The sequence below is a fragment of the Mesorhizobium sp. B2-5-11 genome, from assembly GCF_006440835.1.
In the GTDB taxonomy this organism is placed as follows: Bacteria; Pseudomonadota; Alphaproteobacteria; order Rhizobiales; family Rhizobiaceae; genus Mesorhizobium.
This window is the reverse complement of the sequence record NZ_VFUK01000002.1, coordinates 109,933-223,504: the sequence shown is the minus strand read 5'-3', so window position 1 is coordinate 223,504 and position 113,572 is coordinate 109,933. Positions and strand designations below refer to the sequence as shown.

Here is a 113,572-nt window from a genome sequence, read left to right as displayed (position 1 = left end):
GTCGGCGCCAAGGGCGGGTTCTATCCGAAGAAGCTGCCGATGAGCGCCGGCCGCGACGCCATCTTCGAAGCCGGCACATCGGCCTACAAGAACTTCGTTTCCAGCCTTTTGTCGATCACCGACAATATCGGCCTCGACGGCGTCATCCCGCCGGCCGGCGTTGTCAGGCGCGACCAGGACGATCCCTATTTCGTCGTTGCCGCCGACAAGGGCACGGCAACTTTCTCGGACACCGCCAACGCCATCAGTGAAAGCCATGGCTTCTGGCTTGACGATGCCTTCGCCAGCGGCGGTTCGGCCGGGTACGACCATAAGAAGATGGGCATCACCGCCAAGGGCGCGTGGGAGGCGGTCAAGCGGCATTTCCGCGAGATGAACCGCGACATCCAGACCACGCCCTTCTCCGTCGTCGGGGTGGGCGACATGTCGGGCGACGTGTTCGGCAACGGCATGCTGTTGTCACCGAAGACAAGGCTGATCGCAGCCTTCGACCACCGCGACATCTTCATCGATCCCGATCCCGACATGGCGGCATCGATGGCCGAGCGCCAGCGCATGTTCGCTCTTCCCCGTTCGAGCTGGCAGGACTACGACAAGAGCAAGCTCTCCGAGGGCGGCGTCATCGTCTCGCGCGGCCAGAAATCGATCACCTTGCCGGCCGCTGCTGCTGCTGCGATCGGCCTCAACAAGACGACCGCCACGCCGGTCGAGATCATGAGCGCCATCCTCAAGGCGCCCGTCGACCTCTTGTGGTTCGGCGGCATCGGCACGTATTTGCGGGCCTCGACCGAGACCAACGCCGAGGTCGGTGATCGCGCCAACGACGCCGTCCGCATCACCGCGCTCGACGTGCGCGCCAAGGTGATCGGCGAGGGGGCCAATCTCGGGGTGACGCAGCGCGCGCGCATCGAATTCGGCATGAATGGCGGGCGTTGCAATTCCGACGCCATCGACAATTCGGGCGGGGTCAACTGTTCCGACGTCGAGGTCAATATCAAGATCGCGCTGGCGTCCGCCATGCGCAAAGGGTCGTTGACCCGGCCTGCGCGCGACAAGCTTCTCGCCGAGATGACCGGCGAGGTCGGCGAGCTGGTCCTGTCCAACAACTACCAGCAGACGCTGGCGCTCTCCATCGCCCGCAAGCGCGGCCTCGCCGACATCGCCCACCAGGCCCGCTTCATGTCGGCGCTGGAAGCACGCGGCCTGCTCGACCGCACGGTCGAGACGCTGCCCTCGCCGGCGGCCCTTGCCGAGCGCGAGACGCGCGGCGAGCCGCTGACCAGGGCCGAGCTCGGCGTGCTGCTCGCCTATGCCAAGATCGTGCTGTTTTCCGACATCGTCGCAAGCGACGTGCCTGACGAGCCGCATTTCGACCGCGACCTGATGGGCTATTTCCCCGACCGGATGGCGAAGAAATATGCCGCCGAGATACACGGCCATCGCCTGCGCCGCGAGATCATCGCCCGCGTCGTCGCCAATGAGCTGGTCAACCGCGGCGGTCCCTCCTTCGTCAACCGGTTGCGGGAAGCGACGGGGCGCACCGCCGCCGACGTGGTGCGCACCTTCGCCGTGGTGCGCGACGGCTTTGCCTTGCCGGCGCTTTACCGCGAGATCGACGCGCTCGACAATCAGATCGACGGCCAGATGCAGCTCGATCTCTACCAGGCGGTCAGCCGGCTGATCTACGTGACCAGCGGCTGGTACTTGAAGAACGACGCCGGCACGGCGCCGCTTGCCCAGCGCATCGCCGAATTGCAGGAGGCCCGCAAGGCGCTGGAGCCGAAACTCGTTTCGCTGCTCCCCGATTATTCGCGCGAACGGATCGACGAGAAGCGGCATGGACTGTTCAAGGCCGGGGCGCCGGACAGGCTGGCAGCGCAACTGGCGCTGGCCGATGTGGCGGAGCTGATCCCCGACATCGCGCTGACGGCGCGAACGGCAGGCGCCGACATCGTCGCCGCGGCGAAGGCCTTCTTCGCGGTCAGCGACGCCTTCCGTATTCCGCGCGTCGAGGAGGCGGCCCGCTCCATCACACCGGCGGACTATTACGACCAGCTCGCCCTGTCGCGCGCCACCGACACGATCGGGACCGCGCGGCGCGGCATCGCGGTGGCGGCACTCGTGAACCACGCCGGGGCAGCCGACCCGGTGGCGGCGTGGCTGGAGGCCGGCGGGGAGAGGATCGGCCGCACCCGCGAACGGCTGCAGGCGCTGACCGAGGGCGGCGACATCACCGTGTCGCGGCTGTCGGTGGCATCGGGCCTGATGAGCGATCTGACGGGGATGTGAGCCATCGCCTGACTTACCCTCGCCTAGGCGGGGAGGCGGCGCCGGCCCTCACCCGGACCTTCGGTCCGACCGTCGCACAAGGGGCATAGGGGTGGCGCCCTTGCTCCGTTGATCTGAATGAAGGCGGGTAGGCCAAAGAACGGCGGCGCGGCGCGTGTTCGTTTGCATGACCCGCGGAAAACATGCAGACATGGGTGAACCGCCAACGAAACGAAGGCGACCGGAGGGGACATGGCCGAAGTAGCAGTGCAGCGGGCGTCCGGGCGCGGCATCTGGGGGTGGATGTTGTTCGACTGGGCGGCGCAGCCCTTCTTCACGGTCGTCACCACCTTCATCTTCGGCCCCTATTTCGTTTCGCGCATGGCCAGCGATCCGACCACCGGCCAGGCCGTCTGGGGCTACGGCATCGCCGCGGCCGGACTGGTCATCGCCGTGCTATCGCCGATCCTCGGTTCGATCGCCGACCAGACCGGGCCGCGCAAGCCGTGGATCGCCTTCTTCGCGGCGATCAAGATCGCCAGCCTGGCGCTGCTGTGGCTCGCCGCGCCCGGCTCGAACCTGTTCCTGATCGTGGCATTGTTCTCGCTGGCCTCGGTGGCGGCTGAATTCTCCACCGTCTTCAACGATTCCATGATGCCGCGCCTGGTGCCGAAGAGCGAGATCGGCCGCATCTCCAACATGGCCTGGGGGCTTGGCTATCTCGGCGGTATGATCGCGCTGATCTTCGTCGTGCTGTTCCTGGCCGGATCGCAGGAGACCGGCAAGACCATCATCGGCCTCGACCCGCTGTTCGGGCTGGACCCGAAGCTCGGCGAGGATGCCCGCGCCACCGGGCCGCTGTCGGCCGGCTGGTATTTCCTGTTCATCCTGCCGATGTTCCTCTTCACTCCCGATGCCATCAAAGGCATCCCGATCAAGCCTGCGGTGCGCGAAGGCCTGTCGGAGCTGAAGTCGACCTTGGTCGAGGTGCGCAGGCGCGGCGGCATCTTCCGCTTCCTCGTCGCCCGCATGATCTATCAGGACGGCGTCAATGCGCTGCTGGCGCTCGGCGGCACCTTCGCGGCCGGCATGTTCCAGTGGTCGATCACCGAGATCGGCATGTTCGGCATCATCCTCAACGTCGTCGCCATCTTCGGCTGCTGGATCGCTGCGCGGCTCGACACCGCGCTCGGCTCCAAGGCGGTGGTGATGATCGCGCTGGTCATGCTTTCGGTCGCCACCATCGGCGTCGTCTCGACCGGCCCCGGCTTCACGCTGCTCGGGCTTATCCAGCTCTCGACCACCGATTCCGGGGGCCTGTTCGGCACCGCCGCGGAAAAGGCCTACATCCTCTATGGATTGCTGATCGGGCTCGCCTTCGGGCCGGTGCAGGCGTCATCGCGGTCCTATATGGCGCGCAGCGTTACGGCGTCGGAATCCGGCCGCTATTTCGGCATCTATGCGCTGGCCGGGCGCGCGACCAGTTTCCTGGCGCCGTTCCTGGTGGCGACCATCACGGCGGTGAGCGATTCGGCGCGGCTCGGCATGGCGGTTATCATCCTGTTCCTGGCCATAGGCATGGCGATCCTGATCAGGACGCCGTATCCGGCGGACCGGGCGGCGGAGTGATTTACCCTCCCCCTTGTGGGGAGGGTCGATCCGCGAAGCGGAGCGGGGTGGGGGACGGCGCTGGCCCCACCCCGTCTCACGAGCTTTGCTTCGCAAACATCGCTCGCCGACCCTCCCCACAAGGGGGAGGGTGAGGCGCTCAATGTCTGAAGTGTCTCACGCCCGTGAACACCATGGCGATGCCATGCTCGTCGGCGGCGGCAACCACATCGTCGTCGCGCATCGAGCCGCCGGGCTGGATCACCGCCGTGGCGCCGGCCTCGATGGCCGACAGCAGGCCGTCGGCGAAGGGGAAGAAGGCGTCGGAGGCGACGACAGAGCCTTTGGTCAGCGGCTCGGCCCAGCCCGCCGCTTCCGCAGCGTCGAGTGCCTTGCGGGCAGCGATGCGCGAGGAATCGACGCGGCTCATCTGCCCGGCGCCGATGCCTACCGTGGCGCTGTCCCTTGCGTAGACGATGGCGTTCGACTTGACGTGCTTGGCGACGCGGAAGGCGAATTTCAGGTCGGCCAGTTCGGCCGGCGTCGGCGCCCGTTTCGTCACCACCTTCAGCTCGAGGTCGTCGACGACGGCGTTGTCCCTGCCCTGCACCAGCAGGCCGCCGGCGACGGATTTGACGGTTGTGCCGATCGCGCGCGGATCCGGCAGGCCGCCCGCGGCCAGCAGGCGCAGGTTCTTCTTCGCGGCCACGATCGCTGCCGCCTCGTCGGTGGCGCCGGGCGCGATAATGACCTCGGTGAAGGTCTTCACGATCTCTTCGGCCGCCTCGGCGTCAAGGATGCGATTGACAGCGACAATGCCGCCATAGGCCGAGACCGGGTCGCAGGCCAGCGCCCTGGCGTAGGCCGCCTTCAGCGTCGAACCCTCGGCGACGCCGCACGGGTTGGCATGCTTGATGATGGCGACGGCGGCCGAGCGCGCCGGGTCGAACTCGCCGGCCAGCTCGAAGGCGGCGTCAGTATCGTTGATGTTGTTGTAGGAAAGCTGCTTGCCCTGGAGCTGGCGCGCGGTGGCCACGCCCGGCCGCTTGTCGCCATTGACATAGAAGCCGGCGCCCTGGTGCGGGTTCTCGCCATAGCGCATCACGGTCTCCAGCCTGCCGCCGAAGGCGCGCCAGGTCGGGTGCTCGATCTCCAGCGCCTCGGCGAACCAGCCCGAGATTGCCGCGTCGTAGCTGGCGGTGCGGGCAAAAGCCTTGGCCGCGAGCTTCTTGCGGAAATCCAGCGAAAGCGAGCCGATATTCATCTCCAGCGCATTGAGCACGGAGGCATAGTCGCCGGGATCGGTGACGATGGCGACATAGGCGTGGTTCTTGGCCGAGGCGCGGATCATCGCCGGGCCGCCAATGTCGATGTTCTCGACGATCGCAGCGTAGTCGGCGCCGGAGCGGCGGACTTCCTCGAACGGATAGAGATTGCAGACGACCAGGTCGATCGGCTCGATGCCATATTTGTGCATCGCCGCGGCGTGATCGGGATCATCGCGAACGCCGAGCAGGGCGCCATGCACCGACGGGTGCAGGGTCTTGACGCGGCCATCCATGATCTCGGGAAAGCCGGTGAGCTCGGAGACGTCGCGGACCGCCAGGCCCGCATCGGCGATCGCTTTTGCCGTGCCGCCGGTCGACACCAGCTCGACGCCGGAAGCGGCGAGCGCCCTGGCGAGATCGATGAGGCCGGTCTTGTCGAAGACGGAGAGCAGCGCTCGACGCACGGGAACGAGGTCGGGAGCGGGAATGTTCTTGGCGGCGACGGCCATGGGCGTGCTTTCACGGCTGGAGGGGCAGGCCCGCGCCGTATCATATGAGATCAGGAAATCAAGGCGCAAGCTCGGTCAGCGCAGGCGCGGTCAGTTGTTTTCGGGATAGCCGGCGATAGAGGTGCGGGTGAGCTGCCAGTGGACTTCGGCGATGTCGGACGGCTTGAAGGCAAGCACGATCTGCCGGCTGCGGCGCGGGCCGCCGAGACCGGCGAAGTAGATCGATTCCTCGACCTCCGGCACCATCTCGGTGCAGGTGAACACCCAGCTATCGGCCTGCTCGGCGGTCAGTACCAGGCGGTCATGCTCGTCCTGCAAAAGGTTGATGTCGGGATGGACGTGGAAGCGCACGGTGACGAAATCGCGGGCATTGTTGCGGATCGCCGCACCTCCAGGACGCTGGAAGCGGTCCCTGCCGGTCAGCACATTGCCGTTCGAGGACAGTTTCAGCTCGCGCTCGTGCAGGAAACCGAAGCGCTGGATATAGCCGTCATGGCGGGCGATGAAGCCTTGAACGCCCTTCTGGTCGATACGCTTGCACTGTACATGCTGCGGGCCGCCGATCAAAGGCGAACCCAGAAGATCGTTGATGCGCAGCGAATGGCTGAACCGCGCCGACGAGGTGTCGTTGATGGTGGCGGTCGAGTGCGCGGCGGTGGCACGGGCCAGGGGCCGGAATTCGGCGGCGCCATAGGTGTCGATGCCGGCATTGACGATGTAATGCTGGCGGCCCGACGACAGCTCGAACGCAAGGCAGCTGGCATGGGCGGCATTGGAGACGTGGACGGGCGGCGGCAGGCCGGTGTCGGCGATGACGGTGACGCCACCCATGGACAGCCGCTCATAACCCGAATGCGGTGCATGCAGCAGCGGCGAGCCGGCGGTGTCGTCGTGGCGCAGGATGCTGGCAATGCGGTCATGGATGGTGGCGCCCATGCCGTTGAAGCGGGCGAGGCTGCCGTCCTGGTGGCGAAAGAAGCGCAGCGCCGGCAGCATCCTGTCGATGGCGCCGATCAGGGCCTGTGGCGGCGCTTCCGCCTGGTTGGCGTAGGTCTGCCGCAGCGGCAAAAGGTCGGCGAGGATTTCCAGCACCGCCATTGGGTTGCGCGAGATGTGGCCGCCATCAGGAAGGATCTGGCGGTCCAATTCCTCGGCGAGGTTGCGGGTGGCGCCGCGCAGCGCCGATGCGGGCGCCGGCAGCGACAGGGCGGCGAAGGCGAGGGCGATGCGGGCGCGCAGCCTGTCCTTGCCGTCAGGCATTTCGCGCGCCATCGACCTGAGGTAGCGGATCTGGACGGCCAGCGATTTCAGGAAGGCGCGGTAGAACGGGAATTCAGCGCCTTGCAGCACGATCGAGGAATGCTGCAGCCAGGCGATAATGCGCTTGGCGGCCGTGCCGGGCTCCCAGGCAATGCCGGAAATGTTGTTTCCATGCGTGGCGATCCAGTCGGACACCAGCGCACGCGCATTGGCGGCGGCAAGCTCGGTGCCGGCGGCGCGCATGTGACGCAGCCAGCGAAAGCCATGCAGCGTCTTCTGCCAGCCGTAATTGGGAACGCTGATCTGGAAGGGCGACTTGCCGCCGGTCTCGACCATATGTCCCGACAAGGGATAGCGGCCATAGTAGATCTCAAGCGCGATCTGCGGGTCGGCCAGCCGCAGGTCCGGCGGCGCGATCAGCACCCGTTCGGGCGTGCGGCCGGAATAGCGCCAGCGATAAACCGGTCCGGCACGCAGGCGCCGGCGCGTTTTGCGCCAAAACTCCTTCGCGACAAGCGCCCACAGACGCGTCGTGTTGCCGGCAGCAAGTGCCAAAACCCCTCCTGATCGTCCTCTATCCCAAGGGCAAGCTTATCTGATTCAACGATTCATGCGAAGGCGAATTCCCGCGAGCGGTGACGCTGCGCCTGGCTTGGCCGCGGATGCTCCCCAAAAAAGTCAGCAACTTCCTATGCTTAAACCCCTGAGCGGTTCAGCGCCCGATGGGCATCCATACTCCGCTCCAGATCCTTGTTCCACGCAATTCCGGACGGAGAATCGTCACGCAGCTTTCGTGGACTTGCCTTAGCCGGCGCGACGCATGCGCGCGGCGAAAAAGCCGTCGAGACCGGAACGTTGCGGCGAGCCGAGATCGAGGTCGGCAGGTGTGGTGCGCAGCGTGCCTTCCTGCGTCAGGAAGGGATCGATGCCGATGATCTCGCCGGCGCGAAGCGGGTCGGCAACGACGCCAGGCGTCGCGGCGAGGAAGCCACGATAAAGCTCCTCGCCTTCGAGTGGGTCGAGCGAACAGTTCGAAAAGACGATCCTTCCGCCCGGCTTAACCAGGGTGACGGCGCGCGCGAGCAGCCGGCGCTGGAGATCGGCGAGCTTCTCGACATCAGCCACAGTCTTGGTCCATGGCACGTCGGGATGCCGCCGCACCGTGCCGGTCGAGGAGCAGGGCGCGTCGAGGAGGACGGCGTCGAACAGCTCGTCCGGCTCGTACTGGAGGAGGTCGGCCTGCACGATATCCGCCGACAGGCGGAGGCGTTCGAGATTCTGCGCCAGCCGCGCCAGCCGGTTCTTCGAGGTGTCGATCGCGGTGACGCGTGCGCCGGCCACGATCAATTGGGCGGTCTTGCCGCCGGGCGCGGCGCAGAGATCGGCGACGCGAAGCCCGCCGACATCACCGAGCAACCGGGCAGGCAGGCCGGCTGCGGCATCCTGGACCCACCAGGCGCCTTCGGCGAAGCCAGGCAGTTCGGTGACCGGGCCGGCAAGCTTCTCCACCCGAATCGTGCCGGTCGGCAGGGCAATGCCGCCGAGCCTTTCGGCCCAGTGCTCCGGATCGGCCTTGACCGAGAAATCGACCGGGGCCTCCTGGCGGTGGGCGGCGAGTATCCGTCCGGCCTCGTCCACGCCATAGGCGGCCTTCAAACGGTCGGAAAACCATTTCGGCGCTTCGTCGGTGGTAGCAAGGGCCTCTGGAAGTTCAGCCTCCTTGATCCGCGCGAGCGTGCGCAGCACACCGTTGACCAGGCCGGCAAAGCGCAATGTGCGGGGATCGGACTTGGCATGGGTGACGGCGAGGTCGACCGCGGCGCTGTCGGGAATGTCGAGGAACAGGATCTGCGCGGCCGCCACATGCAAAATATGCGACAGCGCGGTGGCATTGGCCGGCAGCGGTTTTTCCAAACGCCGCGCCAGCAGCCCGGCAATGGTCATGCGATAGCGCAGCGCGGTGACCAGAATGGCGCGCACGAGACCGCGATCGCGCAGGTCCAGCGCCTTGTACTGCGGATGGCCGTTTTCATGGTCGGTCAGGCCGTCGAGCGGCGTCCTGGCATCGATGACGGCGGCCAGCAGCCGCGCAGCCGCCTTGCGGGCGGCAAGGCCGGCAACGAACTCGCCGTCCTTTTTGTCTTCCTGACCACCTGTGCGTCGAGGTGCTCTGCCCGCCACGCTCACGACCACGGGCCCTTGGGCCCGGTCGGATTGCGACCCCATGGATTGGATTTGGGCTCTGCCGGCGGTTCCGGCGCGGCCGGCTTGCCCCACGGTCCTGCCGATTGCGGCTCGTCGGCCTGCGGCGGCACTGGCGCCTGGCGCTGCGGGGACCGCGATACACCACCGTCCATGCGCTGCGCCATCGCTTGCAGCGCGGCGATGCGGTTCTCGGTGCTCGGGTGGGTGGAGAACAGACTGTCCATGCGCTCGCCGTGCAGCGGGTTGATGATGAAGAGATGAGCCATCGCCGGGTTACGCTCGGCATCCGGATTGGGTATGCGTTCGGCGCCCCGGGCGATCTTGTCAAGCGCCGAGGCCAGCCACAGCGGGTGTCCACAGATTTCAGCGCCACGCCGGTCGGCCTCGTATTCGCGGGTGCGGCTGACCGCCATCTGCACGATCATCGCCGCAAAGGGCGCCACGATCATCGCCGCCAGCACGCCGACAAAACCGAACGGGCTGTTGTTGTCGCGGTTGCCGCCGAGGAAGAAGGCGAAATTGCCAAGCATCGAGATGGCGCCGGCGAAGGTGGCGACGATCGTCATGGTCAAGGTGTCGCGGTGCTGGACGTGGGCGAGCTCGTGCGCCATCACCGCGGCCACTTCCTCATGCGTCAGCCGTTGCAAAAGGCCGGTGGAAGCGGCGACCGCCGCGTTCTGCGGGTTGCGGCCGGTGGCGAAGGCGTTGGGCTGCGGATTGTCGATCAGGTAGGTCCTGGGCATCGGCAGGCCTGCCTGCTTGGCCAGTGCCTGCACGATGGCGTAATATTCGGGCGCGTTCTTCTCGTCGACCTCGACGGCGCGGTTCATCGACAGCACCATCTTGTCGGCGTTCCAGTAGCTGAACAGATTGGTGGCGGCGGCGATCAGGAAGGCGATCATCATGCCGCCCGTGCCGCCGATCAGGAAGCCGACGCCCATGAACAGCGCGGTCATCGCGGCAAGAAGCATGGCGGTGCGAAGTGTGTTCATCGTCTGCTCCCGTCCTGGTCGTGATGTAAGGGGGTCGATCCTCGTGGGCTCATCGCTATATGATGGGAAACGCCGGTACCCGTTTCAATCGGCCTGTTTCAATCCGCCGGAATATCGCATGAACGACGAGACCAGTAAAACACCTGCCACTGATGACGAAGCGCGGCTGAAGACGCTGACGCCCGCCGCCCGCCGCGCGCTTGAAGAGGCCGCGGCGCGGCGCGAGGACTACCGCCGCAAGGAAGCCGCGGTGCCGAAGGAAGTCGGCGGCCGCGGCGGCAAGGAGCCCGGCCGCTACGGCGACTGGGAGATCAAGGGCCTGACCAGCGATTTCTAATATGCCGGCCCAGCAAACAGCTCATTTGCCGGCAATCGGGTGTTTGAGTGTCGCCACAGCCTAGAAGGCCGCCGCCGCCGCCCGCTGCGGCTCGAGCGCGATCCAGCCCCGCTCGTCGACGGTGACGCCGATGGCGTCGTAGCCAGCGATCGCGGCATGCCGCGTCGCCAGGGGATGTCGGTGCGTGGCGTTTATGACCATGACCGCTGCGCCCGCCGCCTCGGCCGCCGTGATGCCCGCCGGGGCATCCTCGAACACGAGGCAATCGCGCGCATCGACGCCGAGCCGCGTCGCGCCGAGCTGAAAGCAGTCGGGCGCCGGCTTGCCGCGTGAAACATCTTCCGCCGCGATCAGCACGGCCGGGACGGGGATGCCGGCAGCCTTCATGCGCAAGAGCGCCAGTTCCCGCGGCGCCGAGGTTACGATCGCCCAGCGCTCCGGCGGGAGCGCGTTGAGAAACGCGGCGGCGCTGGCGATCTGAACAATGCCCTCCAGATCGGCGGCTTCGGCCTTGAGCAAGAGGTCGGCCTCATGCGCCGGATCGACGCCGGGGAGCGCCAGACCGGCGATCGTCTCGATCGCCCGCACGCCATGGATCGTCGGCAGGAAGGCGGCGACGTCGAGCCCTTGCCGCCGCGCCCAGTCGCTCCACACCCGTTCGGCCGAGGCAATGGAATTGATGAGCGTGCCGTCCATATCGAAGAGGAAGGCGGCGAATTTTCTGCCTGCGTACATGATTTTCCTTGATTTCGGGGAGGTCTTTCGAGGGAGCGCCGATGGTAACGTCCCTGCGCCGGCATTGGAAGCCGCGCGGCCTCCTTTTCGGCCAGTCCCCCTTTCCGCAAGTCAGGGAACCGTGATCCGCCTCCGGCGTTTCAACTTCGCTGCTTTTCCACGACCATCGAAGGGGGACGCGATGCTGATTCGGCTCGGCTACGAAATGGCCATTGAATGCGCTGGAGCCAGGCCGGTGATTTCAATGCTCGAGATCCACAGGGACAGGCAGGCCGACATCAAGCGGCAGACGCGCATGCTGACGTCGCCCGCGGTTCCGACCAGGCTCTACAGCGATTTGCATGGCAATTCGTGCCGCCGCTTTACCGCACCCGCCGGCACTTTTCGCATCCTCTACGATGCCGTGGTCGAGGACAGCGGCGAGACGGACGAGGTCAACACGCTGGCACGCGAGGTGCCGGTGGCCGAGCTGCCCGACGAGGTGCTGTTTTATCTGCTGGGCAGCCGCTATTGCGAGACCGATCACCTGAGCCAGCTCGCCTGGGAGCTTTTCGGCCGTTTGCCGTCCGGCTGGGCGAGGGTGCAGGCGATCGTCGATTACGTCCACAACCGGCTGTCCTTCGGCTATGGCTATGCCCGCTCGACCCGCACCGCGGCGCAGGCGCATGAGGAGCAGGTCGGCGTCTGCCGAGACTTCGCCCATCTGGCGATCACGCTCTGCCGCTGCATGAACATTCCGGCACGCTATGTGAATGGCTATCTCGGCGACATCGGCGTGCCGGCCGATCCGGCGCCGATGGATTTCTCGGCCTGGATGGAAGTGTTTCTCGACGGCAAGTGGCACACGTTCGACCCCCGCCACAATGTTCCGAGGATCGGCCGCATCGTCATCGCGCGCGGACGCGATGCCACCGACGTGCCGTTGCTGCACAGTTTCGGCCCGCACCGGCTCAGCCTGTTCAAGGTATGGACCTACGAACAGGAGAACAATCTGTTCAACCCGCCCTACCACGCCATCGACAGGACGGTCACCGCGCAGATGCTGGCCTGAGCCGGGTTTCCATGCATCCCCATACTGCCTCGCTCTGGCACAGGTGCCGCTGTGCCGCGGCGGGACACGGCCGCGCGCCCTGTGCCGCGACATGCAGGATCTTGGTAAGCGCTTCGTAAATGCCGCGCGAACGCAGCATTGGCGTTTACCGGCCATTCACCTTTCCATCCTTGAAAGCGAAGTAAAAACAAGAGTCTAGTCCCTGGTGCGCGGCCGCTGGCCGCGCCCGGCCGGAATCCTGCATCGATCCGCCCGGCGACGAGGCCGGGGCGAGCGGAGAGAGAACGATGCGGATTTTCGGGGGTCTTGTGGACGCGGCCGGCGACTTTGCCAGGCATCGCGGCGGGAATTTCGCCATCCTGTTCGGATTCGCCGCCTCGGTCTTGGTGCTGGGCGTCGGCTTCGCCGTCAACATCACCCAGCTCTACAACGCCAAATCGAGCCTGCAGAGCGTGGTCGACGCCGCGGTGACGTCGACGGCGCGGGACCTGACGACCGGCGTCATCAAGGAGGCCGATGCCAACAAATCGGTGCAGGCCTTCCTCAACGCCAACAGCACGGCCGGCATCCTGCAGGCCAACCAGATCGTGCTCGACAGGCTGACGGTCGACAGGACCGCCAGGACGGTGCAGGCGGAGGCCCATGCCGACGTCGCCTTCTATTTCCCGCTGTTCGGCACGCGCGACATGCAGCGCGTTCCCGCCTCGACGACAGCGCTCTATTCGGACAAGCAGATCGAGGTGGCCATGATGCTCGACATAACAGGCTCGATGGCGAAGCGGGGCAAGGTCGACAAGATCGGCGATCTGAAAGCAGCAGCGAAAAACGCCGTTCGGACGATGCTCCGGAACCAGGATCCGAAGAACCCCCGCATCCGCGTCGCGATTGTGCCTTACGCATCCGGCGTGAACGCCGGCAAGCTGGCCGAAAACGTCTATGCCGAGAAGCCAGGGAGCTCTGAGCTGCCACCCGTCGCCGGCAGTTCGCTTCTCGTCGCCAAGACGGGCAAAAATTTGCTGCCGTCCTTCAGCGACTACATCTCCATTGTCGGCGCGGCGATGCCACGCCCCGATAATTGCGCCACGGAGCGCAAGGACAAAAATGGCGACGCGGATTTAAGCGCCGACGGCCCAGATGCTGTTCGCATGGATAAGAACGGCAAGAAGTACTATGCCCTGGTCAACCGGGATGATCATCTCAATGGCGGCGGAATGAACAAGTGTCCCGATGCGGAAGTGATCCCGCTGACCGCCGATTCCGGCGCATTGCTTGGTTCGATCGACGACTTCCAGGCTGACGGTTATACCGCCGGCGCGATCGCCATTCAGTGGACCTACTATATGCTGTCGCCGCAATGGCGCGCAGCGATCAAGAATGCCGGCCTCGGCAACGGCGCCTCGGACGTCAACGCGAAGAAGATCGCCAAGGTCGCGATCCTGATGACCGATGGCCAGTTCAATACCGCCTTCGCCGGTGCCGGGGGCCGCTACAACAGCCAGGGCAATCTTGCGCGCGGCAACGCCGAAACGCTGTGCGGCAACATGAAAAATGACGGCATCGAAATTTTCACCATCGGCTTCGACCTGAACAACAAGGACATGTCGGCAACCGAGCGGGATCAGGCAAAGGCGGTGCTGAAGGACTGTTCGTCGAAAGATGCCTCCACCGCTCAAAAACACTATTTCGAGGTGTCGACCGGGGTGGAATTGGACGCCGCCTTTCAGGAAATCATCCGCAACACCGAAAAGGTCGCGCTGACGCAGTAGGCCGCACAAGGAAAAGGCCGCCGCTTCTTTCGAAGCCGGCGGCCTTCCGTGTTTCCGTCCATGGCGCGGCTCCTGGCGGCAACCCGATGGGTCGCCCGCCGCGCATCTCGCGCCTTAACGGGAAGACTGCTTCCCGAAAGTGCAATCCGCTGAGGCCACGTTCTGGAAAACGAAATCACTCGACATCGGATCACCTCCTTTCAGTTTGTTGAACACGCACTGATGATGGGGTGCGTTGCAGCAAAAGACAAGACGCCAGATGGAAAAAGACGTTTTTCCGGCTTGGCCGCGTCCTTTCGTGCAATCGGGTTGCGGCCAGGGGTTCAAGCGGACAAGATCGGCCTACCGAATGTAGTGGGGGACGGCATGGACGCTACCGAAAGAGCAGCACGCATCGTTCGCACGGTCGTCCAGGCGCTGAAGCCGGGCTTTGCCGTCAGGCTTTGGACCGGCGAGCGCATCGGTCCGGCCGGCGGCCCGGTGCTTGCCATCAACGACCAGGACATCGTCTGGCAACTGGCCCGCCGGCCAAATTTCTCGACGCTGGTCGAGATGTGGATTTCCAAGGCGGTCGATGTGGAGGAGGGGTCGCTGTTTGACCTCTACGCGCTGCCTTCACGAGGCAAGCTGCGGTTCAAGGCGCTGCCGAAGCTCGCGATCATGCGCGACCTGCCGGCCGTGCTGTTCTCGCGAAGGCAGATGACGCAACGCGCCGACCTCGCCGGGCAAAATCCCTTTGTCAGCGGCTCCAACAAGCAGGCGATCCAGCATCATTACGACATATCGAACGCCTTCTACCGGCTCTTCCTCGACGAGCGCATGGTCTACAGCTGCGGGTATTTCAAGGATTTCGCCAATGACATCGACCAGGCCCAGGCCGACAAGCTCGAGCATATCTGCCGCAAGCTCCGGCTGAAGCCTGGCGACCGCCTGCTCGATATCGGCTGCGGCTGGGGCGCGATGCTGATCCATGCGGTGAAGCATCATGGCGTCGTCGGCCATGGCGTCTCGTTGTCGGAGGCCCAGACCGGACTCGCCCGCGAACGCATTCGGGCCGAGGGGCTGGAGGACCGGATCACCATCGAGATAAAATCCTATGCCGAGCTCACCGGAAGCTTCGACAAGATATCCTCGATAGGCATGTTCGAGCATCTGGGGCTGGCCAACCACGCCGCCTACTTCTCGACCGTCCATCGCCTGCTCAAGCCGGGCGGCATCTATCTGCATCATGCCATCACCAGGCGCAGCAAGGGCAGCATGAAGAAGACCTTGCGCAAGGGCTCGGAATACAAGGCGCTGATCAAATACATCTTCCCGGGTGGCGAGATCGACACGATCGGCATGACGTGCGGCAATCTGGAAGCACATGGCTTCCTCGTCCACGACGTCGAGAATCTGCGCGAGCACTACGCCCGCACCTGCCGGCTGTGGGCAGAGCGCCTGCATGCGCGCTTCGACGAGGCCATCGCCGAAGTGGGAGAAGCCAAGGCGCGGCTGTGGCTGCTTTACCTGACCGGCTGTTCGATCGCTTTCGATCGCGCCTCGGCGCAGATTTTCCAGACGGTCGCCACCAAGCGGACGCGGGGCCCGAGCGGCCTGCCGCCGACGCGGGCGGACCTTTACCGGTAATTCAGGCGAATCGCATCCCGTCGCCGACCTTGACGCTGGCCGCGCGGTCGACGGTGCAGTAGACGCCGAGATTGTGCGCGTTATGACGCACCAGATTGCGCAGGATCGCCGGGTCGTCGTCGAAACCGTCCTGGGCGATGATGGTGAAGCCGCAGCGGCGGCACGGCTCGGAGATGGTCAACAGCAGGTCGCCGACGGCGAGCTTCCTGCCGATCCATTCGGTTTCGGGGAAAGTGCCTTCGACCGCCGCCATGTCGATGACGATGTTGGGACGGAAGCGGCGTGGATCAGGAGTGCCTTGCGGATGCAGCGCCTTCAGGCGCGCCAGGGAGGCGGTGGTCAACAGATGGATCGGCGCCTTGCGGTAGCGCGCCTCGGTCAACGGGCCGGCATAGGCCGGCGGGGCGTTCTCCAGGCCGAACGGACGGATCGAGGCCGGAAAGCCTAGATAGTCGGAAACGGCACGGTCGCTTTCGACGCCGGGCGCTGCCAGCCAATCCGCGCCGGGAATCGCGATCTCGAGCCTGCGGTCGCCCGTCAGCCGGGTGCGGATGCGCGGCACCTTGTGCCACTTCGGCTCGCGATCGGGCCGGGCGATCTCATTGTCGGAGGCATCGACCAGGCCGAACATGCGGTCGCCCTCGATGCTCTCGGTGCCGACCGCGATCGTCTCCAGGCGTTCGCCGGCGAGCGAACTCGCCGGATAGCGCCAGAGTTCGGCAACGCTGCCTATCGCGGCCATGGCCGGTGTCAGCCTTTCTTGTTCTGGCGGTTGGCGACGAGGTCGTCGACGACGGCCGGATCGGCGAGCGTCGAGGTATCGCCAAGGGCGCCGAAATCGTCCTCGGCAATCTTGCGCAGGATGCGCCGCATGATCTTGCCCGAGCGGGTCTTGGGCAGGCCGGGTGCGAACTGGATCTTGTCGGGCGTGGCAATGGCGCCGATCTCCTTGCGGACATGGGCGAGGAGTTCCTTGCGCAAGTCCTCGCTCGGCGTCTCGCCGGCCATCAGCGTGACGTAGCAGTAGATGCCCTGGCCTTTGATGTCGTGGGGATAACCGACGACGGCGGCTTCCGAAACCTTGTCGTGGCTGACCAATGCGGATTCGACCTCGGCCGTGCCCATGCGGTGGCCGGAGACGTTGATGACGTCGTCGACGCGGCCGGTGATCCAGTAATAGCCGTCGGCATCGCGGCGGCAGCCGTCGCCGGTGAAGTACTTGCCCTTGTAAGTCGAAAAATAGGTCTGCACGAAGCGGTCGTGATCGCCATAGACGGTGCGCATCTGGCCGGGCCATGACTCGGTGATGCACAGATTGCCGTCGGCGGCTCCTTCAAGCACCTTGCCCTCGCCGTCGACCAGTTGCGGCTTGACACCGAAGAAGGGCCGCGTGGCCGAGCCGGCCTTGAGGTCGGTGGCGCCCGGCAACGGCGTGATCATGATGCCGCCGGTCTCGGTCTGCCACCAGGTGTCGACGATCGGCACCTTGGCGTTGCCGACGACGTTGAAATACCACTCCCAGGCCTCCGGATTGATCGGTTCGCCGACCGAGCCCAGCACGCGCAGCGATTTGCGCGACGCCTTTTTCACATGATTGTCGCCGGCGCCCATCAGGGCGCGCAGCGCCGTCGGCGCGGTGTAGAAGATGTTGACCTGATGCTTGTCGATGACTTCCCAGAAGCGCGACTGCGAGGGGTAGTTGGGCACGCCCTCGAACATCAGCGTGGTGGCGCCGTTGGCGAGCGGCCCGTAGACGATGTAGCTGTGGCCGGTGACCCAGCCGACATCGGCGGTGCACCAGTAGATGTCGCCATCATGATAGTCGAAGACATATTGGTGCGTCATCGAGACGTAGACGAGATAACCCGCCGTGGTGTGCAGCACGCCTTTCGGCTTGCCGGTCGAACCCGACGTATAGAGGATGAACAGCGGATCCTCAGCCTTCATCTTCTCCGGCTTGCACTCAGCCTTAACGGTCGCGGCCTCTTCGTGGTACCAGACGTCGCGGCCCGGCGCCCAGCCGATCTTGCCGCCGGTGCGGCGGACCACCACCACCTTTTCGACCCTGGTACCGGCTTTTGCCGCGATCTCGATCGCCTTGTCGGTGTTCTCCTTCAATGGGATCGGCTTGCCGCCGCGCAGGCCCTCGTCAGCGGTGATGACGATGGTTGACTTGCAATCGTCGATGCGGCCGGCGAGCGCGTCGGGCGAAAAGCCGCCGAAGACGACCGAGTGGATGGCGCCGATACGCGTGCAGGCGAGCATCGCATAGGCCGCTTCCGGGATCATGGGCATATAGAGGGTGACGCGGTCGCCCTTCTTGACGCCGTGCTTCTTCAGCACGTTGGCGAAGCGGCAGACATGCGCATAGAGCTCATTGTAGGTGATCTTGCGGTCGTCGTAGGGGTTGTCGCCTTCCCAGATGATGGCGGTCTGGTTGCCGCGCTTCTTCAGGTGGCGGTCGATGCAGTTGTAGGAAACATTGGTCTGGCCGTCCTCGAACCATTTGATGGAGACCTTGCCGTCGAAGGAGGCGTTGCTGACCTTAGAGAAGGGTTTGAACCAGTCGATGCGCTTGCCGTGCTTGCCCCAGAACCTGTCCGGATTCTTCACGCTGTCGGCGTACCATTTGAGATAGGTGTCGTTGTCGATCAGCGCATTCTTCTTCCAGGCCGGCTGAACGCGGTGGACATGAACCTCGGACATTTCCTGCTTTTCCTCCCGAAACTAACGCCGGCTTGAACCGCCAGCGGGATCGCGGCGACGCGGCCGCGAATTCGCGCGCATTATTAACAGTTCCGCGATGACGGCAACATTAGACGTTGGGTTTGCGCGGCGGGATGCCGCACATGGGTCCGCGGCTGCTGTCAGCACTTGCACCGGACCGCTGCTAACTTCATGTTTTCGCGTGCTAAAGCCGGTTTCGATCAAGAAAAAATCAATAGACGGTTAAGCAACCGCGCGCACAATCCATTGTTGGGAGGAAGGAGAATCAACCCGGGGAGCAAAAATGCGCGACCAGCTTGAAATGGACCTGATGCTGCGGGGCTATGGCCTGACTACGGCCAATATCCTTTATCATTTCCCAGACCATCCGCATCTGTTGCAGAGCTTCATATGGCAGGACTACGACATCGCGCCGAAGTTTCCGGTGCTGATCCGCTTCATCGAGTTCTGGAAGACCAAGCTCGAGGGGCCGCTGCATTCGGTCAGCTACACGCACCAGAAGCTCATCGCGCCCAACGAGTGGCGCAAGGTCGACGGCGAATTCGTGCTGCATTAGGGGCCGCTGCTTCGAGGTCGTAAGGTCGGCACTCTACGGCGCCCCCCTCTGTCCTGCCGGACATCTCCCCCACGTGGGGGGAGATCGGCAGCTTTGCTAACAGCGCCATCCCTTCACGTTGGAAATTGGCGAAAGCCGAGGTGACATCCAATCTCCCCCGTGGGGGAGATGTCCGGCAGGACAGAGGGGGGCGCTGCCCCGCTAACCTTCGGCTCTAGCGGTCGGACACGCTCAAACCGCCGGCGGGCTCAGCCGGGCAAAGCCCTCCTGGCGGCGGTAGGGAAAATAAGGGTAGGGCGCGGTGACCTCGCTTGCCGCATCGAGCTTCCCGATCTGCTCCGGCGTCAACGTCCAGCCGACGGCGCCGAGGTTCTGGCGCAACTGCTCCTCGTTGCGGGCGCCGATGATGACGGACGACACGGTCGGGCGCTGCAACAGCCAGTTGATGGCGATCTGCGGCACGGTCCTGCCGGTCTCCTGCGCCACCGCATCGAGGGCCTCCATGACCCGGTAGAGATGCTCGTCCTCGACCGGCGGTCCGAAGCTCGCGGTGTCGTGCAGCCGGCTCTTTTCCGGCACGGGCTGGCCGCGACGGATCTTGCCGGTCAGGCGGCCCCAGCCGAGCGGACTCCAGACCAGCGCGCCGACGCCCTGGTCGAGGCCGAGCGGCATCAACTCCCATTCATAGTCGCGGCCGACCAGCGAATAGTAGACCTGATGCGCGACATAGCGCGGATAGCCGTGCCTGTCGGCCAGCCCGAGCGACTTCATCACCTGCCAGCCGGAGAAATTGGAGACGCCGACATAGCGCAATTTGCCGGCGCGCACGAGGCCGTCCAGCGTCGACAGCACCTCCTCGATCGGCGTGCCGGCATCGAAGGCATGCAACTGCAACAGGTCGATGTAATCGGTGCCGAGCCGCTTCAGCGCGGCGTCGACGGCCTTGATCAGCCGCGAACGCGAGGAACCATAGTCGGCCGGCCCGTCGCCCATCGGCAGCGAGGTCTTGGTCGAGATCAGCACGGCATCGCGCCGGCCCTTGATCGCCTCGCCGAGCACCTCTTCCGAGGCGCCGTTCGAATAGACATCGGCGGTGTCGAACAGATTGACGCCGGCCTCGAGGCAGATGTCGATCAGGCTCCGCGCTTCCCTGGCGTCGCTGTTGCCCCATGCGCCGAACAGCGGGCCGGAACCGCCGAAGGTTCCCGCTCCGAACGAGAGCACCGGCACCTTCAGGCCCGATGCGCCAAGATTTCGATAGTCCATTTTCTTGCTCCTTGTGATTTTGAAAGAAGTCGAATCGATCCGGCTTTGCCGGCGAGCTTCACGACCGCACGCAGACGGGCGCGCCGAGCGCGGTGCCGCGGTCGAGACGCAGGGCCAGTCCCGCCACGGCGAGTGCCGCGACCGGCAGCAGCGCGGCGATCCAGGTGAGCGAACCCAAGCCAAGACCTTGGGCAATGACCGCGCCGCCGAGCCAGGCGCCGGCGGCGTTGCCGAGGTTGAAGGCGGCGATGTTGAAGGACGAGGCGAGGCTCTGGCCAGCACCTTGGGCCTTTTCCAGCACCCACATCTGCAAAGGCGCCACGGTGGCGAAGGCGGCGGCGCCCAGCAGGCCGACATAGATCACGGCCAACACCTGGCTGTGGATAGCAAAGCTCATGGTCGCCAGAACCAGGGCGAGCACCACGAGGCTGCCGAGCACCGCCGGCACCAGCCAGCGGTCGGCGATCTTGCCGCCGGCGATATTGCCGGCGATGAGGCCGCCGCCGAAGACGAGCAGGATCGGCGAAACGGCCGCTTCCTTGAAGCCGCTGATCTCGGTCAGCAACGGGGCGATATAGGTGAAGACGGCGAAGACGCCGGCATAGCCGAGAACGGTGGTGGCGAAGCCGAGCAGGACGGGCGTACGGCGCAGCACGGCGAGATCGGCGCGCAGGTCGCTCTTCTCGGGAGCTGTCCGATTGCGCGGCACCAGTGCCAGGATGACGGCAAAGGCCGCGAGACCGACCGCGGTCACCGCCCAGAAGGTGGCGCGCCAGCCAAAAGCCTGGCCCAGCCAGGTGCCGAAGGGAACGCCGAGAATGTTGGCGATGGTCAGGCCGGTGAACATGAGCGCGATCGCCGACGCCTTCTTGTTGGGCGCGACCAATCCGGTGGCGACCACCGAGCCGACGCCGAAGAAGGTGCCATGGGCAAAGGCGGTGATGACGCGCGCGCCCATCAACGTCCAATAATCAGGCGCCAGCGCACAGGCCAGATTGCCAATGGTGAAGATCGCCATCAGCGCCAGAAGCACCGTCTTGCGCGGCCAGTTGCCGGTGGCGACCGTCAGCAGAGGTGCTCCGATGACGACGCCCAGCGCATAGCCGGAAATCAGTTGGCCGGCGGCCGAGATCGAGACGCCGAGATCTTTGCTGACGTCGATGAGCAGGCCCATGATGACGAATTCGGTGACGCCGATGCCGAAGGCGCCGGCGGCGAGAGCATAGAGAGCGAGAGGCATGATGTTTCCACTTCGGCGGTGACGGGCGCCCTGTCCAGGCCGCGCCCCGAACGGGAAGATCGTGTGGCCATGCGATGTGAACCAGACTTGCTTCAGGCATACTTTCTGTGAAATAGATTCACAGATGGCGAGATCCGACATCAACCGTTCCGGCGAGATCGAAGTGTTTGTACGCGTCGTCGAGGCGGGCAGCTTTTCGGCGGCGGCACGTGCCTTGCGCATGACCCCGTCCGCGGTGAGCAAATTGATCGCGCGGCTGGAGGCCAGGCTCGGCGCGCGGCTGCTCACCCGCTCGACGCGCAAGCTGCAACTGACGCCGGAAGGCACTGCTTTCTACGACAGCGGCATGCGCATCCTCGCCGACATGGACGCGGCCGAGCGCGAGGCGGCCGCCGGGGCGGCGCCGCGCGGCCGGTTGAGGGTCAACAGCTACGTGCCGTTCGGCCACCACCGGCTGATGTCGCTGCTGCCTCGGTTTCTGGAGCGTTATCCCGAGATTTCCGTCGACGCCGTGCTGACAGACAGCGTGATCGACCTTCTGGAGGAGCGCGCCGATGTGGCGATACGCGCCGGGCCCTTGCGCGAGTCACGGCTGGTAGCGCGCAAACTGGGGCAGAGCCGGATGGTGCTGGTCGCGGCACCCTCCTATGTCGAAGCGCGTGGGACGCCGCGCACGCTGGCCGATCTCGGGCGTCACAATATGCTGGCCTTCGGCTTTGCGCGGCATATAGACGGCTGGCCTTTTGTCGATGCGGCAGGTGCGCCGGTCATCGTCCCGGTTGTCGGAAACGCAACGCTGACCGACGGCGAGGCGATGCGGCGGATCGCGCTGGCGGGAGGCGGAATCGCTAGGCTGGCGCGCTGGCATGTCCAGCCGGACATCGACGCCGGGGCATTCGTCCCGTTGCTGGAGGAATTCAACCCAGGCGACGAGGAGGCCACCCATGCCGTCTATGTCGGCCAGGGCAAGCATCTGCCTGCGCGGGTGCGGGCTTTTCTCGATTTTCTCTCGGAGGCCGTTCGCCTCTAGAGCAGTTCACCGTTTCGTGGAAACGGCGAACCGCTCTAACTCTTTGTTTTGACGCAATTCTGGACAGAAAACCGCACACACTTTTCTTGGAATTGCTCTAACTGAGAAGCCGCGTACCTAAGGCACGCGGCTTCGAAGCAAGCTCGAAAAGCGATCAGGCCTTCGGCACGAACGGCGCCGGCCGCCGGCCGGCCGCCTGCCGCTCCAGCATCCAGCCGGGATATTCGGCCGGCAGCGCGCTCACCTCGTCCAGTCTGGCGAGATCATCGGTATCAAGTTTGAGGTTCGTGGCGGCAAGGTTCTGTTCGAGCTGATCCATGCGGCTGGCGCCGATGATCACGCTCATCACGAAGGGCTTGGCCAGGACATAGCCTAGTGCCACGGTAGCGACGCTGACGTCATGCTTTTTGGCGATCTCGCGCATGACCGCGACCGCCGCCCAGGCGCGGTCCTCGTTGACCGGTGGGAAGTTGAAGGAGGCGCGGCGGCCCTCGCCATTGCCGGGCGCACCAGGGCCGTATTTGCCGGACAGCAGTCCGCCGGCCATCGGCGACCAGACCATAAGACCGAGCTTCTCCTCGTTGATCAGCGGCACGATCTCGCGCTCGAGATCACGACCGGCGATCGAGTAATAGGACTGGATGGTCTCGAAGCGGGCAAAGCCCTTGCGGTCGGCTATGCCAAGCGCCTTGGCGATGCGCCAGGCCTGCCAGTTGGATACGCCGACATAGCGGACCTTGCCGCTGGCGACGAGATCGTCCAGTGCCCTGAGCGTCTCATCGATCGGCGTCACCGCGTCGGTTCCGTGCAACTGATAGAGATCGATATGATCGAGCTGCAGCCGTTCCAGGCTGGCATCGACCGAGTCCATGATGTGGCCGCGCGAGGAGCCGCGCTGGTTCGGGCCTTCGCCCATGGCGCCGTGAACCTTGGTGGCGACGACCACGCTCGACCTGTCAACGCCGAGATCCCTGAGCGACTGGCCGAGCAGGCGCTCGGATTCGCCGAAGGAATAGACATCGGCCGTGTCGAAGAAATTGACCCCGGCGGCGAGCGAGCGGCCGACGATCTCGTTGACGCCTTTCTGGTCGAGACTGGCGATCAGGCCCCATTGGGCATTCTGGCCGGCTGCACCGAAGGTCATGGTGCCGAGGCAGAGTTCGGAGACGAACATCCCCGTATTTCCAAGCTGGTTGTAATGCATGGCGAAAGCTCCAGAGATTTGTGATGACACAGATCAAATAGGAACGGTACGTTTCGTTTCCAGCGCTGGCGTAATCAGCCGGTAGAACTGGACCATCTTGCCGGTGACAGAAACTTGTCAGAGATGGACCGCTCGGATCATTGTGTTCGGGCGGCGATTGACCTCCTCGACAAATTCGTCATCCCAGACGAGGACGGAGAGAAGATATTGCGCAAGGGAGGGCTTTGCGCCAACCCACCGTTCGTAGTCCTCAACCGCTAGCACCACGGCAGATGGCTGCCCTCGCACCGTAATGGTTTGCGGCCCTTTTTCGCGCGACTGTCTTACCAGCTTCGAGAGGTTGTTTCTTGCGTCCCGCAGCTGCCAGCTCAAGAAGACTACTCCTCGCTTGACTCGCAAGATGTGTTCAGTCCGTCTGTGTATCACAGGCTTAGAACTCACAGACGACAGGGCCAACCCAGGGCGGACGGTTTTATCGACTGCCGAAGATCGCCGAACCGACCCTGACACTGGTGGCGCCGAAGGCGATGGCCGTCTCGTAATCGCCGGACATGCCCATCGACAGTTTGGCGACGCCTGCCTCCCGCGCCAATTTTTCCAGCAGGGCGAAATGCGGGCCGGGGTTCTCGTCCGCCGGCGGAATGCACATCAGGCCTTCGATGGCGAGGCCGTGGACATCGCGGCAGCGGGCGACGAAGGTCACGGCCTCGCGCGGCTCGATGCCGGCCTTCTGCGGCTCGGAGCCGGTGTTGACCTGGACGTAGAGTTTCGGTGCCCGGCCTTGCCGGGCGATCTCCCTGGCGAGTTCGGCGGAAATCTTCTCACGATCGACCGTCTCGATGACGTCGAACAGCGCCACGGCTTCCCTGGCCTTGTTCGATTGCAGCGGGCCGATCAGATGCAGTTCGACATCGGGGAAAGCCTCTTTCAGCGCTGGCCACTTGCCCTGCGCTTCCTGCACCCGGTTCTCGCCGAAGACGCGCTGGCCTGCCTCGATGACGGGCCTGATGTCGGCGGCGTCAAAGGTCTTGGAAACCGCGACCAGCGTCACCGCGCCAGCGTCGCGCCGGGCTTCGCGCTCGGCGGCGGCGATCTTCGCCTTGACCGCTAAAAACTGCTGAACGGCGTCGCCCATGTCCAAATCCCGCTGTTTTGACCGCGTTTTTTCCAGACGCGATACCCATATGGTTGACGGGTTTGCCAAACCATGGTGAACACCCGGACCACATCCAATGGACTGCCGAGCTGTCGCCCGCAGTCCGCATGCTTTTAAGTGAAAAACGTCCCATGGCAACCGAACGATACAATCCGCGCGCGTCAGAGCCCAAATGGCAGAAGGCCTGGGCCGACAGGAAGCTGTTCGAGGCGCACAACGATGATCCGCGCCCGAAATACTACGTGCTGGAGATGTTCCCCTATCCATCGGGACGCATCCATATCGGGCATACGCGCAACTACACGATGGGCGATGTGGTGGCGCGCTACAAGCGGGCCAAGGGTTTCAACGTGCTGCATCCGATGGGCTGGGACGCCTTCGGCATGCCGGCCGAGAACGCGGCGATGCAGAACAAGGTCCATCCCAAGGAATGGACCTACCAGAACATCGCCACCATGCGCGAGCAGCTCAAGGTCATGGGCCTGTCGCTGGACTGGGCGCGCGAATTCGCGACCTGCGATGTCGACTACTACCACCGCCAGCAGATGCTGTTCCTCGACTTTGTCGAGAAAGGCCTGGTGACGCGCAAATCCTCGAAGGTCAATTGGGATCCGGAGGACATGACGGTGCTCGCCAACGAGCAGGTCATCGACGGGCGCGGCTGGCGCTCGGGCGCGCTGGTCGAACAACGCGAGCTGACGCAATGGTTCTTCAGGATAACCGATTTTGCGCAGGATCTCCTGGATTCGCTCGATCGCCTCGACGAATGGCCCGAGAAGGTCAAGCTGATGCAGCACAATTGGATCGGCCGTTCGGAAGGTCTGCTGATCCGCTGGCCGCTGGCGGCTCCCGTCGCCGGCGAGCAGGAGCTGGAAGTCTATACGACCAGGCCCGACACCATCTTCGGCGCCTCCTTCATGGCGGTCGCCGCCGACCATCCGCTGGCCAGGAAGGCCGCCGAGACCAATCCGGCGCTGGCGAGCTTCATCGACGAAGTCCGCCATATGGGCACTTCGGTGGCGGCGCTGGAGACGGCCGAGAAGAAGGGCTTCGACACCGGCATCCGTGTCGTGCATCCGTTCGACGAGAACTGGACGCTGCCGGTCTACGTCGCCAATTTCGTGCTGATGGACTACGGCACCGGCGCCATCTTCGGCTGCCCGTCCGGCGACCAGCGCGACCTCGACTTCGCCAACAAATACGGCCTGCCGGTGATCCCGGTGGTGATGCCGGAAGGTGCTGATCCCAAGACCTTCCAGGTCATCGACGAAGCCTATGTCGACGACGGCGTGATGATCAATTCGCGCTTCCTCGATGGCATGAAGCCAGAGCGGGCGTTCGACGAGGTGGCGAAGCTGCTGGAGCAGAAGACGATCGGCAACCGGCCGATGGCCGAGCGCAAGGTCAACTTCCGCCTGCGCGACTGGGGCATTTCGCGCCAGCGCTACTGGGGCTGCCCGATCCCGATGATCCATTGCGAGGATTGCGGCGTGGTGCCGGTGCCGAAGGCAGACCTGCCGGTGAAGCTGCCCGACGATGTCGAGTTCGACCGCCCAGGCAACCCGCTGGACCGCCACCCGACCTGGCGGCATGTCAAATGCCCGCAATGCGGCAAGGATGCGCGGCGCGAAACCGACACGATGGACACGTTCGTCGATTCGTCCTGGTATTTCGCCCGCTTCACCGCGCCCTGGGCGAACGAGCCGACCGACCCGAAGGCGGCGAACGAGTGGCTGGCCGTCGACCAGTATATCGGCGGCATCGAGCACGCGATCCTGCATCTGCTCTATTCGCGCTTCTTCACCCGGGCCATGCGCGAGACCGGCCATCTCGACCTAGCCGAGCCGTTCAAGGGCCTGTTCACGCAAGGCATGGTGGTGCACGAGACCTATCGCGTGGGATCGGCATCGAACGGGCGCTGGCTGGCGCCGACCGAGGTGCGGCTGGAGGACGTCGACGGCAAGCGCCGCGCCGTCGAAATCGCCACGGGCGAGACGGCGGAGATCGGCTCCCTGGAAAAGATGTCGAAGTCGAAGAAGAACACGGTCAGCCCGGAAGACATCACCGACGGCTACGGCGCCGACACCGCGCGCTGGTTCATGCTGTCGGATTCGCCGCCCGAACGCGACGTCGAATGGACCGACGATGGCGCCGCCGGCGCGCATCGCTTCATGCAGCGCATCTGGCGCCTGGTCTCGACCGCGGCCGAATCGCTGGCCGGCATCGCACCCATAGCGGGCGGTGGCGGTGAAGCCGGGGCGGTTTCCAAGGCCACGCACAAGATCCTGAAAGCGGTCGGCGAGGACATCGAGAAACTCGCATTCAACCGCGCCATCGCCCGCATCTACGAACTCGCCAACGCGCTGACCACGCCGCTCAATGAGGTGGCCGAAGGCAAGGCCGATGCCGCGCTCAAAGGCGCCTGCCGGGAGGCCGTGGAGGTGCTCGTGCACCTGATCGCGCCGATCATGCCGCATCTGGCCGAGGAATGCTGGGAGGCGCTCGGCGGTGCCGATCTGGTCGCCGAACGGCCGTGGCCGATCTTCGACCCGGCGCTGGTCGTCGACAATGAGGTCACCTACCCGGTCCAGGTCAACGGCAAGAAGCGCGGGGATTTGACAATTGCCCGCGACGCGGACCAAGGTGCGGTCGAAAAAGCCGTGCTCGCTCTCGACTTCGTGCAGAAGGCGCTCGAAGGCAAGGCTCCGCGCAAGGTGATCATCGTGCCGCAGAGGATCGTCAATGTCGTTGCCTGATCGGGAGAAGACAGAGCTGAGCCGTTTGCTGCGCCGTGTCGCGCTTGCCGGCCTTGTCGGCTCGCTTGCGCTCGTTTCGGCCTGCCAGGTGCGGCCGCTCTACTCGAGCGCGCCGCTGTCGACCGGCTCGAGCGCCAATGCCGAACTGGCGTCGATCGCCATCAAACCGGTCAGGACGCGTTACGGCCAGCAGGTGCGCAACAATTTGATCTTCGGATTTGGGCGCGGCGCCGGCGAACCGGCATCGCCGGCCTACTCGCTCGACCTCGGCGTGACCGAAGCCGTTGAATCCTCGGCGCTCGTGCAGGTCGGAACCGACCAGGACGAGCCGACCGCCGGTTCGGTGACGCTGACCGCCGGCTACAGGCTGACCGATGCCAAAACCGGGGCGGTGATCGCGACCGGCAAGCGGGCGATCACTTCGTCCTTCGACAGGCCGCGCCAGGAATTCGCCGCGTACCGGGCACAGATCGATGCCGAGAACCGCGCCGCGCGCGAGCTTGCCAACGCGCTGCAACTGTCCATCGCCCAGGATCTCGCACGGCACGGCAAGACGGCCGGTTAGCGCCGCTCTCCGTTTCATGGTGGCATAACAATCTGGTGCCTGAAGGCCGCCTTTGCCACGGCTCCGGAGCCGGTTCTCCGTTCGCCTTTAGCCGAAGCACGCGGGTGTGTTGACGATCGTGGGATGACGATCGGCCGCACGGGTCCGATCGTCCGACACCGCTGTGAAAGTCACGCTTCGCCGCTCTTGGGGGGCCGACGGGAAGCAACTGTTAACCACTCGCTCTCTATTGCTCAGCAGACATTTCAGCGTGAGTCTTGAGCATGGAATCCAAGCGTTTTCCTCGGGTCAGTTCATTGAAGGCAGCGTCGCCCGATGACCCTGGGGTGAAGCGTTTCACGGGTGTGGACAACAAGGCGGACAGCCAGCGGGCGAGAGCAGCAGGAGCCGGCCCTTCCCCATCCCCTGTCGATCTCGGCGGCAACGAAAGCCCTGCCTGGCAAGACTATTTCTTCCTGGCGCCCAATGTGCGGTTTACGCGCACGCCGGACTATGAAGCCAGCACGCGCCGTCCGCGGGACGAGGCGATTGCCGTCGAGCAAAGCGAATCACCAGTACCGCAGGCACCTGGCCAATCCACCGCGGCTGGGACGTCTTCATCGGTGCCAATACCAAGCCGAAACCTTTCTTCGGGCGCCGCCAGGCCGCCCGTCGGCAACAGAGCCGTGGTGCAACCGGCCCCGGCGCCGGTTCCGTCAGGGCATGCCGGCGAAAAGGCGCGGGCCGCCGCTACGCCTGCGGGCCACAGGATGACTGCGGCGGCGCGGGCATCCGCACCGGCAGCGTCCGCCCAAGCAGCGACAGCCCCGGTCAAGACGACGGGGCGCGAAAATGTGCGCTGGCCCTATCTGTCGGATCACGTCTTTTTCGAGATCATGGCGCCCTATTTGGTCGAAGGCCCGTCACCCGCGCCTCGGGCCGTTTCGGTTGCACGCACGACCGCGCCTGTGGTCACCGAGCGGATCGACAACCGCCCCGCGCCAACGGCCGATCCGACCGCGTTGTTCCGTGTCATCGAATGCCTTCCCGGGTCGCCAGCTCCGTCCGCCGTGCCGGATGTCCGTCCGGCCAACTCCAACCAGGCCGCGGTTCAGCCGGCGGCGAACCGCGTGCCGCAGCAAGCCCGGGCTCCGGCCGCAATTCCCGCCGTCGCAAGCAATGCCGTTCCGGCACTGGTCACGCAAAGTTTGGAGCAAGCCGTACCGGCTCCGGCTGCGCGCGCATCGTCGCGAGCGCCACTGGTCGGCAGGATCGTGCCGACCGCGACGGGCGAGACGTACGAACTCCCCTCAGAAGAATTGTTGCAGCAGCCGCCGGAGGGACAAGGCTTCTACATGTCGCAGGAGCGGCTCGAGCAGAATGCCGATCTTCTGGAAAGCGTGCTCGAGGATTTCGGCGTGCGCGGCGAGATCATCCATGTTCGCCCCGGTCCGGTCGTCACTCTCTATGAATTCGAGCCGGCGCCGGGCGTCAAATCCTCCCGCGTTATCGGTCTCGCCGACGACATCGCCCGCTCCATGTCGGCGATCTCGGCGCGCGTCGCCGTCGTGCCGGGCCGCAACGTCATCGGCATCGAGCTTCCGAACGAGGCGCGCGAAACCGTCTATTTCCGCGAGCTGATCGAATCGGAGGGCTTCCGCAAGACCGGCTGCAAGCTGGCGCTCTGCCTCGGCAAGACGATCGGCGGTGAGCCTGTCATCGCCGAACTGGCAAAGATGCCCCACTTGCTCGTTGCCGGCACCACCGGTTCCGGCAAGTCGGTTGCCATCAACACGATGATCCTGTCGCTGCTCTACCGGCTGAAGCCGGAGGAATGCCGGCTGATCATGGTCGATCCCAAGATGCTCGAACTCTCCGTCTATGACGGCATCCCGCATCTTCTGACCCCGGTCGTCACCGATCCAAAAAAGGCCGTTACCGCGCTCAAATGGGCGGTGCGCGAGATGGAGGACCGCTATCGCAAGATGGCGCGGCTCGGCGTGCGCAATATCGACGGCTACAATCAGCGCGCCGCCGCTGCCCGCGAAAACGGCGAGACGGTCGTCATGACCGTGCAGGCGGGCTTCGAAAAAGGCACCGGCGAGCCGCTCTTCGAGCAGCAGGAAATCGACCTCGCGCCAATGCCTTACATCGTCGTCATCGTCGACGAGATGGCCGACCTGATGATGGTCGCCGGCAAGGAGATCGAAGGCGCCATCCAGCGCCTGGCGCAGATGGCGCGCGCGGCCGGCATCCACCTGATCATGGCGACGCAGCGCCCCTCGGTCGATGTCATCACGGGCACGATCAAGGCCAACTTCCCGACCCGGATTTCTTTCCAGGTCACCTCCAAGATCGACAGCCGCACCATCCTTGGCGAGCAGGGCGCCGAGCAGCTGCTCGGCCAGGGCGACATGCTGCACATGATGGGCGGCGGGCGCATCGCCCGCGTGCACGGCCCCTTCGTCTCCGACGTGGAGGTCGAGCATGTCGTGGCGCATCTGAAGGCGCAGGGTCGCCCCGAATACCTGGAAACCGTGACGGCCGACGCGGATGAAGAAGAAGACGAAGGCGATGAGGGCGCGGTCTTCGACAAGGGCGCCGTTGCGGCGGAGGACGGCGATTCCAGCTATGACGAGGCGGTCAAGGTGGTGTTGCGCGACAAGAAGTGTTCGACGTCCTACATTCAGCGTCGCCTCGGCATCGGCTATAACCGCGCCGCGTCCCTGGTCGAGCGCATGGAGAAGGAGGGTCTGGTCGGTGCACCAAACCATGTCGGCAAGCGCGAGATCATCATGGGCCGGCGCCCGCCGGTAACCGCAGCTGAGGATGACGGCACGGATTGACCGGGCCTCTTGATCCGCAGCGCATGAAAAAGGCCGGTTGCCCGGCCTTTTTTCGTGTCGGATGTAAGCTCGCTCAGCCGATTTTCTGGCCGGTCTTGGCCCAGTCGGCGAGGAAGGCGGCAAGGCCCTTGTCAGTCAGCGGGTGGTTGACCAGCGCCTTCAGTGTCGCGGGCGGCGCGGTGACGATATCGGCGCCGATGAGCGCCGCCTGCTTGACGTGGTTCACGGTGCGCACGGAAGCCGTCAGGATCTCGGTCTGGAAATCGTAATTGTCGTAGATCTGACGGATCTCCTGGATCACTTCCATGCCGTCCGAGCCGGTATCGTCGATCCGGCCGACGAAGGGCGAGATGAAGGAGGCGCCTGCCTTGGCGGCGAGCAGCGCCTGGTTGGCCGAGAAGCACAGCGTGACATTGACCATGCGGTTCATCTGGGTGCGGATCGTCTTGCAGGCCTTCAATCCATCCAGCGTCAACGGCACCTTGATGGCGACATTCGGCGCGATCTTGGCCAGCACCTCGGCCTCCGCCATCATCTGCTTGTATTCGGTCGCCACGACCTCCGCGGAGACCGGGCCTTCGACGATGTCGCAGATCTGCTTGGTAACCTCGGAGATCTTGCCGCCCGATTTGAGAATCAGAGAAGGATTGGTGGTGACGCCATCGAGCAGCCCCAGATCGATCAGTTCGCGGATTTCCTTGATGTCGGCTGTGTCGGCAAAAAATTTCATGGCGGTCTCCTGACGATTTCGTCGTGCTTGGGAAGGCGCGTTCAGCGTTGCCCTTTGATCTAGAGCAAAGTCGGGGCAAGGTCACGCCTCATGATCGAAGATTCGCCCTTTGTCGCAGCCGCACCGGTGCTGGTGCCGATGCCGGCCGAACGCCCCTACACCTATGCCGTGCCCGCCGGCATGCGGGTGGTGCCGGGCTCGATCGTACGCGTGCCGCTCGGGCCTCGCCAGGTCGCCGGCATCGTCTGGGACGGCGCGGTCGAGACGGTAGACGCGAAAAAGCTGCGCCCGATTGAACAGGTCTTCGATTGCCCGCCGATCGATCGGGCGATGCGCCGTTTCGTCGACTGGGTGGCGCAGTATACGCTGTCGGCGCCGGGCATGGTGGCGCGCATGCTGCTGAGGGCGCCGGAGGCCTTCGATCCGGAACCGTGGATCGAGGGATTGCAGCGAACCGCGGCCGTTCCGGACCGGATGACGGATGCGCGGGCCCGCGTGCTGGAGACGGCCGAGGGCGGACTGGCCTGGACGCGATCCGGCCTTGCCCATGCGGCCGGCGTGTCGTCGACGGTAATCGAGGGGCTGAAGGCGCAAGGCGTGTTCGAAACGGTGATGATCCCGCCGCGGCCCGTGGTGGCGGAGCCTGACCCAGCCTACGCCGCGCCGGAATTGATGCCCGACCAGAACGAAGCCGCACGGCTGCTGCGCGCCAATGTCGCGGGCGGCGGCTTCAACGTCGCACTGCTCGACGGCGTCACCGGTTCGGGCAAGACGGAGGTTTATTTCGAGGCGGTGGCGGCGGCACTGGACCGCGCCAAGCAGGTGCTGATCCTGCTGCCCGAAATCGCATTGACCCACGCTTTCCTCGAACGTTTTCAGCAGCGTTTTGGCGCCAAGCCCGCCGAATGGCACTCCGACCTGCCGCCGAGGATGCGCGAACGCGTCTGGCGGCAGGTGGCGGAAGGCGGCGTGCGGGTTGTGGCCGGCGCGCGCTCGGCGCTGTTCCTGCCGTTCAAGGAGCTTGGCCTGATCGTCGTCGACGAGGAGCACGACCCCGCCTACAAGCAGGAAGACCGCGTCTTCTACAATGCCCGCGACATGGCTGTCGTGCGCGGCCATATAGGTGGCTTCCCCGTGGTGCTGGCATCGGCGACGCCATCGGTCGAGAGTCGCGTCAATGCCAGCCAGGGCCGCTACGCCAGGGCGGTGCTGTCCGCCCGCTTCGCCGAGGCGGCACTTCCCGATCTGAAAGCGATCGACATGCGCCGCGCGCCGCCGGCGCGCGGCGGCTTCCTGTCGCCGGTGCTGCTCGACCACATGCGCCGGACGATGGAGAAGAGGGAACAATCGCTCTTGTTCCTCAACCGGCGCGGCTATGCGCCGCTGACGCTGTGCCGCGTCTGCGGCCATCGCTTTGGTTGCCCGGTCTGCTCGGCCTGGCTCGTCGAGCACCGCTTTCGCGGCCAACTGGTCTGCCACCATTGCGGGCACAATGAGCGCCGTCCGGAAGCCTGTCCGGAATGCGGCACGCTCGATCATCTGGTCGCCTGCGGGCCGGGCGTCGAGCGCATCGCCGAGGAAGTCGTCACGCATTTCCCGAATGCGCGCACCATCGTTTTGTCGTCGGATCTGATGGGCGGCGTGCGGCGGCTGCGGCTGGAGCTGGAAGCCATCGCCAATGGCGAGGCCGATATCGTCATCGGCACGCAACTCGTCGCCAAGGGCCACAATTTCCCGAACATGACCTTGGTTGGTGTCGTCGATGCCGATCTCGGCCTTGCCAATGGCGATCCGCGCGCCGCCGAGCGCACCTTCCAGCTGCTTAGCCAGGTGACCGGCCGCGCCGGGCGCACCGGCAAGAAGAGCCTCGGCCTGTTGCAGACCTTCCAGCCCGACCATCCGGTGATGCGGGCGATCGTCTCCGGCGATGCCGACGCGTTCTACGAGCGCGAGATTTCCGAGCGCGAGCGGGCGGCTCTGCCACCCTTCGGCCGGCTGGCCGGCGTCATCGTCAGCGCGGTGACGCGGGCGGAAGCCGAGGGCCATGCACGCGGCCTGCGCCGTGCCGCGCCCGAGGCATCCGACCTGTTCGTGCTCGGGCCGGCCGAAGCGCCGCTGTCGCTGCTCGGCGGCCGTCACCGTTTCCGCCTGCTGATCCAGGGCGAGCGCCGCGCCGACATGCAAAGGTTTATCCGGACCATGCTCGCCAACGGGCCGAAGCAGCGCGGCTCGGTCCGGGTGCAGGTCGACATCGATCCGCAGAGCTTTTTGTAAGGTCGCTCAGCGTTCGCGCGGATTGCTGGTCGTGTCCTTCAGTTCGGGACGTTGCCTAAACTCTTCAGGATAGAGTCGACGGGCGTCCTCGATCGATATCACTATGGCCACGGGGCGTCCCCGCTTGGTGATTGTTGTCGGGCTGCCTTTGCTGGCTTCAGCGACCACGGCGCACAGTTCGCTGCGTGCTTTGCTGCTGGATTTTGTTTTCATCGAGTAGCCCTCAACATCGCCTTGGACTGTATCATAAGTCGCTGCAAGGAAAGGAAACCGTTTTGAAAACCCTTGGCCTTCTGGGCGGCATGAGCTGGGAATCGACGGCGATCTATTATCGCCTGCTCAACGATCTCGTGAGGCAGCGTCTCGGCGGGCTGCATTCGGCGAAATTGCTGCTGTGGTCCTTCGACTTCGCCGAGATCGCCGAGCTGCAGCATCACGGGGACTGGGACGGCGCCGGCGCGCTTCTGGTCGATGCCGCGCGCAAGCTCGAGTCAGCTGGCGCGGAAGGCCTGCTTTTGTGCACCAACACCATGCACAAGCTCGCCGACCAGGTGCAGGCCTCGGTATCGGTCCCGCTGACCCACATCGCCGACGCCACCGCAGCCGCTGTCAAGGCAGCCGGCATGCGGCGCCCGGCGCTGCTGGCAACACGGTTCACCATGGAGCAGGATTTCTACAAGCGCCGGCTTGCCGACACATATGGATTGCAGCCGATCGTGCCGGACCAGGCAGGACGCGACATGGTCCATCGCATCATCTATGACGAGCTCTGCCAGGGCATCGTCACCGAGCCATCGAAAACCGCCTATATCGCCGAGATCAACCGCCTGCGGCGCGATGAAAATGTCGACAGCGTGATCATGGGCTGCACCGAAATCACGATGTTGATCGGCCAGCAGGATTTCGACATTCCGGTCTTCGACACGACGCGCATCCATGCTGAAGCGGCGGTCGCCTTCGCGCTCTCCTGATGCGTTTGGCCTAAAGTGCCGGCCGCCATCTGGCGCGCGGCTTTTCCTCCGCTAGAATGCCCGCGATTTCAGAGCGGCATTTACGAGGGGACACTATGGATTTTGCGTTTCCATGGCCGGTGAGCCAGGGCGAATGGCTGGCCTGGTCGAGCGCCGTCGTCACGGTGCTGCTCGGCCTGGTGCTTTTCCTGGCGCCGGGGCTTGCCTTCCGCATTCTGCGCTTGCAGGTCAAGCCGGAGAAGGCGGCGGCGATCGCCGAAGGGCGCGGCCGCATGTCGGGCTTCTATCTCGGCGTCGGCCTGTGCTGCATCCTGCTGGCGCAGCCGCTGATCTACATGGCGCTCGGCTTCTCCTGGCTGTTCACCGCCTTCGGCCGGTTGCTGTCGATGATGTCGGATGGCGCCAACACGCCCTTCAACTGGGTTTCCATCGTCGTGGAACTGGCGCTGGCGGCGTTGCCGCTTGCCTTTGCCTTCGGCTTCCTGCCCTGAATCCGCAGGCAATCCAGGGACTTTGTCCCCGGATGCGACAATAGTGCCTGAAAACCATGCGGAACGACGCATTGCGGTCTTAAAAGGCCTGTGCTAGACGGCAATCGACTTTCGGCCGGGGATAGCGGAAGCCGCGCCTCCGTGCTTGAAAAAATGCAGTAAGGTCAAAGATTTAGCCAGAGTTTTCGCTCGCGCCAACAATCTGCGGCCTGTCAGACAAGAGAAAAGACGGTCCGTGGCCCAATCGTCATCGCCAATCTCAGGTGTCGCAGAACGCTATGCGGGTTCGCTGTTCGAACTGGCATCGCAGGCGAATTCCGTCGCCAAGGTCGAAGCCGACCTCAACAGTTTCGAGGCGATGCTCGCGGGCAGCGCCGACTTGACCCGGCTGATCAACAGCCCGGTGTTCTCCAGCGAGGACCAGGCCAAGGCCATCGCGGCGATCGCCGACAAGGCCGGGATCACCGGCCTGACCGGCAATTTCCTGCGCGTCGTCGCCAAGAACCGCCGGCTGTTCGCCGTGCCCGGCATGATCACGGCATTCCGCCAGATCGCCGCCGAGCATCGTGGCGAGACGACCGCCGAGGTAACATCGGCTCACCAATTGAGCGCTGCCCAGCAGACTGAACTCAAGGCGGCGCTGAAGAGCGTTGCCGGCAAGGACGTTTCCATCTCCGTCACCGTCGATCCGTCGCTGCTCGGCGGTCTGGTGGTCAGGATGGGCTCGCGCCAGATCGATACGTCGCTCAAAACCAAACTCAATTCGCTCAAGCTTGCACTGAAAGAGGTCGGCTGATGGACATCCGCGCCGCGGAAATTTCCGCAATTCTGAAAGACCAGATCAAGAATTTCGGCAAGGAGGCCGAGGTCTCCGAAGTCGGACAGGTGCTGTCCGTCGGTGACGGTATCGCCCGCGTCTACGGCCTCGACAATGTCCAGGCCGGCGAGATGGTCGAATTCCCCGGCGGCATCCGCGGCATGGCGCTCAATCTCGAAGCCGACAATGTCGGCGTCGTCATCTTCGGCGCCGACCGCGACATCAAGGAAGGCGACACCGTCAAGCGCACCGGCGCCATCGTCGACGTTCCGGTCGGTCCTGGCCTGCTCGGCCGCGTCGTCGACGCGCTCGGCAACCCGATCGACGGCAAGGGCCCGATCAAGGCGACCGAACGCAAGCGCGTCGACGTCAAGGCGCCCGGCATCATTCCGCGCAAGTCGGTGCATGAGCCGATGTCGACGGGCCTCAAGGCCATCGACGCGCTGATCCCGGTTGGCCGCGGCCAGCGCGAGCTGGTCATCGGCGATCGCCAGACCGGCAAGACCGCCATCATCCTCGACACGATGCTCAACCAGAAATCGGTGCACGACAACGGCCCCGAGAAGGAAAAGCTCTACTGCGTCTACGTCGCCGTCGGCCAGAAGCGCTCGACCGTGGCCCAGTTCGTCAAGGTGCTGGAAGAGCGCGGCGCGCTCGAATATTCGATCATCGTCGCCGCCACCGCTTCCGATCCGGCGCCGATGCAGTTCCTGGCGCCGTTCGCCGGCTGCACCATGGGCGAGTATTTCCGCGACAACGGCATGCATGCGCTGATCAGCTACGACGATCTGTCGAAGCAGGCCGTCGCCTATCGCCAGATGTCGCTGCTGTTGCGCCGCCCGCCGGGCCGCGAAGCCTATCCGGGCGACGTTTTCTACCTGCACTCGCGCCTGCTCGAGCGCGCCGCCAAGCTCAATGACGACATGGGCAACGGTTCGCTGACGGCGTTGCCGGTCATCGAAACCCAAGCCAACGACGTGTCGGCCTATATCCCGACCAACGTGATCTCGATCACCGACGGCCAGATCTTCCTCGAAACCAACCTGTTCTTCCAGGGCATCCGTCCAGCCGTCAATGTCGGCCTGTCGGTGTCGCGCGTCGGCTCCTCGGCGCAGATCAAGGCGATGAAGCAGGTTGCCGGCTCGATCAAGGGCGAGCTCGCGCAGTACCGCGAAATGGCGGCCTTCGCGCAGTTCGGCTCGGATCTCGATGCCGCCACGCAGCGCCTGCTCAACCGCGGTTCGCGCCTGACCGAGCTCCTGAAGCAGCCGCAGTTCTCGCCACTGAAGACGGAAGAGCAGGTCGCGGTGATCTTCGCCGGCGTCAACGGCTATCTTGACAAGCTGCCGGTCAACCAGGTCGGCAAGTTCGAGCATGGCCTGCTCAGCCACATGCGTTCGGCCGGCAAGGACGTCCTCGACGCCATCCGCAAGGAAAAGGCGCTGTCGGACGATCTGCGCGGCAAGCTGAAGGCCGAGATCGACGCTTTCGCCAAGACCTTCGCCTGAGCGAAGCGCCAGTCCGGATGAGACAAGACGGGATCAGGTTTGAAGCATGCCTTCATTAAAAGACCTTCGTAACCGTATCGCCTCGGTCAAGGCGACGCAGAAGATCACCAAGGCGATGCAGATGGTCGCCGCGGCGAAGCTGCGCCGTGCACAGGAGGCCGCGGAAGCGGCGCGCCCCTATTCGGAGCGCATGGGTTCCGTGCTGGCCAACATCACCCAGGCAATCGGCGGTGGCGGCGATGCCCCGGCGCTGATGACCGGCACCGGCAAGGACGACGTGCACCTGCTTGTTGTCTGCACGGCCGAGCGCGGCCTGTGCGGCGGCTTCAATTCGCAGATCGCCCGTCTTGCCCGTGACCACATCCGCAGGCTCCTGGCCGACGGCAAGCAGGTCAAGATCATCTGCGTCGGCAAGAAGGGTTTCGATATCCTGCGCCGCGACTATGCGTCGATGATCCTCGACCGGATCGACCTGCGCGAGGTCAAGACGCTCGGCTTCGTCAATGCCGACACGATCGCCCGCAAGGTCATCCACCTGTTCAACGAGGGCGGCTTCGACATCTGCACGCTGTTCTATTCGCAGTTCAAGTCGGTGATCAGCCAGGTTCCGACCGCGCAGCAGATCATTCCGGCCGCTGCTTCGTCAGCTCCGGCCGAGGCTGCTGACGGCGCCAGCGCCGTCTACGAATACGAACCCGAGCCGGGTGAAATCCTGTCCGAGCTCATTCCGCGCAACATCGCGGTGCAGATTTTCCGCGCGCTGCTCGAAAACGCGGCTGGCGAAATGGGCGCCAAGATGAGCGCGATGGACAACGCCACGCGCAACGCCGGCGAGATGATCAACAAGCTGTCGATCACCTACAACCGCCAGCGCCAGGCGCAGATCACCAAGGAACTGATCGAAATCATTTCGGGCGCCGAGGCGCTCTAGGCACGGTTTCCCGGGGTCAACGACCTCGATCCGACCGCGCGAGAAACAAAGGACGAAAAGGGTAAAGACGATGGCGAAAGCAGCGACCCCCAAGACGGCGGCTCCCAAGGCAGCAGCCCCGGCCAAGGCGGCACCGGCAAAGGCTCCGGCCGCAGCAGCTAAGGCGGCTCCGGCCAAGAAAGCGGCAGCGCCGACCAGGGCCGCCGCGGTAAAAACCCCGGCCGTGGCCAGCAAAGCCACCGGCATCGTCGGCAAGGTCCGGCAGGTCATCGGCGCCGTGGTCGACGTGCAGTTCGGCGATCACCTGCCGCCGATCCTGAATGCGCTCGAGACCACCAATGTCGGCAACCGCCTGGTTCTCGAAGTTGCCCAGCATCTGGGTGAAAACACCGTGCGCTGCATCGCCATGGATTCCACCGAAGGCCTGGTGCGCGGCCAGGAAGTGCGCGACACCGGCGGCCCGATCGCCGTGCCGGTCGGTCCGGGCATGCTCGGCCGCATCATCAACGTCATCGGCGAGCCGGTCGACGAAGCAGGCCCGGTCGACGCGGTCGAGTTGCGCTCGATCCACCAGCCGGCCCCGGCCTATATCGAACAATCGACGGAAGCACAGATCCTGATCACCGGTATCAAGGTGCTCGACCTGCTCGCACCTTACGCCAAGGGCGGCAAGATCGGCCTGTTCGGCGGCGCCGGCGTCGGCAAGACGGTGCTGATCCAGGAACTGATCAACAACATCGCCAAGGCGCACGGCGGCTATTCGGTGTTCGCCGGCGTCGGCGAGCGCACTCGCGAGGGCAACGACCTCTATCACGAGTTCATCGAATCCGGCGTCAACAAGAAGGGCGGCGGCGAAGGCTCCAAGGCGGCGCTGGTCTATGGCCAGATGAACGAACCGCCGGGCGCGCGTGCCCGCGTCGGCCTGACCGGCCTGACGGTCGCCGAATATTTCCGCGATCAGGGCCAGGACGTGCTGTTCTTCGTCGATAACATCTTCCGCTTCACGCAGGCCGGTTCGGAAGTGTCGGCGCTGCTTGGCCGTATCCCGTCGGCCGTGGGCTACCAGCCCACGCTCGCCACCGACATGGGCGCCCTGCAGGAACGCATCACCACCACCACCAAGGGCTCGATCACCTCGGTGCAGGCCATCTACGTGCCGGCCGACGACTTGACCGACCCGGCGCCGGCGACCTCGTTCGCCCACCTTGATGCGACGACGACGCTCAACCGCTCGATCGCCGAAAAGGGCATCTATCCGGCCGTCGATCCGCTGGACTCGACCTCGCGCATGCTCGACCCGCTGGTGGTCGGCGAAGAGCATTATGCCGTCGCGCGCCAGGTGCAGTCGATCCTCCAGCGCTACAAGTCGCTGCAGGACATCATCGCCATCCTGGGCATGGACGAGTTGTCGGAAGAGGACAAGCAGACGGTGGCTCGCGCCCGCAAGATCGAGCGCTTCCTGTCGCAACCCTTCTTCGTCGCCGAAGTGTTCACCGGCGCGCCGGGCAAGCTGGTCGACCTCGCCGACACCATCAAGGGCTTCAAGGGCCTCTGCAACGGTGACTACGACCACCTGCCGGAAGCCGCCTTCTACATGGTCGGCGGCATCGAGGAAGCGGTCGAGAAGGCACAGCGTCTCGCGGCTGAAGCGGCTTAATCAAGGGAATAGGGAGTAGTCAGTAGTCGGTAGTGAATGGCAGGCAGGTGACCGGGCGCAATTGCCCTTTCCCCTACTTCCCTACTCACTATTCCCTACTCGCTAAATTGATCATGGCAGAAGCTTTCAAGTTCGAACTGGTCTCGCCGGAGCGCCTGCTGGTTTCCGCAGAGGTCGAGGCAGTCGTTATTCCGGGTGCGGAAGGCGAGATGACCGTGATGGCGCATCACGCACCGGTCATGACCACGATCAAGCCGGGCGTCGTCACGGTGAAGGCTGCATCGGGCGGTGAAGAGCGTTACGTCGTCTTCGGCGGTTTCGCCGACATCGTTCCGGCCGGCTGCACGCTGCTGGCGGAATCGGCTGTCGCGGTGAAGGATGTCGACCGCGCCGATCTCGCGCGCCGCATCCAGGAAGCCAGGGAAGACGCCGCCGACGCTAAGGACGACCGGTCGCGCACGAAGGCCGAACAATTCCTCAGCCAGCTCACCACGCTGGAAGGCGCCATCCTGCCGGCTTGAGGCTGGCACCAGTACTCGACGGAAAAGCGGGGCCTTGCCTCGCTTTTTTGTTTTTAAATGCCCAATGCCGCGAAGGCCTGAGCCGGTCCGCCACGGCGCAACTGCTCGAGATGGACGGCCGCAAGGCCCATCAATCCTGGCCGCTCAGGCGCCCCGGTCGCGAAGCCGGCGAGATCGAACACTGCCGCGACGGTTTCGGCAGCGGGCAGATTCCGGTCAATGATCGCCGTCATCGGCATGTCGAGCGGGTCGGTAAAATGGCCGTCGGGCAGGGATTTGCCGCGCGCTTCGCAGGCGGCGATCCAGGCGGCAACCGCCAGCATGAGATGTCCGGGCGCGGCGCCTGAATGGAGGCGCTCGATCGCGGAGGCCATGATGCGCTGCGGCAGTTTCTGGCTGCCGTCATTGGCGATCTGCGCGGTGCGGTGGGCAAGTGCTGTATTGGAGAAACGCTGGGCAAGCTCTGCCGTATAGCTCGCGGTATCCAGCCCGGCATCGGTGGGCAGCGTCGGGATTGCCTCGGCCCACAGCGCATCGACAAAGCGCCTGATCGCCGGATCGGCGAAGGCGCGGTCGACGGTGGCGTGTCCGCTGAGCAGGCCGAGATAGGCAATGGCCGAATGCGCACCGTTGAGCAGTCTCAGCTTCATGTCCTCGAAGGGCCTGACATCCCCGACCATGGTGACGCCGAACTTTTCCCAGGCCGGGCGGCCTGCCGGAAAATTGTCCTCGACCACCCACTGGCGGAACGGCTCGGTCATGACCGGCCAGGCGTCGTCGACGCCGAGCTCGAGAGCGATCCGCGCCCGGTCGGCATCGGTCGTGGCCGGCACGATGCGATCGACCATGCTCGAGGGAAACGCGACCTCGTCGGCGATATGGCCGGCAAGCCTGGTAGCGCCCTTCTCACCGAGGCTGGCATCGCGCAGCGCGGCGAATTCCACCAGCAGCCTGTGCAAGGTCGCCCCGTTGGCAGGCAGGTTGTCGCAGCAGAGCACGGTGAAGGGCTGCAAGCCGGCCGCGCGACGGCGTGCAAGCGCCTCGGCCAGAAAACCGTGCGCGGTCTTCGGCAGATGCGGGTTCGCCAGATCGTGGGCGATGTCAGGGTGGGCTGCGTCGAGCCCGCCGCCGGCGGCTCGCAGATAGGCTTTCTCGGTGATGGTCAGCGTCACGATGCGGGTGCGCGGATCGGTCAGCGCGGCCAGCACGGCGGCGGGATCTTCCGGCGCCACCAGCATCGCGCCGATGGAGCCGATGACATGAAGACTTTCCTCGCCCCCGCTGCGGATCGCCAGCGTGTAGAGCCCGTCCTGCGGCGCAAGCGCATCGCGCGTGTCGGCACTGCGCAGCGACACGCCGACGATGCCCCAATCCGTCTCTCCGGCAGCCAGGCAATCGTCGACATAGGCTGCCTGGTGGGCGCGATGAAAGGCGCCGACCCCCAGATGCACGATGCCTTGCGTGACCGATGCGCGATCAAAACGCGGCACGGCGATCCTGGCCGGCAACGTCGCGATCGTATCCTTCGAAAGACGCCTGTTCATTGCTGTGCGAAGTCCCCGATTGGCCTTTGGGAGCCGCCCCGTAGGGTCGGCGAAGGAAAACGGCAGCGGCGTAACATCCACTGCCGTCCGGCACAATGGCCGGTTCCCGGGTCAAAGTCATCATACAACAATCTATTTTTTGTATGTTGACATTATTTCCTTGCGACCCTACCGATAACGCCTCATGGGAGGATCACCGTGGCAGTGACAGATGCGGATTTGCTGCTTAGCACCGACGCGCGTCCACGCTCGCTCGCCCGCACCGGATGCTGACCGAAATGGCCAAGATTGAGCAGGGATGACGGGCTGGTGATGCGCCGGCTCTGAGCCGGCGCCTTGATTTTTGAAAAAGGGAGGAAAGTCATGTTGCATTTTTCGAAATTGACGGCGGCTACATTCGCGTTCGGCTCGCTGCTGATTGGCATCGCCAACGCGCAAACCGTGCTGCGGTCGGCCGACACGCACCCCGACGGCTATCCGACGGTCGAGGCGGTGAAATACATGGGCGAGTTGATCAAGCAGCGCACCGATGGCCGCTATTCGGTCGAGGTCTATCATTCGGCGCAGCTCGGCGAGGAGAAGGACACGATCGAGCAGACCCAGACCGGCGTCATCGACCTCAACCGTGTCTCGATGGGGCCGTTCAACGGCATCGTGCCGGAAACCGCGGTGCCGTCGCTGCCCTACATATTCCGCTCGGTCGAACATATGCGCCATGTCATGGACGGGCCGATCGGCGACGACATACTGAAAGCCTTCGAGGCACATGACCTGGTCGGTCTGGCCTTCTACGATTCCGGCGCGCGCTCCTTCTACAACACCAAGAAGGACATCGCCTCGATCGCCGATCTGAAGGGCATGAAATTCCGCGTCATCCAGTCGGACGTGTTCGTCGACATGGTCAACGCACTGGGCGCCAACGCCACGCCAATGGCTTATGGCGAAGTCTATTCGGCACTTGAGACCGGCGTCATCGACGGCGCGGAAAACAACTGGCCGAGCTTCGAATCCGCCAAGCACTATGAGGTCGCCAAGCACTACACGCTCGACCAGCACCAGATCGTTCCGGAAGTGCTGGTGATGGCGAAGGCGAGCTGGGACAAGCTCTCGCCGGAAGACCAGACGATCGTGCGCCAGGCGGCCAAGGACAGCGTCGTCAAGATGCGCGAACTGTGGGACGCGCAGGAGAAGAAATCCCGCGACATCGTCGAAAAGGCAGGCGTCAAGGTCAGCGAGATCGACAAGCAGCCGCTGATCGACGCGATGAAGCCGGTCTACGACAAATACCTGTCGACGCCGGCGCTGAAGGACCTCGCCGCCCGCGTCCAGGCAACCAAGTGAAGTCGGCCGCGGGGCGGGCAATGCACGCCGTCCCGCGCCTTCGTGACCGGCCGGCGATCGGGAGGATCAGATGGCGACAATGACAAGCAGCGCGGCGCCGCCACGGTTCAGCGTCGTGCTTTCGAGGATCTGCGACGGGGCACTCTACCTGGCCGGCATCGGCTTGGTCGCCATGACCGCGCTCGTCGCCTATCAGGTCTTCTTCCGCTTCGTGCTCAATTCGTCGCCGAGCTGGACCGAAACCAGCGCCATCATGCTGATGAACTGGTTCATCTTCCTCGGCGCCGCCGTCGGCGTGCGGGAGAACTACCATATGGGGTTCGACGTGCTGCTTTATGTCCTGCCGAAAGGCAGCAAAGGAGCGTTGCGCACGCTGTCCGACCTGATCGTGCTCGGCTTCGGATTCGGCATGGTCTGGTACGGCTGCAAGCTTGTCGGCCTGACCTGGCACACCATCATCCCGGCGCTCGAGCTGCCGGGCGGCTTCGACTATCTGCCGCTGGTCGCCGGCGGCGTGCTGATCTGCCTGTTCTCGGCCGAGCGCATCGCGCTGCGCTGGTCGGGCGTCGATATCGACAAGGACATCAATCTCGAGGACGTGCCGGAGATGCCGGCGGTGCAGGAGGCCTAGATGGAGCTCTGGATCCTGTTCGGCGTCTTCACGCTGCTGATGTTCGGCGGCACGCCGATCGCGTTCTGCCTCGGTGCGGCCTCCTTCGCCACCGTGCTCTATCTCGGCCTGCCGCCCCTGGTCGTGTTCCAGCAAATGAAGTCGGGCATGAGCGCGTTCTCCCTGATGGCGATCCCGTTCTTCATCTATGCCGGCGATCTGATGGTGCGCGGCGGCATCGCGCAGCGCATCGTTTCCTTTGCCGGCTCCCTGGTCGGCCATGTCCGAGGCGGTCTCGGCCAGGTCAACATCATCGCCGGCACGCTGTTCGGCGGCATTTCCGGCTCGGCCGTGGCCGAGGCCGCGGCCGTCGGCGGGCTGATGATCCCGCAGATGAAGGCACGCGGCTATGGCGCCGACTATGCCGTCAACGTCACCTCGATGGCGGCGCTGATCGCGCTGCTTTTGCCGCCATCGCAGAACATGATCATCTATTCGATCGCCGGGGGCGGCAAGATTTCGATCGCCGACCTGTTCACCGCCGGCATACTACCGGGCCTTTTGTTCGCCGCCTCGCTGATGGTCACCGCCTATTTCGTCGCCCGCAGCCGCGGCTATCCGGTCGAGGCCTTCCCCGGTTTTTCGCGTGTCGGGCAGCTGGCGCTCATCGCTATTCCGGGACTGCTCCTGATCGGCATCATCTTTGGCGGCGTCCGCTCCGGAATCTTCACAGCGACGGAGAGTTCGTGCATCGCCATTCTCTACGCCTTGCTTGTTACCGTCCTCGTTTACCGTTCGATGGGCTGGAGCGATTTCGTCCACGCCACCAAGGGCGCCGTGCGCACCACTTCGATGGTGCTGTTGATCATCGGTACGGCGGCTTCTTTCAGCTGGCTGATGGCCTATCTCAAAGTGCCGGTGCTGCTGATCGCCGGCATGAATGCGATCTCCACCGATCCGCTCGTCGTGCTGCTGCTGCTCAATGTCCTGATGCTGGTGCTCGGCACCTTCATGGACATGGGACCGATGATCATCATCTGCACGCCGATCTTCCTGCCGCTGGTCACGCATTATGGCGTGGATCCCGTGCATTTCGGCGTCATCACCATCCTCAATCTCGGCATCGGGCTGAACACGCCGCCGGTCGGCACGGTGCAGTTCGTCGCCTGCGCCGTCGGCAAGATCACGGTCTGGGAAGCGATGCGCTCGATCTGGCCGTTCTATGGCGCCGGTATCGTGGTTCTCGGGCTGGTGACGTATATTCCGGCCATCTCGCTCTGGTTGCCGAGCGTGTTCAAATAGAGGACGACATGGCATTGGATAGCGCAACCGACCTCAGGGTCGAGAGAAAACCCAAACTGTCGGAGACCGTCGTCGCGGCAATCCGCAGGCAGCTTCAGGCCGGCGAGATCCTGCCCGGCCACAAACTGCCGACCGAGGGCCAGCTGACCGAAACCTTCGGCGTCAGCCGCACCGTCATCCGCGAAGCCCTGGCCAAGCTCGCCGCCGATGGCCTGGTCGAGCCGCGGCAGGGCGCCGGCGTCTTCGTCACAGAGCACATCTCGACGATGTTCGGCGCGCTCGCGGCCGATATGGGCAGCAAGGATTCGATCGCACTCAACGTGCTCGAAGTGCGGCTCGCCATCGAGATCGAATCGGCCGGGCTCGCCGCTATCCGCCGCAACGCGGCCCAGGAAGCGGCGATCCAGGAAGCCTTCTTCGAGTTCGAGCGGCTGTTGCTCGCCAGCGAGCCGACCGGTCCGGCCGATCTCGCCTTCCATCGCGCCATCGCCAGCGCCACCAATAACCCGTTCTATGTCGAGATGCTCGACGTGCTCGGCCGGCGCGCCATTCCGTGCGATGTGACCTCGCCCTGGTCGACCGAGCTTGTGCAGTCCGACAGCTATCAGCGCGGGCTGCAGCGTGAGCACCTGGTGATCCTGAACGCGATCACATCGGGCGATGCCGAAGCCGCGCGCGAGGCGATGCGCACGCACCTCTCGGCCAGCCAGCAGCGCTATCGCGAGCGCCTGCATGCGCGGCAGGTCTATTATTCCGACTCGGTCAAGGCGGCCGGCGGCGAATGATCCATCTCAAGTCAGGACAGCAATGAGCCAGAACCATACCGACTACACATCGCGCTTTGCCATCGACCCCGCCGCCGCCGCGGCCATGGGGACCGACGAGTTGCGCCACAATTTCCACATCGAAGACCTGTTCCAGCCCGGCCGCGTCAGCCTGACCTACACACATTACGACCGCATGATCGTGGGCGGCGCGATGCCGGCCGGCGCGCCGCTTCGGCTGGAGGCAATCAAGCCGACTGGAACGAAAGGCTTTCTCGAGCGCCGCGAGTTGATCGCCGTCAATATCGGCGGCGCCGGCACGATCGAAGCCGGAGGCCAGCTCCATGAGCTGCAGGCGCGCGACATGCTCTATCTCGGCATGGGCACGCAGGATGTGTCATTCGCCTCAGTCGACAAGGCGGCGCCGGCAAAGTTTTATCTGCTCAGCGCGCCGGCGCATCAAACCTTTCCCAGCCGGCTGATCCGCATCGGTGACGCCAGGCGTCTCGATCTCGGCAGCAAGGAGGCCTGCAATGAACGCTCGATCTTCCAGTTCATCCATGCCGACGGGGCCAGGACCTGCCAGCTCGTCGTCGGGATGACGCAACTCGCGCCGGGCTCCATCTGGAACACCATGCCGTGCCATGTGCACGACCGGCGCATGGAGGCCTATCTCTATTTCGACCTGCCGGAGGCGGCGCGCGTCTTCCATTTCATGGGCGAGCCGGACGAGACCCGCCATATCGTCATGCGCAACGAGGAGGCCGTGCTGTCGCCCGGCTGGTCGATCCATTCAGGCGCCGGCACCTCCAGCTATGCCTTCATCTGGGCGATGGCCGGCGACAATGTCGACTACACCGATGTCGATCCGGTTGCGATGGAAGACCTGCGGTGAGCGATTTCTCCGCCTTCAGCCTGACCGGTCGGCGCATCCTCGTCACCGGCGCCAACACCGGAATCGGCCAAGGCATTGCCGTCTCGATCGCGCGCGCCGGCGGCATGGTCGTCGGCGTCGGCCGCTCCTCGATGGATGAGACGGCCGCAAGGATCGCCGCGGCGGGCGGTCGGTTCGAGGCGGTCGCGGCCGACCTTGCCGACACATCCGCCGCAGGTCCGATGCTGGAGCGCGTCTGGGACGAAAGCGGGCCGCTCGACGGGCTGGTCAACAATGCCGGCATCATCCGGCGCGCCGATGCAATCGACCTTTCTGAGGCCGATTGGGACGAGGTGCTCGACCTCAACCTGAAGACGGCTTTTCTGCTCTGCCAAGGCTTTGCCAGGCGCGTCCTTGCCGGCGGACGCAAAGGCAAGATCGTCAACATCGCCTCGGTGCTGAGCTTCCAGGGCGGCATCCGCGTCGCGTCCTACACCGCCTCGAAGCACGGCGTGCTCGGCATCACCCGGCTGCTCGCCTGCGAATGGGCAGCGAAAGGCATCAACGTCAACGGCATCGCGCCGGGCTATATCGAAACCAACAATACGCAGGCGCTGCGCGCCGATCCCGACCGCAGCGCCTCGATCCTGGCGCGCATTCCGGCCGGCCGCTGGGGCCGGCCGGAAGACATTGGCGATGCGGCGGCCTTCCTGCTGGCGTCGGCGTCGGACTATATGCATGGCGCGGTGGTGCCGGTGGACGGCGGCTGGCTGGCGCGATGAGGATATTGGGATGAGCGAAACGAAAATCTTCTCCCAGGCCGGCGCGGGCGCCTGGACGGCGACGCCGGACGGCAACAGGCGGCGCGTTCTCCTGCACACGGATGAACTGATGATGGTCGAGTTCGCCTTCGACAAGGGCGGCGTCGGCGTCCTGCATTCGCATCCGCATGTACAGGCAAGCTACGTCGCCGAGGGCCGCTTCGAAGTGACCATCGACGGCCGGACCGAAATCCTCGAGACGGGCGGCAGCTTCATCGTGCCGTCCGGCCTGGTGCACGGTGTCAAGGCGCTCGAGGCGGGCCGGCTCGTCGACAGCTTTACGCCGCACCGCGCCGATTTCCTCGCCTGAGGGCCGACCTGCGATGAGCGACAGGCGCTCGTTTCGGCGCGCTGTTTCCAAATGAAAAACCCGCGCCTCCGGAGAGGCGCGGGTCTGTTGCCTGGGCGCTTGCGCGCCGCGGTACTCGAAACGTGGCCGCAGGAGATGGAGCCTGCCGAATCATGGTGAAGATAGGCTTAACGCGCGGACCATGTGATTGCGCCCGCATGTGATCGCGTCGCTGGCGGCGGGCGGTGCACGGCGTTCAAGTCATGTGCCTGAGCAGGCCGAAAAGCCGTTCGAAGGTCTTGCCGTAGGGCGGACGCAGAAGGCTTCCCGCGCTCAAGCGCGACTGCAGGAAAACCGGCTTCTCCTTGCTGAAGGTGCGAAAGCCCCATTCCCCGTGATAGGCGCCCATGCCGCTGGCGCCGACGCCGCCGAAGGGTTGGTTCTCCTGCACCAGATGCAGCATGCAATCGTTGATGGTGACGCCGCCGGCGATGGTCTCGTGCAGAATGCGTTGCCGGTTGCCGCCGTCTCGCCCGAACCAGTAGAGCGCCAGCGGCCGGTCGGCCCGGTTGACATGGGCGATGGCGTCGTCGATCCCGGCATATTCGAGGATCGGCAGCACCGGCCCGAAAATCTCCTCGCGCATCAGCCGCAGGTCGGGATCGGCGTTCCTGACCAGGGTCGGCGGCAATTTGCGGCCTGTGGCGCCGAACGCCTCGCCGGCCGGGTTGATTTCGGTGACATCGGCGCCGGCGTCGCGGGCTTCCGCGATCATGGCCCGCAGGCGCTGATAATGTCGGTCGCTGACGATGGCGGTATAGTCCGGATTGTCGCGCAGGCTGGGGTAGAGCTTCGCCATAGCCGCCGCGAGTTTCTCTGCCACGATGCCTGACTGTCCCTTGGGCACCAGCAGGTAGTCCGGCGCGATGCAGGTCTGCCCGGCATTGAGGAGCTTGCCATAGGCGACGCTGGCCGCCGCCGCATCGAGGTCGCATGAGGGGTCGAAGATCGCCGGCGACTTGCCGCCGAGTTCCAGCGTGACCGGGGTCAGGTTGGCCGCGGCGGCCAGTGCGACCTGGCGGCCGACGGCCGTCGAACCGGTGAACAGCAGGTGATCGAAAGGCATCGACACGAAAGCCTTGCCGACCTCCGCGTCGCCGGTGATGACGCCGAGTTCGTCCGGTGCGAAATGCTCGGCGGCCAGGCGCGCCAGCAGTGCTGAAAAGGCGGGCGTCAATTCGGATGGTTTGACCAGCACGCGATTGCCGGCGGCGAGCGCCGCAATGACCGGCGCGACGGCGAGCTGGAAAGGGTAATTCCAGGGCGATACGATGCCGACGACACCGAGCGGCTGCGCGACGAGCCGGTTCCTGCCCGGTAGGAACGGCAAGGTGGTGGCGACGCGGCGTTCCTGAATCCAGCCTTTCAGGTGGGACAGTGCGTGGCGGATGCCGGCCCGCACCACGAACAGTTCGGCAAGGCGGGTCTCATGCGCCGAGCGGCCGCCGAAGTCGGTGTCGATTGCCGCGCAGATGTCGGCCTCATGCCTCTCCGTGAGCGCCAGCAGCCGGGCGAGGCGATCCTTGCGGACATCGAGGCCCGGAAAGGGCTGCGCCTCGAAGGCGGCGCGCTGCTGCTTGAAGCGTTCGCCGAGAGCATCCTGTCTGGTCTGCAGCATCGCTCTCTCCCTGGTCGTCCCGGGCAAGCTTACATCGCAGCACGTGAGAGAATCCAGCAGGGGTGCTGATGTCGCAAGGGAAGGCAGCCCCGCGCATCCGCGGATAGCGTTCCGGCGATCTTCGCTTTAAGAACGTTGCCTCAGCCAAACGGGGACCATTGCGAGATGCCAATATCGACGGCGAGCGTTCCGCCGGATGCACCAGACCCCAAGCAACGCGTGTTGAAGGACGTGTTCGGCTTCGACGATTTTCGTCCCGGCCAGGCCGAAATCATGGACGCGCTGCTGGGCGGACGCCATGTGCTGGCCGTCATGCCGACGGGTGCGGGCAAATCGCTCTGCTACCAGGTTCCGGCGCTGGTCCTGGGCGGCCTTGCCATCGTTGTCTCGCCGCTGGTTGCGCTGATGCAGGATCAGGTCGCGGCGTTGCGCCTTGCCGGCGTGGCAGCCGATACGATCAACTCCTCGATCGAGCGCGAGGCCAATGTCGCGGCATGGCGCCGTGTCGCCTCCGGCCAGACGCGCCTGCTCTACCTCGCGCCGGAGCGGCTGATGACGGAGCGGATGCTCGACGCGCTGGCCAGGCTCGACGTCAGCCTGATCGCCATCGACGAGGCGCATTGCATCTCGCAATGGGGTCCGGCGTTCCGGCGCGAATATGAGGATCTGTCGCGGCTGCGCTCCATTTTCCCGCAAGTGCCGATCATCGCGCTGACGGCGACGGCGGACGAGGCTACCCGCATCGATATCGAAGCGCGTCTGTTCGCCGGGCGCGCCGAAACCGTGGTGCTGGGTTTCGACCGGCCGAACATCAAGCTTGCCCTTGAGGCCAAGCAGGACAGCAAGCGCCAGTTGCTGCGCTTCGTCGAGCGTCACGCAGGCAAAAGCGGCATCGTCTATTGCCTGTCGCGCAAGAAGACCGAGGAGATGGCGGCCTTCCTCGAGAAGAACGGCGTCACCGCGCTCGCCTATCACGCCGGGATGAGCAAGGAAGCGCGCGAGGCGAATCAAAACGCCTTCATGACGCTCTCCGGCGTCGTCATGGTGGCGACCATCGCCTTCGGCATGGGCATCGACAAGCCCGACGTCGCCTATGTCTTCCACACCGACCTGCCGGGCAGCCTCGAAGCCTACTATCAGGAGATCGGCCGCGCCGGCCGCGACGGGCGGGCAGCCGAGGCGCATATGCTCTACGGGCTCGGCGATATCCGCATGCGGCGCCTGTTCATCGACGACGAAGAATCATCACCTGAGCACAAGAGGCGCGGGCATCGCCGGCTCGATACGTTGATCGGCTATTGCGAGGCGGTACAGTGCCGTCGGCAGATCCTGCTCGGCTATTTCGGCGAACAGGCAGCGCCCTGCGGCAATTGCGACAACTGCCTCGACCAGGCGCCGCGCGCCGATGGCGGAGCGGAAGCGCGGATCATCCTGACGGCCGTCGCGCAGACCGGCGAGCGCTTCGGCGCCGCCCATATCATCGACATACTGCTCGGCCACGAGACGGAGAAAGTACTGGCGAGAGGCCATCAAACGCTGACCAGTTTCCGGGCCGGCGCGGCGCATAGGAAAACGGTCTGGCTGTCGCTTATCCGGCAACTGGTCGCCGGCGGATTCCTTGTGCCGGATCCGGACGGCCATGGCGGCCTCGCCATTTCCGAAAGCGGCCGCGCCCTCGGGCGCGGCGAGGTTGCGTTCCATTATCGCGTCGAGATGCGGGACCCTCTCGCGCGCGGCAGGAAGCGATCCGGGGAAGGCTCCGCCGCCGGCGCCGAGGGTGTGGATGCATCGCTGCTGGGCGCGCTCAAGGCGCTGCGGCTACGGCTGGCCAAGGAGCGGCAGGTGCCGGCCTATGTCGTGTTCTCCGACCGCACGCTGATCGACATGGCCGAACGCCGCCCGCGCGATCTCGACGCGTTCGCCGAGGTGAATGGCGTGGGAGCGGCAAAGCTTAGGGAATTCGGGGAGATTTTTCTGGGCGCAATCGCGGGACATCATCCGAATTGAGCTGAACCGGTTGGCGCGTCACGCCCAGGCTGCAGCGGGTAAACTGTTACCCATGTCTCCGGACCTACAAAGCAGAAATTCGAACCCGCCCTGCTTCGCTCCGCTGACTGAACCGCTCCTGCGAAGCTCGAAGAGCGAAGCAGGATGGCGGAGAGGGAGGGATTCGAACCCCCGATGGGCTTGCACCCATGCCGCATTTCGAGTGCGGTGCATTCGACCACTCTGCCACCTCTCCGCGGTCATGGTCGGCCGTTGCCGGCGCGGCGCACTAGATAACGGCTGAACGGGCAGGTTACAAGGCCAAATCCGCCGGAAAGTCAGCTTGCGTTAGAGGCTGGCCCGGAGCGACGCGGTCCCGACCGCGGTAGACGATGCCAGCCACTTCGCCGGCCAGCAATCGGGCCAAGATTTCGAACTCGGGTGAACGAGACCTGAGGACGCCAGTCCGGCAGTGCCGGCGACCTCCTAATAGGAATTTTTTCTTGACGGGGTGAAGGCAATTATGGTAGATATCTGGTTATGGTGCTGAGTTGCGCCAGGGACCCGCCGCACAGGCGGGTTTTTCCGTTCAAGGCTCCATCACCAGCGCGCCGACGAAGCTCCGAAGGAACCCGTTAGCCCGGATTCGTTGCCCTGAGAATCTGGCCGTTTGCCTTGACTCGCAACAAACCTTCGGTTAGGGACAGCGCGCAATCGGCGTGGAGGGTTCTTCCGCGCCGCTTGTTTTTTGAACCCGCAGACTGACAAAAAGACGGCCGAACCGCCACAGGCGGTTCATCGAGGCCGACCGAACAGCGAAAGGCAAAAAATGTTCGCAGTCATCAAAACGGGCGGCAAGCAGTATCGCGTCGCCGCCAACGATCTCCTGAAGATCGAAAAAGTCGAAGCCCATGTCGGCGATATCGTCGAGATCGGCCACGTGCTCGCGCATGGCGAGGGCGAGAATGTCACGTTCGGCACACCGTTCGTCGACGGCGCGGTTGTCACCGCCGAAGTCGTCGAGCAGGGCAAGAACCGCACGGTCATCGCCTTCAAGAAGCGCCGCCGCCAGAATTCGCGCCGCAAGATCGGCCATCGCCAGTTGCTGACCACGGTCAGGATCTCCGAGATCCTGCTGGGTGGCGCCAAGCCGGCCAAGAAGGCCGCTGCCAAGGCGGAAGCCAAGGCCGAGGTAGCCGCCGACGCGGCGCCGAAGGAAGCCAAGGCCAAGAAGGACGCCCCGAAGGAAGAGGCAAAGGCCGAGACCGCGGCAGCGCCGCTGTTCAAGGCGCCGAAGGGCGAGCCGGACGATCTGACCGTGATCAAGGGCATTGGCCCGGTCGCCGCCAAGGATCTCAACGAACAGGGCATCATCACCTTCGCGCAGCTCGCCAAGCTGACCGAGAAGGATGTGGCCAAGATCGACGAGAACATGCCGTTCAGCGCCGACCAGATCAAGGACTGGCGCGAGCAGGCCAAGGAACTGGCGAAGAAGTAGGGCGAACCGGCGCGAAACGTCGCCGGATCGGACTTGAAACGGAACGCGAACGCGTTCATAAGACCATTCAAGCGCCCCTGGGCGCATCGGAGTTAGTTAGATGGCACACAAGAAAGCTGGCGGCTCGTCGCGCAACGGTCGCGACTCGCATTCCAAGCGTCTGGGCGTGAAGAAGTTCGGCGGCGAAGCCGTCATCCCGGGCAACATCATCATTCGTCAACGCGGCACCACCTGGCATCCCGGCGTCAATGTCGGCATGGGCACGGATCACACCCTTTTCGCGCTCGAAGCCGGCGCCGTGACGTTCAACAAAAAAGCCAACGGCCGAACCTACGTATCGGTCAACCCGATTACCAAAGCAGCGGAGTAGCCGGTTCCGCACCACAACACCGGCAGCCCATCTCGGGAACCGGTGTCTGGAAGCCAGAAGGTTTGGCAAAGCCAGGAAAAGGATCAGGGGAGATGGGTTTCCATCTCCCTTTTTCTTGTGCCTGGAGGACTTTGACATGGTTGCCGAAGCGGAAGACTCAGAAGACGAAAGTTATGCGATCGATTGCCCGGTGCTGGTGACCGAGCGGCTGGTGATGCGGGCTCCGCGCGAAAGCGACATCGCGCAACTGGTCGAGCTCGCCGACAACCGTCATGTCGCCGAGATGCTGGCCCGCATGCCGCATCCCTATGGCGAGGCCGAGGCACGCGCTTTCCTGGCCATGACCAAGTCGCGCCGCGCCGGCATCGCCTATGCGCTGACGCTGGCGGGCACCGAAACCTTCGTTGGCTGCGCCGGATTGAATACCACCGACCGCGGACTGGAGCTCGGCTACTGGATCGGAGAACCCTACTGGAAGCGCGGCTTCGCCACCGAGGCGTCGCACGCCCTGGTCGATCTCGCGTTCCAGCGGACAAACATCCAGGTGCTTCATGCCTCGACGCGGGTCATCAATCCGGCCTCGCGCCGGGTGATCCACAAATGCGGGTTCCAGTACGCCGGCCAGGGCATGCTGAACTCGATCGTCGCCGGCCAGGTGCCGGTCGAACGTTACCGCCTCGACCGGAAGACATGGACCAGCCTGCGCAACTGGGTGCATTTTTGATGTGTGCCGATATTCAGGTGAGGCCGGCCTGCAAACGCTGATTTTCTGCGCTTCCGGTGCTCGCGTACTTTAAGTACGCTCCGCTCCGGTTCTCGAAAACCAACGTTTTCGGCTCGGCCTGACCTGAATCTCAGCACACATCGGCGCTGGGCCTCTGGTCAAAGGTTCGGAAAGAATCGTGCATCGATTTGGGCTCAGCCCAGTTCGGCCCATACCGGCAGATGGTCCGAGCCAACAGCCTTTCGGTCGACCCACAGGCGCTTCAGCGACCGGGCAAGCGAGGCGCTGGTGAAGATATAGTCGATACGCTTGTGGCGGTCGGTATTGCCGGGGTCCTTGGGGTCGACCCAGCTGACGAGATCGTCGCCGGCGACATTGAGGCGCAGGGCGGCATCGACGGCGAAGTCGGCGGTCAGCGGCATGCCGAATTCGTGGTCCGGCCGGCCGGCGAGTTCGACATATTCGGGCGATCCGGCCAGCATGTTGAAGTCGCCCATGCCGACGAAGGCCTCGGGGTGCGGCAGTTCCGGCAGGCCGATCTCGGCGACGCCGGACAGCGCGCCGCCTTCAAGCGCATAGTTCAACAGGCGCCGGCGCAGGAACTGGATCTGGCTGGCGCGCTCGACCGGGCTGCGGTGATCGAGATGGATGGAATAGAAGCGGATGAAACCAAGCGGCGTCTCGATCAGCGCCTCCAGCGCGCCGCGCTGGAAGTTCATCATCTCGAAGCTGCGGCTGCGCGGCAGGAGCAGGTTGCGCGACAGATGAATGGGCGTCTTCGACAACACCATGTTGCCGAGCTGGAAGGTGGTGGTGATGGCGCGGCCGTTCTCGATGCGCGAGCCGATATTGGCCTCGAAATTGCTGCCATAGACGGCGAAATAGTCGGGCAGCGCTTCGCCGATCTCGGCGACCATGTCGCGTCCGCCGTTCCTGGGATTGTTGCGGGTGACCTCCTGCAGCGCGATGACATCGGCGCCGCGCACGGCGTCGGCGATACGCCCGACATCGTACTGCCCATCGAGGCCGATGCCGTACTGGATGTTGTAGGTTACAAGCTTCATGCCGACATCTCCGGCCAACCCCACGCGGCCACTGTCACAAAACGGCCTCGCCCTTCGCCGCGCCTTGGTTTAGAGCAAGGCGCAAGGTTTAGAGCAATGCCGCAAGGCCAATAAAGAAACTGCTGTCCGATGAAATTTCTCGATCAAGCCAAGGTCTATGTCCGCTCCGGCGACGGGGGCGCGGGTTCCGTGTCGTTCCGGCGCGAGAAATTCATCGAGTTCGGCGGACCGGACGGCGGCGATGGCGGCCGCGGCGGCGACGTCTGGCTGGAAGCGGTCGACGGGCTGAACACGCTGATCGACTACCGCTACCAGCAGCATTTCAAGGCCAAGACCGGCACTCATGGCATGGGCCGCAACATGACCGGCGCCAAGGGCGCCGACGTCACGCTGAAAGTGCCGGCTGGAACGCAGGTGTTCGAAGAGGACAACGAGACGCTGATCTGCGACCTCACCGTGGTCGGCCAGCGCTTCCTGCTGGCCAAGGGCGGCAATGGCGGCTTCGGCAACCAGCACTTCAAGACCTCGACCAACCAGGCGCCGCGCCGCGCCAATCCGGGTCAGCCCGGCGAGGAGCTCAACATCTGGCTCAGGCTGAAGCTGATCGCCGATGCCGGGCTGGTCGGGCTGCCCAATGCCGGCAAATCGACCTTTCTCGCCTCCGTCACCGCCGCCAAGCCGAAGATCGCCGACTATCCCTTCACCACGCTCCATCCCGGCCTGGGGGTGGCACGCATCGATGCGCGCGAATTCGTCATCGCCGACATTCCCGGCCTCATCGAAGGCGCGCATGAGGGCGTCGGCATCGGCGATCGCTTCCTTGGCCATGTCGAGCGCACGCGTGTGCTGCTGCACCTGGTGTCGGCGCAGGAGGAGAACCCCGGCAAGGCCTACAAGACCGTGCGCGCCGAACTCGAAGCCTATGGCCATGGCTTGACCGACAAGGCCGAGATACTGGCCCTTTCGCAGGTCGACACGCTTGATGCGGATGAGCGCAAGAAGAAGGTCGCGTCGCTGAAGCGCGCCGCCGGCCGTGCGCCGATGCTTCTGTCGGCGGTCACCGGCGAAGGGGTCGAAGCGGTGCTGCGCGCGCTGATGGCGGTCGTGGCCGAAGCACGCGACGCGATCGCGGCGCCGGTCGACACGCGCTGGGAAAAATAGCATGACCGTGCAGTCGCTGAAGAAATACCGGCGCATCACCGTCAAGATCGGTTCGGCGCTTCTGGTCGACCGCACCGCCGGGCTGAAGCGCGACTGGCTGGCGTCGCTGGCCGACGACATTGCCGTGCTGGCTCAAGGCGGCGCGGAAATCCTGGTCGTGTCGTCGGGCGCCATCGCGCTGGGCCGTACCATTCTGGATCTTGGAAAAAGGGCGCTGAAGCTCGAGGAGAGCCAGGCGGCCGCAGCCGTCGGCCAGATCGCGCTGGCCGGCGCCTGGTCGGATGCGCTTGGCAAGGGCGGGTTGAAATCGGGCCAGATCCTGCTCACGCTTGGCGACACCGAGGAGCGCCGCCGCTACCTCAACGCCCGGGCGACGATCTCGACGCTCTTGAAGATGAAGGCGGTGCCGGTCATCAACGAGAACGACACCGTGGCGACCTCCGAGATCCGCTATGGCGACAATGACCGGCTGGCCGCGCGGGTGGCGACGATGATGGGCGCCGACCTTTTGGTGCTGCTCTCGGATATAGACGGTCTCTACACCGCGCCGCCGGCGCGTGACCCGGAGGCCAAATTCGTCGCGGTGGTCGATCGCATCACGCCTGAGATCGAAGCGATGGCGGGTGCCGCGGCTTCCGAACTGTCGCGCGGCGGCATGCGCACGAAGCTCGACGCCGGCAAGATCGCCACTGCGGCCGGCACGGCCATGATCATTACCGCCGGCACGCGGCTTTCGCCGCTGATGGCGATCGAGCGCGGCGAGCGCGCCACCTTCTTCCGGCCGAGCGCCAACCCGGTGAAAGGCTACAAGAGCTGGATCGCCGGCCAGCTCGAACCGGCGGGAAGGCTCACCGTCGATGCCGGCGCCGTCGGGGCGCTGACATCGGGCAAGTCGCTGCTGCCGGCCGGTGTCAAGCTGGTCAGCGGCAATTTCTCGCGCGGCGATACGGTGGCGATCCTGTCGCCCGAGGGTCGCGAGATCGCCCGCGGGCTGGTTGCCTATGATGCCGCGGATGCCGTAAGGATCGCAGGCCTGAAGACAACCGAAATCGAGACCGTGCTCGGCTACGAGGCGCGTTCGGCGATGATCCATCGCGACGACCTTGTGGTCAGCCTCGCGAGCGGCCAAGTAACGGGCGGAGGATGAGCCATGCTGAAGCTGCATGAAAAATCCCGGAACGATACAGTGGCGACGATGGCCGACCTCGGCCGCCGTGCCCGCGCCGCCGCACGACCGCTGGCCATCGCCACGACAGCCGCCAAGAACGCGGCACTTGCCGCCATGGCGGAGGCGATCATCGCCCGCGAGCGAGCCATACTTGACGCCAATGCCATCGACATCGCGAACGGGCATGAAGCCGGTCTGTCGGCGTCCCCCATGGACCGGCTGAAGCTCAATCCAGCCCGCATCCGCGCCATGGCCGACGGCATTCGCGAAATTGCCGAACTCGGCGATCCCGTCGGCGACGTGATCGCCAGTTGGGAGCGGCCGAACGGCCTCAGGATCGAGCGCGTGCGCACGCCGCTCGGCGTCATCGGCGTCATCTATGAGAGCCGGCCGAACGTCACGGCGGATGCCGGCGCGCTCTGCCTCAAGGCCGGCAACCCGGTGATCCTGCGCGGCGGCTCGGATTCGCTGAACTCGTCGTCGGTGATCCACGCCTGCCTGGTCGACGGCTTGAAGGCAGCCGGCCTGCCTCAGGACGCCATCCAGCTTGTGCCGACCGCCGACCGCGCCGCCGTCGGCGAAATGCTGAAGGGCCTCGGCGGCAATCTCGACGTCATCATCCCGCGCGGCGGCAAGAGCCTGGTCGAGCGGGTGCAGACCGAGGCGCGGGTGCCGGTCTTCGCGCATCTGGAAGGCATCTGCCATCTCTATATCGACCGCTCGGCCAAGCTCGACATGGCGGTCGGCATCGCCGTCAACGCCAAGATGCGGCGCACCGGCGTCTGCGGCGCGGCCGAAACGCTGCTGGTCGACCGTGCGGTTGCCTCCACCCACCTGGTGCCGATCCTCGACGCCTTGCGCGCCGCCGGCTGCGAGATCCATGCCGATGCCGAGGTGATGAAGCTGTTCTTCGACGCCAAGCCGGCGACCGATGCCGACTGGGTCACCGAATATCTCGATGCCATCATCGCGGTGAAGCTGGTCGACGGCATCGATAACGCAATCGAGCATATCGAGACTTTCTCCTCCCATCACACCGAGGCGATCGTCGCCGAGGACCCGCAGGCGGTGGAACGGTTCTTCAACGAGATCGACTCGGCGATCCTGCTGCACAATGCCTCAACGCAGTTCGCCGATGGCGGCGAGTTCGGCATGGGCGCCGAGATCGGCATCGCCACCGGCAAGATGCACGCGCGCGGGCCCGTTGGCGTCGAGCAACTGACCTCGTTCAAATACCGCGTGCGCGGCTCGGGACAGGTGAGGCCTTGACGCTTTTCGTCCAAAGGGCCTGAAGCTTGCGCCCAGCCACCCCCCTCTGTCCTGCCGGACATCTCCCCCGCAAGGGGGGAGATCGGCTGACATTTTTGGTTTCGCCGATCTTCAATGCTCCAAGATTTGTGCCTTCACCGAAGCTGCTAATCTCCCCCCTTGCGGGGGAGATGTCCGGCAGGACAGAGGGGGGTGCCTAGCGAATGCTTTCCCTGCTTGAGCAACCTATCCCGTCCAGCTACCTCAAAATGCCGCATGCCGGCAAAGGCCTTGCCGTCGGCCTGTTCGGCGGCTCGTTCAATCCGCCGCATGCCGGCCACGCGCTGGTCGCCGAGATCGCGCTCAGGCGGCTGGCGCTCGATCAGTTGTGGTGGATGGTCACCCCGGGCAATCCGCTGAAGAACACGCACGAGCTGGCGCCGCTGGCCGAACGGCTGTGCCTGTCCGAGAAGATCGCCAAGAACCCGAAGATCAAGGTCACCGCCTTCGAAGCGGCGCATCATGTGCGCTACACCGCCGACGCGCTGGCGCTGGTCAAGGCGCGCAATCCCGGCGTCGACTTCGTCTGGATCATGGGCGCCGACAGCTTGCGCGATTTCCACCGCTGGCAGCGCTGGCGCGAAATCGTCATGACCTTCCCGATCGCGGTCATCGATCGTCCGGGCGCGACGCTGTCGTTCCTGTCGTCGGTCGTGGCCAAGACCTTCGACTATGCCCGCATCGACGAAGGCGATGCGCCAAGGCTCGCCCGCATGAAGGCGCCCGCGTGGACCTTCATCCACGGCCCGCGCTCGTCGCTGTCGTCGACGGCTATCCGCGAGCAGGCGAAGGGCTGATCGGCACAGCGCCCTTTCTTCGCAAGGAGGAAGGCAAGTCCGGCAATGTCGCTTTTGCGGCGGCCTTTCGTCATCGAATGGATGATCTTGCGCTGATATGACCACTCTCGTGAAAAGCCAAACCGAAACGGAACCGAGGCACGGCGACACGCCCACGCCGCTGATCGCGATTGCCAGCGTCGTGGTGTCGATGGCGCTGATCGCCATCGGCAACGGGCTGATGTTCGCTTACATCCCCGTCCGGCTCGGCGTGGAAGGCTTCGATCCGACCTGGGCCGGTCTGATCGTCACCGGTCTGTCGGCGGGTGGTCTCGCCGGCTGCATCCTGACCGGACCGCTGGTGCGCAGGGTTGGCCATGCCCGTGCCTTCATGGTGCTGTCGGCGCTGATCGCGCTGTCGAATGCCGCAATCGGCGCCGGGCCGCACCCCCTGTTGTGGATCGCGGCGCGCGCTCTCTACGGCTTTGCCATATGCGGGCTTTTCATCGTCGCGCAGAGCTGGCTCAACGATGCCGTGGCCAACGCCATACGCGGCAGGGTAATGGCCGTCTTCTACGTCGCCTATGTCGGCGGGCTCGGCATCGGCTATGCGACGCTGGCGCTGGTCGACATCAGGACGGCGGATGCATCGCTGATCGGCATAGCCTTCACCGCGCTATCCATCCTGCCCGTCGGGATGACCCGGCTGGCCCAGCCGCCGGCGCCGCAGGCGGCATCGGTGGCGCTGCGCCGGGCCTGGCGGATTTCGCCGGTCGGCGTCGCCGGCATGCTGGCGGTCGGTGGCCTGTCGATGTCGATTTCCGGCTTCGCGCCGATCCACGCCACCGCGAAGGGGTACAGCCAGGCCGACGTGGCGCTGCTGCTTTCGGTGATGCCGCTCGGCACGCTGATCCTGCAGGTTCCGCTCGGCTGGATTTCCGACCGCACCGATCGCCGCTATGTGCTGGTCGCGGCATCCGCGATCGCCGCGGCGGCAGGGATGTTTGCGCTCGGCTTCGACGGCGGTACGCTGGCGGTGCTGCTGGTGATTTATGTGATGTGGGACGGCGCCTCGGAATCGATCTACTCGTTGGCCAGTGCCCACGCCGCCGACCGCGCCGGCAAGGACGACATGGTGGCGCTGTCGAGTTCGCTGTTATTTGCCTGGTCGCTGTCCGGCTTCATCGTGCCGGGCATCGTGACCGCGTTGTCGGCCGTCTTCGGCACGCAGGCCTTCATCTATGTGACTGTGGTCATCGCCTGCGTCTTCTGCCTGTTCGTGCTTTTGCGCGTGTTCACCACGCGGCCGGTGCCGGCAACCGAAACCGGCAGCTTCGCGCCGATGACGGCGCAAGCGCCACTGCCGGTGGAACTGGCCTTCGCGCCGGACGAACAGCACCGGCACGGGAGCGATTGACTATTGCCGGCGGGTTTCCGGGGCCGGAGCCTGCGGTGGCGGCAGCGGGATCGATATGCGTTCGCGGTCGAATTCCTGCTTGGCCCGCTTGGTGAGATCGGCCTGGGCGGCGAAGAAATCCGCCGATGATGTCCAGTAACGCAAGGTGATCGAGACGGTGCTTTCGCCCAATGCCGCGACAAAGGCGGTCGGCGCCGGCTCACGCCTGATGCGGCGCTCGGCGGCGGCGATCGCAAGCAGCGTCTTCTGGGCGCGGTCGATGTCGTTCCAGGAGCCGATCGAGAGGGTGATGTCGCCACGCCGCACGCCGTTGCGCGAAAAATTGCGCACCGGCTGGTTCCACAGCGTCGAGTTGGGCGCCAGGATGTAGACGCCTTCGGCGCTCCGGAGCTTGGTGGCGAAAAGGCCGATTTCCTCGATCGAGCCGGCAATGGACCCGACTTCGACGGATTCGCCGATGCGGAACGGCCGCAATGCCAAAAGCATGATCCCGGCGGCAATGTTCTGCAGCGTGCCTTGCAGCGCCAGGCCGATGGCCAGGCCGATGGCGCCGATCGCGGCGATGATCGAGGCCGTCTGCACACCGAACTGGCCGAGCACCATGATGACGACGAGAACGAGAATGGCGTAGCGGACGATCTTGGAAAAGAAGTGCCGCAGCGTCTGGTCAAAGCCGTGGATGTGGCCCAGGCCGGCAAAGATCGAGCGCTCGGCTAAGCCGGCGACGATGTAGCCGACAACCAGAAGGATGACGGCGCCGACCGCCGAAAGGGAATAGGAGACAATGAGCGCGCTGAGCTGAGAGAGCCCCGCCTGCACGGTCAGGAGGGCATTTTGCGGGTCGATCGGCATAATGGGATTCCGGTTGATCAATCAGCCGATAACCCCTGCGGAACGCCTGGGTTCCGATCTTTTGCGTGTCGCGCGGAACAAGCGGAGCCTCAATGAGTTCGCATGGAAGCGGGGCTCCGTCTTGAAACTGCAACGGAACTCTGCCTATCTAAGCGGTGTCACCCGCTTTCAGGGGTGATTTGGTTGTTCTTGCTGCGAAAGGAAATACACTGAGAACAGCACTGCGGAAGAAGGCCGACATCGTGCCTTCGCCGGCCGGGATCAGCGTAAACGACGCCGTGTCCCGCGCCATCAAGACAGTCCTTGCCAGTCTGGAAGACTCCAAGGCCGAAAACATCGTCTCAATCGACATCCAGGGAAAATCGAGCCTCGGCGACTACATGGTAGTCGCGTCGGGCCGATCGCACCGTCATGTCTCGGCTGTTGCCGATCATCTCCTCAAGGCGTTGAAGGATGCCGGCCTCGGCACGGCGCGCGTCGAGGGGCTGTCCGGCGCCGACTGGGTCCTGATCGATTCAGGCGACATCATCGTCCATGTCTTCCGCCCCGAAGTCCGCGAATTCTACAATCTCGAAAAGATGTGGCAGGCGCCGGACCTCGAGGAAGAGACCTTGCACTGAGCCGGTTGGTTGGATGCGTGCCGTGGTTCCTGGCCCATTGACGATTTTCGGGCGACACGCATCGGCGGCCCTCTGAGGCGAGGATGAAGATTACCGTTCATGCCGTGGGCCGGATGAAAAGCGGCCCCGAGAGAGAACTCGCCGACCGCTATTTCGAGCGTTTCTCCAAGAGCGGCCCGGCTGTCGGCCTCGAATTCTCCGGCATCGCCGAGATCGCCGAAGGCCGCGCCCAGAACGCCGATGAACGCCGGCGCGATGAAGGCGCAAGGCTGCAGGCGCAGTTGCAGCCCGGCTCGGCGCTGATCCTGCTCGACGAGCGCGGCAAGAACCTGTCCTCGGAAGATTTCGCCGGCCGCATCGGCCAATTGCGCGACGCTGGCCGCAAGGCGCTGGCGCTGGCCATAGGCGGCGCCGATGGCCACGATCCGTCGTTGCGCGCCCAGGCCGAGCTGGTGATGTCTTTCGGTGCGCTGACATGGCCGCACCAATTGGTGCGGGTGATGCTGGCAGAGCAGCTCTACAGGGTCTCGACGATCCTGTCCGGCCACCCCTATCACAGAACCTGAAGGTCGCATCGCACCGAATTCCGCCCCAATGCCGCGCAAGATCACGGCTTCGGGCCGGCTTTCCCTATTTTGCTCACCGGTGTGCGAAACCGCTGCACAGTTTTGGGCGATGCGCATTAATATGGTTGATGGTTCGTTAACGAAGCCGCAGATAGAGTCCATCCCGCATGGCTGAAGGCTGGAAATCGACGACGGGCTCATCGACAGCGGGCTCCTGGCGCGCGCGCTGCGGCATCGCGGCGGCGGTGGTCATCCTTTCGCTCAATGCCGCATGGGCCGAGAACACGCTCGACATGGCCCCCGATCCGGACCAGAGCCGCGCCGAATACGAACAGATCTCCAAGGAGATAAGCCTGTCGTCCGAGCGGCTGGCCAAGCTGGCCGCCGACATCGCCGCAGTCAAGAAGGACCACGCCTCGATCACCGCCGCGCTGATCCAGTCGGCAATGACCGAGCAAAAGCTTGGGCAGGACATCGAGGACATCGGCGCCAAGCTGGAGGGGCTGAAGACCCAGCAGCAGAAGATCCGCGCCTCGCTGATGGCGCGGCGCGACGTGCTGGCGGAGGTGCTGGGCGCATTGCAGCGCATGGGGCTGAACCCGCCGCCGGCGATCCTGGTCAAGCCGGAGGACGCGCTGTCGTCGGTGCGCAGCGCCATCTTGCTTGGCGCCGTGGTGCCTGAATTGCGCCAGCAGACCGACAGGCTCCTGGCCGACCTCAAGGAGCAGACAAGAGTGACGGCCTCGATCGAGGCCGAGCGGGCACGGCTGACGGCGGCAGTCGGCGAGCAGACTGCGGAAAAGAAGCGGCTCGGCATGCTGCTGGAAGCCAAGCAGAAGCTCGAAGCCGACACGCAGGCGCAGTTGTCGGCCGAGCGACAGCATTCCGAGGCGCTCGCGGCCAAGGCCAGCAGCCTGAAGGAATTGATCGCCTCGCTCGAAGCCCAGGCCGAACGCAACCGCAAGGCCGCGGATGCCGCAAAGGCCGCGGAGGCCGGCCAAGCCGGCGGCGACAAGGCGGGCGGCGATATGACGGCGTCGCTGCCGGTTCCCGAGGCCAACCGGCTTGCCGCTGCGGCACCCTTCTCGGCGCTGCAAGGACAGATCGCGCTGCCGGTCATCGGCCGCATTAAACGCCGGTTCGGCGCCGAAGACGGTAACGGCGCGGTGATGCTTGGGGACATGGTTGCGACACAATCGGGCGCCATCGTCACCGCACCGGCGGATGGGAATGTGCTTTATGCGGGGCCGTTTCGCTCCTACGGTCAACTCTTGATCCTGAATGCCGGCGACGGTTATCATGTCGTCTTGGCGGGGATGAGCAGAATCAGCGTCGCAACCGGCCAATCAGTGCTCGCAGGAGAGCCGGTCGGTGCGATGGGAGAGGCCCGGGTGGCAAGCACCTCGGCTTCGAAGAATGGAAATGCCACGCCGGAGCTCTATGTCGAGTTCCGCAAGGATGGAAAACCCGTCGATCCGGCCCCATGGTGGGCGGACCGTTTTTCTGGAAGGACGTGAAATGATGCGGAAACTGTCGCTTCTGTTTGCCGGTGCGCTGATGGGCGCGTCCGCCATGAGCCTGGTCTATGGCGCGCCCGGTTCGGCAGCGAACGCTGCGGGGTCGGAGACCTACAAGCAACTGGCGATCTTCGGCGATATCTTCGAGCGCGTGCGGGCGCAGTATGTGACGCCCCCCGACGACAAATCGCTGGTCGAGAACGCCATCAACGGCATGCTTGCCTCGCTCGACCCGCACTCCTCGTACATGAACGCCGAGCAGGCGCAGGACATGCGCGTGCAGACCAAGGGTGAATTCGGCGGCCTCGGCATCGAGGTCACTATGGAGAACGATCTGGTCAAGGTGATTACGCCGATCGACGATACGCCGGCCGCCAAGGCGGGCGTGCTGGCAGGCGATTACATCGCCAAGATCGATGGCGAGGAGGTTCGCGGCCTGACCCTGAACGACGCGGTCGACAAGATGCGCGGCCTGGTCAACACGCCGATCAAGCTCACCATCCTGCGCCAGGGCGCCGACAAGCCGATCGAGCTGACGGTGGTGCGCGACATCATCAAGGTCAAGGCGGTCAAGTTCCGGGTCGAGAACGACATCGGCTACATGAAGATCACCTCCTTCACCGAAAAGACCTATGACGACCTCGAGAATGCCATCGACACCATCAAGAAGCAGGTGCCGAACGACAAGCTCAAGGGCTATGTGCTCGATCTGCGCCTCAATCCCGGCGGTCTGCTCGATCAGGCGGTAAGCGTATCGGACGCCTTCCTCAACCGTGGCGAGATCGTTTCGACGCGCGGCCGCGATCCCAAGGACGTTACCCGCTTCGACGCCAAGTCCAAGCAGGTCGACGATATCGGCGGCAAGCCGCTGATCGTGCTGGTCAATGGCGGATCGGCGAGCGCGTCCGAAATCGTCGCCGGCGCGCTGCAGGACCTACGCCGCGCCACGGTGGTCGGAACGCAGTCCTTCGGCAAGGGTTCGGTGCAGACCATCATCCCGCTTGGCGAGAACGGCGCGCTCAGGCTGACGACGGCGCTCTATTACACGCCGTCCGGCAAGTCGATCCAGGGCAAGGGCATCACGCCCGACATCAAGGTCGACCAGCCGCTGCCGCCGGAACTGCAGGGCAGGGACCTGACGCGCGGCGAATCCGACCTCAAGGGCCACATCAAGGGTGCCGACGAGAGCTCGACCGGTTCGGGCTCGGCAGCCTATGTGCCGCCGGATCCGAAGAACGACCTCCAGCTCATCTATGCCGAGCAGCTTCTGCGCGGCCAGAAGACCGATCCGTCCTTCCCGCCCAATCCGCAGAAGGCTGTCCTCAACCAGTAACAGGTGGCGGCCAACAACGGGTCTGGCCGCCCGATGGAAGCAATGCGATGCTGCCGGGACCGAAAGGTTCCGGCAGTTTGATTCGGGGGTAACGCGAATCCCTCGATACAGGGCGCCAGGGGTGCGCCGGGGTTGAAGAATTCGCGCATGTCTCTTCGAAAGGTTCCATGTTCGAAGCCATGCGGACGGGGACAGGGCTTGGCTGATATCGGCAAGGACATCGAACGACCGCTCGGACTGACTGTCCGTCCGCCGCGCGCCGCCGGCAAGGTCAGCGTGGGTGCGCTCGTGGCTGCGTTCGTCGTGTTGGCCGTTGTCGGCGTCTCCGGCGCGATCGCGCTCAGGGACAAGCCGTTTCGCAAGCCGCAGGAAGTCGCGGTTTCGACGCCGAAAGTGGTGCCGGAGCCGACCGCTGCGCCGTCCGCTCTAGCGCCGGTCACGACGCCAAAGGCGGAAATGCCGGCCAAGGCTGGAGGCCCGCAGATCATCCATGTGCAGACAGAGGAAGGCGATGGTCCGCCCAAGGCGGCAATCGTCATCCGCGATCCGTCGACCATCGGCCAAAACCTGAAGATCGCGCATATTCCCGACAGGGCGCTGATCGAGGCCAGCGATGCCGGCCCCTTGCCGGTGCGCGCCGCAGACGGCCGGCGGCCCTTCGATGTCTATGCGCGGCCGTGGTCAGGCGCGCGCGGCGCCCGCGTGGCGATCGTCATCGGCGGGCTCGCGGTCTCACAGACCGGCACCCAGGCGGCCATCGCCAAGCTGCCGGCGGAAGTGACGCTGGCGTTCGCGCCGCAAGGCAACAGCATCGGCCGCTGGATGCAGGCCGCCCGGCAGAGCGGCCACGAGATCGTCATGCAGGTGCCGCTCGAACCGTTCGACTATCCCAATGTCAACCCTGGGCGCAACACGCTGACGGTGGCGGCGAGCGCGGAAGAGAACCTGAAGAACCTGCGATGGGCACTGTCGCGGACGACGAACTATACCGGTGTCATGAACTATATGGGCGCGCGGTTTTCCGCCGACCCGGCGGCAATGGAACCCTTCATGGCCGAGCTCGGCAAGCGCGGGCTCGCCTATATCGACGACGGCTCGTCGGCGCGCAGCCTGGCGCCGGATCTGGCGCTGAAGGACGGCGTGCCCTTCGTCGCCGGCGACACGGCGATCGACGCCGTGCAGGATCGCGGCGCCATCCTGAAGAAACTGGACAGCCTGGAGGCGACCGCCCGTGCCAAGGGCACTGCGGTCGGCATCGGCTCCGCTTTCGACCTGACGGTCGACACGGTGTCGTCATGGGCGGCCGAGGCCAAGAAACGCGGCATCGAGATCGTGCCGATTTCAGCGGTGGCGATCGATCCGCAAAAGGGCTAGCCACCGGGAAACAGCTTGAAAGACTGAATGATGCCGAAGACGAAGAAGGTCGACCGCGAGACGCTGCCCTACCGTCCCTGTGTCGGGCTGATGATCCTCAACGCCGAGGGCCTGGTCTGGGTCGGCCATCGTATCGCCGAGCCGGACAGCGAATTCGCCGGCACCACGCAGCTCTGGCAGATGCCGCAAGGCGGCATCGACAAGGGCGAGGAGCCGCTGCAGGCGGCGGAGCGGGAGCTCTATGAGGAGACCGGCATGCGCAGCGTCTCGCTGCTCGCCGAGGCGCCGGACTGGATCAACTATGATCTGCCGGACAACCTGGTCGGCGTCGCCTTCAAGGGGCGCTATCGGGGTCAGACGCAGCGATGGTTCGCTTTCCGCTTCCATGGCGATACCAGCGAGATCCAGATCAATCCGCCGCCCGGCGGCCACACCGCCGAATTCGACAAATGGTCGTGGCGGCCGATGCAGGAGCTGCCCGACCTGATCGTGCCGTTCAAGCGCAAGGTCTATGAAGACGTGGTGACGGCGTTCCGTCACCTTGTGCCATAGCCGGACGGGCCGCGGCCGCGGTTCAAACGCCAGCGGTTGCCGCGCCGGTTCGACCGTCTTATTGATGTCCATCCGCCACAAGAAGGGCCGCCATGCACGACGCCCCCAAAAGATCGCTGCCCGAGGAAGCCGACGCCACAAGCGAGGCTGCTGCCGGGGCCATCCTCACCATCGACCTCGGCGCGATCCGCGAAAATTACCGGCGGCTGAAGGCGCGGCTGGGCGGCGTGCGCTGCGCGGGCGTGGTCAAGGCCGACGGCTACGGTCTCGGCGCCGCGCAAGTGGCATCGGCGCTGATGAAGGAAGGCTGCGACATCTTCTTCGTCGCGCTGCTGTCCGAAGGCATCGCGCTGCGCAAGGCGGTGGGGGCCGGACCGGACATCTACGTGCTGAACGGGCTGCCGCCGGGTTCCGAGCCGGAAGCGGTGGCGGCTGGCTTGTGCGCTGTCATCAACAGTGGCGCACAGTTGCAAGCCTGGCGCGCAGCGGCACACCGCGCCGGGCGCCGGCTCCCGGCTGCCGTCCAGGTCGACAGCGGCATGTCGCGGCTTGGGATGGCGCCAGCCGAGGTCGAGGCGGTGGCCGGGGATGTCGGCGCTTTCGATGGCATCGACGTCAGATATGTGATGAGCCACCTGGCCTGCGCCGATGAACCGCGCCACCCGGCCAATGAACAGCAGAGGCTGGCATTCGCGCGGTTGCGTGCCATGCTACCCGTGGCGCCGGCCTCGCTTGCCAACTCCTCCGGCATCTTTCTAGGCCCGCTTTATCATTGCGATCTCGCCCGGCCCGGTGCCGCCCTCTACGGCATCAACCCGACGCCTGGCGAAGCCAACCCGATGCTGCCCGTGGTCGGGCTGCAGGCCAAGGTGGCGCAGACGCGCAGTGTCCAAAAGGGCACTGGCGTCGGCTATGGCCACAGCTACCATGCGCAGGGCCCGCTCAGCCTGGCGACGATTTCATTCGGCTATGCGGACGGCTGGCTGCGCCGCTCCGCTTCGGCCGCATGGTTCGAGGCGGTGCGCCTGCCTTTCCTCGGGCGCGTGTCGATGGACTCGATCATTCTCGACATTTCCGCCTTGCCGCCCGGCCGGCTCGGAGAGGGCGACCTGGTGGAGTTGCTAGGGCCCTCACAGAGCGTCGACGATGCTGCCGACCATGCCGGCACCATCGGGTATGAAATCCTGGCCAGCCTCGGAACGCGTTTTCACCGGCGCTATCTGGGCGGTTGAGCGGTTTGGCCGCGCTTGACAAGCGGGCGCCATTCGGCAAGCTTTGGCACATGAGCAAGCTCGCTTATATCAAAACCTTCTTCAGGGTCTGCCCGATCGCGGGATCGTAGCCCCGGCGCGGCCGCCTTCCGGCGTCCGTCCGTACCGGGGCATCCATACATCCACAATCGCCATCAAGCCGAACAGCCCTTCGCGGCTGCCGGCCTTTCATCACGCCGCCGCCAGCGCGCCGGCAGGCGCGCATCCGCTCGATGCGCCGGTCCATGAGGTTTGCCATGCAACACGCGAAAGAACTGCGTCCAAACAGCCATCTTCTGATCAGCGACGCCGACCATGACAGGCTGACGGGCCTGGCCAGGGCTTTGCTCGATCGCGCGCCCGAGACGGCCGAGGAGCTGCTTTCGGAAATGGACAGGGCCGTCGTCACGAACGCGGCGGCGATGCCGGCCGGTGTGGTGCGAATGGGTTCGACGGTGATCGTGCGCGGCGAAAGCGGCGACGCCCAGCGCATCATGCTGGTCTACCCGGGTGAGGCCGACATAGCCGAGAACCGGATCTCGGTGCTGACGCCGATGGGAACCGCGCTCATTGGCGCGAGCGTCGGGCAGACGGTTTGCTGGAACGGTCGTGGCGGCCGGGAACTGTCAGTGACCGTCGAGGCCGTCGATGCGCCGGCTTCCGGCCCGCGACGAGCTTGATGGCGGAGGCGGTGATGACGAGCACGAATTGCTGCCTGACGACGAAGGACTTCGCCGTCCTCGAAGTCATGCTGGAGCGCCGGCGGGCATTCGCGGATCCGATCGTGCGCATGCTCGAACACAAGCTTTCAGGCGCCGATGTCGTGCCGATCGATTCGGTCGGCCCCGACATCGTTACGCTGAACAGCAGGGTGGTGTTCGGCGTCGATGCCGGTCCCGCCGAGACGCGAACCCTGGTGCAGCACGAGGTGCGCGGGCCGGTCGGCTCGAGCCTGTCGGTCGCAACGAGGCGCGGGCTCTGCATGCTTGGCATGGCGCAAGGCCAGACGGCAACGGTCGAACACGCCGACGGCAGGCGGGAGTCGATCCTGATCAAGGCCGTGCTCTACCAGCCCGAAGCTGCCCGGCGCACGGTCAGGCAGAAAGACCAGGCTGACGCGCGGCGACCGCACGGGCCCAGGCTCGTCTACAGTGCCGCAGCCGATTGGCGGCCTCTTGGCGAGACGGCCGGAATGCGGCAGACAGAAGAAGACGACCCCGGTCCCTCGGCGGCGTGAATGGGCAACGGCGCGTGGTCTCGAAGATCGACATCGATTTTCGCTCGGGATCATGCGCAAATCGAAAATACGGCCGCGTCCACGGGCGTCCTGAGGACGCTCGGCGCGGCAAGGAGTGAATGAATGAAAATCATGGTGCTGGGCAGTGGCGTGATCGGGGTGACCACGGCCTATTATCTCGCCGAGGCTGGCCACGAGGTGACCGTGATCGACCGCCAGAAAGGGCCGGGACTGGAAACCAGCTTCGCCAATGCCGGCGAGATTTCGCCCGGCTATGCCTCGCCTTGGGCCGGGCCCGGTATCCCCCTCAAGGCGATCAAATGGCTGCTGATGAAGCATGGTCCGCTGGTGGTGCGGCCGGCCTTCGATCCACATATGTGGACGTGGCTGGTCAAAATGCTGCGCAACTGCACCGCCGAACGCTACGCGGTCAACAAATCGCGCATGGTGCCGCTGGCCGAATACAGCCGCGACACGCTGAAGGCGCTGCGCGAGGCAACCGGCATAGCCTATGACGAGCGGACGCAGGGCACGCTGCAGCTGTTTCGCACGCAAAAGCAGCTCGACGGCACATCAGGCGATGTCGAGGTGCTGAAGAGATATGGCGTGCCCTACGAAGTCCTCGACCAGGACGGCTGCATCGCGGCGGAACCGGCTCTGGCCGCAGTGCGCGAAAAATTCGTCGGCGGCCTGAGGCTGCCGGGCGACGAGACCGGTGACTGCAAGATGTTCACCGACAGGCTGGCCGAGCTTTGCGTGGCACGCGGGGTCAAGTTCGAATACGACACGACGATATGGCGCGTCATCCGCAGCCGCAACCGCGTCAACAATATGAGCACCAGCAAGGGCTGGCTAACCGCCGACGCCTATGTGATGGCGCTGGGCAGTTATTCGTCGGACTTCATGCGCCGGATGAAGCGGCCGATCCCGGTCTATCCGGTCAAGGGCTATTCGATCACGGTGCCGATCAAGGATGCCGCCGCCGCGCCGGTGTCGACGGTGATGGACGAAACCTACAAGGTCGCGATCACGAGGCTCGGCGACCGCATCCGCGTCGGCGGCACGGCCGAGATTTCCGGGTTCGACCTCCGGCTGCACGAATCGCGACGGCGCACGCTCGAACACTCGGTCGGCGACCTGTTCCCGGGAGCCGGCGCCATGCGGGAGGCGACGTTCTGGTGCGGCCTGCGGCCGATGACGCCGGACGGGCCGCCGCTGATCGGGCGCACGGAGCTTTCCAATCTCTACCTCAACACCGGCCATGGAACGCTCGGCTGGACCATGGCCTGCGGCTCGGCCAAGGTGCTGGCCGACATCATCTCGAACAAAGTGCCCGATATCGACGCCCGCGCGCTGGCGCAGGAGCGCTATCTGAAATAGACGCCGCCCGCTCGCCATCGGCGGGCGCGGCCGGGGGATATCGCGTCAGAACGCCTGTTTCACCCAGCCCTCGTCGAACAGCAGCCGGTAAGCCCACCGGATGGTCACTTCGGTGGCGACCGATTGGAATGGGCGAGATACTCGTCATCTGGCGAAGAAGGCGGGGTCGAGCACCATCATGCCGTTCTCCGTGTCGCGGAAGAAGCTGCGATGGCCGACATGCGTCAGACGAAAAGATTTCTCTCCCGCTCCACCGCCTTTGTGATGAAGGAGGCAACGATCTGGACGCGGCGCAGCGGCCTGACCGATTCGTGATAGACCAGCCAGTAGGCACGGCGGATGGGCGCCACCACGTCGACGGCCACCAGTTCCGGCATCGAGCGGGCGACGAAAGTGTGCAGGATGCCGATGCCGGCGCCCGACCGCACCGCTTCGGCCTGCCCGAGCGCGGAGGAAATGGCGAAGCTGGTGCGCCAGTCAGCGCTGAATTCGGCGGCGTAGTCGAGCGACGGGCTGACGATGAGGTCCGGCACATAGCCGATCAATTTATGCCGTCCCAGCTCGGCAGCGGTCTGGGGCAGGCCGTGGGCTTCAGCATAGGCACGCGAGGCAAACAGGCCGAGCGAGTAGTCGACCAGCTTGCCCGCTACCAGCCGGCCCTCGGTCGGGCGCTCGACGGTGATGGCAATGTCGGCCTCGCGGCGAGACAGGGAGAAGGAGCGCGGCACCGGTACGAGCTGAATCGTCAATTCACGGTGCAGCGCGGTCAGTGCGCCGAGGCGCCGGGCGAGGAATGCGACGCCAAACCCGTCCGGCGCACCGATCCGCACCGTGCCCGAAACGTCGTCGCCTTCGCCCGATATTGTCGAGCGGGCGGCGATCATGTCGCCCTCCATGCGCTCGGCAATATCGAGGAAACGCTCGCCGGCGGGCGTCAGCTCGCTGCCGGTGGTCAGCCGGCGAAAGAGTTTCGTGCGCAGCGCGTCTTCAAGTGCGGCGATGCGGCGCGAGACGGTGGCGTGGTTGAGTTCCAGCCGCCTGGCGGCGCCAAGGATTTGCCCGGCGCGCGCCACGGCGAGAAAGATGCGGACGTCATCCCAGTTCATTTTACCCTCCCTTTGTGGGAGGTCGATCCGCGTAGCGGAGCGGGGTAGGGGCGACGCCGGCGCTTGATCCCCACCCCGTCGAACGATCTCCGCTCCGCTCCGACCGCTCGCCGACCTCCCCACAAGGGGGAGGGTGAAGGCAGGGGAGATGTCCGGCAGGACAGAGGGGCGTGAAGGAACTCAATCTATCAATCCGTGAACGTCATCTTTGTGACCCTTCTCATTTGCGAGAATTGATGCTCTCCCGTCAACCGCTGTCTATTTTCTGCACAACGGTTGCGTTCTCCCTCGCGTTGCCATCGGCGTGCCAAAGGCGGACAATGCACCATCATAAACACAGGGAGAGACATCATGATCGAATACGGTCATTTCATCGGCGGCAAGCGTGTCGCCGGCACCAGCGGCCGCAAGCAGGACGTGATGCAGCCGATGGACGGCTCCGTGCGCGGCACGGTGGCGCTGGCCTCGCAGGCGGAACTGCGCGCGGCGGTCGAGAACGCCAAGGCGGCGCAGCCGAAATGGGCCGCGACCAACCCGCAGCGCCGCGTGCGCGTCCTTATGAAGTTCCTTGAACTGGTCGCCCGCGACTATGACGAACTGGCCGACATCCTGGCGCGCGAGCACGGCAAGACCATCGCCGATGCCAGGGGCGACATCCAGCGCGGCCTCGAAGTGGTCGAGGTCTGCATCGGCGCGCCGCACATGATGAAGGGCGAATTCACCGACGGTGCCGGCCCCGGCATCGACGTCTATTCGATGCGCCAGCCGCTCGGCGTCGTCGCCGGCATCACGCCGTTCAACTTTCCGGCGATGATCCCGCTGTGGAAGATCGCGCCGGCGATCGCCTGCGGCAACGCCTTCATCCTGAAGCCCTCCGAACGCGACCCGGGCGTGCCGATCCGCATCGCCGAACTGTTCATCGAGGCGGGCCTGCCTGCCGGTATCCTCAATGTCGTCAACGGCGACAAGGAAGTCGTCGACGCCATCCTTGACGACCCCGATATCAAGGCTATCGGCTTCGTCGGCTCGACGCCGATCGCTCATTACATCTATTCGCGCGGCACTGCGTCAGGCAAGCGCGTGCAGTGCTTCGGCGGCGCCAAGAACCACATGATCATCATGCCCGACGCCGACATGGACCAGACCGTCGATGCACTGATCGGCGCTGGCTACGGCTCGGCCGGCGAGCGCTGCATGGCGATCTCGGTGGCGGTCCCGGTCGGCCACGACACCGCCAACCGGCTGATGGAAAAACTGGTGCCGCGCGTCGAAAGCCTGAAGGTCGGCCCCTCGACGGATTCCGCCGCCGATTTCGGTCCGCTGGTCACCGCTCAGGCGCTGGAGCGGGTCAAGGGCTATGTCGATATCGGCGTCAAGGAAGGCGCCAAGCTGGTCGTCGACGGCCGCGGCTTCAAGATGCAGGGCTACGAGAACGGCTACTATATGGGCGGCTGCCTGTTCGACAACGTCACGTCGGACATGCGCATCTACAAGGAAGAGATCTTCGGACCGGTGCTGTCGGTGGTGCGCGCGCCGACTTACGAGAACGCCATCAAGCTCGCCAACGACCACGAGATGGGCAATGGCGTCGCCATCTACACGCGCGACGGCGACGCCGCGCGCGACTTTGCTTCCAGGGTGCAGGTCGGCATGGTCGGCGTCAACGTGCCGATCCCGGTGCCGATCGCCTACTACACGTTCGGTGGCTGGAAGGCGTCGTCCTTCGGCGATCTCAACCAGCACGGTCCGGACGCGTTCCGCTTCTACACCAAGACCAAGACGGTCACCTCGCGCTGGCCGTCCGGCATCAAGGACGGGGCCGAGTTCGTCATCCCGACGATGAACTAGCCGGACGCTTGTCTGCTTGCGCGTCCTCGCCTTCGGCTGCGGGGCGCGCGGGCCGGCATCAAGGACGGGGCCGAGTTCGTCATCCCGACGATGAACTAGCCGGACGCTTGTCTGCTTGCGCGTCCTCGCCTTCGGCTGCGGGGCGCGCGGGCCGGCATCAAGGACGGGGCCGAGTTCGTCATCCCGACGATGAACTAGCCGGACGCTTGTCCGCTTGCGCGTCCTCGCCTTCGGCTGCGGGGCGCGCGGGCCGGCATCAAGGACGGGGCCGATTTCGTCATCCCGACGATGAACTAGCCGGACGCTTGTCCGCTTGCGCGTCCTCGCCTTCGGCTGCGGCCGCGCGGGCCGGCAGGACCACCCAAAAATCTACGGCCCGAGTCCCCTGGCTCGGGCCGTTTATTTTGCAAACGCTAATGTGATGGAACCGGCGAGGGCGCCAGGACTTAGAGCTACGATCCTGCCTTGGAGGAGGCATGGCAGGCAACCAGAGCGCCGACGGCTGACCGTTAGCATCGCATCGTCGGGCGCAAGGAGGTGTCCGATGGCACAACGTCTTATGTCCATGCTGCTATGCGCCGCGGCGGCGCTATCGATAGGGTCGGCGAATGCAGCCGGCCAATGTGCGGCACGCGCCGACATCGTCAAGGCGCTCGGCGAGAATTTCCACGAAAGTGAGGCCGGGCGTGGCCTGATCAATCCCAACGTGGTGCTTGAGGTGTTCGTTTCCGAACAGGGCAGTTGGACCGTCCTCGCCTCCGACACCAAGGGCCAGAGTTGCATCCTGTCCGTCGGCGAGGGCTGGGACAGCCCGACGATCAAGGCGGCCTTGTCAGGAGCCTGAGCCTCATCGCGTCGAAGCGGTTCAGGCGACGCGTAGTCTTGGGCATGCACTGTCCTGAACCGAGGTCGGTGTCGGGCGGTATGCTTCAACGTGTGGCGGCCGCCTCGGCATGGGCGCGCAGCAATGCCATCAGCCGCTTGGCATCCTTCGCGGCGGCTTCCTCGTCACCGTCGACAATCGAGCGGATCAGCGCGACGTGATGCTCGGCCGATTCCGCCAGGCCGGTATCGGCCTTGTAGCGGAACCAGAAGCGGCGGCTGTGGGTCTGCAGCGGGGCAGCCAGCCTGGCCGCGAACGGGTTGTCGGCAGCCCGCGCCAGCGCCTCGTCCAGCGTCTTGTCGGCCTGGATGAAGGCAAGCACGTTGCCGGAGATGACAGCCTTCTGCATGGCAAGCGCGGCATCGTGGAAGAGGTCGGCTGCGTCGCGGGTGACGAAGCGCGCCGCGGAGCGGGCCAGCACCACCTCGACGCCGCGGCGCGCGTCGAGGACGCGCAGCCAGTCGCCGGGGTGCAGCGGCGCGATGGCGATGCCTGCGCGCGGCCGCACGTCGAGCAGTCCTTCCCAGGCCAGCCTCTGGATCGCCTCGCGCACCGGCGTACGGCCGAGCGCCAGCTTCTCGATCAGGCCGCCTTCAGTGACGAAACTCGCCGGCGCCAGTTCGAGCGTGACAATCATATGCTCGAGCATGCGGTAGGCCTTGGTCGCAGCTGGCTCGAACGCAGCGCTCCTCTGCATGGATATCAAAGGCGGTCTCCTGATATATTTTGCATATATCATAGGAGAATCCGTGTTGACAGCGGCTTTCTTAGTAGATATACGGCTGATATATCAGAGGAGCGATGACCATGTGGACCGGAGTTTTCCCAGCCGTCACGACTAAATTCACCACGGACGACCGCCTCGACCATGCCGAGATGGAGCGCTGCTTCGGCTTGCAGATCGAGGCCGGCTGCGACGGCATCATCGTCTGCGGATCGCTCGGCGAAGGGCCGATGCTGTCCCATGACGAAAAGATTGAAGTGCTGAAAACCGCGCAGAAGGTGGCTGGCAAGAAACCGGTGCTGCTGACGGTGAACGAGGCCGGGACACGCGAGGCCGCCAGCATCGCCCGCCGCGCCGCCAAGGAAGGCGCCAACGGCCTGATGGTGGTGCCCAGCCCGATCTACCATACCAATGCGGAAGAGACGGTGGCGGCGCTGCGCGCCGTCGCGGAGGCCGGCGACTTGCCGGTCATGATCTATTCCAACCGGCTCGCCTACCGCGTGGATGTCACCGTCGACCAGATGGAGGAGCTGGCGTCGGACGAGCGCTTCGTCGCCATCAAGGAATCCTCCGACGACATCAGGCGCTCGACCGAGATCATCAATCGCCTGGGCAGCCGCTACGACCTGTTTACCGGCGTCGACAATCTCGCTTTCGAGGCGCTGTCGGTGGGCGCCATCGGCTGGGTGGCCGGTCTCGTCACCGCCTTCCCGCGCGAGACGGTGGCGATCTACCAGCTGATGCAGCGGGGCCGCCGCGAAGAGGCGCTCGCCATCTATCGCTGGTTCCGGCCGCTGCTTGATCTCGACGTCTCGACCTATCTGGTGCAGAACATCAAGCTTGCCGAGGTGTTCGCCATTCAAACCAACGACCGCGTCCGCATGCCGCGCCAGCCGCTGTCGGGCGAGCGCCGCAAGGCGGTCGAGAAGATCATCAAGGACGCACTGGCGGTGCGGCCGACACTACCGGCGTTCTGAGGCTTTCTTCCGAGAGGCGGCGCCCAGGTGACAGGAAGTTCCAAATCGATGGAAGCGCGGCGGCGCCCCGCCCTGCGGGCGTCTTCTCCCCGTGAACAGGGAGAAGAAATAGATATCGCCATCGTCGGCGGCGGCATCATCGGCATCTGCGCGGCGGCGTTTCTTGCCGAGGCGGGGCGAAACGTCACGGTCTACGACCGCACCGGCATCTGCGAGGAGACGAGCTCCGGCAATGCCGCCGCCTTCGCCTTTTCCGACGTGCTGCCACTGGCGCACAAGGGCATGCTCCGGCAATTGCCGAAATGGCTGGCCGATCCGCTCGGCCCACTCGCCATCCCGCCCGCCTACCTGCCGAAGCTGCTGCCCTGGCTGATCCGCTTCTGGCGTGCCGGCTCGGCGAAGCACTACGAGGCTGGCCTGGTGGCGCAGGCCGCAATGATGGCGCTCGCCGAGGCCGAATGGATGGGCCTGCTCGACCGCTCCGGCACGAGGCGGATGCTGCGCGAGGATGGCTCGCTCGAACTCTACGAAAGCGAGGCCGAATTCCAGGCCTCGCTGTCCGGCTGGGCGGCGCGCCAGCGCTTCGGCATCGGCTTCCGCCATGTCGGCGGCGAGGAGCTGGCGGAGCTGCAGCCCGGCCTGTCGCCGCGCTTCGGCAAAGGCACGTTCGTGCCGGGCTGGAAGACAATCGCCGATCCAAAACTGCTCGGCAAGGCGATCTGGGACTATGCGCAATCCAAGGGCGCGCGGTTCGAGAAGGCCCGCATCGCCGGCGTCGCCGCGGACGGGAACGGCGCGACGTTGACGCTGGCCGACGGCACGACGCGGCAAGCCCGGCACCTGGTCGTCACCGCCGGCGCCTGGTCGCATCTGCTGGCGCGGCAGCTCGGCGACCGCATTCCGCTCGAAACCGAGCGCGGCTACAACACGACGTTGCCAAAGGCCGCCTTCGACGTGAAGCGGATGCTGATCTTCTCCGGCCAAGGCTTCGTGATCACGCCGCTCGACACGGGCCTGCGCATCGGCGGCGCGGTTGAGCTCGGCGGCATCGAGCGGCCGCCCAACTACGCGCGCTCGAAGGCGCTGCTGCGCAAGGCGCAAGACTTCCTGCCGGGCCTCGATCCTTCGGGCGGACGCGAATGGATGGGGTTTCGTCCCTCGCTGCCGGATTCATTGCCTGTCGTCGGCCGCGCATCGGGAAGCCGGCCGGTGGTCTACGCTTTCGGCCACGGCCATCTTGGCCTGACCCAGGCTGCTGCGACGGGACGGTTGATCCGCGAGCTTGTCCTGGGGCAGACTCCGCCGATCGACGTGGCCCCCTTCAGTCCACAACGGTTTTGATTTTTCGAGGAGCGTCATGGCCAGGAAATCCTTCTTCTGCATCGACGGCCACACCTGCGGCAACCCGGTGCGGCTGGTCGCCGGCGGCGGCCCGCTGCTCCAGGGTTCGACGATGATGGAGCGGCGCGCACATTTCCTGGCCGAATATGACTGGATCCGCACCGGCCTGATGTTCGAGCCGCGCGGCCACGATGTCATGTCCGGCTCGATCCTCTACCCGCCGACGCGTGAGGATTGCGACATCGCCATCCTGTTCATCGAGACCTCGGGCTGCCTGCCAATGTGCGGCCACGGCACCATCGGCACGGTGACGATGGCCATCGAGCACGGGCTGATCAAGCCGACGACGCCCGGCGTGCTCAGGCTCGACACACCGGCCGGCCTGGTCATCGCCGAATACAAACAGGTCGGCGAATATGTCGAAGAGGTGCGCATCACCAACGTGCCCTCCTTCCTCCATGCCGAGGGCCTGACGGTCGAATGCCCCGGGCTCGGCGAGATCGTCGTCGACGTCGCCTATGGCGGCAATTTCTACGCCATCGTCGAGCCGCAGAAAAACTATCGCGACATGGCAGACCATTCGGCGGGCGACCTCATCGCCTGGAGCCCGGTGGTGCGGCAGCGCCTCAACGAGAAATACTCTTTCGTGCATCCGGAGAATCCGGGCATCAACCGGCTGTCGCACATGCTGTGGACCGGCGAGCCGACGGTGGCGGGTGCGGACGCGCGCAATGCGGTCTTCTACGGCGACAAGGCGATCGACCGCTCACCGTGCGGCACGGGCACCTCGGCGCGCATGGCGCAGCTCCATGCCAAGGGCAAGCTCAAGGCCGGCGATGCGTTCGTCCATGAATCGATCATCGGCTCGCTGTTCAAGGGCAAGGTTGAAAAAGACGTCACGGTCGCAGGCAAGCCGGCGATCATTCCCTCGATCGGCGGCTGGGCGCGCATGACCGGGCTCAACACGATCTTCATCGATGACCGCGATCCGTTCGCGCACGGCTTCGTCGTCAAATAGGCGATTCATCACGCTGCGGAAGGTCGGGAAGGACAAAAAGGATTGCTGTCACGAGCGCAACAAATCGTCTCATCAACTTATTTTGACGGCGATTTCTTCGAAATGGAGCGCATGATGACGCTTAATCGTCAAAGACATTGCGTTATGCCAATGATAGGGTCCGCGATAGTCCAGGGGGCGGGTGCGAAAAAACGGGCAATCGAACGGCGTGCAGTCGGAAACACGCATGACGATCAAAAAATGACGTTGCAATCCCGTCTCGAAACCTTACGACTAGGGGAAATACGAAAAGGAATGCGTCTGCATGGGCGACATTCCAGGGGAGCCATGTACACATGCAGTATTTTGTCCAGCAGCTTATCAATGGGCTGACGCTGGGATCGATCTATGGGCTGATCGCGATCGGCTACACGATGGTCTACGGCATCATCGGCATGATCAACTTTGCTCATGGCGATATCTTCATGGTGGGCGCTTTCACGGCGCTGATCGTTTTCCTCATCCTGGGCGCTCTGTTCTATTCGGTTCCCGTGGTCATCGCGCTGTTGGTGATGATGATCGTGGCGATGCTGCTGACCAGCCTCTACAACTGGACGATCGAGAAGGTGGCCTACCGGCCGCTGCGCGGCTCGTTCCGGCTGGCGCCGCTGATCACCGCCATCGGCATGTCGATCGCGCTGTCGAATTTCGTGCAGGTGACGCAAGGCCCGCGCAACAAGCCGATCCCGCCGATGGTGTCGAAGGTCTACAACATCGAAGGCATCAGCGTGTCGCTGAAGCAGATCATCATCGTCGTCGTCACCGCGTTGCTCTTGGTGTTGTTCTGGTACCTGGTCAACAAGACCTCGCTTGGCCGGGCGCAGCGCGCCTGCGAGCAGGACCGCAAGATGGCGGCGCTGCTCGGCATCGATGTCGACCGCACCATCTCGATCACCTTCATCATGGGCGCGGCACTTGCCGCCGTCGCCGGCACGCTGTTCCTGATGTATTACGGCGTCATCGCCTTCTCGGACGGCTTCGTGCCCGGCGTGAAGGCATTCACCGCAGCGGTGCTGGGCGGCATCGGTTCGTTGCCGGGCGCGGTGCTGGGCGGTCTTTTGATCGGCTTCATCGAGAGCATGTGGTCGGCCTATTTCTCGATCGACTACAAGGATGTCGCCGCCTTCTCGATCCTGGCTATCGTGCTGATCTTCCTGCCTTCCGGCATTCTCGGCCGGCCAGAAGTCGAAAAGGTCTGAGATCATGGCCGTCACCGTATCTCCCGAGCGCGACACCGTCGCAGCCACGCCCATGCAGCGCGCCTTGCGCGAGGCCTTCTATGCCGGTGCCATCGCGCTCGGCCTGTTCGTGCTGTTCATCGGGCTCAAGACCGACCAGAACATCTCAAACGAGCTGATCCTGGTGCAGCGCTGGGGCCTGCTCGCCGCAGTGGTTATCGCCACGGCCGTCGGCCGCTTCCTCTATGTCGCCTACGGCCAGCCCTTTTTGGCCAACCAGAAGATCGCCGACGTCGCCACCGGTTTGCTGCCGGCCAGTGTGGCGTCGCGCTTCTTCCTCTTTCCAGCCTTCATCGTGGCCGTCATCGTCGCGGCGCTGCTGTTCGTCTTCAGCAGGTCTCTCGCCGGCTGGGTAGGGGCGGAGCCGGCCGGCTATCTGCAATTCCTGCGCGCCCTTGCGGTCATCTACGCGCTGGCCTGCGTGATCTACTATTTCCGCGGCTTCATCCATGCCAACTTCACAAAACTCGGCATCGCCGCACTGGTGCTCTATCCGATCATTGTCGTGGGCATGCTGTCGCTGATGTCGTGGTCGCTCGTCGGCGGGCTGCAAGGGTCGCTGAAATGGGTCGATAATTTCGGCATCCAGATCCTGATCTATGTCATGCTGGCCTGGGGGCTGAACATCGTCGTCGGTCTGGCCGGCCTGCTCGACCTCGGCTATGTCGCCTTCTATGCCGTCGGCGCCTATGCCTATGCGCTGCTCGGCACGCATTACGGCCTCTCCTTCTGGATCCTCCTGCCGGCCGCAGGCGCCATGGCCGCCTTCTGGGGCGTGCTGCTCGGCTTTCCGGTGCTGCGCCTGCGCGGCGACTACCTGGCCATCGTGACGCTTGCCTTCGGCGAGATCATCCGGCTGGTGATCATCAACTGGCGCGAGGTGACCAATGGCTCGGCCGGCATTTCCGGCATCCCGAAGGTCACCTTCTTCGGCCTGATGAGCTTCAACGTCTCGGATCCGAACTACATCGGCAAGGTGCTGAACATCGCCACATCGAGCGCCTATTACAAGATCTTCCTCTATTACCTCATCCTGGGGCTGGCGCTGCTCACCGCCTTCGTCACGGTCAGGCTGAGGCGCATGCCGGTCGGCCGCGCCTGGGAAGCCTTGCGCGAGGACGAGATCGCCTGCCGCTCGCTCGGCATCAACACCACGACCACCAAGCTGACCGCCTTTGCCACCGGCGCCATGTTCGGCGGTTTTGCCGGCTCGTTCTTCGCCGCCCGGCAAGGCTTCGTCAGCCCCGAATCCTTCGTCTTCCTGGAATCGGCCATCATCCTGGCCATCGTCGTGCTTGGCGGCATGGGATCACTGGTCGGCATTGCCGTCGCGGCTCTGGTCATGATCGGCGGCACCGAGGTGCTGCGCGAACTCGACTTCCTCAAGCAGGTCTTCGGACCCGACTTCACGCCGGAACTCTACCGTATGCTGCTGTTCGGCATGGCCATGGTGATCGTCATGCTGTGGAAGCCGCGCGGCTTTGTCGGCAGCCGTGAGCCGACCGCCTTCCTCAAGGTGCGAAGGGCTGTCTCCAGTTCCTTCACCAAGGAGGGGCACGGCTGATGAACGCGAACCCCTCCATGAACGACGCCATCCTGAACGTCGAACACCTGTCGATGAAGTTCGGCGGCCTGGTCGCGATCGGCGACCTGTCCTTCACCGCCAGGCGCGGCGAGATCACCGCGCTGATCGGGCCCAACGGCGCCGGCAAGACCACCGTGTTCAACTGCATCACCGGCTTCTACAAGCCGTCGGAAGGCATGATCACTCTCACCCGGCAGGACGGCTCGATCTACCTGCTCGAACGGCTGCCCAACCATGAGATCCCGGCGCGCGCCAAGGTGGCGCGCACCTTCCAGAACATCCGCCTGTTCTCGGGCATGACGGTGCTCGAGAACCTGCTCGTTGCCCAGCACAACAAGCTGATGAAGGCTTCGGGCTATACGGTGCTCGGCCTGTTCGGCTTCAGCGGTTACCGCAAGGCCTCGGCCGAATCCGTCGAACTTGCCAAGCACTGGCTTGAGAAAGCCGATCTGGTCGACCGCGCCGACGATCCGGCCGGCGACCTGCCCTATGGCGCGCAGCGGCGCCTCGAGATCGCGCGCGCCATGTGCACCGGCCCGGAGCTTTTGTGCCTCGACGAGCCCGCCGCCGGTCTCAATCCAAAGGAATCGGCCGCGCTCAACGACCTGCTGATGGACATCAAGAACAACACCGGCACCTCGATCCTGCTGATCGAGCACGACATGTCGGTGGTCATGCAGATCTCCGATCACGTCGTGGTTCTGGAATACGGCCGCAAGATCTCCGACGGCAATCCGCAGTCGGTGCGCACCGATCCGCGCGTCATCGCCGCCTATCTCGGCGTCGACGACGAGGAGGTCGAGACCGTGCTGACCGAAGTCGGCGACGAGGACGTCATCGAGCAACTCGATACCGGTCCCGATGCCGCGCATGGTCCGGGAACATCGTCGTCCTATCTCGCCGGCCCGGTGAGCGACACGGTCGGCCACAGCGAAGGCGAGCGCATCACGGTGTCGAAGGGCGCCTCGAAGGCGGCGCAGGTCGATGCGCGGGCGGCGAGCGTTGCGGCCAAGGCTGTCGCGCCAGCACCTGCTTCGCGGACCAAGCCGGCGGCGAAGCCGGCCACCAAGGCGAGTGTCAAGACAGGGGCCAAGACGCCGGCCGCGAAGGCCGCGGGCATCTCGAACCGCCTCACGGCGCCCCGCGGCGGCAAAGCCGACAATCTCACCCGCATCAAGGGGATCGGCGCGGTCAACGAGAAGAAGCTCAACGAACACGGCATCTTCCACTTCGACCAGATCGGCGCCTGGAAGAAGGCCGATGTCGAGGCCGTCGAAGCGTATCTCGCCTTTGACGGACGCATCGCCCGCGAAGAATGGGTCAAGCAGGCCAGGCTGCTTAGCCAGGGCAAGGACACGGAATTCTCGCGCCGCGTCGACGCCGGCAAGGTGGCGACGAGCCATGCTTCCGGTAAGCAGGCAGCAAAGCCCGCGACAGGAGCGGGCAAGCCCGTTCGGGCCAAGCGCGGAGGGGGCAAGTGATGGCCGGGAAGACGCTGCTCGATATCAAGGGCGTGCAGACCTATTACGGCAACATCCGTGCGCTGAACGGCGTCGACGTCACCGTCAACGAGGGCGAGATCGTGGCGCTGATCGGCGCCAACGGCGCCGGCAAATCGACGCTGATGATGACCATTTTTGGAGCGCCGCGCGCCCGCGCGGGCACCATCACCTTCGCCGGCGCCGACATCACCCAATTGCCGACGCACGAGATCGCGCGCTTGCGCATTGCCCAGTCGCCGGAAGGCCGGCGCATCTTCCCGCGCATGACGGTGATGGAAAATCTGCAGATGGGCGCCAGCCTCGACAACCTCAAGCACTATGACGAGGACGTCGAGAAGGTGTTCGCACTGTTCCCGCGCCTGAAGGAGCGCATCGCCCAGCGCGGCGGCACGCTGTCGGGCGGCGAGCAGCAGATGCTGTCGATCGGGCGCGCGCTGATGGCGCGGCCGAAGCTGCTTCTGCTCGACGAGCCGTCGCTCGGTCTTGCGCCGCTGATCGTCAAACAGATCTTCGATGCCATTCGCGAGCTGAACCGCACGCAGGGGCTGACCGTGTTCCTGGTCGAGCAGAACGCCTTCGGCGCGCTGAAGCTGGCGACGCGCGGCTATGTCATGGTCAACGGCAATGTGACCATGAGCGGCACCGGCAAGGAACTGCTCGCCAATCCGGAAGTGCGCGCCGCCTATCTCGAAGGCGGCCATCACTGAGTTCAGGAGTCCTTACCATGCAAGGCATTCTCTACGAGGAACCGTCCATCTGGCAGTTCTTCTTCGTCACCTGCCTGCTCGGCGGCTGGGCGGCATGGATGACCGGCAAGGCCAGTGCCCAGACCTGGCGCAGCTTCGTCCAGCTGTTCGCCTATCTGCTGGGTCTCGGCATCGGCATCCGCTTCATCCATCATGCGCTGTTCAACGGCACGATGTTCTCGCTGCATTACTATGTCGTCGACACCATCGTACTGATGATCCTCGGCTTCGTCGGCTATCAATACACACGAACCAACCAGATGGTGACACAGTATAATTGGCTCTACGAAAGAGCTTCAATCTTGAGCTGGAAACCGAAAGGTTGACGTTCATCATTAACGCCGTTTCGGGGATGAATCGGCGTGACAAGTGCCTGAAAATCGGCAAACTATGCTTTCTGCGATAAGGGTGGGCATCGCATGAAAGCTTCATCCACGCCCACTCCGTTAATGGGAGCGTTTAAATGAAAAAATCACTTTTGTCCGCCGTCGCCCTGACCGCGCTGATCGCGTTCAGCGGCAATGCGTGGGCTGATCTAATGGTCGGCGTTGCTGGCCCGATCACGGGTCCGAATGCCGCCTTCGGCGCACAGTTGCAGAAGGGCGCGGAGCAGGCGGTCGCCGACATCAATGCGGCGGGCGGCATCAACGGCGAGCAGATCAAGCTCGAAGTCGGCGACGACGTCTCCGATCCGAAGCAAGGCATCTCGGTCGCCAACAAGTTCGTCGGCGACGGCGTCAAGTTCGTGGTCGGCCACTTCAACTCGGGCGTCTCCATTCCGGCGTCGGAAGTCTACGCGGAAAACGGCATCGTCGAGATTACGCCTGCCGCGACCAACCCCCAGTTCACCGAGCGCGGCCTGTGGAACGTGTTCCGCACCTGCGGACGCGATGACCAGCAGGGCGGCATCGCCGGCGGTTATCTGGCGGCCAATTTCAAGGACGCCAAGATCGCCGTCGTGCACGACAAGACCACCTACGGCCAGGGCCTTGCCGACGAGACCAAGAAGGCTATGAACGCCAAGGGCGTGAAGGAAGTCATGTATGAAGGCGTCAATGTCGGCGACAAGGACTTCTCGGCGCTGATCGCCAAGATGAAGGAAGCCGGCGTCTCCATCATCTACTGGGGCGGCCTGCACACTGAAGCCGGCCTGATCATCCGCCAGGCGGCCGACCAGGGCCTCAAGGCGACGCTGGTTTCCGGCGACGGCATCGTGTCGAACGAACTGGCTTCGATCGCTGGCGACGCGGTCGCGGGCACACTCAACACGTTCGGCCCGGACCCTCGCCTGATCCCGGCCAACAAGGAACTGGTCGAGAAGTTCCGCGCGCAGGGCTTCGAGCCGGAGGCCTATACGCTCTACGCCTACGCAGCCATGCAGGCGATCGCCGAGGCAGCCACCTCTGCCAAGTCCAACGACCCGCAGGAAGTTGCCAAGGCGCTGCATGAGAAGGGTCCGTTCAAGACCGTGCTCGGCGACCTCTCCTACGACGCCAAGGGTGACCCGACGCTGCCCGGCTACGTCATGTACGAGTGGAAGAAGGGCGACGACGGCAAGTACACCTACGTCCAGAAGATGTAAGCCTGTCCGCATTGACTTCACGGAATGCCCGGCGCCTCGCGCCGGGCATTTTCTTTACGGAAGCAGCGATCGCGCGTTTATTGGCGGGCGAGAATTCTCGTTTTGAGGTCAGCAGAGGCTTTCCGCTGATGTTCAGCCGTTTGGGGCCACGCTCAAGGCGGAGAATCCATTTTAAATCGGTTTAAACGCGCGTCAAATTTTGTTTGCACTGCAGCATTTTCACGCTAATCATGGCGCCGCTTGCTCTTCCCTTCCGCTGCTGGAGCCCAGTCCTTGGCCATCACGAAGATCCTCGTCGCCAACCGGTCCGAAATCGCCATCCGCGTGTTTCGCGCGGCCAATGAACTCGGCCTCAAAACGGTGGCGATCTGGGCCGAGGAGGACAAATATTCGCTGCATCGCTTCAAGGCCGACGAGAGTTACCAGGTCGGGCGCGGGCCGCACCTCAACAAGGATATGGGGCCGATCGAAAGCTATCTCTCGATCGAGGAGGTGATCCGCGTCGCCAGGCTGTCGGGCGCCGATGCGATCCACCCCGGCTATGGACTGCTTTCGGAAAGCCCCGAATTCGCCGAGGCCTGTGCCGAAGCCGGGATCACCTTCATCGGGCCCAAGCCGGAGACGATGCGCCGGCTTGGCAACAAGGTCGCGGCGCGCAATCTGGCCATCGAGGTCGGCGTGCCTGTCATTCCTGCCACCGATCCGTTGCCGGACGACATGGAGGCGGTCAAGAAACTTGCCACGGAGATCGGCTATCCCCTGATGCTGAAGGCTTCGTGGGGCGGCGGCGGCCGCGGCATGCGCGCCATCCGTGCCGAGGCCGATCTCGCCCGCGAGGTCACCGAGGGCAAGCGCGAGGCGAAAGCCGCCTTCGGCAAGGACGAGGTCTATCTCGAAAAGCTGATCGAGCGCGCCCGCCATGTCGAAGTGCAGATCCTGGGCGATACCAGTGGCAATGCGGTGCATCTGTTCGAGCGCGACTGCTCGATCCAGCGCCGCAACCAGAAGGTCGTCGAGCGGGCGCCCGCGCCCTATCTCAGCGAGGAGCTGCGCCAGGAGCTGTGCGGCCATGCGCTGAAGATCGCGCGCGAAACCAGCTATATCGGCGCCGGCACGGTCGAGTTCCTGCAGGACGCCGACACCGGCAAGTTCTATTTCATCGAGGTCAATCCGCGCATCCAGGTCGAGCACACCGTCACCGAACAGGTGACGGGCATCGACATCGTCAAGGCGCAGATCCACATTCTCGACGGCTTCGCCATCGGCACGCCGGAATCGGGCGTTCCAGCACAAAAGGACATCAGGCTGAACGGCCACGCGCTGCAGTGCCGCATCACCACCGAGGATCCCGAGCACAATTTCATCCCGGACTATGGCCGCATCACCGCCTATCGTGGCGCCACCGGCTTCGGCATCCGCCTCGATGGCGGCACCGCCTATTCGGGCGCGGTCATTACCCGCTTCTATGACCCGTTGCTGGAAAAGGTGACCGCATGGGCGCCGACGCCGGCCGAGACCATCGCACGCATGAACCGGGCGCTGCGCGAATTCCGCATCCGCGGCGTGGCCACAAACCTGACTTTCCTCGAAGCGATCATCAATCACCCGAACTTCGCCGACAATTCCTACACGACCAAGTTCATCGACACGACGCCGGAGCTGTTCGAGCAGGTCAAGCGCCAGGACCGCGCCACGAAGCTGCTCAACTATCTTGCCGACGTCAGCGTCAACGGCCATCCCGAGACGCGCGGCCGGCCGCAGCCGAAAGCCGATGCCGCCGCACCCGTGGTGCCCTACCTCAACGGCAATGTGCCCGGCGGCAGCAAGCAGAAGCTTGACGTGCTCGGTCCGGAAAAATTCGCCGCCTGGATGCGCACGCAAAAAGAGGTGCTGGTCACCGACACGACGATGCGCGACGGCCATCAATCCCTGCTGGCGACGCGTGTGCGCACGCACGACATCGCCGGCATAGCGGGCACCTATGCGCGTGCCCTGCCGCAGTTGCTTTCGCTTGAATGCTGGGGCGGCGCCACTTTCGACGTCGCCATGCGCTTTCTCACCGAGGATCCCTGGGAGCGGCTCTCGCTGGTACGCGAGGCGGCGCCCAACCTCCTGCTGCAGATGCTTCTGCGGGGCGCCAACGGCGTCGGCTACACCAACTATCCCGACAATGTCGTGCAGCATTTCGTCAAACAGGCGGCATCAGGCGGCATCGACCTGTTCCGGGTGTTCGACTGCCTGAACTGGGTCGAGAACATGCGCGTCGCCATGGACGCGGTCGGCGCCGAGGGGAAGCTGATCGAGGCCGCGATCTGCTACACCGGCGATATTCTCGATCCCACGCGGGCGAAGTACGACCTGAAATATTATGTCGGGCTGGCGAAAGAGCTCGAGGCGGCCGGCGCCCATATCATAGCGGTCAAGGACATGGCCGGGCTGTTGAAGCCGAGCGCCGCGCGCGTGCTGTTCAAGGCGCTGCGCGAAGCGACAGACCTGCCCATCCATTTCCACACACACGATACATCGGGGCTCTCAGCGGCAACGGTTCTGGCGGCGGTAGAGAGCGGCGTCGACGCCATCGACGCGGCGATGGATGCGTTCTCCGGCAACACCTCGCAGCCCTGCCTCGGCTCTATCGTCGAGGCGCTGAAGGGCACCGAGCGCGATCCCGGGCTCGACCCGCAATGGATCCGGAGGATCTCCTTCTATTGGGAAGCGGTGCGCAACCAGTATGCCGCCTTCGAAAGCGACCTCAAGGGGCCGGCGTCCGAAGTTTACCTGCACGAGATGCCGGGCGGACAGTTCACGAACCTCAAGGAACAGGCGCGTTCGCTTGGGCTGGAGACGCGCTGGCACGAGGTGGCGCAGACCTATCATGACGTCAATCTGATGTTCGGCGACATCGTCAAGGTGACCCCGTCGTCCAAGGTGGTCGGCGACATGGCGCTTATGATGGTCAGCCAGGACCTCACCGTCGCCGACGTCGAGAACCCGGCGAGGGACATCGCCTTCCCGGACTCGGTCGTCTCAATGCTGCGCGGCGATCTCGGCCAGTCGCCTGGCGGCTGGCCGCAGGCGCTGCAGAAGAAAGTGCTGAAGGGCGACAGGCCGATCACGGCGCGGCCGGGCTCGCTGCTCAAGCCGGCAGACCTCAAGGCCAGCCGCAAGGAGATCGAACGGAAGCTCGAGCGCAAGCTCAGCGAATACGAGTTCGCTTCCTGGCTGATGTATCCGAAGGTCTTCTCGGACTTCGCGGCCGCGCAGGAAACCTACGGTCCCGTCAGCGTGCTGCCGACGCCGACCTATTTCTACGGCATGAAGCCCGAAGACGAGGTGTTCGTGGACATCGAGAAGGGCAAGACGCTGGTCGTGCGCTGCCAAGCGATCGGCGACGTGGACGACAAGGGCATGGTCACCGTGTTCTTCGAACTCAACGGCCAGCCGCGCCGCGTCAAGGTGCCCGACCGGGCGCATGGCGCGTCCGCCGCCAAGGCAAGGCGCAAGGCCGAACCCGGCAACGAGGCGCATGTCGGAGCGCCGATGCCGGGCGTCGTCTCGGCGCTCGCTGTGGCCGCCGGCCAGGCCGTCAAGGCCGGCGACGTGCTGCTTTCCATCGAAGCAATGAAGATGGAAACGGCGCTGCATGCCGAGCGTGACGGCACGGTCGCCGAGGTGCTGGTCAAGGCCGGCGACCAGATCGATGCCAAGGACCTGCTGATCGCCTTCAGTTGAGAGCTCGCAAGAGAGAGCCACAGACTGTCGGCTTCTGTCGGCAGCCCTGCCAGCCTGTTCGATAACCGCTTGACCCGCCGTCCCCGGTCGGGCATCGAACCGCAGAAATTTGCGGCGGCACGGTTGCCGAGTCGCGGCGAAGCATCGATTTTTTTGGAGAAAAACATGGCCGACGATATCACAGAGACCAGCCAGACTGTTGCCGCCGGCCAGTTGCGTGCCTTCATCGAGCGCATCGAGCGGCTCGAGGAGGAGAAGAAGACCATTTCCGACGACATCAAGGAAGTGTTCGCCGAGGCCAAGGGCACCGGTTTCGACACCAAGGCGATGCGCGCGATCATCCGGCTGCGCAAGAAGGACCAGGCCGAGCGCCAGGAGGAGGAGTCCATCCTGGACCTCTACAAGGCCGCCCTCGGCATGGTGTAAGGCGAGGCATCTCGTGACGTCCGGGGTCGGCGATGAGTGAGTTCGACTTCGGTGGCCGAAGGGCCTCGGAGTTCCGCCAACGCGGCTTCTGGACGCTGTTTGCCGAGCGTCACCCGGAAGAAAGAACCCGGCTGGCGAGGCGAGGGCCCTGGTTCTGGCAGCGCGGGCTGCCGGAATTCGCGCTGGTGCTCTCCATGTATGTGGCGCCCAGCGAGAATGTGGTCGGCGTCTTCTTCGGCCGTAACGAGAAGCTTGGCGCAACCGACGTCTGGGTGCGCCTCAAGCCGTTTCAGCCGGCGATCGAGGAACGGCTGAAGCTCAGGCCGGAGCAGAGCGCACAAAACCTCGGCATCAATTCACAGTGGCGAGTCAACTGCTTTGCCGAGGACAATTGGCCGGCCATGTCCGACTGGCTGGTGACCGAATGCTCGCGTTTCGAGCGCGCCGTCATCGATGTTCTGGGGCAGGGATAGGTATCCGGTGTTGCCGGGGGTCGCCAGATCCTTCTTTCGCTCACGCTGGCTCGGCCAGGTGCGGCTCGACCGGCTGTTCTGGCGCGATATGGTGCTCGTCGGCACGGCGATCAACATTGCATCGTCCGTGGCGGCGCTCATTCTGCTGGGGGTGAAGACGCCGCTCGGTCTTGTGCTGGCGGTGCATTTCGCGCCGGTGCCCTACAACATCTTCCTGACCTCGGCCGTCTGGCGGACGGCGGAGCGAACCGGGGGCGCCAAGGCCTCCCTTGCTATGCTGGGTTCGGCGCTCTGGCTGATCGCAACAGTCGTCGTCTGACAATGCTGCACGAAAAAGGCGGCCGAGGCCGCCCTTCGCAGGAAGCGTTGGCGAGGCCGCGCTCAGGCCGCCGGCTCGAATCTCAGCGCCACGCCGTTGATGCAGTAGCGCAGTCCGGTCGGCGGCGGGCCGTCCTCGAAGACGTGGCCGAGATGGCTGCCGCAGCGAGCGCAATGGCATTCCGTGCGGACCATGCCGTAGCTGCGGTCGGTCGTGGTCTCGATGGAACCGGGAACGGGGTCGTTGAAGCTCGGCCAGCCGGTGCCGCTCTCGAACTTCAGCTTGGATTCGAACAGCGGCTGGTCGCAGCCGACGCAAAAGAAGGTGCCGGCGCGCTTTTCGTGAAGCAGCGCACAGCTGCCCGGGCGTTCGGTGCCATGGTTGCGCATGACGGCATATTGCTCAGGCGTCAGCCGGGCGCGCCATTCGGCGTCGGTGCGGGTGACGGGATAGGCGTGGGTGTCCATGCAGAAAACTCCTCGGCCTTGACGGCTCGTTGTTGATCGCAATGTCTATTCGCAACAAGATAGGCGTTTGTTACGAGATTTGCCCGCATTTTCGAGCGTGCCTTCTGCAATCCTCATGCGATCGCCGTGAGATAGCGCGCAACGGAGGCCGCCAGCGCCTGTTTCGCGCCACCGATAATGTTCTGGTTCCACCACGCGCCGTAGATGTCATCGAATGTGAAAGGCTCCAGCGCGGCCGCGATGCGGCGCACGGCGGCCGCATTGAGCGGGATGTAGTTGGGATAGCTGTACATGAAGCTGACGTGGCGGCGGGTCGGCGTCACCTGCAAGATATCGCCGGCCAGGAGAGCATTGCCGCCTTCGCGCTTCCAGTGCAGCACCTGGCCGCCGGCAAAGTGGCCGCCGCAGCGGATGAGCGTCAGGTCCAGTGTCTCGCCTTGCCAGCTGACGATCGACGGGTGTGGCCGCATGATCCACTGCCGGTCGTCGTCATGGAGATAGATCGGCACGCCGCCAAACGCCTCGCTCCATTCGACCATCACCGAATAGTAGTGGCAGTGCGAGATGGCGATCCCGGCAAGGCCGCCGCGGCGATTGATCTCGGCCACCGCCTCGTCGGTCACCATCGAGATGCAGTCCCACAGAACGTTGCCGTGCGGCGTCTGCGTCAGCAGCGCCCGCTGACCGATGGCGAAGCGCGGCTCGATGCCGAAGGCGAGAACGCCGGCATCGCCCTTCATCACAAGCCGATGCCCGGCCGCGAGCTCTTCCGGTGTGGTCCAGGCCTGGCCTTCCCAGCGCACATATTGCCGCTCGTCCTCGCAGATCGGACAGTGCTGTGGGGGCGCTTCGCTCTGCGCGAACTGGACACCGCATTGCAGGCAGAGGAAACAGGTCATGGAACCTCCCGTCATTTTCCCGGCTCAATGCTTGCGCGACAATTGCTTGGTGGCGCTTTCCAGTCCGGCGAGCGTCAGCGGAAACATGCGGCCGCCGAACATGTCGCGGATCATAGCGATCGAATGGGTGAACCCCCAGTTCTTCTGGCTCTCGGGGTTCAGCCATACCGCGTTCGGCCACTGCCGCAGCAGACGGCCGAGCCAGACGGCGCCCGCCTCCGGGTTCCAGTGCTCGACCGAGCCACCGGGATGCGCGATCTCGTAAGGGCTCATCGAGGCATCGCCGACCACGATCACCTTGTAGTCAGGCCCATATTTGTGGAGGAGATCGAAGGTCGGGATCGTCTCGGCATGGCGGCGGCGATTGTCCTTCCACACGCCCTCGTAGAGGCAGTTGTGGAAATAAAAATATTCGAGCTGGCGGAATTCGGCGCGGGCGGCCGAGAACAATTCCTCGACGCTTCTGATGTGGTCGTCCATCGAGCCGCCGACATCGAAGAACATCAAAAGCTTCACCGCGTTGCGCCGCTCTGGCCGCGTCTTGACGTCGAGATAACCGTGCTCGGCGGTGGCGTGGATGGTGCCGGGCAGGTCGAACTCCTCCTCGGCGCCTTCACGCACCCAGCGGCGCAGCCGCTTGAGCGCGATCTTGATGTTGCGGGTGCCGAGCTCGACGGCGTCGTCGAAATTCCTGAACTCGCGCCTGTCCCAGACCTTCACGGCCCGGCGGTTGCGGCTCTCATGCTGGCCGATGCGCACGCCTTCGGGATTGTAGCCATAGGCGCCGAAAGGCGAGGTGCCGCCAGTGCCGATCCATTTCGAGCCGCCTTGGTGGCGGCCTTTCTGCTCCTCGAGCCGCTGCTTCAGCGTCTCCATCAGCTTCTCGAAACCGCCGAGCGCCGCGACCAGCTTTTTCTCTTCCTCGGTCAGGTGCTTTTCGGCCAGCCGGCGCAGCCATTCCTCGGGGATATCAGCGACGTTGACGGCATTCGGACCGCTGAGCGCCTCAACACCCTTGAAGACATGCGCGAACACCTGGTCGAAGCGGTCGATATGGCGTTCGTCCTTCACCAGCGCGGCGCGAGCGAGGTAGTAAAAACCTTCGACGTCATAGTCGACCAGCCCGGCTTCCAACCCCTCCAGCAGCAACAGGTATTCCCGCAAAGAGACGGGAACGCGTGCAGCCTTCAGTTCGAGGAAGAAAGGGATGAACATTTTCTGTCTATAAGAGGTCGTACTCGATGAAGCCGGTGCGGCGCGCGACATGGTCATAGAGCTTGCGCGCCGTGGCGTTGGTTTCGTGCGTCATCCAGTAGACATTCCTGACGCCGATCTTGCCGGCTTCCTGCTTCACGGCTTCGATCAGCGCAGCGCCAATCCCCTTGCCGCGCACTTCGGGGTCGGCGAACAGATCTTGCAAGTAGCAGTTGTTTTTCTCGGACCAGCAAGAGCGATGGTACAGGTAATGGGTGAGGCCGACAGCCTTGCCGTCGAGGACGGCGATAAAGCCCTTAGGTTCGAACTCGCCTTGCGTGAACAGGCGCTTCCAGGTGACCTCGTAGACCTCTTGCGGCAGTTTCGTCTCGTAGAAAGCAAGGTAAGCGGTCCAAAGCCTGCGCCAGTCGGCGTGGTCGGATTCTGCGAGCGGGCGGATAGTGATCTCGGCCATTTCGTTCCCTCTGAGGTCTGGAACTCAATCCATACCAACAGAATCGGGATCAGGAACACCCTTGCCTATCCCGCCGGCAAATTATACTCGCGAAAAGCGGTCGCGAGCATGTGCAGCGCCTCTCGTGCCCTTGGCGCCAAGCTGTGCGAATGCAAAACGATCTCGGAAGGGGGAATTGGCGGCAGGCCGAGTTTGCGGCCCACCTCGACCAGGCCGGGCGGCGCGACACGGTAGGCGAGCGCAGCGACGGCGAAGCCGGCCGACACCGCGATATTGACGGCTGCGCCGCCGCCGCCCACGAAAGCCTCGTTCCAGGCAATGCCTGCCTTATCCAGCGTCTCGACAGCTCTCACGCGGTCAGGGCAATTGCATACGGTGCTTAGCAGCGCCAGGCGCAATGGCGTTCCCGGCCGCCATTCGAAGGCCGGGGCGGCGAACCAGCCATATTGAGTGCGCGACAAGGCTTCGCCGCGGCGGCTGTCGTCTTCCTGATGGACAATCACCGCATCGAGCTCACCGCGATCGAAAGCCTCCTCCAGCATGGAGCTCGTATCGATCCTGATGTTGAGCGCGAGCGACGGATCATGGGCATGCAACTGGGCTATCAATATGGACAGCTCAGGCCCGGCGACGTGATCGACAAAGCCGAGAGCAAGCCGACACGGCGCGTCGGAAAATTCCGTAACGGCTCGTTCGTGGGCGGCAAGGAATTCACGCGCCGCCGGGAGAAAAGCCGCTCCCCTTGCCGAGAGGGCCACGCGGCGCGGCGTTCGTTCGATCAGACGCGCGCCGAGCTTCTCTTCCAGCCGACGCAGCTTAACGCTGATCGTCGCCTGGGTGCTGCCCAGCGCGGCAGCCGCACGCGTGAAGCTCTGCAGGTCGGCCACCATGACGAAGGTCCGCACGGCATCGACGTCAAGACTGGTCATCTCTAATCATTCCATTTTGTCATTTCTGAAATAGAAACGCATAGTCTTTTTTCATGATGGGGGGTCATTTAAGTCATGTCGACCGCTGTGTGAAGAGCGACGCTCGCAGCCACTTCCGAATGCTCCGACTGAAAGTGACCGACATGACGTTTCCAATCGACCGAAACACCGTTGCTCTTGCGGGGGTCTGCCTCGCCTCGCTGCTGTTCGGCCTCGAAATCTCCAGCGTCCCGGTGATCCTGCCGAAACTGGAAACCGTGCTTGGCGCTGATTTCAAGGATCTGCAATGGATCATGAATGCCTACACCATTGCCTGCACCACGGTGTTGATGGCGACGGGGACATTGGCCGACCGTCTCGGCCGCAAACGCGTGATGGTGGGCACCACCGTCGCCTTTGGCCTCGCCTCCCTGCTATGCGGTCTCGCAACGAGCGCTCCGCTGCTGATCATCGCCCGGTTTCTTCAGGGCCTGGCGGGCGGAGCGATGTTTACCTGCAGCGTGGCGGTGTTGTCCCACCAGTTTCAAGACGGCAGTGAACGCGGCAAAGCCTTCGTCGCCTGGAGCGTCGTCTCGGGCATCGGGCTTGGCTTCGGCCCCGCCATTGGCGGATTGATTGTGACGCTGTCGAGTTGGCAATGGGTGTTCCTCATCCATGTGCCGCTTGCCGTTCTTGCCTTGGCTTTCATCGGCGCCGGTGTCACCGAATCGCGCGATCGCAACGCGCAGAAGCTTGACCGGGCCGGCATACTGACACTGTCGTTCGCGGTGTTCGGCTTCTCCTATCTGATCACGCAAGGGGCCGATCTGGGCGCTGGCGCGCGCATCGGCGTGGCAAGCGCGGCCGTGCTGGCCTTCGTCGCGTTCCTCGTAGCCGAGAAGATCAATCCCTATCCGATGTTCGATTTCTCCGTTTTCCGCATCCGCCAATTCTCGGGAGCGATCATGGGCGGCATCGGCATGAATTTCAGCTACTGGCCGTTCATCATCTATCTGCCGATCTATTTTTCGGGGGTCCTCGGTTACGACAGCACCACGACCGGCCTGTTGCTGCTCGTCTATACGCTCCCTTTCATGCTGATGCCGTCGATCGCCGAGCGCCTGCGGGCGCGCTATCAGGCGCGGGTGGCGATCCCGCTCGGCTTGTTGACATTGGGGGTCGGTTTCATCGCCATGTGGATAGGGTCCGGGCTCGAGGGCGCCTGCTGGCTGACCATGCTGCCCGGCACGCTGATCGCCGGCATCGGCATCGGCCTGACCAATTCGCCGACCACCAACACCACGACCGGCTCGGTGTCGCCCGATCGTGCCGGCATGGCGTCCGGCATCGATATCAGTGCGCGGCTGATCACGCTTGCCATCAACATCGCGGTGCTGGGACTGCTGCTGACGCAAGGGATCGTTTCTTATCTGCGCAACGCATTCGGCACGGCTATCGACCCGAACGAACTGCGCGCCCTGGCGGAGAAGATCGCAGCCGGCAATCTCGACGGCCTGGCGCAATACTCGCCCAAGCTCACGACCCTCGACCCGACGGGCGCCATCGTTCATGCCGCCCTGATCAACGGTTTTGGTTGGGTCATGCTCTATAGCGGGATCGGCGTTCTGGCTCTTGCCGTCATCAGCTTTGCTATCTTCGGCCCAAAATATGTCGCGCCGCAGCAGCGAAGCGGGCGTCCTGCGCAGGGTGCTGGCGAGATGCGCTCGTAGCATGCCTTGTGCGGCTCGGCCTCAGGGTGCCGATGCGCTCGTTCACCCTTGCCGCCTCGCCATGAAGGCCAGCCGCTCGAACAGATGCACGTCCTGCTCGTTCTTCAGCAACGCGCCGTGCAGCTTGGGCAGCGCGTTCTTCGGGTCGGCGCGCAGATCCTCGGGCGCGATGTCGTCGGCGACCAGCAGCCTTATCCAGTCGAGCGCCTCGGAAGTCGACGGCTTCTTCTTCAGTCCCGGCACGTCGCGGATTTCGTAGAACTGAGTGAGCGCCGCCCGCACCAGATTCTGCTTGATGCCGGGATAATGCACATCGACGATCCTGTGCAGTGTCTCGACGTCGGGAAAGCGGATGTAGTGGAAAAAGCAGCGACGCAGGAAGGCGTCGGGCAGTTCCTTCTCGTTGTTGGAGGTGATGATGACGATCGGCCTCACCGCGGCGCGGATCGTCTCGCCGGTCTCGTAGACGAAGAACTCCATCCGGTCGAGTTCCTGCAAGAGGTCGTTGGGAAATTCGATATCGGCCTTGTCGATCTCGTCGATTAGGAGGACGACTTTCTTGCCGGCGGCGAAGGCTTCCCACAATTTGCCGCGCTTGATGTAGTTCTTGATATCGTTGAACCTGGTATCGCCAAGCTGACTGTCGCGCAGCCGCGACACGGCATCATACTCGTAGAGGCCTTGCTGCGCCCGCGTCGTCGATTTGACGTGCCATTCGATGAGTTCCAGCCCGAGTGCCGCCGCCACTTGCCTGGCAAGCTCCGTCTTGCCGGTGCCGGGCTCACCTTTGACCAGCAAGGGCCGTTCCAGCGCGATCGCCGCGTTGACCGCCACCATCAGATCCTTGTCGGCGACGTAGGCCGCAGTGCCTTCGAAACGCATTTTTGCTCCTTGGTTCAGTACGGACGACCGTAAGGAGACGGCTTGGCCCATGCAAGGGTGGGTTGGCGGCGGCGAAATGTGAAGCCGGCAGGGAAAGAGCGCCAACTCTCTGGCGCCAAGTCTCTGGCGCTTGGGAGGGCATCGGCCTATATTGGGGCTGACGGTCTGCGCTTCCCGGCAGGAGACACTTTTCCCCGGGGCCTTAACGATCCTTAGGGAGCTGTCCCTGGGAAGACCCGTGGGTTTTCTCACACGGCGCCCACCTACTTTGTAGGCACCCGGGATCGACTTCTCCACCGGTTGTGTGGATCGTCACTTATTCGCCACATCCACGTATTTCGTGGATCATGCGATGGAAAACGTCGCTCCCAAAACGTCCATTCAGGTCTGGCTTTTTCTAGCGTCTGCGCATGGCATCCTCAAAAGACCTGAAAAAACAGCTGCGCAAGGAAGCACTTGGCCGCCGCGACGCGCTCGATGAATTCTGGCGGGTGGAAGTCGCGCTCGACATGGCCGAAACCGCGCGCGACCAGCTTGCCATCGAGCCAGGCCAAATCGTGTCCGGCTTCTGGCCAATGCGCTCGGAAGTCGATGTCCGGCCGCTGATGTTCGCCTTGCGCGAAAAGGGCGCACGGCTCTGCCTTCCGGCGATCCTCGACAAGACGACCATGGTCTTTCGCGAATTGGTAGGCGGCGCGCCGATGATCGATATGGGATTTGGCACCGTCGGGCCGCATGAGGAGGCCGAAGTTCTTGACCCCTCCGTCATGCTGGTGCCGCTCGCCGGCTTCGACGCGCGCGGCCACCGCATCGGTTACGGCGCGGGCTATTATGACCGTGCGATCGCCAAGCTTGTCGACAAGGGGCATGCGCCCCGGCTGATCGGCATTGCTTTCGACTGCCAGGAAGTGACGATGGTTCCCAATGAGGACCATGACGTCATCATCCCGGAAATACTCACCGAGAGCGGGTTGCGCCGGTTCGAGCCAGAATTGTAGATAGTTCTTTGGAACGCATGATCTTTGCCGAAAGTCATGCCACTTTTCGGGGTCAAGCGTGATGAGACTTCTCTTCCTCGGCGACATGGTCGGCAAGACAGGCCGCACGGCGGTGTGGGAGCAATTGCCGGGCCTGATCTCGGACTTCAAGCTCGATTTCGTCATCGTCAACGGCGAAAACGCGGCCGGCGGCTTCGGCATCACCGAGGAGATTTTTCGCGAGACCATCGCGGCCGGCGCCGATGTCGTCACCACCGGCAACCATGTTTGGGACCAGCGCGATGCGCTCGCCTTCGCGCCGCGCGAAGAGCGCTTCCTGCGCCCCTCCAATTTTCCCAAGGGTACGCCAGGGCGCGGCTCGGGCGTCTACATCGCCAGGAGCGGCGCGCGCGTGCTGGTCGCCAACATCATGGGCCGGGTGTTCATGCATCCCGAGCTCGACGATCCCTTCCAGGCTGGCGAGCGCGAGCTTGCCGCCTGTCCGCTCGGCGAGCAGGCGGATGCCGTGGTCATCGACTTCCACGCCGAGGCGACCTCCGAAAAAATGTGCTTCGCGCATTTCGTCGACGGTCGCGCCAGCCTCGTGGTCGGCACTCACACCCACCAGCCGACCGCCGATCACCATATCCTCAATGGCGGCACCGGCTACATTTCCGACGTGGGCATGTGCGGCGATTATGATTCGTCGCTCGGCATGGACAAGGAGGAGCCGCTCAACCGGTTCCTGTCGAAAGTGCCGAAGGGGCGTTTCGAGGCGGCGACCGGACCCGCGACCTTGTGCGGCGTCGGCGTTGATATTTCCGACCGCACGGGGCTGACCGAGAAGATCGCGCCGTTTCGCCGCGGGCCGCGGCTCGAGGAAACGGCGCCGTCCTTCTGGACGTGACATTGATATAGGGGCTCTCAATACCTAACTGCCGGCGACACTGCTCTAGATCGTAGAGGGGACGACCTCCATGCAGCTTATCGAGTTCCTGGCGCCGCACTTCGCCTTCGTGTCCGATCCCACCGCCTGGGTCGCGCTGTTGACCCTGGTGGTGCTCGAGATCGTGCTCGGCATCGACAACCTGATCTTTATCTCGATCCTGACCAACAAGCTGCCGGAAGCACAGCGAGCCCGCGCCCGCCGGCTCGGCATCTCGGCGGCGCTCGTCATGCGGCTGGTGCTGCTCGCCACCATCTCGATCATCGTCCAACTGACGGCGCCGGTCTTCACCGCCCTTGGCCACGGCTTTTCCTGGCGCGACCTGATCCTGATCGCCGGTGGCCTGTTCCTGGTGTGGAAGGCGACCAAGGAGATCCATCACACGGTCGACCCCGACGACCACCAGGACACGATGCTGGGCGAGACCGTGCAGATGAGCCTTGCCGGCGCCATCTTCCAGATACTGCTTCTCGACCTTGTCTTCTCCATCGATTCCATCATTACCGCCGTCGGCATGACCGACGAGATCGCCATCATGTACATCGCCGTCATCGTGGCGGTTACGGTGATGATGCTGGCGGCTACGCCGCTGGCGAACTTCATCGCCAAGAACCCGAGCATCGTCATGCTGGCGCTGGGCTTCCTGTTGATGATCGGCATGACGCTGATCGCCGACGGCATGGGCTACCATGTGCCCAAGGGTTATATCTACGCGGCGATGGGTTTTTCGGCGCTCGTCGAAGGCCTCAACATGCTGGCGCGGAACCGCAAGAAGGCGAAGTCCGGCGGCGGGCATTGAGCCTGACGACATGGCCAATGCCGAGTTCAGGCTGACTCTTACGAAATTGTACGTACATTGTCGTAATCGACGGTGCTGCTTTGCGATTCGAATGGGATGCTGAAAAAGCCAGGCGCAACCTTGCCAAGCACGACATCGGATTCGATCTCGCGCAGAAGGTGTTCGATGATCCGCTTTATCTCATCGTGCCCGACCGGTTTGAAGATGGTGAGCAGCGTTGGCACGCTATCGGGACGATCGATGCCGTAGTGGTCATGCTGGTTGTACACACATATCCTGATCGCGAAGATGAGGAACGAGTTAGGATTGTTGGTGCCCGGAAGCGACAGCGCATGAAAGGAGGCGCTATGAGCAAGAAGGACCTTAGTCAGGATCAGCGCAACCAGCTCGCCAAGCTGGCTGGTTTGCCTGACAGCGAAATTAATACTTCCGACATCCCAGAAGTTCCGGCGGAGAATTGGATTCATGCTCGTCGTGGACATCTTTACAGACCACTCAAGCAGCCAGTGACAATCAGACTCGATGCCGACGTGCTATCGTGGTTCAAGGAGCATGTCGGGGGTGGTGGTTACCAGACCGAAATCAATCGTGTGCTCCGCCATCACGTGATCGAGCAGGAAAAGCGTAGAACCTGAGCCGGTTCAACTCCCCGGCGCGCCCTTCGGGTGACGGTCGCCGATCAGGCCTAGTGTCAGGCCTTGTTCGAGCCAGGCCTTGGCGCCGGCCAGAACGAGCGTGAAGCCGCCGGTTGAATCGACCGCCTGTTTCACCTGTTCGTCGCCATTGCCGGCAAAGCCGAAATTGTGGACCTCCAGGAAGGTCGCGTCACCTGGCATTTCGGTGAAGGTCCAGATCACCGTGGTCGGCGGATCGCTCCATTGCATGACGATCTTTTCGTTGGCGACGATCTCGCTGACGACCACGGTCGTCGAGACGCCATACATGCGCCACTCCCATTGAACCGGCTTGCGGCCGTCCAACCTGCCGCTGGAATGGGTGAACCAGAATTTCGTGGTGATCTCCGGGTTGACGATGGCCTCGAAAACGTCGGAGACCGGCCGCCGGATCATCATGGCGGCTTCGGCCGTCGGTGTCTCGCGGATTTCCATAGCGTTCTCCCCTGCCGAATACGCCTTCACCAGGCGTCGGGCTCCCGCACCATGTGAACGATGTTGGCGGGGCTGGTGATCCAGAAACCGCGGAAGCCTTCTCCCAGCGGCTCGATGGCGTCGCATCGCTCGACGCCGACCTTGGCGAGATGATCGGCGGCGCCCGGGAAATCCCCGGTGAACAGTCCCAGCCAGATCTCGGCCTGGCCCGGTCCTGCTATGGCAGATTGATCTGCCAGGAAACGCCGAACCTGTCGTTCAGCCAGGCGAAACGGCGGCTGAAACCGTAATTGCCGGTCGGCATCAGAAACGTGCCGTCTTTGGACAAGGCCTCGACGATGCGCTCCAGCTCTTCTTCGGTGGAACAGTCGACGAAGAGCGAGACCGACGGCGTGAAGGTGAAGGCGTGCTGTACCGGGCTGTTGAAGATCATGACCTCCGTGCCGCCGATGGATGCGCGAGCCAGCTTGACTGCCCCTTCGGGTCCGTCCTCGCCTGCACCGTAGCGCGTGAGGTCGAGGACGCGGCTATCCGGAATGGTCTCACAATAGAAGGCCATTGCTTGCTCGGCCTTGCCTTCGAACATCAGGAACGGGGTTACTTTCACGGCAGGCCTCCCTTCGCTCAAATGTTGGTCTCGTTGGCAGGCTCGCCCTTCATCTCGCTGCGGTAGTAGCCTTCGCGCAAATTGATGCCGTGTTCGACATAGGCCTTCATGCAGGCCAGCATCTGCGACCAGCCCTCGCAATTGAGATAGGACTTCTTCAGGCCGACCGCGTCCTCGTGCCAGCCGGCCTCGGCGATGGTGACGAAAGTGCCGCCGTCGTCGAGCGGCTCGAAATTCATCTCGATGCGGGTCTTGTAGGCCGGCTTTCCCTCTTCGTCGGTGGCATCCCAGCGCAGCACGATGCGGCTGTCCCTGACGATTTCGTCTACTTCGACCGGCACCTTGCCCCACCACACGACATTGGCGCCCGACACCAAGGGCGCGCTGGCACCGCCGATGGTGGTGAAATAGGAGCTGAGCTTCTTCGGATTGACGACCGCGTCGAAGACGTCGGCGACCGGTTTGCCGATGCGTCCTGAAACCCTGAATCCAAGAGACATATCCACAGCTCCTTCCTTGATTGATAGGAGTTTATGTTATAAAAAAATAACATGTCAAGCCGATCGCAAGACGACAATGTTTTCAAGGCGCTGGCGCATCCGCGCCGGCGCGAGATGCTGGATCTGCTGAAGGACGCGCCAAAGACGACCGGCATGCTGTGCGAGGCGTTTTCCGATGTCGACCGCTGCACCGTCATGCTGCATCTCAAAGTGCTGGAAGAGGCCGATCTCATCGTGGCGCGGCGCGAGGGGCGCGAGCGCTGGAACCATCTCAACGCGCTGCCGATCAAGCAGATTCACGACCGCTGGATCAGCCAGTACGCCGGCCATGCGCTTAGCATCATAGACCGGCTGAAATCCGATCTGGAGGGGTGAACGGCCGTCACGGCTTTGCCGTGCGTGGTAAAGCGCGGCGCGGCTGGACGAATTGAGCCGATTTATCTATAAGCCGGCCATTCCGACAAAGAGCGCCATACGTCCATTCGGACGCAGCAGGGACGTTCTGACATTTTGAATTCGAGCATTGCGGAAGGCGGTCATGCATCTCGCCGCGCGATGCTCTAGCCGAACACGACAGGGGTGCCATGGCTGGCCATTCACAGTTCAAGAACATCATGCACCGCAAGGGCCGTCAGGACGCGGTGCGGTCGAAAATGTTTTCCAAGCTGGCGCGCGAAATCACCGTCGCGGCCAAGAGCGGGACCCCCGATCCGTCGATGAATCCGCGCCTGCGCCTTGCCGTGCAGAACGCCAAGGCGGTGTCGATGCCGAAGGACAATATCCAGCGCGCCATCAACAAGGCGTCGATGGGCGACGCCGAAAATTACGAAGCCGTGCGTTACGAGGGCTACGGTCCCGGCGGCGTCGCCGTGATCGTCGAGGCGCTGACCGACAATCGCAACCGCTCGGCTTCGAATGTGCGCGCCGCCTTCACCAAGGCCGGTGGGGCGATGGGCGAAACCGGCTCGGTGTCGTTCATGTGGGATCGGGTCGGCGAAATCTATTATCCGGCATCGGCCGGCAGCGCCGACAAGGTCATGGACGCGGCAATCGAAGCCGGCGCCGATGACGTGGAGTCGGACGAGGAAGGCCACACCATCTATTGCGCCTTCGAAAACCTCGGCGAGGTGTCGAAGGCACTCGAAGCCTCTCTCGGCGAGGCGGAATCGGTGAAGCCGATCTGGAAACCGCAGAACAATATTCCGGTCGATGAAGAACGCGCCCAGTCGCTGATGAAGCTGGTCGCCACGCTCGAGGACGACGATGACGTTCAAAGCGTCTACGCCAATTTCGAGGTCGACGAGGAGACCATGGCCAAGCTCAGCGCTGCGTGAGCAAAGCCTGACATGATCGAAAAACCGCTGCCCACCATCCGCATCACCTATTGCACGCAGTGCCAGTGGCTGCTGCGTGCCGGCTGGATGGCGCAGGAACTGCTATCGACATTCGGCACCGATCTGGGCGAGGTGACGCTGGTGCCCGGCACCGGCGGCGTCTTCACCATATCGTGCAACGAGGTGCTGGTCTGGGACCGCAAGCGCGACGGCGGCTTTCCGGATGCGGCAAAACTCAAGCAACTGGTGCGCGACGTCATCGACCCGGACCGCGATCTCGGTCATTCCGACCGCAAGGCGAAGAGCTGAGACTTCCCGCAGAAGCCGGACGTCATTTTCCTCGCCTCTGCCCGAAAATCGCGCCGATCCCGGCGCCGATTGCTATGCCCATGCCGATGCCGACGGCAGGGTCATCCATCGCTGCGCCACAGACAGCGCCGAGGCCGATCCCCGCGGCAATGCCCAAGGCCATGGTGGAATACGGGTCGTTCACGGCGCTTCTCCCGATAAACACGCCTCGGTCGCCGCGATGCCGAACGCGGCGGACCGAGACACGTCAACGCGCGGCGAACCAGAAGGATGCCAGCGCGGCGATGGCGGTGATGGCGCGCACGTGGTTCCACATCACCCAGTCCCTGAGATAGGTGGTCCATACAGCAGCGCCGTTGCTGCTGGCCGGATCGACGGCGGCCAGCGCGTCGTTGAGCGGCACGTTGAAAACCATCGTCACGATGGGGTTGCCGACGAGATAGATGACTGCGCCGGCCAGCAGCCAGAAGGAGCCTGGCTGCTGCCAGCCGATGATGGCGCCGGCGATCAAGACAAGGCAGATCAGGCCGGTGCCGAACAAGGCGGTCATGAACATCGGCGTGATGACGGTGATGTTGATCGAGTTCATGGCGGCGATACCGCCCGCGGCAGGCAGGCGAGCCATTGCCGGCATGACGAAGTTGGAAAAGGCGAAGAACACGCCGCCAACAACGCCCGAGCCGATAGCGGCGATGAAGATGAGGGTGGGAAGTAATTTCGGGATCATGTCAGTTGCTCCAGATGCCGGTTGCGGCGGTTTCAGTCGCAATGGGCAGAAAAGTTTTGGGGGGTGGCCGGGCACCTGTTCGACGCCTTCAAATCAATTATCCCGTCTGCTTCTTTCAAAACATGAGAAATCCTCATATTTGCAAAACGTGATAAACCCTCGTATTTTGCGAGTCAAGTCATTTCTGGGTGGCATTGCCGCCCGGCGTCTGTTGAAGAGCCATGGAAAAAACCGCCACGTCCCCACCGGAACAGGTCGCCACGCCACGCCGCGCGCCGAGCCAGCAGCGCAGCCGTGAACGGGTCGAGCGCATGCTCGCCGCCGCCTCGGCGCTGATTGCGGAGCAAGGCAGCGATGCCATGCGCATGGGCGAGGTGGCGGAGCGGGCTGGGGTGTCGATCGGCTCGCTCTACCAGTTCTTCCCCGACAAGCGGGCGATCGTCTGGGCGCTGGCCGAGCGCTACACCGCCGAAAGCCAGGCCTGCATTTCAGCCGCGCTCAAGGACGTCGGCGACGCCGAGGGCCTTCGGCGGGCGTTCTCGGAACTGGTGGGCATTTATTACCACCTGTTCCTGGCGGAGCCGGTGATGCGCGATATCTGGTCGGGCACGCAGGCCGACAAAGCGCTGCGCGAACTGGAGCTCGCCGACAGCCGTGCGAACGCCGAATTTCTCACTGCGACGCTCAAACGCCTGCGGCCCGATGCCGATGCCGTCGCGCTGGAAACGACGGCGTTTCTCGTCTGGCAGATGGGCGAGGCCGCCATGCGGCTGGCGATCTCGGTCGAGCGGAAGGAGGGCGACAGGCTGGTCGCCGCCTACAAGCGCATGGCGCTCAGGGAATTGCTTGCGGAATAGGATGCTCTCACCCTCCCCTCGTGGGGAGGGTCGCTGCGAAGCAGCGGGGTGGGGGCAGCGCCGACCCACCCGACCTTCGGTCCGACCTCCCACACGGGACCGACAAGGGGGAGGTGGAGGCAAGCGCCAGCGTGAAGGGACGTGCATTGGCCAACAAAAAACCCGCCACGAGGACGGGTTCTCTGGTCAGCGAAAAGCTGATGGGGCCTAGAGGCCGAAACCTTCGAAGCGCTTCTTGAACTTCGACAGGCGGCCGCCGCGGTCGAGCAGGGTCTGCTGGCCGCCGGTCCAGGCCGGGTGCGTGGTCGGGTCGATGTCGAGGTTCATCGTATCGCCTTCCTTGCCCCAGGTCGAACGGGTCATGTACTCGGTGCCGTCGGTCATGACGACCTTGATGGTGTGGTAGTCGGGATGGATATCGGTCTTCATGGCTCGGTTCCTGGTTTGCCGGGTGCGGCTGACGGGCTGAAAGCCTGCGTCGATGCGCCCCTTTTTAAAACTCGAAGCCGCAGCTATTGAGGAGCCACGGCTTCTAAAACGGTCGGCGAGCCTATACATCAGCCGGAATTGAATCACAAGGCCGCGGCAAGCGCATATTGAGGCGCATAGCTGAAGGCGGCCAAGAGGAAAGACCAGGATGGCGCAAACCAGCAGCGCAGACGAGCGCCGGCGCTCGCTCAAGCCGCTCAGGCGCCTGTTTCCCTACATCGGCCGCTACCGCACATTGGTGGCGGGCGCCGTCATCTCGCTGATCGTCGCGGCGGTGACGACGCTGGCGCTGCCGCTGGCGGTACGGCGCATGATCGATCATGGTTTCACGCCGTCCGGTTCCTCCTTCATCGCCGAATATTTCGCCGCGCTGGTGGCGATGGCCGCGCTGCTGGCGGCGGCATCGGCGGGCCGCTACTATTTCGTCATCACGCTCGGCGAGCGCGTCGTCGCCGATATCAGGCGCGATGTCTTTGCCCATGTGACGAAACTGTCGCCGGCCTTCTTCGACACTGCCCAGTCGGGCGAGATCGTGTCGCGGCTCGCCGCCGATACCACGCAGGTCAAATCGGCGGTCGGGGCGACCGCTTCGGTGGCGCTGCGCAATGTCATCCTTGGCCTCGGCGCGGTCGCGATGATGGTTTTCACCAGCCCGAAACTGTCCGGGCTGGTCATCGCAGCCATTCCAATCATCGTGCTGCCGCTGGTCGCCTTCGGCCGCTCGGTGCGGCGCAAGTCAAGGCAGGCGCAGGACACGCTGGCCGATGCCACCGCCTATGCCAGCGAGCAGATCGGCGCGGTGCGCACATTGCAGGCCTTCACCAATGAGACGCTGGTCACCGGGCGTTTTTCGGGTGCCGTCGAGGCCGCCTTCGAGGCCGCGCGCGCCTCGATCTTCGCGCGCTCGTTCCTCACCTTCTTCGCCATCTTCACGATTTTCTCCTCGGTCGTGGCGGTGCTGTGGTTCGGCTCGCGCGACGTGCTCGACGGCAATCTGTCGCCGGGCACGCTAGGCCAGTTCCTGCTCTATTCGGTATTCGCCGCCGGTGCGCTCGGCGCGCTATCGGAGGTCTGGGGCGAATTGGCCCAGGCAGCAGGTGCCGCCGAACGGCTGACCGAAATCCTCGCCGAGGAGCCGGCGATCGTGGCGCCTGCCAATCCCAGGCCGCTGCCGGTGGCGAGCAAGGGAGCGATCAGCTTCGAGGCCGTGTCCTTTTCCTACCCGGCCCGGCCCGACCGCGCCGCCGTCCACGGCCTGAGCTTCTCGGTCAAGCCTGGCGAGACGGTGGCGATCGTCGGTCCCTCGGGAGCGGGCAAGAGCACGGTGTTCTCGCTGATCCTGCGCTTCTACGATCCGGAGACCGGCAGGATCCTGATCGACGGCGTCGACATCCGCGAAGCCGACCCCCTTTCGATACGGCAGCGCATCGCCATCGTGCCGCAGGACGTCACCATCTTCGCGGCCAGCGCGCGCGACAATATCGGCTTCGGCCGGCCGGGCGCCAGCGAGTCAGAGATCGAAGCGGCGGCAAAGGACGCGCTGGCCGACGAATTCATCCTCAAGCTCGAGAAGGGCTATGACAGCCAGGTCGGCGAGCGCGGCGTGACGCTGTCGGGCGGGCAACGCCAGCGGGTGGCGATCGCCCGCGCCATCCTGCGCGACGCGCCGATTCTGTTGCTCGACGAGGCGACCTCGGCACTCGACGCCGAAAGCGAGACGCTGGTGCAAATGGCGCTGGAGCGGCTGATGCGGGGCCGCACCACGATCGTCATCGCGCACCGCCTGGCGACGGTGCTGAAGGCCGACCGCATCCTGGTGATGGATGGCGGCCGCATCGTCGAGGAAGGCACGCATCAGAGCCTGGTGACCAAGGGCGGCATCTATGCCCGGCTGGCCAAGCTGCAGTTCGAGACCGGCGCCAGCGCCTTCAGGGGCGCGGCTGAGTAGCGGCGACGCTGGGCGTGCTCACGCGGCTCCATACCGTTTGCGCAGGTGGTCGGTGAAATAGACGGCATTGAGCTTTTCACCGGTGGCGCGTTCGAGCAGGTCGGGCGTCGACCAGCGCGATCCGTGCGACCATATGTTCTTGCGGCGCCAATCGTTGATGGCACCGAAATTCCCCATGGCAAGATCGTCATCGGCCGACGGATGCTCCCGCGTCAGCGCCGCCCATTGCTGCGCCGCCATTATCGCGCCCAGCGTGTAGGAGGGAAAGTAGCCAAAGGCGGCAGCAGGCCAATGCACGTCCTGCATCGGCCCGTCCGCGGGGTTGTCGATGGTTGAGAGGCCGAGATAGTCGCGCATCCTGGCGTCCCAGGCCTCGGGCAGTTCGGCCACCTCGAGCCTGCCGGAGACGAGCTCCTGCTCCAGTTCATAGCGCAGGATGACATGCAGCGGATACGTCACCTCGTCGGCATCGACACGGATCAGGCCGCGCTCGACATGGTGGACATGCGGCAGGATGTCGTCGAGCGACCAGATTTCGCCGAGATGCTTTTCCACGACCGGCAATGCCCAACGCCAGAAGGCGGGATTGCGCCCGATCTGCTTTTCAACGAACAGACTCTGGCTTTCATGCACGGCCATGCCGCGCGCCTTGCCGAGCGGCCAGTGCGACCAGGCCTTCGGCAGGTTCTGCTCGTAGAGTGCGTGGCCGGTCTCGTGCAGCACGCCCATCAGCGCCGACAAGAAATCGGAAGTCTTGTAGCGGGTGGTGATGCGCACGTCGCTCGGCACACCGCCACAGAACGGATGGTGCGACACCGACAGCGAGCCGTGCGTCAGGTCGAAGCCGACCGCCGCCATCATGGCAAGGCCGAGTTCACGCTGCCTGTCGATCGCGTAGCTGCCCGCAAGCGGCTTCAGCGGATGCTTGCGCAGCCGCGCTTCCTGCGCCGCCAGCGCTTCCGGCACGAACCCCTTGAGGAAAGCCTTCAAGTCGGCGAACACCGGGGTGATGTCGGCGGTGCGGTTGCCGGGGTCGTATTGCTCCATCAGCGCGTCGTAGGGGGCGAGGCCGAGGATGTCGGCGCGCAGGGCCGCCTCTTCGCGCACCAGCGCCACCACGCCTTCAAGCGCCGGCAGGAAGCCCGCCCAGTCGTTCTTGGCCCGCAGGTCGCGCCACAGCTGCTCGCAGCGCATGCGGGCGGTCGTCTGGCGTTCGACGAATTCGACCGGCAGGCAGGTCAGGTTGGTGTATTGCCGCCGCAGTTCGGCCAGCGCCGCCCGCTGTTCATCGTCAAGCGCCTCGCCTTCGGCGGCGGCGATCCAGTCCGCTATTTCCGGCGCGGTCGCCCTGGTGTGGTACATGCCGGCAAGTGCCGCCATGGCCTCGGCGCGCTTCTCGCCGCCACCGACGGCCATGTGGGTCGCTTCATCGGCGCCGAGGATGGCCAGCGCGTGCTCCAGGGCTTCGAGCTTGTGGCCGAGGTCATCGAGTTTTTGAAAGGACATGGCGGCTTCCGTGATTGGGAAGGGCGAAAAAGATACCAACGCCGGCGCGTTTGCAACCCTCACGCGCCGTCCGGCAGATGCGCCTTGCGCTGGCGAGCCGACGCGTGAAATGCTGCCCGACGATACATCACGAGGGAATACGATGATCGGCAACATCCTGGTCGGGCTGGTGGCTTTGATCCATGTCTATATCGTCTATCTGGAGATGGTGCTCTGGGATACGCCGCGCGGGCACAAGGCATTCCGGCTGACGCCGGAATTCGCCAGCGCCTCGAAGGTGCTTGCCGCCAATCAGGGTCTCTATAACGGCTTTCTCGCCGCCGGCCTGATCTGGGCCCTCTACCTCGGCACGGCCGGTTTCCAGGTCAAGGTTTTCTTCCTGCTCTGCGTGGCCGTTGCCGGGCTCTACGGGGCGGCAACGGTCGGTCGCAAGATCCTGTTCGTGCAGGCCGCGCCGGCAGCGGCTGCCTTGGTAGCGGTCTGGCTCGGCTGGTGAGGAAAAGAGGCGCCTGCGGGATTGGGTCCCGTAGACGCCAGGTGGTCCCTTCCTTTTGGGCCGCGATCAGAATGGCCTCAGCCGTTCGGATAGTTCCCGCCGTCGGCGCCGTCGCCCATCAGGAAACCGCTACCGATGTCGACCCTCAGCCGCTGGTCGACATTGTCGAGACGGCGCAGCAGGTCATGATATTGTGCGGCCGGTATCCTGCCGTGATCCGACGAGGCTATCTTCTCCGCCGCCTGACCTATGCGAGCGGTGCGCATCTCCAGGCGCTCCGCCGCGGCCGGGGTGATGTTGTTGGCCTGTCTGGCGGTGATTATGCCCTGATGCACGCCTTGAACCTGTTCAATGAGAGCCTCGACACGCGGGCCGGTCATGTCGGTTGGGTCGGTCGCGTCGAGCGCGCCCTTGTGGTGACCCGCGGCGTAGGCGCCGGCAAGCGGGGCGGCGACAAGAATCGCGGCAAGGGTTGCAGTCTTGAGAGATGCTGAAGAGCGCATGACGGCGCCTCCTTTTGCTGCGGAAAAGAACGGCTCTGCCGTTCCGCTTCCGGACGATGCGGGCCGTCCAGTTCCGTCGCGTCGCGATGGGAGGCATCGCCGGCGGTTCTCGGCCCTGCGCAGCACGCTAGGAGCGCTTTGCGGCGAAGTGTAATTAAAAAAAGATAATCTTTTCAGGCCTTGCCGGTGCACAACTGCGCCCTAGAGTTGAGCCGGCGAACAAATTCGCGTGAGATCGCGTGATGATGGATCACCGTTCGGTGAGCTTCAGTTCGATCCGGCGGTTCTTGTTGCGCGCCTCTTCGGTGTCGGCGGGATCGAGCGGCTGGAACTCGCCGAAGCCGGCGGCGACCAGCCGGTTGGCCGGCACGCCGTTCTCGATCAGGAACTTCACCACGGAAGTGGAGCGCGCCGTCGACAGCTCCCAATTGTCGCGATACCGACCGGTGCCGGACAGCGGCTTGTTGTCGGTATGGCCGTCGACGCGCAGCACCCAGTTGATCTCCGGGGGAATCTCCTTCTGCAACTCGATGATGGCGTCGGCAAGTTTCTTCATCTCGACCTTGCCGGCATCGTTGATCACCTCCGAGCCGGTCGGAAACAACACTTCCGACTGGAAGACGAAGCGGTCGCCGACTATGCGGATGTTCTCGCGGTCGGCGAGGATTTCGCGCAGGCGGCCGAAGAAGTCGGAGCGGTAGCGGTTGAGTTCCTGCACGCGCTGCGCCAGCGCCACGTTGAGGCGGCGGCCAAGGTCGGCGATCTTGGTGTTGGAATCCCGGTCGCGGGCCTCGGAGACGTTGAGCGCGTCCTCGAGCGCGCCGATCTGCTTGCGCAAGGCCGCGATCTGCTGATTGAGGATCTCGACCTGGCTCAGCGCCTGCTGGCTGATCTGGCGCTGGCTGTCGAGCTCGCCCGTCAGCGCCGCCGCGCGCTGGTTGGCCGCATCACCGGCGCCCGCACCTTGCGCCAGCAGCTGCTGGAGCCGGCTCTTCTCCGCTTCGGCCGCCGACAGCGATGCCTGCAGATTGGCGAGCGAATCCTCCTTGTCCTGTGTCGTGGAACGCTCCAGCGCCAGAAGCTGCGTCAGTTCGTTGATCTGCGAATTGAGACGCGACAGCACGGCGTCCTTGCCGGAGATTTCGCGGCCGAGCAGGAACTGCGCCAGCACGAAGACGGTGAGCAGGAACATGATGGCCAGAAGCAGCGTCGACAACGCGTCGACGAAGCCCGGCCAATAGTCGATGCGGCGGTCGGCGCGCCGGCTCCTGGCGAGCGCCATGCTAGTGCACCCCGGTCTTCTTCAGGGCGTCGGCGATCTTTTCCAGCGTGTTGCGCATCGCCTTTTGTTCATCCGACTGTGCTTCGACCCAGTCGCGCATGATCTGCTGCTCGGAGCGCATGTTCTTGACCAGGCCGGAAATGCCGTCGGCGAGATTGGCCATGGCGGTGGCGACGCGCGGATTGGAGCCGCCGCCATTCTCCTGCATGCTGCGCAGCCGCTCCGACAGCAGGCGGATTTCATCGGAAGGCTCGGTCCGGACCGCGTCGGAGACGACGATGTCGGACGACAGGTCGGTGACCGAGGACAGCCAGTTCTCCAGTTCGGTGTAGAAGCGCGTCTGCGCGCGGCCGGCCTGCAGGTCGAGGAAACCGAGAACGAGCGAGCCGGACAGGCCGAACAGCGAGGACGAGAAGGCCGTGCCCATGCCGGCGAGCGGCGCCGACAGCCCTTGCTTCAGCGAATCCAGCACAGCGGCGGCATCGCCCGTGCCGGGATCGAGCGACTCGATGGTCTCGCGGATGGAGCCGATCGTGTTCAGCAGGCCCCAGAAGGTGCCGAGCAGGCCAAGGAACACCAGGAGGCCGACGAGGTAGCGCGAGGTGTCGCGGCTTTCATCGAGCCGCGTGGCGATGGAGTCGAGCATGGTGCGCATCGAGCTGGTCGAAAACGCCATGCTCGACGAGCGGCCGATCATCGCCTTCATCGGCGCCAGCAGCACCGGTTCGGTGATCTCGGAACCGGCGCGGAAGGAGTTGACCCAGCGCACTTCGCGAAACAGCCGCCCGACCTGGACGAAGGCCAAAAGGATGCCGACGGCAAGCACGCCGATGATCAGGCCGTTGAGCCCGGGATTGGTG

At 64.3% G+C, this 113,572-nt stretch carries 107 protein-coding genes, 1 tRNA gene, 1 other RNA gene and 1 pseudogene (2 of these 110 running past the window's edge); 72 read left to right on the top strand and 38 right to left on the bottom strand.

What is annotated here, in order from left to right; translation table 11 throughout:
* Both FJ490_RS08190 and FJ490_RS08185 read left to right on the top strand, forming a co-directional pair.
* Positions 1–2,289, top strand: the 3' portion of a protein-coding gene (locus tag FJ490_RS08190; protein ID WP_140729430.1) for an NAD-glutamate dehydrogenase. It extends 2,544 nt beyond the left edge of the window; only the last 2,289 of its 4,833 coding nucleotides appear in the window; its start codon lies beyond the left edge, outside the window; its stop codon occupies positions 2,287–2,289.
* A 231-nt stretch (positions 2,290–2,520) separates the two neighbouring features.
* Complete coding sequence (locus FJ490_RS08185) at positions 2,521–3,897, top strand: MFS transporter (protein ID WP_140518061.1); 1,377 nt, start codon at positions 2,521–2,523, stop codon at positions 3,895–3,897.
* A 139-nt stretch (positions 3,898–4,036) separates the two neighbouring features.
* On the opposite strand, the gene purH is transcribed toward FJ490_RS08185, so the two are convergent.
* From purH to htpX, 4 genes are all read right to left on the bottom strand, one after another.
* Positions 4,037–5,653 (bottom strand): bifunctional phosphoribosylaminoimidazolecarboxamide formyltransferase/IMP cyclohydrolase, encoded by a 1,617-nt coding sequence (gene purH / locus FJ490_RS08180; RefSeq protein ID WP_140729429.1) that lies wholly within the window; start codon positions 5,651–5,653, stop codon positions 4,037–4,039.
* A 90-nt stretch (positions 5,654–5,743) separates the two neighbouring features.
* The gene (locus tag FJ490_RS08175) at positions 5,744–7,468 is read right to left on the bottom strand and encodes a heparinase II/III family protein (RefSeq protein WP_140729428.1); all 1,725 of its coding nucleotides are present in this window, start codon (positions 7,466–7,468) and stop codon (positions 5,744–5,746) included.
* A gap of 249 nt (positions 7,469–7,717) precedes the next feature.
* Entirely contained in the window at positions 7,718–9,100 is a 1,383-nt protein-coding gene (locus FJ490_RS08170; protein ID WP_246672620.1) for an RsmB/NOP family class I SAM-dependent RNA methyltransferase, read from the bottom strand.
* Positions 9,097–10,110, bottom strand: a complete 1,014-nt coding sequence (gene htpX, locus FJ490_RS08165) for a zinc metalloprotease HtpX (protein WP_140560732.1) — start codon at positions 10,108–10,110, stop codon at positions 9,097–9,099. Before htpX ends, FJ490_RS08170 begins: the two co-directional genes overlap by 4 nt.
* Positions 10,111–10,228: 118 nt before the next feature.
* Here htpX and FJ490_RS08160 point away from each other — a divergent pair, with 118 nt between their 5' ends.
* Positions 10,229–10,447: a DUF1674 domain-containing protein gene (locus FJ490_RS08160; RefSeq protein ID WP_140518225.1), complete on the top strand. Its 219-nt coding sequence runs from the start codon at positions 10,229–10,231 to the stop codon at positions 10,445–10,447.
* A 60-nt stretch (positions 10,448–10,507) separates the two neighbouring features.
* On the opposite strand, the gene FJ490_RS08155 is transcribed toward FJ490_RS08160, so the two are convergent.
* Complete coding sequence (locus FJ490_RS08155; RefSeq protein WP_140654880.1) at positions 10,508–11,182, bottom strand: HAD-IA family hydrolase; 675 nt, start codon at positions 11,180–11,182, stop codon at positions 10,508–10,510.
* A 181-nt stretch (positions 11,183–11,363) separates the two neighbouring features.
* On the opposite strand from FJ490_RS08155, the gene FJ490_RS08150 reads away from it, so the two are divergent.
* From FJ490_RS08150 to FJ490_RS08140, 3 genes are all read left to right on the top strand, one after another.
* Complete coding sequence (locus tag FJ490_RS08150; RefSeq protein WP_140729427.1) at positions 11,364–12,233, top strand: transglutaminase family protein; 870 nt, start codon at positions 11,364–11,366, stop codon at positions 12,231–12,233.
* Between the two features lie 287 nt (positions 12,234–12,520).
* Positions 12,521–13,999 carry a TadE/TadG family type IV pilus assembly protein gene (locus tag FJ490_RS08145; RefSeq protein ID WP_140729426.1) on the top strand — a complete coding sequence of 493 codons (1,479 nt, stop codon included), beginning with the start codon at positions 12,521–12,523 and terminating at the stop codon, positions 13,997–13,999.
* Positions 14,000–14,365: 366 nt separating this feature from the next.
* On the top strand, positions 14,366–15,628 hold the full coding sequence (locus tag FJ490_RS08140) for a cyclopropane-fatty-acyl-phospholipid synthase family protein (RefSeq protein WP_140729425.1): 1,263 nt from the start codon (positions 14,366–14,368) through the stop codon (positions 15,626–15,628).
* Between the two features lies 1 nt (position 15,629).
* On the opposite strand, the gene FJ490_RS08135 is transcribed toward FJ490_RS08140, so the two are convergent.
* The gene (locus FJ490_RS08135; protein ID WP_140729424.1) at positions 15,630–16,370 is read right to left on the bottom strand and encodes an MOSC domain-containing protein; all 741 of its coding nucleotides are present in this window, start codon (positions 16,368–16,370) and stop codon (positions 15,630–15,632) included.
* Positions 16,371–16,378: 8 nt separating this feature from the next.
* Entirely contained in the window at positions 16,379–18,334 is a 1,956-nt protein-coding gene (gene acs, locus FJ490_RS08130; RefSeq protein WP_140580149.1) for an acetate--CoA ligase, read from the bottom strand.
* 304 nt (positions 18,335–18,638) lie between these two features.
* Between acs and FJ490_RS08125 the strand changes: the two genes are divergently transcribed.
* Positions 18,639–18,911, top strand: a complete 273-nt coding sequence (locus tag FJ490_RS08125; protein ID WP_140492921.1) for an usg protein — start codon at positions 18,639–18,641, stop codon at positions 18,909–18,911.
* A gap of 231 nt (positions 18,912–19,142) precedes the next feature.
* Here FJ490_RS08125 and FJ490_RS08115 read toward each other — a convergent pair whose 3' ends face one another.
* Both FJ490_RS08115 and FJ490_RS08110 read right to left on the bottom strand, forming a co-directional pair.
* Positions 19,143–20,177, bottom strand: a complete 1,035-nt coding sequence (locus FJ490_RS08115; RefSeq protein ID WP_140729423.1) for an aldo/keto reductase — start codon at positions 20,175–20,177, stop codon at positions 19,143–19,145.
* Between the two features lie 58 nt (positions 20,178–20,235).
* Positions 20,236–21,417: an MFS transporter gene (locus tag FJ490_RS08110; protein WP_140729422.1), complete on the bottom strand. Its 1,182-nt coding sequence runs from the start codon at positions 21,415–21,417 to the stop codon at positions 20,236–20,238.
* Between the two features lie 124 nt (positions 21,418–21,541).
* Here FJ490_RS08110 and FJ490_RS08105 point away from each other — a divergent pair, with 124 nt between their 5' ends.
* On the top strand, positions 21,542–22,447 hold the full coding sequence (locus FJ490_RS08105) for a LysR family transcriptional regulator (protein WP_140729421.1): 906 nt from the start codon (positions 21,542–21,544) through the stop codon (positions 22,445–22,447).
* A gap of 154 nt (positions 22,448–22,601) precedes the next feature.
* Here the strand turns inward: FJ490_RS08105 and FJ490_RS08100 are convergent, their stop codons facing one another.
* The 3 genes from FJ490_RS08100 to FJ490_RS08090 all read right to left on the bottom strand — a co-directional run bounded on the left by FJ490_RS08100 (position 22,602) and on the right by FJ490_RS08090 (position 24,786).
* The gene (locus tag FJ490_RS08100) at positions 22,602–23,651 is read right to left on the bottom strand and encodes an aldo/keto reductase (protein WP_140492934.1); all 1,050 of its coding nucleotides are present in this window, start codon (positions 23,649–23,651) and stop codon (positions 22,602–22,604) included.
* A 117-nt stretch (positions 23,652–23,768) separates the two neighbouring features.
* Positions 23,769–24,023, bottom strand: coding sequence for a type II toxin-antitoxin system Phd/YefM family antitoxin (locus FJ490_RS08095; RefSeq protein ID WP_140492937.1), 255 nt, complete (start codon positions 24,021–24,023; stop codon positions 23,769–23,771).
* A gap of 100 nt (positions 24,024–24,123) precedes the next feature.
* Positions 24,124–24,786 carry a YggS family pyridoxal phosphate-dependent enzyme gene (locus FJ490_RS08090; protein WP_140566744.1) on the bottom strand — a complete coding sequence of 221 codons (663 nt, stop codon included), beginning with the start codon at positions 24,784–24,786 and terminating at the stop codon, positions 24,124–24,126.
* A 152-nt stretch (positions 24,787–24,938) separates the two neighbouring features.
* On the opposite strand from FJ490_RS08090, the gene leuS reads away from it, so the two are divergent.
* The 3 genes from leuS (at position 24,939) to FJ490_RS08075 (ending at position 30,953) form a co-directional block, all read left to right on the top strand.
* Positions 24,939–27,563, top strand: coding sequence for a leucine--tRNA ligase (gene leuS, locus FJ490_RS08085; RefSeq protein ID WP_140518238.1), 2,625 nt, complete (start codon positions 24,939–24,941; stop codon positions 27,561–27,563).
* Complete coding sequence (gene lptE, locus FJ490_RS08080) at positions 27,550–28,128, top strand: LPS assembly lipoprotein LptE (RefSeq protein WP_140628125.1); 579 nt, start codon at positions 27,550–27,552, stop codon at positions 28,126–28,128. The genes leuS and lptE overlap by 14 nt, the downstream gene beginning before the upstream one ends.
* Positions 28,129–28,391: 263 nt before the next feature.
* On the top strand, positions 28,392–30,953 hold the full coding sequence (locus tag FJ490_RS08075) for a DNA translocase FtsK (RefSeq protein WP_140654863.1): 2,562 nt from the start codon (positions 28,392–28,394) through the stop codon (positions 30,951–30,953).
* Positions 30,954–31,026: 73 nt separating this feature from the next.
* Here the strand turns inward: FJ490_RS08075 and fsa are convergent, their stop codons facing one another.
* Positions 31,027–31,683 carry a fructose-6-phosphate aldolase gene (gene fsa, locus FJ490_RS08070; protein ID WP_140518241.1) on the bottom strand — a complete coding sequence of 219 codons (657 nt, stop codon included), beginning with the start codon at positions 31,681–31,683 and terminating at the stop codon, positions 31,027–31,029.
* Positions 31,684–31,773: 90 nt separating this feature from the next.
* Between fsa and FJ490_RS08065 the strand changes: the two genes are divergently transcribed.
* Positions 31,774–33,957, top strand: coding sequence for a primosomal protein N' (locus FJ490_RS08065; RefSeq protein ID WP_140649923.1), 2,184 nt, complete (start codon positions 31,774–31,776; stop codon positions 33,955–33,957).
* Positions 33,958–33,963: 6 nt separating this feature from the next.
* Here FJ490_RS08065 and FJ490_RS08060 read toward each other — a convergent pair whose 3' ends face one another.
* Positions 33,964–34,170, bottom strand: coding sequence for a type II toxin-antitoxin system prevent-host-death family antitoxin (locus FJ490_RS08060; protein WP_140492958.1), 207 nt, complete (start codon positions 34,168–34,170; stop codon positions 33,964–33,966).
* A gap of 62 nt (positions 34,171–34,232) precedes the next feature.
* Between FJ490_RS08060 and FJ490_RS08055 the strand changes: the two genes are divergently transcribed.
* The 7 genes from FJ490_RS08055 (at position 34,233) to FJ490_RS08025 (ending at position 40,853) form a co-directional block, all read left to right on the top strand.
* Complete coding sequence (locus FJ490_RS08055) at positions 34,233–34,928, top strand: aspartate/glutamate racemase family protein (RefSeq protein WP_140628116.1); 696 nt, start codon at positions 34,233–34,235, stop codon at positions 34,926–34,928.
* 95 nt (positions 34,929–35,023) lie between these two features.
* A complete protein-coding gene (locus FJ490_RS08050) occupies positions 35,024–35,419 on the top strand; it encodes a DUF4345 family protein (protein WP_140518245.1) in 396 nt (131 codons plus the stop codon).
* 235 nt (positions 35,420–35,654) lie between these two features.
* A complete protein-coding gene (locus FJ490_RS08045; RefSeq protein ID WP_140729420.1) occupies positions 35,655–36,215 on the top strand; it encodes a F0F1 ATP synthase subunit delta in 561 nt (186 codons plus the stop codon).
* A complete protein-coding gene (gene atpA, locus FJ490_RS08040) occupies positions 36,215–37,744 on the top strand; it encodes a F0F1 ATP synthase subunit alpha (RefSeq protein ID WP_140492971.1) in 1,530 nt (509 codons plus the stop codon). The genes FJ490_RS08045 and atpA overlap by 1 nt, the downstream gene beginning before the upstream one ends.
* Positions 37,745–37,790: 46 nt before the next feature.
* Positions 37,791–38,675: a F0F1 ATP synthase subunit gamma gene (locus FJ490_RS08035; RefSeq protein WP_140492974.1), complete on the top strand. Its 885-nt coding sequence runs from the start codon at positions 37,791–37,793 to the stop codon at positions 38,673–38,675.
* Positions 38,676–38,745: 70 nt separating this feature from the next.
* Positions 38,746–40,332 carry a F0F1 ATP synthase subunit beta gene (atpD, locus tag FJ490_RS08030; protein WP_181165201.1) on the top strand — a complete coding sequence of 529 codons (1,587 nt, stop codon included), beginning with the start codon at positions 38,746–38,748 and terminating at the stop codon, positions 40,330–40,332.
* 113 nt (positions 40,333–40,445) lie between these two features.
* Positions 40,446–40,853 carry a F0F1 ATP synthase subunit epsilon gene (locus FJ490_RS08025; RefSeq protein ID WP_140492977.1) on the top strand — a complete coding sequence of 136 codons (408 nt, stop codon included), beginning with the start codon at positions 40,446–40,448 and terminating at the stop codon, positions 40,851–40,853.
* A 53-nt stretch (positions 40,854–40,906) separates the two neighbouring features.
* Here the strand turns inward: FJ490_RS08025 and FJ490_RS08020 are convergent, their stop codons facing one another.
* Positions 40,907–42,397, bottom strand: a complete 1,491-nt coding sequence (locus FJ490_RS08020; protein WP_140729419.1) for a mannitol dehydrogenase family protein — start codon at positions 42,395–42,397, stop codon at positions 40,907–40,909.
* Between the two features lie 363 nt (positions 42,398–42,760).
* Here FJ490_RS08020 and FJ490_RS08015 point away from each other — a divergent pair, with 363 nt between their 5' ends.
* The 7 genes from FJ490_RS08015 (at position 42,761) to FJ490_RS07985 (ending at position 48,419) form a co-directional block, all read left to right on the top strand.
* The gene (locus tag FJ490_RS08015; protein ID WP_140560744.1) at positions 42,761–43,738 is read left to right on the top strand and encodes a TRAP transporter substrate-binding protein; all 978 of its coding nucleotides are present in this window, start codon (positions 42,761–42,763) and stop codon (positions 43,736–43,738) included.
* A gap of 79 nt (positions 43,739–43,817) precedes the next feature.
* Positions 43,818–44,369 (top strand): TRAP transporter small permease, encoded by a 552-nt coding sequence (locus FJ490_RS08010; RefSeq protein WP_140493500.1) that lies wholly within the window; start codon positions 43,818–43,820, stop codon positions 44,367–44,369.
* Positions 44,370–45,650: a TRAP transporter large permease gene (locus FJ490_RS08005; RefSeq protein WP_140560745.1), complete on the top strand. Its 1,281-nt coding sequence runs from the start codon at positions 44,370–44,372 to the stop codon at positions 45,648–45,650.
* An 8-nt stretch (positions 45,651–45,658) separates the two neighbouring features.
* Positions 45,659–46,435 carry a FadR/GntR family transcriptional regulator gene (locus FJ490_RS08000; protein WP_140518248.1) on the top strand — a complete coding sequence of 259 codons (777 nt, stop codon included), beginning with the start codon at positions 45,659–45,661 and terminating at the stop codon, positions 46,433–46,435.
* A gap of 22 nt (positions 46,436–46,457) precedes the next feature.
* Complete coding sequence (gene kduI / locus FJ490_RS07995) at positions 46,458–47,309, top strand: 5-dehydro-4-deoxy-D-glucuronate isomerase (RefSeq protein ID WP_140560746.1); 852 nt, start codon at positions 46,458–46,460, stop codon at positions 47,307–47,309.
* Positions 47,306–48,070 (top strand): 2-dehydro-3-deoxy-D-gluconate 5-dehydrogenase KduD, encoded by a 765-nt coding sequence (gene kduD / locus FJ490_RS07990; protein WP_140729418.1) that lies wholly within the window; start codon positions 47,306–47,308, stop codon positions 48,068–48,070. The genes kduI and kduD overlap by 4 nt, the downstream gene beginning before the upstream one ends.
* Positions 48,071–48,080: 10 nt before the next feature.
* Complete coding sequence (locus tag FJ490_RS07985; RefSeq protein WP_140492998.1) at positions 48,081–48,419, top strand: cupin domain-containing protein; 339 nt, start codon at positions 48,081–48,083, stop codon at positions 48,417–48,419.
* Between the two features lie 235 nt (positions 48,420–48,654).
* Here FJ490_RS07985 and FJ490_RS07980 read toward each other — a convergent pair whose 3' ends face one another.
* A complete protein-coding gene (locus tag FJ490_RS07980; protein ID WP_140493001.1) occupies positions 48,655–50,076 on the bottom strand; it encodes a coniferyl aldehyde dehydrogenase in 1,422 nt (473 codons plus the stop codon).
* A 165-nt stretch (positions 50,077–50,241) separates the two neighbouring features.
* On the opposite strand from FJ490_RS07980, the gene recQ reads away from it, so the two are divergent.
* Complete coding sequence (gene recQ / locus FJ490_RS07975; RefSeq protein ID WP_140729417.1) at positions 50,242–52,083, top strand: DNA helicase RecQ; 1,842 nt, start codon at positions 50,242–50,244, stop codon at positions 52,081–52,083.
* Between the two features lie 145 nt (positions 52,084–52,228).
* On the opposite strand, the gene FJ490_RS07970 is transcribed toward recQ, so the two are convergent.
* A tRNA-Ser gene (locus tag FJ490_RS07970) sits at positions 52,229–52,318 on the bottom strand.
* Between the two features lie 573 nt (positions 52,319–52,891).
* Here FJ490_RS07970 and FJ490_RS07965 point away from each other — a divergent pair.
* The 3 genes from FJ490_RS07965 (at position 52,892) to FJ490_RS07955 (ending at position 54,654) form a co-directional block, all read left to right on the top strand.
* Positions 52,892–53,560 carry a 50S ribosomal protein L21 gene (locus tag FJ490_RS07965; RefSeq protein WP_140729416.1) on the top strand — a complete coding sequence of 223 codons (669 nt, stop codon included), beginning with the start codon at positions 52,892–52,894 and terminating at the stop codon, positions 53,558–53,560.
* Positions 53,561–53,660: 100 nt separating this feature from the next.
* Positions 53,661–53,930, top strand: a complete 270-nt coding sequence (gene rpmA / locus FJ490_RS07960; protein ID WP_140493012.1) for a 50S ribosomal protein L27 — start codon at positions 53,661–53,663, stop codon at positions 53,928–53,930.
* Between the two features lie 136 nt (positions 53,931–54,066).
* Positions 54,067–54,654: a GNAT family protein gene (locus FJ490_RS07955; protein WP_140729415.1), complete on the top strand. Its 588-nt coding sequence runs from the start codon at positions 54,067–54,069 to the stop codon at positions 54,652–54,654.
* Between the two features lie 194 nt (positions 54,655–54,848).
* On the opposite strand, the gene FJ490_RS07950 is transcribed toward FJ490_RS07955, so the two are convergent.
* Positions 54,849–55,718, bottom strand: a complete 870-nt coding sequence (locus tag FJ490_RS07950) for an endonuclease/exonuclease/phosphatase family protein (RefSeq protein WP_140525012.1) — start codon at positions 55,716–55,718, stop codon at positions 54,849–54,851.
* Between the two features lie 129 nt (positions 55,719–55,847).
* Between FJ490_RS07950 and obgE the strand changes: the two genes are divergently transcribed.
* The 5 genes from obgE (at position 55,848) to FJ490_RS07920 (ending at position 61,548) form a co-directional block, all read left to right on the top strand.
* Positions 55,848–56,879, top strand: a complete 1,032-nt coding sequence (obgE, locus tag FJ490_RS07945) for a GTPase ObgE (protein ID WP_140493021.1) — start codon at positions 55,848–55,850, stop codon at positions 56,877–56,879.
* A gap of 7 nt (positions 56,880–56,886) precedes the next feature.
* Entirely contained in the window at positions 56,887–58,026 is a 1,140-nt protein-coding gene (gene proB / locus FJ490_RS07940) for a glutamate 5-kinase (RefSeq protein WP_140686009.1), read from the top strand.
* Between the two features lie 3 nt (positions 58,027–58,029).
* A complete protein-coding gene (locus tag FJ490_RS07935; protein ID WP_140729414.1) occupies positions 58,030–59,316 on the top strand; it encodes a glutamate-5-semialdehyde dehydrogenase in 1,287 nt (428 codons plus the stop codon).
* Positions 59,317–59,564: 248 nt separating this feature from the next.
* Positions 59,565–60,152, top strand: a complete 588-nt coding sequence (locus tag FJ490_RS07925) for a nicotinate-nucleotide adenylyltransferase (RefSeq protein ID WP_140560819.1) — start codon at positions 59,565–59,567, stop codon at positions 60,150–60,152.
* A 97-nt stretch (positions 60,153–60,249) separates the two neighbouring features.
* A complete protein-coding gene (locus tag FJ490_RS07920) occupies positions 60,250–61,548 on the top strand; it encodes an MFS transporter (RefSeq protein ID WP_140560769.1) in 1,299 nt (432 codons plus the stop codon).
* On the opposite strand, the gene FJ490_RS07915 is transcribed toward FJ490_RS07920, so the two are convergent.
* The gene (locus FJ490_RS07915) at positions 61,549–62,400 is read right to left on the bottom strand and encodes a mechanosensitive ion channel domain-containing protein (RefSeq protein ID WP_140729413.1); all 852 of its coding nucleotides are present in this window, start codon (positions 62,398–62,400) and stop codon (positions 61,549–61,551) included.
* Between the two features lie 242 nt (positions 62,401–62,642).
* Between FJ490_RS07915 and rsfS the strand changes: the two genes are divergently transcribed.
* From rsfS to FJ490_RS07865, 10 genes are all read left to right on the top strand, one after another.
* Positions 62,643–63,020, top strand: coding sequence for a ribosome silencing factor (rsfS, locus tag FJ490_RS07910; RefSeq protein ID WP_135902362.1), 378 nt, complete (start codon positions 62,643–62,645; stop codon positions 63,018–63,020).
* An 83-nt stretch (positions 63,021–63,103) separates the two neighbouring features.
* Complete coding sequence (rlmH, locus tag FJ490_RS07905) at positions 63,104–63,586, top strand: 23S rRNA (pseudouridine(1915)-N(3))-methyltransferase RlmH (protein WP_140517517.1); 483 nt, start codon at positions 63,104–63,106, stop codon at positions 63,584–63,586.
* Between the two features lie 167 nt (positions 63,587–63,753).
* Positions 63,754–65,103, top strand: a complete 1,350-nt coding sequence (locus tag FJ490_RS07900; protein ID WP_140729412.1) for a murein hydrolase activator EnvC — start codon at positions 63,754–63,756, stop codon at positions 65,101–65,103.
* A gap of 1 nt (position 65,104) precedes the next feature.
* Entirely contained in the window at positions 65,105–66,436 is a 1,332-nt protein-coding gene (locus tag FJ490_RS07895) for a S41 family peptidase (protein ID WP_181165202.1), read from the top strand.
* 198 nt (positions 66,437–66,634) lie between these two features.
* The gene (locus tag FJ490_RS07890; protein WP_140662833.1) at positions 66,635–67,810 is read left to right on the top strand and encodes a divergent polysaccharide deacetylase family protein; all 1,176 of its coding nucleotides are present in this window, start codon (positions 66,635–66,637) and stop codon (positions 67,808–67,810) included.
* A gap of 30 nt (positions 67,811–67,840) precedes the next feature.
* Positions 67,841–68,362: an RNA pyrophosphohydrolase gene (locus tag FJ490_RS07885; protein ID WP_140517610.1), complete on the top strand. Its 522-nt coding sequence runs from the start codon at positions 67,841–67,843 to the stop codon at positions 68,360–68,362.
* A 92-nt stretch (positions 68,363–68,454) separates the two neighbouring features.
* A complete protein-coding gene (alr, locus tag FJ490_RS07880; protein WP_140729411.1) occupies positions 68,455–69,594 on the top strand; it encodes an alanine racemase in 1,140 nt (379 codons plus the stop codon).
* 275 nt (positions 69,595–69,869) lie between these two features.
* Positions 69,870–70,292 (top strand): nucleoside diphosphate kinase regulator, encoded by a 423-nt coding sequence (gene rnk, locus FJ490_RS07875; protein WP_140729410.1) that lies wholly within the window; start codon positions 69,870–69,872, stop codon positions 70,290–70,292.
* Between the two features lie 14 nt (positions 70,293–70,306).
* On the top strand, positions 70,307–70,849 hold the full coding sequence (locus FJ490_RS07870; protein ID WP_140547360.1) for a nucleoside-diphosphate kinase: 543 nt from the start codon (positions 70,307–70,309) through the stop codon (positions 70,847–70,849).
* 123 nt (positions 70,850–70,972) lie between these two features.
* Positions 70,973–72,229 carry a D-amino acid dehydrogenase gene (locus tag FJ490_RS07865; RefSeq protein ID WP_140517523.1) on the top strand — a complete coding sequence of 419 codons (1,257 nt, stop codon included), beginning with the start codon at positions 70,973–70,975 and terminating at the stop codon, positions 72,227–72,229.
* A 224-nt stretch (positions 72,230–72,453) separates the two neighbouring features.
* Here FJ490_RS07865 and FJ490_RS07860 read toward each other — a convergent pair whose 3' ends face one another.
* Complete coding sequence (locus FJ490_RS07860; RefSeq protein ID WP_140525022.1) at positions 72,454–73,335, bottom strand: LysR family transcriptional regulator; 882 nt, start codon at positions 73,333–73,335, stop codon at positions 72,454–72,456.
* A gap of 351 nt (positions 73,336–73,686) precedes the next feature.
* Here FJ490_RS07860 and FJ490_RS07855 point away from each other — a divergent pair, with 351 nt between their 5' ends.
* Together FJ490_RS07855 and FJ490_RS07850 are read left to right on the top strand one after the other, a co-directional pair.
* The gene (locus FJ490_RS07855; RefSeq protein ID WP_140729409.1) at positions 73,687–75,183 is read left to right on the top strand and encodes a CoA-acylating methylmalonate-semialdehyde dehydrogenase; all 1,497 of its coding nucleotides are present in this window, start codon (positions 73,687–73,689) and stop codon (positions 75,181–75,183) included.
* Positions 75,184–75,727: 544 nt separating this feature from the next.
* On the top strand, positions 75,728–76,027 hold the full coding sequence (locus tag FJ490_RS07850) for a hypothetical protein (RefSeq protein WP_140729313.1): 300 nt from the start codon (positions 75,728–75,730) through the stop codon (positions 76,025–76,027).
* Between the two features lie 85 nt (positions 76,028–76,112).
* On the opposite strand, the gene FJ490_RS07845 is transcribed toward FJ490_RS07850, so the two are convergent.
* Positions 76,113–76,763 carry a GntR family transcriptional regulator gene (locus FJ490_RS07845; RefSeq protein ID WP_246672784.1) on the bottom strand — a complete coding sequence of 217 codons (651 nt, stop codon included), beginning with the start codon at positions 76,761–76,763 and terminating at the stop codon, positions 76,113–76,115.
* Between the two features lie 110 nt (positions 76,764–76,873).
* On the opposite strand from FJ490_RS07845, the gene FJ490_RS07840 reads away from it, so the two are divergent.
* The 13 genes from FJ490_RS07840 (at position 76,874) to FJ490_RS07780 (ending at position 91,768) form a co-directional block, all read left to right on the top strand.
* Positions 76,874–77,767 carry a dihydrodipicolinate synthase family protein gene (locus FJ490_RS07840; protein ID WP_140729312.1) on the top strand — a complete coding sequence of 298 codons (894 nt, stop codon included), beginning with the start codon at positions 76,874–76,876 and terminating at the stop codon, positions 77,765–77,767.
* A 27-nt stretch (positions 77,768–77,794) separates the two neighbouring features.
* Positions 77,795–79,108 (top strand): FAD-binding oxidoreductase, encoded by a 1,314-nt coding sequence (locus tag FJ490_RS07835; protein WP_224681120.1) that lies wholly within the window; start codon positions 77,795–77,797, stop codon positions 79,106–79,108.
* A gap of 16 nt (positions 79,109–79,124) precedes the next feature.
* Positions 79,125–80,126 carry a 4-hydroxyproline epimerase gene (locus tag FJ490_RS07830; RefSeq protein WP_140649963.1) on the top strand — a complete coding sequence of 334 codons (1,002 nt, stop codon included), beginning with the start codon at positions 79,125–79,127 and terminating at the stop codon, positions 80,124–80,126.
* Between the two features lie 335 nt (positions 80,127–80,461).
* Entirely contained in the window at positions 80,462–81,364 is a 903-nt protein-coding gene (locus tag FJ490_RS07825) for a branched-chain amino acid ABC transporter permease LivH (RefSeq protein WP_140493067.1), read from the top strand.
* A gap of 4 nt (positions 81,365–81,368) precedes the next feature.
* Complete coding sequence (gene livM / locus FJ490_RS07820) at positions 81,369–82,967, top strand: high-affinity branched-chain amino acid ABC transporter permease LivM (RefSeq protein WP_140493070.1); 1,599 nt, start codon at positions 81,369–81,371, stop codon at positions 82,965–82,967.
* Positions 82,967–84,469, top strand: coding sequence for an ATP-binding cassette domain-containing protein (locus tag FJ490_RS07815; protein ID WP_140493073.1), 1,503 nt, complete (start codon positions 82,967–82,969; stop codon positions 84,467–84,469). The genes livM and FJ490_RS07815 overlap by 1 nt, the downstream gene beginning before the upstream one ends.
* Positions 84,469–85,197: an ABC transporter ATP-binding protein gene (locus FJ490_RS07810; protein ID WP_140493077.1), complete on the top strand. Its 729-nt coding sequence runs from the start codon at positions 84,469–84,471 to the stop codon at positions 85,195–85,197. The genes FJ490_RS07815 and FJ490_RS07810 overlap by 1 nt, the downstream gene beginning before the upstream one ends.
* Positions 85,198–85,214: 17 nt before the next feature.
* A complete protein-coding gene (locus tag FJ490_RS07805) occupies positions 85,215–85,562 on the top strand; it encodes a DUF6867 family protein (protein WP_140493080.1) in 348 nt (115 codons plus the stop codon).
* 137 nt (positions 85,563–85,699) lie between these two features.
* A complete protein-coding gene (locus FJ490_RS07800; RefSeq protein WP_140493083.1) occupies positions 85,700–86,818 on the top strand; it encodes a branched-chain amino acid ABC transporter substrate-binding protein in 1,119 nt (372 codons plus the stop codon).
* 273 nt (positions 86,819–87,091) lie between these two features.
* The gene (pyc, locus tag FJ490_RS07795; protein WP_140729311.1) at positions 87,092–90,550 is read left to right on the top strand and encodes a pyruvate carboxylase; all 3,459 of its coding nucleotides are present in this window, start codon (positions 87,092–87,094) and stop codon (positions 90,548–90,550) included.
* A 165-nt stretch (positions 90,551–90,715) separates the two neighbouring features.
* Entirely contained in the window at positions 90,716–90,976 is a 261-nt protein-coding gene (locus tag FJ490_RS07790; protein WP_140493089.1) for a DUF2312 domain-containing protein, read from the top strand.
* 32 nt (positions 90,977–91,008) lie between these two features.
* Positions 91,009–91,449, top strand: a complete 441-nt coding sequence (locus FJ490_RS07785) for a hypothetical protein (protein WP_140662844.1) — start codon at positions 91,009–91,011, stop codon at positions 91,447–91,449.
* Positions 91,450–91,456: 7 nt separating this feature from the next.
* Complete coding sequence (locus FJ490_RS07780) at positions 91,457–91,768, top strand: hypothetical protein (protein WP_246672773.1); 312 nt, start codon at positions 91,457–91,459, stop codon at positions 91,766–91,768.
* 62 nt (positions 91,769–91,830) lie between these two features.
* Here FJ490_RS07780 and msrB read toward each other — a convergent pair whose 3' ends face one another.
* The 5 genes from msrB to FJ490_RS07755 form a co-directional block, all read right to left on the bottom strand.
* Positions 91,831–92,235, bottom strand: a complete 405-nt coding sequence (gene msrB, locus FJ490_RS07775) for a peptide-methionine (R)-S-oxide reductase MsrB (RefSeq protein ID WP_140493098.1) — start codon at positions 92,233–92,235, stop codon at positions 91,831–91,833.
* Between the two features lie 113 nt (positions 92,236–92,348).
* On the bottom strand, positions 92,349–93,134 hold the full coding sequence (locus FJ490_RS07770; protein WP_140729309.1) for an MBL fold metallo-hydrolase: 786 nt from the start codon (positions 93,132–93,134) through the stop codon (positions 92,349–92,351).
* A 24-nt stretch (positions 93,135–93,158) separates the two neighbouring features.
* Positions 93,159–94,349 carry a VWA domain-containing protein gene (locus tag FJ490_RS07765; protein WP_140729308.1) on the bottom strand — a complete coding sequence of 397 codons (1,191 nt, stop codon included), beginning with the start codon at positions 94,347–94,349 and terminating at the stop codon, positions 93,159–93,161.
* A 7-nt stretch (positions 94,350–94,356) separates the two neighbouring features.
* Positions 94,357–94,803 (bottom strand): GNAT family N-acetyltransferase, encoded by a 447-nt coding sequence (locus FJ490_RS07760; RefSeq protein ID WP_140525030.1) that lies wholly within the window; start codon positions 94,801–94,803, stop codon positions 94,357–94,359.
* Positions 94,804–94,868: 65 nt separating this feature from the next.
* On the bottom strand, positions 94,869–95,732 hold the full coding sequence (locus FJ490_RS07755; RefSeq protein WP_140566807.1) for a LysR family transcriptional regulator: 864 nt from the start codon (positions 95,730–95,732) through the stop codon (positions 94,869–94,871).
* A gap of 143 nt (positions 95,733–95,875) precedes the next feature.
* Between FJ490_RS07755 and FJ490_RS07750 the strand changes: the two genes are divergently transcribed.
* The gene (locus FJ490_RS07750) at positions 95,876–97,441 is read left to right on the top strand and encodes an MFS transporter (RefSeq protein WP_246672775.1); all 1,566 of its coding nucleotides are present in this window, start codon (positions 95,876–95,878) and stop codon (positions 97,439–97,441) included.
* A 42-nt stretch (positions 97,442–97,483) separates the two neighbouring features.
* Here the strand turns inward: FJ490_RS07750 and FJ490_RS07745 are convergent, their stop codons facing one another.
* Positions 97,484–98,323 (bottom strand): MoxR family ATPase, encoded by an 840-nt coding sequence (locus tag FJ490_RS07745; protein ID WP_140493116.1) that lies wholly within the window; start codon positions 98,321–98,323, stop codon positions 97,484–97,486.
* A gap of 159 nt (positions 98,324–98,482) precedes the next feature.
* On the opposite strand from FJ490_RS07745, the gene ssrS reads away from it, so the two are divergent.
* The 5 genes from ssrS (at position 98,483) to FJ490_RS07720 (ending at position 101,680) form a co-directional block, all read left to right on the top strand.
* A non-coding RNA gene (gene ssrS, locus FJ490_RS07740) (6S RNA) lies at positions 98,483–98,638 on the top strand.
* Between the two features lie 95 nt (positions 98,639–98,733).
* Positions 98,734–99,321 (top strand): 5-formyltetrahydrofolate cyclo-ligase, encoded by a 588-nt coding sequence (locus FJ490_RS07735; protein ID WP_140729306.1) that lies wholly within the window; start codon positions 98,734–98,736, stop codon positions 99,319–99,321.
* Between the two features lie 61 nt (positions 99,322–99,382).
* Positions 99,383–100,207 carry a YmdB family metallophosphoesterase gene (locus FJ490_RS07730; protein ID WP_140729305.1) on the top strand — a complete coding sequence of 275 codons (825 nt, stop codon included), beginning with the start codon at positions 99,383–99,385 and terminating at the stop codon, positions 100,205–100,207.
* Positions 100,208–100,277: 70 nt separating this feature from the next.
* The gene (locus FJ490_RS07725; protein WP_140493125.1) at positions 100,278–101,045 is read left to right on the top strand and encodes a TerC family protein; all 768 of its coding nucleotides are present in this window, start codon (positions 100,278–100,280) and stop codon (positions 101,043–101,045) included.
* Between the two features lie 80 nt (positions 101,046–101,125).
* Positions 101,126–101,680, top strand: a complete 555-nt coding sequence (locus FJ490_RS07720; protein WP_140729304.1) for a BrnT family toxin — start codon at positions 101,126–101,128, stop codon at positions 101,678–101,680.
* 6 nt (positions 101,681–101,686) lie between these two features.
* Here the strand turns inward: FJ490_RS07720 and FJ490_RS07715 are convergent, their stop codons facing one another.
* The 4 genes and pseudogenes from FJ490_RS07715 to FJ490_RS07700 all read right to left on the bottom strand — a co-directional run bounded on the left by FJ490_RS07715 (position 101,687) and on the right by FJ490_RS07700 (position 103,261).
* A complete protein-coding gene (locus FJ490_RS07715; protein WP_140624969.1) occupies positions 101,687–102,154 on the bottom strand; it encodes an SRPBCC family protein in 468 nt (155 codons plus the stop codon).
* A gap of 26 nt (positions 102,155–102,180) precedes the next feature.
* Positions 102,181–102,360 (bottom strand): annotated as a pseudogene (locus FJ490_RS33030) (hypothetical protein); the annotation flags it as partial.
* A gap of 11 nt (positions 102,361–102,371) precedes the next feature.
* Positions 102,372–102,761, bottom strand: coding sequence for a VOC family protein (locus tag FJ490_RS07705; protein ID WP_281405133.1), 390 nt, complete (start codon positions 102,759–102,761; stop codon positions 102,372–102,374).
* 17 nt (positions 102,762–102,778) lie between these two features.
* Positions 102,779–103,261 carry an SRPBCC domain-containing protein gene (locus tag FJ490_RS07700; RefSeq protein ID WP_140729303.1) on the bottom strand — a complete coding sequence of 161 codons (483 nt, stop codon included), beginning with the start codon at positions 103,259–103,261 and terminating at the stop codon, positions 102,779–102,781.
* Positions 103,262–103,312: 51 nt separating this feature from the next.
* Between FJ490_RS07700 and FJ490_RS07695 the strand changes: the two genes are divergently transcribed.
* The 3 genes from FJ490_RS07695 to FJ490_RS07685 all read left to right on the top strand — a co-directional run bounded on the left by FJ490_RS07695 (position 103,313) and on the right by FJ490_RS07685 (position 104,904).
* A complete protein-coding gene (locus FJ490_RS07695; protein WP_140493140.1) occupies positions 103,313–103,636 on the top strand; it encodes a helix-turn-helix domain-containing protein in 324 nt (107 codons plus the stop codon).
* Positions 103,637–103,845: 209 nt separating this feature from the next.
* Positions 103,846–104,595: a YebC/PmpR family DNA-binding transcriptional regulator gene (locus tag FJ490_RS07690; protein ID WP_140525039.1), complete on the top strand. Its 750-nt coding sequence runs from the start codon at positions 103,846–103,848 to the stop codon at positions 104,593–104,595.
* 12 nt (positions 104,596–104,607) lie between these two features.
* Positions 104,608–104,904: a SelT/SelW/SelH family protein gene (locus FJ490_RS07685; protein ID WP_140493146.1), complete on the top strand. Its 297-nt coding sequence runs from the start codon at positions 104,608–104,610 to the stop codon at positions 104,902–104,904.
* Positions 104,905–104,926: 22 nt separating this feature from the next.
* On the opposite strand, the gene FJ490_RS32630 is transcribed toward FJ490_RS07685, so the two are convergent.
* Together FJ490_RS32630 and FJ490_RS07680 are read right to left on the bottom strand one after the other, a co-directional pair.
* Positions 104,927–105,088: a hypothetical protein gene (locus tag FJ490_RS32630; RefSeq protein WP_181165385.1), complete on the bottom strand. Its 162-nt coding sequence runs from the start codon at positions 105,086–105,088 to the stop codon at positions 104,927–104,929.
* Positions 105,089–105,151: 63 nt separating this feature from the next.
* Positions 105,152–105,631: a DUF1772 domain-containing protein gene (locus tag FJ490_RS07680; RefSeq protein WP_140676277.1), complete on the bottom strand. Its 480-nt coding sequence runs from the start codon at positions 105,629–105,631 to the stop codon at positions 105,152–105,154.
* Positions 105,632–105,852: 221 nt separating this feature from the next.
* Here FJ490_RS07680 and FJ490_RS07675 point away from each other — a divergent pair, with 221 nt between their 5' ends.
* On the top strand, positions 105,853–106,488 hold the full coding sequence (locus FJ490_RS07675) for a TetR/AcrR family transcriptional regulator (protein WP_140729302.1): 636 nt from the start codon (positions 105,853–105,855) through the stop codon (positions 106,486–106,488).
* Positions 106,489–106,695: 207 nt separating this feature from the next.
* Here the strand turns inward: FJ490_RS07675 and rpmE are convergent, their stop codons facing one another.
* A complete protein-coding gene (gene rpmE / locus FJ490_RS07670) occupies positions 106,696–106,917 on the bottom strand; it encodes a 50S ribosomal protein L31 (protein ID WP_006327661.1) in 222 nt (73 codons plus the stop codon).
* A gap of 208 nt (positions 106,918–107,125) precedes the next feature.
* Here rpmE and FJ490_RS07665 point away from each other — a divergent pair, with 208 nt between their 5' ends.
* Positions 107,126–108,925: an ABC transporter transmembrane domain-containing protein gene (locus FJ490_RS07665; RefSeq protein WP_140493152.1), complete on the top strand. Its 1,800-nt coding sequence runs from the start codon at positions 107,126–107,128 to the stop codon at positions 108,923–108,925.
* Positions 108,926–108,943: 18 nt separating this feature from the next.
* Here the strand turns inward: FJ490_RS07665 and FJ490_RS07660 are convergent, their stop codons facing one another.
* Positions 108,944–110,431 (bottom strand): carboxypeptidase M32, encoded by a 1,488-nt coding sequence (locus FJ490_RS07660; RefSeq protein ID WP_140525040.1) that lies wholly within the window; start codon positions 110,429–110,431, stop codon positions 108,944–108,946.
* Between the two features lie 142 nt (positions 110,432–110,573).
* On the opposite strand from FJ490_RS07660, the gene FJ490_RS07655 reads away from it, so the two are divergent.
* On the top strand, positions 110,574–110,927 hold the full coding sequence (locus FJ490_RS07655; RefSeq protein WP_140493158.1) for a DUF1304 domain-containing protein: 354 nt from the start codon (positions 110,574–110,576) through the stop codon (positions 110,925–110,927).
* 77 nt (positions 110,928–111,004) lie between these two features.
* Here the strand turns inward: FJ490_RS07655 and FJ490_RS07650 are convergent, their stop codons facing one another.
* From FJ490_RS07650 to FJ490_RS07640, 3 genes are all read right to left on the bottom strand, one after another.
* Positions 111,005–111,430, bottom strand: coding sequence for a hypothetical protein (locus FJ490_RS07650; protein ID WP_140493161.1), 426 nt, complete (start codon positions 111,428–111,430; stop codon positions 111,005–111,007).
* A 250-nt stretch (positions 111,431–111,680) separates the two neighbouring features.
* A complete protein-coding gene (locus FJ490_RS07645; protein ID WP_140493164.1) occupies positions 111,681–112,712 on the bottom strand; it encodes a peptidoglycan -binding protein in 1,032 nt (343 codons plus the stop codon).
* Between the two features lies 1 nt (position 112,713).
* Positions 112,714–113,572, bottom strand: the 3' portion of a protein-coding gene (locus FJ490_RS07640; protein ID WP_140493167.1) for a MotA/TolQ/ExbB proton channel family protein. The gene runs 167 nt beyond the window's last position; the window shows 859 of its 1,026 coding nt (coding positions 168–1,026); its start codon lies off the right edge, out of view; its stop codon occupies positions 112,714–112,716.

Coding starts and splice junctions, on each gene's coding strand:
- FJ490_RS08100 (WP_140492934.1), bottom strand. CDS start 23,651: ATGCATTACAACCAGCTTGGAAATACGGGGATGTTCGTCTCCGAACTC.
- FJ490_RS08010 (WP_140493500.1), top strand. CDS start 43,818: ATGACAAGCAGCGCGGCGCCGCCACGGTTCAGCGTCGTGCTTTCGAGG.
- FJ490_RS07745 (WP_140493116.1), bottom strand. CDS start 98,323: ATGCGTTTCGAAGGCACTGCGGCCTACGTCGCCGACAAGGATCTGATG.
- FJ490_RS07815 (WP_140493073.1), top strand. CDS start 82,967: ATGAACGCGAACCCCTCCATGAACGACGCCATCCTGAACGTCGAACAC.
- FJ490_RS08005 (WP_140560745.1), top strand. CDS start 44,370: ATGGAGCTCTGGATCCTGTTCGGCGTCTTCACGCTGCTGATGTTCGGC.
- FJ490_RS07665 (WP_140493152.1), top strand. CDS start 107,126: ATGGCGCAAACCAGCAGCGCAGACGAGCGCCGGCGCTCGCTCAAGCCG.
- rnk (WP_140729410.1), top strand. CDS start 69,870: ATGCAACACGCGAAAGAACTGCGTCCAAACAGCCATCTTCTGATCAGC.
- FJ490_RS07675 (WP_140729302.1), top strand. CDS start 105,853: ATGGAAAAAACCGCCACGTCCCCACCGGAACAGGTCGCCACGCCACGC.
- FJ490_RS07850 (WP_140729313.1), top strand. CDS start 75,728: ATGGCACAACGTCTTATGTCCATGCTGCTATGCGCCGCGGCGGCGCTA.
- atpA (WP_140492971.1), top strand. CDS start 36,215: ATGGACATCCGCGCCGCGGAAATTTCCGCAATTCTGAAAGACCAGATC.
- FJ490_RS08160 (WP_140518225.1), top strand. CDS start 10,229: ATGAACGACGAGACCAGTAAAACACCTGCCACTGATGACGAAGCGCGG.
- FJ490_RS07645 (WP_140493164.1), bottom strand. CDS start 112,712: ATGGCGCTCGCCAGGAGCCGGCGCGCCGACCGCCGCATCGACTATTGG.
- FJ490_RS08140 (WP_140729425.1), top strand. CDS start 14,366: ATGGACGCTACCGAAAGAGCAGCACGCATCGTTCGCACGGTCGTCCAG.
- FJ490_RS07760 (WP_140525030.1), bottom strand. CDS start 94,803: ATGGCCGAGATCACTATCCGCCCGCTCGCAGAATCCGACCACGCCGAC.
- FJ490_RS07750 (WP_246672775.1), top strand. CDS start 95,876: ATGACGTTTCCAATCGACCGAAACACCGTTGCTCTTGCGGGGGTCTGC.
- FJ490_RS08145 (WP_140729426.1), top strand. CDS start 12,521: ATGCGGATTTTCGGGGGTCTTGTGGACGCGGCCGGCGACTTTGCCAGG.
- FJ490_RS08035 (WP_140492974.1), top strand. CDS start 37,791: ATGCCTTCATTAAAAGACCTTCGTAACCGTATCGCCTCGGTCAAGGCG.
- FJ490_RS07725 (WP_140493125.1), top strand. CDS start 100,278: ATGCAGCTTATCGAGTTCCTGGCGCCGCACTTCGCCTTCGTGTCCGAT.
- FJ490_RS08000 (WP_140518248.1), top strand. CDS start 45,659: ATGGCATTGGATAGCGCAACCGACCTCAGGGTCGAGAGAAAACCCAAA.
- rlmH (WP_140517517.1), top strand. CDS start 63,104: ATGAAGATTACCGTTCATGCCGTGGGCCGGATGAAAAGCGGCCCCGAG.
- FJ490_RS07920 (WP_140560769.1), top strand. CDS start 60,250: ATGACCACTCTCGTGAAAAGCCAAACCGAAACGGAACCGAGGCACGGC.
- FJ490_RS07805 (WP_140493080.1), top strand. CDS start 85,215: ATGCAAGGCATTCTCTACGAGGAACCGTCCATCTGGCAGTTCTTCTTC.
- FJ490_RS07700 (WP_140729303.1), bottom strand. CDS start 103,261: ATGTCTCTTGGATTCAGGGTTTCAGGACGCATCGGCAAACCGGTCGCC.
- FJ490_RS08125 (WP_140492921.1), top strand. CDS start 18,639: ATGCGCGACCAGCTTGAAATGGACCTGATGCTGCGGGGCTATGGCCTG.
- FJ490_RS07825 (WP_140493067.1), top strand. CDS start 80,462: ATGCAGTATTTTGTCCAGCAGCTTATCAATGGGCTGACGCTGGGATCG.
- FJ490_RS08115 (WP_140729423.1), bottom strand. CDS start 20,177: ATGGACTATCGAAATCTTGGCGCATCGGGCCTGAAGGTGCCGGTGCTC.
- FJ490_RS07955 (WP_140729415.1), top strand. CDS start 54,067: ATGGTTGCCGAAGCGGAAGACTCAGAAGACGAAAGTTATGCGATCGAT.
- FJ490_RS07830 (WP_140649963.1), top strand. CDS start 79,125: ATGGCCAGGAAATCCTTCTTCTGCATCGACGGCCACACCTGCGGCAAC.
- kduI (WP_140560746.1), top strand. CDS start 46,458: ATGAGCCAGAACCATACCGACTACACATCGCGCTTTGCCATCGACCCC.
- FJ490_RS07690 (WP_140525039.1), top strand. CDS start 103,846: ATGGCTGGCCATTCACAGTTCAAGAACATCATGCACCGCAAGGGCCGT.
- FJ490_RS07870 (WP_140547360.1), top strand. CDS start 70,307: ATGACGAGCACGAATTGCTGCCTGACGACGAAGGACTTCGCCGTCCTC.
- FJ490_RS07730 (WP_140729305.1), top strand. CDS start 99,383: ATGAGACTTCTCTTCCTCGGCGACATGGTCGGCAAGACAGGCCGCACG.
- FJ490_RS08185 (WP_140518061.1), top strand. CDS start 2,521: ATGGCCGAAGTAGCAGTGCAGCGGGCGTCCGGGCGCGGCATCTGGGGG.
- livM (WP_140493070.1), top strand. CDS start 81,369: ATGGCCGTCACCGTATCTCCCGAGCGCGACACCGTCGCAGCCACGCCC.
- FJ490_RS07715 (WP_140624969.1), bottom strand. CDS start 102,154: ATGGAAATCCGCGAGACACCGACGGCCGAAGCCGCCATGATGATCCGG.
- FJ490_RS07855 (WP_140729409.1), top strand. CDS start 73,687: ATGATCGAATACGGTCATTTCATCGGCGGCAAGCGTGTCGCCGGCACC.
- FJ490_RS07895 (WP_181165202.1), top strand. CDS start 65,105: ATGATGCGGAAACTGTCGCTTCTGTTTGCCGGTGCGCTGATGGGCGCG.
- recQ (WP_140729417.1), top strand. CDS start 50,242: ATGCCAATATCGACGGCGAGCGTTCCGCCGGATGCACCAGACCCCAAG.
- FJ490_RS07965 (WP_140729416.1), top strand. CDS start 52,892: ATGTTCGCAGTCATCAAAACGGGCGGCAAGCAGTATCGCGTCGCCGCC.
- FJ490_RS07900 (WP_140729412.1), top strand. CDS start 63,754: ATGGCTGAAGGCTGGAAATCGACGACGGGCTCATCGACAGCGGGCTCC.
- FJ490_RS07800 (WP_140493083.1), top strand. CDS start 85,700: ATGAAAAAATCACTTTTGTCCGCCGTCGCCCTGACCGCGCTGATCGCG.
- msrB (WP_140493098.1), bottom strand. CDS start 92,235: ATGGACACCCACGCCTATCCCGTCACCCGCACCGACGCCGAATGGCGC.
- FJ490_RS08090 (WP_140566744.1), bottom strand. CDS start 24,786: ATGGGCGACGCCGTTCAGCAGTTTTTAGCGGTCAAGGCGAAGATCGCC.
- fsa (WP_140518241.1), bottom strand. CDS start 31,683: ATGAAATTTTTTGCCGACACAGCCGACATCAAGGAAATCCGCGAACTG.
- FJ490_RS07735 (WP_140729306.1), top strand. CDS start 98,734: ATGGCATCCTCAAAAGACCTGAAAAAACAGCTGCGCAAGGAAGCACTT.
- acs (WP_140580149.1), bottom strand. CDS start 18,334: ATGTCCGAGGTTCATGTCCACCGCGTTCAGCCGGCCTGGAAGAAGAAT.
- FJ490_RS08135 (WP_140729424.1), bottom strand. CDS start 16,370: ATGGCCGCGATAGGCAGCGTTGCCGAACTCTGGCGCTATCCGGCGAGT.
- FJ490_RS07790 (WP_140493089.1), top strand. CDS start 90,716: ATGGCCGACGATATCACAGAGACCAGCCAGACTGTTGCCGCCGGCCAG.
- FJ490_RS07985 (WP_140492998.1), top strand. CDS start 48,081: ATGAGCGAAACGAAAATCTTCTCCCAGGCCGGCGCGGGCGCCTGGACG.
- FJ490_RS07680 (WP_140676277.1), bottom strand. CDS start 105,631: ATGATCCCGAAATTACTTCCCACCCTCATCTTCATCGCCGCTATCGGC.
- alr (WP_140729411.1), top strand. CDS start 68,455: ATGCACGACGCCCCCAAAAGATCGCTGCCCGAGGAAGCCGACGCCACA.
- FJ490_RS08065 (WP_140649923.1), top strand. CDS start 31,774: ATGATCGAAGATTCGCCCTTTGTCGCAGCCGCACCGGTGCTGGTGCCG.
- FJ490_RS08110 (WP_140729422.1), bottom strand. CDS start 21,417: ATGCCTCTCGCTCTCTATGCTCTCGCCGCCGGCGCCTTCGGCATCGGC.
- FJ490_RS08020 (WP_140729419.1), bottom strand. CDS start 42,397: ATGAACAGGCGTCTTTCGAAGGATACGATCGCGACGTTGCCGGCCAGG.
- FJ490_RS07860 (WP_140525022.1), bottom strand. CDS start 73,335: ATGAACTGGGATGACGTCCGCATCTTTCTCGCCGTGGCGCGCGCCGGG.
- obgE (WP_140493021.1), top strand. CDS start 55,848: ATGAAATTTCTCGATCAAGCCAAGGTCTATGTCCGCTCCGGCGACGGG.
- FJ490_RS07865 (WP_140517523.1), top strand. CDS start 70,973: ATGAAAATCATGGTGCTGGGCAGTGGCGTGATCGGGGTGACCACGGCC.
- FJ490_RS08060 (WP_140492958.1), bottom strand. CDS start 34,170: ATGAAAACAAAATCCAGCAGCAAAGCACGCAGCGAACTGTGCGCCGTG.
- FJ490_RS07935 (WP_140729414.1), top strand. CDS start 58,030: ATGCTGAAGCTGCATGAAAAATCCCGGAACGATACAGTGGCGACGATG.
- atpD (WP_181165201.1), top strand. CDS start 38,746: ATGGCGAAAGCAGCGACCCCCAAGACGGCGGCTCCCAAGGCAGCAGCC.
- FJ490_RS08050 (WP_140518245.1), top strand. CDS start 35,024: ATGGATTTTGCGTTTCCATGGCCGGTGAGCCAGGGCGAATGGCTGGCC.
- FJ490_RS07765 (WP_140729308.1), bottom strand. CDS start 94,349: ATGTTCATCCCTTTCTTCCTCGAACTGAAGGCTGCACGCGTTCCCGTC.
- purH (WP_140729429.1), bottom strand. CDS start 5,653: ATGGCCGTCGCCGCCAAGAACATTCCCGCTCCCGACCTCGTTCCCGTG.
- FJ490_RS08105 (WP_140729421.1), top strand. CDS start 21,542: ATGGCGAGATCCGACATCAACCGTTCCGGCGAGATCGAAGTGTTTGTA.
- leuS (WP_140518238.1), top strand. CDS start 24,939: ATGGCAACCGAACGATACAATCCGCGCGCGTCAGAGCCCAAATGGCAG.
- FJ490_RS07845 (WP_246672784.1), bottom strand. CDS start 76,763: ATGCAGAGGAGCGCTGCGTTCGAGCCAGCTGCGACCAAGGCCTACCGC.
- FJ490_RS08025 (WP_140492977.1), top strand. CDS start 40,446: ATGGCAGAAGCTTTCAAGTTCGAACTGGTCTCGCCGGAGCGCCTGCTG.
- FJ490_RS07650 (WP_140493161.1), bottom strand. CDS start 111,430: ATGCGCTCTTCAGCATCTCTCAAGACTGCAACCCTTGCCGCGATTCTT.
- rpmA (WP_140493012.1), top strand. CDS start 53,661: ATGGCACACAAGAAAGCTGGCGGCTCGTCGCGCAACGGTCGCGACTCG.
- FJ490_RS08150 (WP_140729427.1), top strand. CDS start 11,364: ATGCTGATTCGGCTCGGCTACGAAATGGCCATTGAATGCGCTGGAGCC.
- FJ490_RS07840 (WP_140729312.1), top strand. CDS start 76,874: ATGTGGACCGGAGTTTTCCCAGCCGTCACGACTAAATTCACCACGGAC.
- lptE (WP_140628125.1), top strand. CDS start 27,550: ATGTCGTTGCCTGATCGGGAGAAGACAGAGCTGAGCCGTTTGCTGCGC.
- htpX (WP_140560732.1), bottom strand. CDS start 10,110: ATGAACACACTTCGCACCGCCATGCTTCTTGCCGCGATGACCGCGCTG.
- rpmE (WP_006327661.1), bottom strand. CDS start 106,917: ATGAAGACCGATATCCATCCCGACTACCACACCATCAAGGTCGTCATG.
- FJ490_RS07785 (WP_140662844.1), top strand. CDS start 91,009: ATGAGTGAGTTCGACTTCGGTGGCCGAAGGGCCTCGGAGTTCCGCCAA.
- FJ490_RS07950 (WP_140525012.1), bottom strand. CDS start 55,718: ATGAAGCTTGTAACCTACAACATCCAGTACGGCATCGGCCTCGATGGG.
- FJ490_RS07810 (WP_140493077.1), top strand. CDS start 84,469: ATGGCCGGGAAGACGCTGCTCGATATCAAGGGCGTGCAGACCTATTAC.
- FJ490_RS08155 (WP_140654880.1), bottom strand. CDS start 11,182: ATGTACGCAGGCAGAAAATTCGCCGCCTTCCTCTTCGATATGGACGGC.
- FJ490_RS07925 (WP_140560819.1), top strand. CDS start 59,565: ATGCCGCATGCCGGCAAAGGCCTTGCCGTCGGCCTGTTCGGCGGCTCG.
- FJ490_RS07980 (WP_140493001.1), bottom strand. CDS start 50,076: ATGCTGCAGACCAGACAGGATGCTCTCGGCGAACGCTTCAAGCAGCAG.
- FJ490_RS07685 (WP_140493146.1), top strand. CDS start 104,608: ATGATCGAAAAACCGCTGCCCACCATCCGCATCACCTATTGCACGCAG.
- FJ490_RS07695 (WP_140493140.1), top strand. CDS start 103,313: ATGTCAAGCCGATCGCAAGACGACAATGTTTTCAAGGCGCTGGCGCAT.
- FJ490_RS07655 (WP_140493158.1), top strand. CDS start 110,574: ATGATCGGCAACATCCTGGTCGGGCTGGTGGCTTTGATCCATGTCTAT.
- FJ490_RS08075 (WP_140654863.1), top strand. CDS start 28,392: ATGGAATCCAAGCGTTTTCCTCGGGTCAGTTCATTGAAGGCAGCGTCG.
- FJ490_RS08015 (WP_140560744.1), top strand. CDS start 42,761: ATGTTGCATTTTTCGAAATTGACGGCGGCTACATTCGCGTTCGGCTCG.
- FJ490_RS07885 (WP_140517610.1), top strand. CDS start 67,841: ATGCCGAAGACGAAGAAGGTCGACCGCGAGACGCTGCCCTACCGTCCC.
- FJ490_RS07915 (WP_140729413.1), bottom strand. CDS start 62,400: ATGCCGATCGACCCGCAAAATGCCCTCCTGACCGTGCAGGCGGGGCTC.
- FJ490_RS07755 (WP_140566807.1), bottom strand. CDS start 95,732: ATGACCAGTCTTGACGTCGATGCCGTGCGGACCTTCGTCATGGTGGCC.
- FJ490_RS07770 (WP_140729309.1), bottom strand. CDS start 93,134: ATGACCTGTTTCCTCTGCCTGCAATGCGGTGTCCAGTTCGCGCAGAGC.
- FJ490_RS07660 (WP_140525040.1), bottom strand. CDS start 110,431: ATGTCCTTTCAAAAACTCGATGACCTCGGCCACAAGCTCGAAGCCCTG.